At 70.8% G+C, this 115,343-nt stretch carries 97 protein-coding genes (1 of these 97 running past the window's edge); 74 read left to right on the top strand and 23 right to left on the bottom strand.

What is annotated here, in order from left to right; all coding sequences use genetic code 11:
* The 3 genes from purF to M4D53_RS06660 form a co-directional block, all read left to right on the top strand.
* Window positions 1-1,148, top strand: the 3' portion of a protein-coding gene (purF, locus tag M4D53_RS06670; protein ID WP_259952892.1) for an amidophosphoribosyltransferase. It extends 325 nt beyond the left edge of the window; 1,148 of the gene's 1,473 nt are visible here — the last part of the coding sequence; the start codon falls outside the window, past its left edge; it ends in the stop codon at window positions 1,146-1,148.
* The gene (locus tag M4D53_RS06665; protein ID WP_259952891.1) at window positions 1,148-2,470 is read left to right on the top strand and encodes an MFS transporter; all 1,323 of its coding nucleotides are present in this window, start codon (window positions 1,148-1,150) and stop codon (window positions 2,468-2,470) included. Before purF ends, M4D53_RS06665 begins: the two co-directional genes overlap by 1 nt.
* 215 nt (window positions 2,471-2,685) lie before the next feature.
* Window positions 2,686-2,922, top strand: coding sequence for a hypothetical protein (locus M4D53_RS06660; protein ID WP_259952890.1), 237 nt, complete (start codon window positions 2,686-2,688; stop codon window positions 2,920-2,922).
* Here M4D53_RS06660 and M4D53_RS06655 read toward each other — a convergent pair.
* Complete coding sequence (locus tag M4D53_RS06655) at window positions 2,882-3,946, bottom strand: LacI family DNA-binding transcriptional regulator (RefSeq protein ID WP_187663103.1); 1,065 nt, start codon at window positions 3,944-3,946, stop codon at window positions 2,882-2,884. The two genes, M4D53_RS06660 and M4D53_RS06655, sit on opposite strands and share 41 nt — an antisense overlap.
* A 93-nt stretch (window positions 3,947-4,039) precedes the next feature.
* Here M4D53_RS06655 and M4D53_RS06650 point away from each other — a divergent pair, with 93 nt between their 5' ends.
* Together M4D53_RS06650 and M4D53_RS06645 are read left to right on the top strand one after the other, a co-directional pair.
* Window positions 4,040-5,857 (top strand): glycoside hydrolase family 35 protein, encoded by a 1,818-nt coding sequence (locus M4D53_RS06650; RefSeq protein WP_259952882.1) that lies wholly within the window; start codon window positions 4,040-4,042, stop codon window positions 5,855-5,857.
* Window positions 5,858-6,042: 185 nt separating this feature from the next.
* On the top strand, window positions 6,043-11,226 hold the full coding sequence (locus M4D53_RS06645) for an endo-alpha-N-acetylgalactosaminidase family protein (protein ID WP_259952880.1): 5,184 nt from the start codon (window positions 6,043-6,045) through the stop codon (window positions 11,224-11,226).
* Between the two features lie 545 nt (window positions 11,227-11,771).
* Here the strand turns inward: M4D53_RS06645 and M4D53_RS06640 are convergent.
* From M4D53_RS06640 to M4D53_RS06625, 4 genes are all read right to left on the bottom strand, one after another.
* Window positions 11,772-12,692, bottom strand: coding sequence for a carbohydrate ABC transporter permease (locus M4D53_RS06640; protein ID WP_187663106.1), 921 nt, complete (start codon window positions 12,690-12,692; stop codon window positions 11,772-11,774).
* The gene (locus tag M4D53_RS06635; RefSeq protein ID WP_259952879.1) at window positions 12,689-13,663 is read right to left on the bottom strand and encodes a carbohydrate ABC transporter permease; all 975 of its coding nucleotides are present in this window, start codon (window positions 13,661-13,663) and stop codon (window positions 12,689-12,691) included. Before M4D53_RS06635 ends, M4D53_RS06640 begins: the two co-directional genes overlap by 4 nt.
* An 89-nt stretch (window positions 13,664-13,752) precedes the next feature.
* The gene (locus tag M4D53_RS06630) at window positions 13,753-15,066 is read right to left on the bottom strand and encodes an ABC transporter substrate-binding protein (RefSeq protein ID WP_259952877.1); all 1,314 of its coding nucleotides are present in this window, start codon (window positions 15,064-15,066) and stop codon (window positions 13,753-13,755) included.
* A gap of 290 nt (window positions 15,067-15,356) precedes the next feature.
* Entirely contained in the window at window positions 15,357-15,548 is a 192-nt protein-coding gene (locus tag M4D53_RS06625; protein ID WP_025104705.1) for a DUF3073 domain-containing protein, read from the bottom strand.
* Between the two features lie 149 nt (window positions 15,549-15,697).
* On the opposite strand from M4D53_RS06625, the gene M4D53_RS06620 reads away from it, so the two are divergent.
* Complete coding sequence (locus M4D53_RS06620) at window positions 15,698-16,240, top strand: universal stress protein (protein ID WP_187663109.1); 543 nt, start codon at window positions 15,698-15,700, stop codon at window positions 16,238-16,240.
* A 62-nt stretch (window positions 16,241-16,302) separates the two neighbouring features.
* Here M4D53_RS06620 and M4D53_RS06615 read toward each other — a convergent pair whose 3' ends face one another.
* The gene (locus M4D53_RS06615; RefSeq protein ID WP_187663110.1) at window positions 16,303-16,929 is read right to left on the bottom strand and encodes a PadR family transcriptional regulator; all 627 of its coding nucleotides are present in this window, start codon (window positions 16,927-16,929) and stop codon (window positions 16,303-16,305) included.
* Window positions 16,926-17,765, bottom strand: coding sequence for a DUF4097 family beta strand repeat-containing protein (locus M4D53_RS06610; protein WP_259952873.1), 840 nt, complete (start codon window positions 17,763-17,765; stop codon window positions 16,926-16,928). The genes M4D53_RS06615 and M4D53_RS06610 overlap by 4 nt, the downstream gene beginning before the upstream one ends.
* A 219-nt stretch (window positions 17,766-17,984) precedes the next feature.
* On the opposite strand from M4D53_RS06610, the gene M4D53_RS06605 reads away from it, so the two are divergent.
* The 3 genes from M4D53_RS06605 to M4D53_RS06595 all read left to right on the top strand — a co-directional run bounded on the left by M4D53_RS06605 (window position 17,985) and on the right by M4D53_RS06595 (window position 20,189).
* Complete coding sequence (locus M4D53_RS06605) at window positions 17,985-18,881, top strand: MerR family transcriptional regulator (RefSeq protein ID WP_259952870.1); 897 nt, start codon at window positions 17,985-17,987, stop codon at window positions 18,879-18,881.
* Window positions 18,882-18,994: 113 nt separating this feature from the next.
* Entirely contained in the window at window positions 18,995-19,378 is a 384-nt protein-coding gene (locus M4D53_RS06600) for a hypothetical protein (RefSeq protein ID WP_259952868.1), read from the top strand.
* Between the two features lie 4 nt (window positions 19,379-19,382).
* The gene (locus M4D53_RS06595) at window positions 19,383-20,189 is read left to right on the top strand and encodes a nitroreductase family protein (protein WP_259952866.1); all 807 of its coding nucleotides are present in this window, start codon (window positions 19,383-19,385) and stop codon (window positions 20,187-20,189) included.
* A gap of 1 nt (window position 20,190) precedes the next feature.
* Here the strand turns inward: M4D53_RS06595 and M4D53_RS06590 are convergent, their stop codons facing one another.
* A complete protein-coding gene (locus M4D53_RS06590; RefSeq protein WP_259952865.1) occupies window positions 20,191-21,720 on the bottom strand; it encodes an FAD-dependent oxidoreductase in 1,530 nt (509 codons plus the stop codon).
* An 86-nt stretch (window positions 21,721-21,806) separates the two neighbouring features.
* On the opposite strand from M4D53_RS06590, the gene M4D53_RS06585 reads away from it, so the two are divergent.
* From M4D53_RS06585 to M4D53_RS06545, 9 genes are all read left to right on the top strand, one after another.
* Complete coding sequence (locus tag M4D53_RS06585) at window positions 21,807-22,181, top strand: CrcB family protein (protein ID WP_259952864.1); 375 nt, start codon at window positions 21,807-21,809, stop codon at window positions 22,179-22,181.
* A complete protein-coding gene (locus M4D53_RS06580; protein ID WP_259952863.1) occupies window positions 22,178-22,537 on the top strand; it encodes a fluoride efflux transporter FluC in 360 nt (119 codons plus the stop codon). Before M4D53_RS06585 ends, M4D53_RS06580 begins: the two co-directional genes overlap by 4 nt.
* Window positions 22,538-22,649: 112 nt before the next feature.
* Entirely contained in the window at window positions 22,650-23,912 is a 1,263-nt protein-coding gene (locus M4D53_RS06575) for an ABC transporter substrate-binding protein (RefSeq protein ID WP_259952860.1), read from the top strand.
* 4 nt (window positions 23,913-23,916) lie between these two features.
* Window positions 23,917-24,879 carry a carbohydrate ABC transporter permease gene (locus M4D53_RS06570; RefSeq protein ID WP_259952857.1) on the top strand — a complete coding sequence of 321 codons (963 nt, stop codon included), beginning with the start codon at window positions 23,917-23,919 and terminating at the stop codon, window positions 24,877-24,879.
* Window positions 24,872-25,762 (top strand): carbohydrate ABC transporter permease, encoded by an 891-nt coding sequence (locus M4D53_RS06565; RefSeq protein ID WP_259952855.1) that lies wholly within the window; start codon window positions 24,872-24,874, stop codon window positions 25,760-25,762. Before M4D53_RS06570 ends, M4D53_RS06565 begins: the two co-directional genes overlap by 8 nt.
* Before the next feature lie 3 nt (window positions 25,763-25,765).
* Window positions 25,766-26,821 (top strand): LacI family DNA-binding transcriptional regulator, encoded by a 1,056-nt coding sequence (locus M4D53_RS06560; RefSeq protein ID WP_187663121.1) that lies wholly within the window; start codon window positions 25,766-25,768, stop codon window positions 26,819-26,821.
* Window positions 26,822-26,863: 42 nt separating this feature from the next.
* Complete coding sequence (locus tag M4D53_RS06555) at window positions 26,864-28,060, top strand: Gfo/Idh/MocA family protein (protein ID WP_259952852.1); 1,197 nt, start codon at window positions 26,864-26,866, stop codon at window positions 28,058-28,060.
* 213 nt (window positions 28,061-28,273) lie between these two features.
* Window positions 28,274-28,861 (top strand): TetR/AcrR family transcriptional regulator, encoded by a 588-nt coding sequence (locus tag M4D53_RS06550; protein WP_187663122.1) that lies wholly within the window; start codon window positions 28,274-28,276, stop codon window positions 28,859-28,861.
* A 16-nt stretch (window positions 28,862-28,877) separates the two neighbouring features.
* Entirely contained in the window at window positions 28,878-32,018 is a 3,141-nt protein-coding gene (locus M4D53_RS06545; protein ID WP_259952849.1) for an efflux RND transporter permease subunit, read from the top strand.
* A gap of 96 nt (window positions 32,019-32,114) precedes the next feature.
* Here the strand turns inward: M4D53_RS06545 and M4D53_RS06540 are convergent, their stop codons facing one another.
* Window positions 32,115-33,011 (bottom strand): aldose 1-epimerase family protein, encoded by an 897-nt coding sequence (locus M4D53_RS06540; protein WP_259952847.1) that lies wholly within the window; start codon window positions 33,009-33,011, stop codon window positions 32,115-32,117.
* A gap of 273 nt (window positions 33,012-33,284) precedes the next feature.
* On the opposite strand from M4D53_RS06540, the gene M4D53_RS06535 reads away from it, so the two are divergent.
* On the top strand, window positions 33,285-35,351 hold the full coding sequence (locus M4D53_RS06535; protein WP_259952844.1) for a DEAD/DEAH box helicase: 2,067 nt from the start codon (window positions 33,285-33,287) through the stop codon (window positions 35,349-35,351).
* 89 nt (window positions 35,352-35,440) lie between these two features.
* On the opposite strand, the gene M4D53_RS06530 is transcribed toward M4D53_RS06535, so the two are convergent.
* Together M4D53_RS06530 and M4D53_RS06525 are read right to left on the bottom strand one after the other, a co-directional pair.
* Window positions 35,441-35,980, bottom strand: coding sequence for a YaeQ family protein (locus M4D53_RS06530; protein ID WP_259952836.1), 540 nt, complete (start codon window positions 35,978-35,980; stop codon window positions 35,441-35,443).
* A 43-nt stretch (window positions 35,981-36,023) separates the two neighbouring features.
* Window positions 36,024-37,115: an Rv2578c family radical SAM protein gene (locus tag M4D53_RS06525; protein ID WP_259952831.1), complete on the bottom strand. Its 1,092-nt coding sequence runs from the start codon at window positions 37,113-37,115 to the stop codon at window positions 36,024-36,026.
* A gap of 74 nt (window positions 37,116-37,189) precedes the next feature.
* Between M4D53_RS06525 and M4D53_RS06520 the strand changes: the two genes are divergently transcribed.
* The 10 genes from M4D53_RS06520 (at window position 37,190) to M4D53_RS06475 (ending at window position 47,776) form a co-directional block, all read left to right on the top strand.
* Window positions 37,190-38,119 carry a M15 family metallopeptidase gene (locus tag M4D53_RS06520; protein ID WP_259952830.1) on the top strand — a complete coding sequence of 310 codons (930 nt, stop codon included), beginning with the start codon at window positions 37,190-37,192 and terminating at the stop codon, window positions 38,117-38,119.
* A 163-nt stretch (window positions 38,120-38,282) separates the two neighbouring features.
* Window positions 38,283-39,446 carry an acyl-CoA dehydrogenase family protein gene (locus M4D53_RS06515; RefSeq protein ID WP_187663129.1) on the top strand — a complete coding sequence of 388 codons (1,164 nt, stop codon included), beginning with the start codon at window positions 38,283-38,285 and terminating at the stop codon, window positions 39,444-39,446.
* 340 nt (window positions 39,447-39,786) lie between these two features.
* Window positions 39,787-40,602 (top strand): GntR family transcriptional regulator, encoded by an 816-nt coding sequence (locus tag M4D53_RS06510; RefSeq protein WP_161973074.1) that lies wholly within the window; start codon window positions 39,787-39,789, stop codon window positions 40,600-40,602.
* Window positions 40,603-40,638: 36 nt separating this feature from the next.
* Window positions 40,639-41,658, top strand: a complete 1,020-nt coding sequence (locus tag M4D53_RS06505; RefSeq protein WP_259952825.1) for an NAD(P)-dependent oxidoreductase — start codon at window positions 40,639-40,641, stop codon at window positions 41,656-41,658.
* A complete protein-coding gene (locus tag M4D53_RS06500; RefSeq protein ID WP_259952824.1) occupies window positions 41,646-43,250 on the top strand; it encodes an FGGY family carbohydrate kinase in 1,605 nt (534 codons plus the stop codon). Before M4D53_RS06505 ends, M4D53_RS06500 begins: the two co-directional genes overlap by 13 nt.
* Window positions 43,251-43,272: 22 nt before the next feature.
* Window positions 43,273-44,163 (top strand): 3-hydroxy-5-phosphonooxypentane-2,4-dione thiolase, encoded by an 891-nt coding sequence (gene lsrF / locus M4D53_RS06495; protein ID WP_259952819.1) that lies wholly within the window; start codon window positions 43,273-43,275, stop codon window positions 44,161-44,163.
* Window positions 44,160-44,534 carry a cupin domain-containing protein gene (locus M4D53_RS06490; RefSeq protein WP_259952815.1) on the top strand — a complete coding sequence of 125 codons (375 nt, stop codon included), beginning with the start codon at window positions 44,160-44,162 and terminating at the stop codon, window positions 44,532-44,534. Before lsrF ends, M4D53_RS06490 begins: the two co-directional genes overlap by 4 nt.
* Window positions 44,535-44,577: 43 nt before the next feature.
* Entirely contained in the window at window positions 44,578-45,903 is a 1,326-nt protein-coding gene (locus M4D53_RS06485) for an ABC transporter substrate-binding protein (RefSeq protein WP_259952813.1), read from the top strand.
* 29 nt (window positions 45,904-45,932) lie between these two features.
* A complete protein-coding gene (locus M4D53_RS06480; RefSeq protein WP_259952811.1) occupies window positions 45,933-46,838 on the top strand; it encodes a carbohydrate ABC transporter permease in 906 nt (301 codons plus the stop codon).
* Window positions 46,839-46,840: 2 nt separating this feature from the next.
* The gene (locus M4D53_RS06475) at window positions 46,841-47,776 is read left to right on the top strand and encodes a carbohydrate ABC transporter permease (protein ID WP_259952809.1); all 936 of its coding nucleotides are present in this window, start codon (window positions 46,841-46,843) and stop codon (window positions 47,774-47,776) included.
* 133 nt (window positions 47,777-47,909) lie between these two features.
* Here M4D53_RS06475 and M4D53_RS06470 read toward each other — a convergent pair whose 3' ends face one another.
* The 4 genes from M4D53_RS06470 to M4D53_RS06455 all read right to left on the bottom strand — a co-directional run bounded on the left by M4D53_RS06470 (window position 47,910) and on the right by M4D53_RS06455 (window position 51,904).
* Complete coding sequence (locus M4D53_RS06470) at window positions 47,910-48,785, bottom strand: siderophore-interacting protein (protein ID WP_259952807.1); 876 nt, start codon at window positions 48,783-48,785, stop codon at window positions 47,910-47,912.
* 10 nt (window positions 48,786-48,795) lie between these two features.
* Window positions 48,796-49,608 carry an energy-coupling factor transporter transmembrane component T gene (locus M4D53_RS06465; RefSeq protein WP_259952805.1) on the bottom strand — a complete coding sequence of 271 codons (813 nt, stop codon included), beginning with the start codon at window positions 49,606-49,608 and terminating at the stop codon, window positions 48,796-48,798.
* A 2-nt stretch (window positions 49,609-49,610) separates the two neighbouring features.
* Window positions 49,611-51,278: an ABC transporter ATP-binding protein gene (locus tag M4D53_RS06460; protein ID WP_259952803.1), complete on the bottom strand. Its 1,668-nt coding sequence runs from the start codon at window positions 51,276-51,278 to the stop codon at window positions 49,611-49,613.
* 80 nt (window positions 51,279-51,358) lie between these two features.
* Window positions 51,359-51,904 (bottom strand): ECF transporter S component, encoded by a 546-nt coding sequence (locus tag M4D53_RS06455; protein ID WP_187663132.1) that lies wholly within the window; start codon window positions 51,902-51,904, stop codon window positions 51,359-51,361.
* 176 nt (window positions 51,905-52,080) lie between these two features.
* Here M4D53_RS06455 and M4D53_RS06450 point away from each other — a divergent pair, with 176 nt between their 5' ends.
* From M4D53_RS06450 to M4D53_RS06420, 7 genes are all read left to right on the top strand, one after another.
* Window positions 52,081-55,266 carry a S8 family peptidase gene (locus M4D53_RS06450; RefSeq protein ID WP_259952801.1) on the top strand — a complete coding sequence of 1,062 codons (3,186 nt, stop codon included), beginning with the start codon at window positions 52,081-52,083 and terminating at the stop codon, window positions 55,264-55,266.
* A 224-nt stretch (window positions 55,267-55,490) separates the two neighbouring features.
* Window positions 55,491-57,776 (top strand): carbon starvation CstA family protein, encoded by a 2,286-nt coding sequence (locus M4D53_RS06445; RefSeq protein ID WP_187663134.1) that lies wholly within the window; start codon window positions 55,491-55,493, stop codon window positions 57,774-57,776.
* Between the two features lie 13 nt (window positions 57,777-57,789).
* Window positions 57,790-58,023, top strand: coding sequence for a YbdD/YjiX family protein (locus M4D53_RS06440; RefSeq protein WP_259952799.1), 234 nt, complete (start codon window positions 57,790-57,792; stop codon window positions 58,021-58,023).
* A 110-nt stretch (window positions 58,024-58,133) separates the two neighbouring features.
* Entirely contained in the window at window positions 58,134-59,315 is a 1,182-nt protein-coding gene (locus M4D53_RS06435) for a sensor histidine kinase (protein WP_259952797.1), read from the top strand.
* A gap of 8 nt (window positions 59,316-59,323) precedes the next feature.
* Window positions 59,324-60,043, top strand: coding sequence for a LytR/AlgR family response regulator transcription factor (locus M4D53_RS06430; RefSeq protein ID WP_259952791.1), 720 nt, complete (start codon window positions 59,324-59,326; stop codon window positions 60,041-60,043).
* The gene (locus M4D53_RS06425; protein WP_259952789.1) at window positions 60,040-60,414 is read left to right on the top strand and encodes a heavy metal transporter; all 375 of its coding nucleotides are present in this window, start codon (window positions 60,040-60,042) and stop codon (window positions 60,412-60,414) included. The genes M4D53_RS06430 and M4D53_RS06425 overlap by 4 nt, the downstream gene beginning before the upstream one ends.
* Window positions 60,411-61,868, top strand: a complete 1,458-nt coding sequence (locus tag M4D53_RS06420) for a sodium/solute symporter (RefSeq protein ID WP_259952787.1) — start codon at window positions 60,411-60,413, stop codon at window positions 61,866-61,868. The genes M4D53_RS06425 and M4D53_RS06420 overlap by 4 nt, the downstream gene beginning before the upstream one ends.
* A 114-nt stretch (window positions 61,869-61,982) precedes the next feature.
* Here the strand turns inward: M4D53_RS06420 and M4D53_RS06415 are convergent, their stop codons facing one another.
* Together M4D53_RS06415 and M4D53_RS06410 are read right to left on the bottom strand one after the other, a co-directional pair.
* On the bottom strand, window positions 61,983-62,900 hold the full coding sequence (locus M4D53_RS06415) for a pirin family protein (RefSeq protein ID WP_259952783.1): 918 nt from the start codon (window positions 62,898-62,900) through the stop codon (window positions 61,983-61,985).
* The gene (locus M4D53_RS06410; protein ID WP_259952781.1) at window positions 62,897-63,265 is read right to left on the bottom strand and encodes a GNAT family N-acetyltransferase; all 369 of its coding nucleotides are present in this window, start codon (window positions 63,263-63,265) and stop codon (window positions 62,897-62,899) included. Before M4D53_RS06410 ends, M4D53_RS06415 begins: the two co-directional genes overlap by 4 nt.
* Before the next feature lie 105 nt (window positions 63,266-63,370).
* On the opposite strand from M4D53_RS06410, the gene recQ reads away from it, so the two are divergent.
* The 13 genes from recQ to M4D53_RS06345 all read left to right on the top strand — a co-directional run bounded on the left by recQ (window position 63,371) and on the right by M4D53_RS06345 (window position 85,769).
* Entirely contained in the window at window positions 63,371-65,398 is a 2,028-nt protein-coding gene (recQ, locus tag M4D53_RS06405) for a DNA helicase RecQ (RefSeq protein ID WP_259952779.1), read from the top strand.
* 226 nt (window positions 65,399-65,624) lie between these two features.
* Window positions 65,625-67,688 (top strand): acyl-CoA dehydrogenase family protein, encoded by a 2,064-nt coding sequence (locus M4D53_RS06400; protein ID WP_259952778.1) that lies wholly within the window; start codon window positions 65,625-65,627, stop codon window positions 67,686-67,688.
* A gap of 100 nt (window positions 67,689-67,788) precedes the next feature.
* Window positions 67,789-68,835: an NAD(P)-dependent alcohol dehydrogenase gene (locus M4D53_RS06395; protein ID WP_259952776.1), complete on the top strand. Its 1,047-nt coding sequence runs from the start codon at window positions 67,789-67,791 to the stop codon at window positions 68,833-68,835.
* Between the two features lie 632 nt (window positions 68,836-69,467).
* Window positions 69,468-70,037, top strand: coding sequence for a DNA-3-methyladenine glycosylase I (locus M4D53_RS06390; RefSeq protein WP_259952775.1), 570 nt, complete (start codon window positions 69,468-69,470; stop codon window positions 70,035-70,037).
* Window positions 70,038-70,167: 130 nt separating this feature from the next.
* Entirely contained in the window at window positions 70,168-71,301 is a 1,134-nt protein-coding gene (locus tag M4D53_RS06385) for a serine/threonine-protein kinase (protein WP_232089163.1), read from the top strand.
* Complete coding sequence (locus M4D53_RS06380) at window positions 71,301-77,219, top strand: Ig-like domain-containing protein (protein WP_259952773.1); 5,919 nt, start codon at window positions 71,301-71,303, stop codon at window positions 77,217-77,219. The genes M4D53_RS06385 and M4D53_RS06380 overlap by 1 nt, the downstream gene beginning before the upstream one ends.
* Window positions 77,220-77,253: 34 nt before the next feature.
* The gene (locus M4D53_RS06375; protein ID WP_187663146.1) at window positions 77,254-78,243 is read left to right on the top strand and encodes an AAA family ATPase; all 990 of its coding nucleotides are present in this window, start codon (window positions 77,254-77,256) and stop codon (window positions 78,241-78,243) included.
* Entirely contained in the window at window positions 78,240-79,610 is a 1,371-nt protein-coding gene (locus tag M4D53_RS06370) for a DUF58 domain-containing protein (RefSeq protein ID WP_259952771.1), read from the top strand. The genes M4D53_RS06375 and M4D53_RS06370 overlap by 4 nt, the downstream gene beginning before the upstream one ends.
* Window positions 79,607-82,156: a transglutaminase domain-containing protein gene (locus tag M4D53_RS06365; protein ID WP_259952770.1), complete on the top strand. Its 2,550-nt coding sequence runs from the start codon at window positions 79,607-79,609 to the stop codon at window positions 82,154-82,156. The genes M4D53_RS06370 and M4D53_RS06365 overlap by 4 nt, the downstream gene beginning before the upstream one ends.
* Window positions 82,153-83,754, top strand: coding sequence for a DUF5684 domain-containing protein (locus tag M4D53_RS06360; RefSeq protein WP_187663149.1), 1,602 nt, complete (start codon window positions 82,153-82,155; stop codon window positions 83,752-83,754). Before M4D53_RS06365 ends, M4D53_RS06360 begins: the two co-directional genes overlap by 4 nt.
* The gene (locus tag M4D53_RS06355; protein WP_259952769.1) at window positions 83,751-84,578 is read left to right on the top strand and encodes a PP2C family protein-serine/threonine phosphatase; all 828 of its coding nucleotides are present in this window, start codon (window positions 83,751-83,753) and stop codon (window positions 84,576-84,578) included. The genes M4D53_RS06360 and M4D53_RS06355 overlap by 4 nt, the downstream gene beginning before the upstream one ends.
* Window positions 84,575-85,249, top strand: a complete 675-nt coding sequence (locus M4D53_RS06350) for a hypothetical protein (protein ID WP_259952767.1) — start codon at window positions 84,575-84,577, stop codon at window positions 85,247-85,249. The genes M4D53_RS06355 and M4D53_RS06350 overlap by 4 nt, the downstream gene beginning before the upstream one ends.
* 58 nt (window positions 85,250-85,307) lie before the next feature.
* The gene (locus M4D53_RS06345) at window positions 85,308-85,769 is read left to right on the top strand and encodes a hypothetical protein (RefSeq protein WP_259952766.1); all 462 of its coding nucleotides are present in this window, start codon (window positions 85,308-85,310) and stop codon (window positions 85,767-85,769) included.
* Window positions 85,770-85,784: 15 nt separating this feature from the next.
* On the opposite strand, the gene M4D53_RS06340 is transcribed toward M4D53_RS06345, so the two are convergent.
* The 3 genes from M4D53_RS06340 to eccD are packed head-to-tail and all read right to left on the bottom strand — an operon-like array spanning window position 85,785 to window position 89,788.
* Window positions 85,785-87,095 carry a S8 family serine peptidase gene (locus M4D53_RS06340; protein WP_259952764.1) on the bottom strand — a complete coding sequence of 437 codons (1,311 nt, stop codon included), beginning with the start codon at window positions 87,093-87,095 and terminating at the stop codon, window positions 85,785-85,787.
* Window positions 87,095-88,450, bottom strand: a complete 1,356-nt coding sequence (gene eccB / locus M4D53_RS06335) for a type VII secretion protein EccB (protein WP_259952763.1) — start codon at window positions 88,448-88,450, stop codon at window positions 87,095-87,097. Before eccB ends, M4D53_RS06340 begins: the two co-directional genes overlap by 1 nt.
* A gap of 3 nt (window positions 88,451-88,453) precedes the next feature.
* A complete protein-coding gene (eccD, locus tag M4D53_RS06330; protein WP_259952760.1) occupies window positions 88,454-89,788 on the bottom strand; it encodes a type VII secretion integral membrane protein EccD in 1,335 nt (444 codons plus the stop codon).
* A gap of 155 nt (window positions 89,789-89,943) precedes the next feature.
* Between eccD and M4D53_RS06325 the strand changes: the two genes are divergently transcribed.
* From M4D53_RS06325 to M4D53_RS06215, 23 genes are all read left to right on the top strand, one after another.
* The gene (locus M4D53_RS06325; RefSeq protein ID WP_259952759.1) at window positions 89,944-90,240 is read left to right on the top strand and encodes a WXG100 family type VII secretion target; all 297 of its coding nucleotides are present in this window, start codon (window positions 89,944-89,946) and stop codon (window positions 90,238-90,240) included.
* A complete protein-coding gene (locus tag M4D53_RS06320; RefSeq protein ID WP_259952757.1) occupies window positions 90,237-90,893 on the top strand; it encodes a hypothetical protein in 657 nt (218 codons plus the stop codon). Before M4D53_RS06325 ends, M4D53_RS06320 begins: the two co-directional genes overlap by 4 nt.
* 35 nt (window positions 90,894-90,928) lie before the next feature.
* The gene (locus tag M4D53_RS06315; protein ID WP_187663158.1) at window positions 90,929-91,240 is read left to right on the top strand and encodes a hypothetical protein; all 312 of its coding nucleotides are present in this window, start codon (window positions 90,929-90,931) and stop codon (window positions 91,238-91,240) included.
* 24 nt (window positions 91,241-91,264) lie between these two features.
* On the top strand, window positions 91,265-92,035 hold the full coding sequence (locus tag M4D53_RS06310; protein WP_187663159.1) for a hypothetical protein: 771 nt from the start codon (window positions 91,265-91,267) through the stop codon (window positions 92,033-92,035).
* 7 nt (window positions 92,036-92,042) lie between these two features.
* Window positions 92,043-92,774, top strand: a complete 732-nt coding sequence (locus M4D53_RS06305) for a hypothetical protein (RefSeq protein ID WP_259952754.1) — start codon at window positions 92,043-92,045, stop codon at window positions 92,772-92,774.
* Window positions 92,775-92,966: 192 nt separating this feature from the next.
* Complete coding sequence (locus M4D53_RS06300) at window positions 92,967-93,281, top strand: WXG100 family type VII secretion target (RefSeq protein ID WP_187663161.1); 315 nt, start codon at window positions 92,967-92,969, stop codon at window positions 93,279-93,281.
* A 41-nt stretch (window positions 93,282-93,322) separates the two neighbouring features.
* Window positions 93,323-93,604 carry a WXG100 family type VII secretion target gene (locus tag M4D53_RS06295; RefSeq protein ID WP_136052373.1) on the top strand — a complete coding sequence of 94 codons (282 nt, stop codon included), beginning with the start codon at window positions 93,323-93,325 and terminating at the stop codon, window positions 93,602-93,604.
* 124 nt (window positions 93,605-93,728) lie between these two features.
* A complete protein-coding gene (locus M4D53_RS06290; RefSeq protein WP_187663162.1) occupies window positions 93,729-94,124 on the top strand; it encodes a hypothetical protein in 396 nt (131 codons plus the stop codon).
* Entirely contained in the window at window positions 94,124-95,485 is a 1,362-nt protein-coding gene (locus M4D53_RS06285) for a S8 family peptidase (protein WP_259952750.1), read from the top strand. Before M4D53_RS06290 ends, M4D53_RS06285 begins: the two co-directional genes overlap by 1 nt.
* Window positions 95,482-96,870 carry a hypothetical protein gene (locus tag M4D53_RS06280; RefSeq protein ID WP_259952749.1) on the top strand — a complete coding sequence of 463 codons (1,389 nt, stop codon included), beginning with the start codon at window positions 95,482-95,484 and terminating at the stop codon, window positions 96,868-96,870. The genes M4D53_RS06285 and M4D53_RS06280 overlap by 4 nt, the downstream gene beginning before the upstream one ends.
* Window positions 96,871-97,058: 188 nt before the next feature.
* Window positions 97,059-98,360, top strand: coding sequence for a S8 family peptidase (locus tag M4D53_RS06275; RefSeq protein ID WP_259952747.1), 1,302 nt, complete (start codon window positions 97,059-97,061; stop codon window positions 98,358-98,360).
* Between the two features lie 78 nt (window positions 98,361-98,438).
* Window positions 98,439-98,813 (top strand): YbaB/EbfC family nucleoid-associated protein, encoded by a 375-nt coding sequence (locus M4D53_RS06270; protein ID WP_259952745.1) that lies wholly within the window; start codon window positions 98,439-98,441, stop codon window positions 98,811-98,813.
* Window positions 98,813-99,103, top strand: coding sequence for a WXG100 family type VII secretion target (locus tag M4D53_RS06265; protein ID WP_187663167.1), 291 nt, complete (start codon window positions 98,813-98,815; stop codon window positions 99,101-99,103). Before M4D53_RS06270 ends, M4D53_RS06265 begins: the two co-directional genes overlap by 1 nt.
* A gap of 29 nt (window positions 99,104-99,132) precedes the next feature.
* Complete coding sequence (locus M4D53_RS06260) at window positions 99,133-99,465, top strand: hypothetical protein (RefSeq protein ID WP_187663168.1); 333 nt, start codon at window positions 99,133-99,135, stop codon at window positions 99,463-99,465.
* Window positions 99,462-101,033, top strand: a complete 1,572-nt coding sequence (locus M4D53_RS06255; RefSeq protein WP_259952738.1) for an alpha/beta hydrolase — start codon at window positions 99,462-99,464, stop codon at window positions 101,031-101,033. Before M4D53_RS06260 ends, M4D53_RS06255 begins: the two co-directional genes overlap by 4 nt.
* Window positions 101,030-101,488, top strand: coding sequence for a hypothetical protein (locus M4D53_RS06250; RefSeq protein ID WP_232089166.1), 459 nt, complete (start codon window positions 101,030-101,032; stop codon window positions 101,486-101,488). Before M4D53_RS06255 ends, M4D53_RS06250 begins: the two co-directional genes overlap by 4 nt.
* 64 nt (window positions 101,489-101,552) lie before the next feature.
* Window positions 101,553-102,917 carry a hypothetical protein gene (locus M4D53_RS06245; protein WP_187663170.1) on the top strand — a complete coding sequence of 455 codons (1,365 nt, stop codon included), beginning with the start codon at window positions 101,553-101,555 and terminating at the stop codon, window positions 102,915-102,917.
* A 50-nt stretch (window positions 102,918-102,967) separates the two neighbouring features.
* Entirely contained in the window at window positions 102,968-104,152 is a 1,185-nt protein-coding gene (locus tag M4D53_RS06240) for an FHA domain-containing protein (protein ID WP_259952737.1), read from the top strand.
* Window positions 104,149-108,126, top strand: a complete 3,978-nt coding sequence (gene eccCa / locus M4D53_RS06235; protein WP_259952736.1) for a type VII secretion protein EccCa — start codon at window positions 104,149-104,151, stop codon at window positions 108,124-108,126. Before M4D53_RS06240 ends, eccCa begins: the two co-directional genes overlap by 4 nt.
* A 19-nt stretch (window positions 108,127-108,145) precedes the next feature.
* Complete coding sequence (locus M4D53_RS06230) at window positions 108,146-108,448, top strand: SAV_915 family protein (protein ID WP_187663173.1); 303 nt, start codon at window positions 108,146-108,148, stop codon at window positions 108,446-108,448.
* Window positions 108,445-108,741, top strand: a complete 297-nt coding sequence (locus tag M4D53_RS06225; protein WP_259952734.1) for a hypothetical protein — start codon at window positions 108,445-108,447, stop codon at window positions 108,739-108,741. Before M4D53_RS06230 ends, M4D53_RS06225 begins: the two co-directional genes overlap by 4 nt.
* Window positions 108,741-109,952 carry a hypothetical protein gene (locus M4D53_RS06220; RefSeq protein ID WP_187663174.1) on the top strand — a complete coding sequence of 404 codons (1,212 nt, stop codon included), beginning with the start codon at window positions 108,741-108,743 and terminating at the stop codon, window positions 109,950-109,952. Before M4D53_RS06225 ends, M4D53_RS06220 begins: the two co-directional genes overlap by 1 nt.
* Window positions 109,949-110,710 carry a hypothetical protein gene (locus M4D53_RS06215; protein ID WP_259952731.1) on the top strand — a complete coding sequence of 254 codons (762 nt, stop codon included), beginning with the start codon at window positions 109,949-109,951 and terminating at the stop codon, window positions 110,708-110,710. The genes M4D53_RS06220 and M4D53_RS06215 overlap by 4 nt, the downstream gene beginning before the upstream one ends.
* Before the next feature lie 9 nt (window positions 110,711-110,719).
* Here the strand turns inward: M4D53_RS06215 and M4D53_RS06210 are convergent, their stop codons facing one another.
* Together M4D53_RS06210 and M4D53_RS06205 are read right to left on the bottom strand one after the other, a co-directional pair.
* Window positions 110,720-111,196 (bottom strand): recombinase family protein, encoded by a 477-nt coding sequence (locus M4D53_RS06210; protein WP_101847531.1) that lies wholly within the window; start codon window positions 111,194-111,196, stop codon window positions 110,720-110,722.
* 53 nt (window positions 111,197-111,249) lie between these two features.
* Window positions 111,250-112,239, bottom strand: coding sequence for a malate dehydrogenase (locus M4D53_RS06205; protein WP_187663176.1), 990 nt, complete (start codon window positions 112,237-112,239; stop codon window positions 111,250-111,252).
* Between the two features lie 51 nt (window positions 112,240-112,290).
* Between M4D53_RS06205 and ypfJ the strand changes: the two genes are divergently transcribed.
* Window positions 112,291-113,172: a KPN_02809 family neutral zinc metallopeptidase gene (gene ypfJ, locus M4D53_RS06200; RefSeq protein ID WP_259952726.1), complete on the top strand. Its 882-nt coding sequence runs from the start codon at window positions 112,291-112,293 to the stop codon at window positions 113,170-113,172.
* A 70-nt stretch (window positions 113,173-113,242) separates the two neighbouring features.
* Entirely contained in the window at window positions 113,243-114,214 is a 972-nt protein-coding gene (gene pip, locus M4D53_RS06195) for a prolyl aminopeptidase (protein ID WP_259952725.1), read from the top strand.
* A 9-nt stretch (window positions 114,215-114,223) separates the two neighbouring features.
* Here the strand turns inward: pip and M4D53_RS06190 are convergent, their stop codons facing one another.
* Window positions 114,224-115,114, bottom strand: coding sequence for an aldehyde dehydrogenase family protein (locus M4D53_RS06190; protein ID WP_259952932.1), 891 nt, complete (start codon window positions 115,112-115,114; stop codon window positions 114,224-114,226).
* Between the last annotated feature and the right edge of the window lie 229 nt (window positions 115,115-115,343).

The following is a 115,343-nucleotide window of genomic DNA, read 5'->3' as shown; positions in this document are numbered from 1 at the left end:
CGCGCGAACTCGCCGCCGACATGGCACAGCGCGACCGTCGGCACCTGAACTCGTCGAGCGACACCGAGCTGCTGCTCAACGTGCTCGCCGGTGAGCTGCAGGCCACGACCTCCACGGTCGACCTCGACCCCGACCGGATCTTCGAGGCCGTCGCCCGCACGCATGACCGCATCGAGGGCGCGTACGCCGTGATCGCCGTGATCGCCAACTACGGCCTGCTCGCGTTCCGGGATCCGTTCGGCATCCGTCCGCTGATCCTGGGGCGTCGTCCTTCGACCGTCGTCGGCGCGGAGGGCAAGGACGAGTGGGTCGTGGCGAGCGAGTCGCTCGTGCTCGAGAACGGCGACTACGAGGTCGTGCGCGAGGTCGAGCCCGGAGAGGCCGTCTTCATCACGAACGACGGCGAGCTGTTCTCCCAGCAGTGCGCCACCGCCGCGACGCTCGCACCCTGTGCGTTCGAGTACGTCTACCTCGCCCGTCCGGACTCGGTCATGAACGGCATCTCGGTGTACGAGTCGCGCCTGCGGATGGGCGACAAGCTCGCCGACACGATCGCGAAGCACGTGCCGATGGACAAGATCGACGTGGTCATGCCGATCCCCGACTCGTCCCGTCCCGCGGCCATGGAGGTCGCCCGCAAGCTCGGCATCGAGTACCGCGAGGGCTTCTACAAGAACCGCTACGTCGGCCGCACCTTCATCATGCCGGGGCAGGCGGTGCGCAAGAAGAGCGTCCGCCAGAAGCTCAACGCCATGTCGACGGAGTTCCAGGGCAAGAACGTACTCCTGATCGACGACTCCATCGTGCGCGGTACCACCTCGAAGGAGATCATCCAGATGGCCCGGGATGCCGGAGCCGCCTCGGTGACGTTCGCCTCCGCCGCCCCGCCGGTCCGGCACCCGCACGTGTACGGCATCAACATGCCGTCGCGGCACGAGCTCATCGCCCATGGCCGCACGATCCCGGAGATCGCGGAGGAGCTGGGCTGCGACCACCTCGTGTACCAGGAGGTCGACGACCTGAAGGCCGCGATCACCGAGGGCTCCGCGCTGGAGGACCTCGACATGAGCTGCTTCGACGGCCGCTACGTCACCGGCACCGTCACCGACGAGTACCTCGCCTGGGTGGAGGGGTCGCAGACCTCTTGATGTCCGGGTCCCTGAGCTCGCCGCAGGGCCGACCCCTCTGGCAGGGGCGCACCCTCGCGTTGATCGGGATCGTGCTGGTCGCGTTCTCGCTGCGGTCGGCCGTCGCCTCGCTCTCTCCGGTCCTGGACCACGTCGCCGAGGACTTCCCGGTGGCCCCCGTGATCGTGGGGTTGATCGGCGCCGCTCCGCCCGTGTGCTTCGCGCTGTTCGGGCTGCTGACCCCGCTGTTCGAGCGCCGGTTCGGGCTGGAGCGGATGGCGGTCGCGGCGATCGTGCTGATGGCGGCGGGCATGCTGCTGCGCGGCCTCGCCCCCGACTCCTGGAGTCTGCTCGCGGCGACCGCGGTCGTGTTCGCCGGCGTGGGGTCGGGCAACGTCCTGCTGCCGCCGCTGGTCAAGAAGTACTTCGCCGACCGGCTCGGCGTCATGATGACGGCGTACTCCACGACGCTCGCGGTCTCGACCTTCCTGCCGCCGCTGGTCGCCGTCCCCGTCGCCGACTCGCTCGGGTGGCGGATCTCGCTGGGCATGTGGGGCGTGGTGGCCGCACTCGCCCTCGTGCCGTGGGTCACGCTCCTGGTGCGCTCCCGCGGCGACGACCGCCCGGTGCCGACGGAGCTCCTGGTCCCCGACCCCACCGACGGCGTGGACGATGTGCGCGACGCGGTCGCCGCCTCGACGGGGCCGATCACGACCCAGTCGGCGAGCCCCCGCGTCTTCGGCCGGCTCTGGCGACTGCCGCTGGCGTGGGCCCTCGCCCTCGTGTTCGGCACGTCGTCGACCATGGCCTACGTCGCCTTCGCCTGGCTGCCGACCATCCTCGTCGACCTCGGCGGCGTGACCCCGGCGACGGCCGGCTTCCTGCTCTCGCTCTTCGCGCTGGTCGGCCTGCCGTGCTCCATGCTCGTGCCGGTGCTGGTCGTGCGGTTCCAGGCGACCCGCCCGCTCTTCTTCGTTGCCGTGGTCGCCGGCCTTGTCGGGCTCGCCGGCCTGCTGCTCTTCCCGACCGTCGCGCTGCCGCTGTGGGTCGCGATCTTCGGGCTCACCGCGATCATGTTCCCGCTGAGCCTCGTGCTCCTGAGCATCCGCGCCCGTACGCCGGAGAGCGCCGTCGCCCTCAGCGGCTTCGTGCAGAGCATCGGCTACGCGATCGCGGCGGTGTTCCCGCTCCTGGTCGGCCTTCTCCACGACACCAGCGGCGGGTGGCAGATGCCGCTTCTCGTGGTGGCGGGGGTGCTGGTCGTCTCGGTGCCGGCGGGGATCATCGCGGGTCGCCGCCGCACGATCGAGGACGAGTGGGAGCGCCGCCACGGCCGCTGGTGACGATCCCGGTCAGAGCGCTCGTCGGAGCGGCGCGGCTGCGCCAGTACGATCGGATGCGCTGTCCTCCGAAAAGCGGGCAGCCTGGCGTTCCTCTGCGCTGTATGGTGACATGTGAAATGTCAGTCGTTAGTGACGACGGAGGACTCATGACGCAATCGGTTCTCTCAACGCGTGAAGATGTGGGAGTCGCGCCATCGAGGGTGCGGAGATGGGCGATGCTCGTGCTCGCACTGGCTTACATCGCGTTCGCAACGTACTACTATCTCGGACCGGCAAAACCGACAAACGAGGTCGTCGTCGTCGTGGGGCTCTCGGTCTTGTGGAGTGCATGGCTCGGCGTGCTGTTGGTGACGCTGATCGCTCGGCCGCGGACACGTGCCGACCGACTGGCAGGTACTGCGGCACCGATGTTCATCGTTGTCGCAGGGGCTTTGAGCTTTCTGGCGTCGTGACGCGAGGTGGGGCGGTCGAGGAGCGCACGATGAGCTGCGGGTCGGTGGAGGGCATCTCGCCGACCGGGTCGTGGCCCTCGATCTGGGTGATGAGCCGCAGCGCGGCGGCGCGGCCCATGGCCTCGAACGGCTGACGGACGGTGGTCAGGGCGGGGGAGGCGTAGGCGGCGAGGGCGATGTCGTCGACGCTCACGACGGAGATGTCCTCCGGCACGCTGCGCCCGGCCTCGTGCAGGGCGCGGATGAGGCCGAACGCCATCTCGTCGCTGCTGACGAAGACCGCGGTCGCCTCAGGGATCGCGGCGATGGTGCGCCCGGCCCGGTACCCGGACTCCGGGGTCCAGTCCGCCGGGATCACCGGCGGCGGGACGATGCCGCGCTCGCGGAGCGTCTGCTCCCAGGCCTCGCTGCGCTGCTGCGTCTCCGTCCAGTAGTCGTCGCCCGAGACGTGCCACACGGTCTCGTGGCCGAGGTCGAGGAGGTGCTCCACGGCGAGCCGGGCGATCGCGCGCTGGTCGACCGCGAGCGGGGCGTCCTCCTCCAGGGAGGTGCGCTCGCTGCGGGTGGCGGGCGTTCGTTCGGTGCGCGCCCGCATCGCCGGTGTGTCCAGGGCGATGGGTACGCCGAGGATGATGCCCTCCGCACCCTGCCGCTCCAGGCGGTCGAAGGCCTCGAGGAAGGCGTCGTCCGAGGCGTGGTCTGCCACCGCGGCGGTGGTCACGGTGTAGCCGTTCGCCGCCGCGGCCTGTTGGATGCCGACGCCGAGCGCGGCGGAGGAGTAGCGGTCCGTCGAGACGACGATCACGCCGAGCACGCGCGTGCGTCCCGATGCGAGCGACGCGGCTGCGGCGTGCACCCGGTAACCGAGTTCCTCGACGGCGGCCAGCACCCGTCGCGCGGTGTCGGGGCGGACGTTGTCCTGCCCGGACATGACGCGCGAGACGGTCTGCGTGGAGACGCCGGCGAGGCGGGCGACGTCGACCTGGCTGGGGGCGCGGTCGTCTTTCGGGCGGCGAGGGGACATGCCCCAATGGTAGCGATCCATCGGCGGAAAACCAGGGAGCACGGACCTCGGCGATGCGATAATGTGAACGCAAACAATTCAGCTGGGAGTGCAATGTCCGACCTTCTCGCCGCGGCTTCCGACGGCTCGACCACCGCCGTCGCCGCGCCGGCAGACGCCGCTGCCTCCGGCGCTCCTGCCCTGTCCTGGCGCGAGGGGGAGATCCTCCGCGACGGTGTGCCCCACCGCATCCTGTCGGGCTCGATCCACTACTTCCGCGTCCACCCCGACCAGTGGGAGGACCGCCTGCGCCGGCTCGCCGCGATGGGCGCGAACACGGTCGACACCTACGTCGCCTGGAACTTCCACGAGCGGGTCGAGGGGGACATCCGCTTCGACGGCTGGCGCGACGTCGAGCGCTTCGTGCGGCTGGCCGGCGAGGTCGGCCTCGACGTCTTCCTCCGACCGAGCCCCTACATCTGCGCGGAGTGGTCCAACGGCGGGCTGCCCTTCTGGCTCACCGGCAGGGTCTCGGCGCTGCGGACGAGCGATCCCGCGTTCCTCGCCGCCGTCGACGCCTGGTACGACGCGCTGCTCCCGCGGCTCGCCCCTCTGCAGGCGGCCTACGGCGGGCCGATCGTGGCGATCCAGATCGAGAACGAGTACGGATCGTTCGGCAGCGATGCCGCCTACCTCGCCCACCTGCGTGACGGGCTCCGGCGACGGGGCATGGTGGAGATGCTGACGACGGCCGACGGGATCACTCCGGACATGATCGCGCACGGGAGCGTGCCGGGTGCGATGACGACGTTCACATTCGGCACCGGGGTGCCGGTGGCGGCCTCCCTGCGTCGGCACGGGGAGGCGCTCATGTGCAGCGAGCTCTGGGGCGGCTGGTTCGACCACTGGGGCGAGCGGCACCACGTGCGTTCGGCGGAGAGCATGGGCGGGACGATCCGGGAGCTCCTCGACGAGGGCGGCTCGGTCAGCCTCTACATGGCGCACGGGGGCACCAACTTCGGCCTGTGGAACGGTGCGAACCACGACCTCGTGCTGCAGCCCACGGTGACCAGCTACGACTCCGATGCCCCGATCGGCGAGGACGGCACGCTCGGGGAGAAGTTCCATGCGCTTCGCGCGCTCTTCGCCCCCTTCCACGCCGACGGACTGCCGCCCGTGCCCGACCAGCCGCGGCGGCAGTCCGCGACCTCCGCGCCTCTGGAGCGGCGAGCGAGCCTGCTCGACGTGGTCCGGGCGACCCCTGCCGCGGGCGGGCTCTCGCCGCGCCCGCTGACCTTCGAGCAGCTCGGAGCGGAGGACGGCCTCGTGGCCTACGAGGCCGACGTGTCGTTCCCGGACGAGGCGACACTGACCGTCGACGGCCTGCACGATCGTGCGGTCGTCTTCCTCGACGACCGCCGCCTCGGTGTGCTCGAGCGGGACGGCGAGACGTCCCTCGCTCTCCCGGTGGACGGCGGCTCCGGTCGGCTGGCGCTCGTCGTCGAGAGCCTCGGGCGCATCAACTACGGGCCGTACACCGGGGAGGGCAAGGGCATCATGCGCGGCGTGATGATCGGCCGCCGTCTCGTGAACGGCTGGACGCATCGCCTCCTGCCGCAGACGGCACCGGCGGTGGACGCCGCTGCCGTGGGCGGGGTGGACGGCCTCGCCGTCGCCGCGCTGGACGTCGCCGAACCCCTGGACGCGTGGCTCGCCTTCCCCGGTGGCGGCAAGGGACTGGTGTGGCTGAACGGATTCCTGCTCGGACGCTACTGGAGCGTGGGCCCGCAGGAGACGCTCTACGCCCCCGCGCCGTTGTGGCGTACCGGGCGCAACGAGATCGTGGTGCTCGACACCGACGGCCTCGGTGCGACCGTGGAGATCCGGGAGGCGCCGTCCCTCGGGGAGACCGAGGAGTTCATCGGCTCCTGAGCCGCACTCGGGCCTCGGGTGGTGACCTTCGGCCAATGTTTGCGCATACTTGACGTTCGCCTCTTGTCTTAAGCCACAAGCTCGCTCTACGGTGATAGCGCAAACATCGGTTCCGATCGATGATCCATCTGCGGCGCACCGGGGCGTCCCTTCCTCCGGCCGTCGCACCGTTCGAGAGGCAAGACGTGTCGACACCTTCCCGACCGCCGCGCACCGCCGTCGCCGTCAGTTCCCTGCTGGCGACGGCTCTCGCGCTCGGCGGAGCGCTCCTCCCTGCGACCGCGGCGCAGGCCGCCGATCTCGTCCCCGTCCCGCACGCGGACTACCGGCTGCACGCGGTGTCCAGCGAAGCCGATCCGTATCCGGCGCCGCCTTCGCTCGACGGCACGGCTCTCGGCGCCTTCGACGGCGACTACTCGACCCAGTGGACGTCGCGGTACTCGGCCAATGCCCCCTTCCCGCACTGGATCGCCCTCGATCTGCAGCGGCCCCTCTCGGTGAAGGCGCTGGACTATTCGGTCAAGCGCGGGCAGAGCGTCGCGGCGAAGACCGTCGAGGTGTACGTCACGGATGACGCCGACGCCGCGCGCACCTCGCCCGCCGACGGGGGATGGGGCGCCGCCGCCGCGGCCGCGACGCTGCACGCGCCCACCGCGAACGACGAGAAGCAGCGCATCACGCTGGAGACCGCGAAGGACGGCCGGTACGTCGCCCTCCTCATCATCGACGCGCAGGGCACCACAGGCGGCGGCGCCGGCGAGATCCAGGTGCTCTCCGACGAGGAGCTCCCACCGATCGTGACCGAGCCGGAGACGCCGGAGCAGCCGGAGCCCGGGGACACCGTCGAGATCGCCGCGGGCGGCACCACGGCCACCGTCTCCTCCGCGTTCCCGCAGATCCTCGGCTACCGCGTGGGCGATGAGCGCCTCGGCGGCCAGAAGGGCTCCCCGCGCACCTGGGCGGTCAACGGCACCGCCTATGCGTCGACCACCACGTCCACGGCGACGGCGACCGGCGTCGACTACGTCTCGGCCCTGACCGGCATCGACGTCACGGTGCGCAGCAGCATCCGCGTCGCGGCGAATGGCACGGTCGAGTTCGCCGTGACCGGAGTCGACGGCTCCGCTGCGGTGAACACCCTGGCGCTCCCCGACAACGCCTTCCTCTCCGCGACGGCCGCGGACGGCGCCGTCCTCGACCGCACCGTGATCAGCCCGAACAGCACGACGAACGCCGATGAGCACATCGCTGTGGGGCCCGCGACCGCCACCGGGACGAAGGGCGCGGCCTTCGCCTTCCTCGGCGACGGGACCCTCGCCGGCAGCGTGATCACGAACGCGACGACGCAGGCCTCCGGGGGCACCGCCTCGTGGAACACCCGGCTCACGACGCGGGTGACCGCGGCCGACGGCCGGACTGCCGAGATCGGCTCGAACACCTGGCTCATCCATCCGACCACCGCCGTCGACAGCCGGGTGACGACCTATGCCTTGCCGAAGGTCACGGTGCTCCTCACCGCCGACCGCAACGGCGACGAGACCGTGGACTGGCAGGACGCCGCGATCCGCTACCGCGAGGTCGACGCCCCGCGCCTCGGTGCCGACCGGGTGGCCGACCGCGTGGTCAGCCGCATCCCGTTCAACTTCGCCTCCAGCGCCACGAACTACTTCGACCTCGTGCTCGATAACACCAAGCGCATCGCGAACCAGACCGACGGCCTCGGCCAGTGGGTGCTCAACAAGGGCTTCGGCAGCGAGGGACACGATTCCGCGAACACCGACTACGGCGGGAACTACAACGAGCGTGCCGGCGGCCTCGCCGACCTCAACCGCCTCGTCGACGAGGGGGCGAAGCTCAACGCCGACATGAGCGTGCACGTCAACGCCACGGAGATCTACCCGCAGGCGGACGCGTTCGACGCGGCGATCCTCGACGGCACACCGCCGTACAAGCCGGGCTGGAACTGGCTCGATCAGTCGTACTACATCAATCAGCAGACCGATCTCGGCACCGGACGCGTGCTCGACCGCTTCCAGCAGCTGCGGGACGAGGTGCCGGGGCTCAGCGGCGTCTACATCGACGTGTACTACTCCAACGGCTGGGTGGCCGAGGAGCTCGCGGACGAGCTGAACGCCATGGACCTCGAGGTCGCGACCGAGTGGGGCGACAAGTTCGTCGACAGCACGGTCTGGTCGCACTGGCCGAACGACCTCGCCTACGGCGGCAAGGACAACAAGGGCATCAACTCCACCATGGTGCGGTTCATCCAGAACGCGCAGGCGGACGTCTGGAACGACGACGCCCTGCTGGGCCAGCAGCGTCTCGTCGATGCCGAGGGCTGGGTGGGCAACCGCAACTGGGACGGCTTCATCGGCAACATCTGGTCGCAGAGCCTGCCGACGAAGTTCCTGCAGCACTTCGACCTGCAGACGTACGCGGCGGGGGCCGAGGCGACCTTCACCGACGACGTGACGGTCCGGATCGACGGTGGTACCCGCGTCATCACGATGGACGGCGCGACCGTCCTGCGGGGCGACTCCTACCTGCTGCCGTGGCAGTCGCTGGAGTCGAGCGCCGAGTCGGGTTCGCCCGTCGACGCGGACAAGATGTACTTCTTCACGGCCTCCGGCGGTGAGAAGACCTTCGGGCTCACGGATGCCTTCCGCGGCAACACGACCTTCGACGTGTTCGCGCTCGGCGACCAGGGGCGCGAGAAGGTGGACACCGTCACCGCGGTCGACGGGAAGCTGACGCTCTCCGGCGAGAAGGGGGCGGCTTACGTCGTCGTGCCCCAGGGTGGGGCGCAGCGGGCGGCGATCGAGTACCGCGACGCCGGCCTAACCGATCCCGGGTTCAACTCGGGGTCGCTGGACGGCTGGAATCCGCGGGGCGACGTGACCATCGAGCGCACGGACCTCGGCGCGGCGAAGAACGCCTCACGGGGCGATAACATCGCGGTGTTGGGCTCATCCGCGTCCGCGATCTCGCAGACAGTCACCGGCCTCACCCCCGGGAAGCGCTACGCGTTCTCCGCGCAGGTGCAGATCGATCCGACGGCCACGCGCGACGTGAGCGTCGCGGTCGACACCGGCGCCGGCGTCGTCAGCCGCACCTGGAACCTCTCGCCGACATACAACTACATGCGCGCCGACTCCAAGGCCGGGCAGTACTACCAGCGCGGATCGGTGTCGTTCCTCGCCCCGGCCTCCGGCGAAGTGACCGTCTCGGTCTCGGCGGTCGCCGGTGACGCGGCGGTGCGAGTCGACAACGCCAGGGTGATGGCGGACACGACGGCGCCGACCGCCGCGGGCACCGTGTACTCGAACGACTTCGAGGGCAACCAGCCCGGGTGGGGTCCGTTCGTGAAGGGTGACGCCAACGGCATCGACGACCCGCGTACGAGCATCTCGCGTCGGCACGACCCGTACACGAGCAGCGACTGGCGCAACACGGCCAAGCCGTTCGACACCGGAGCCACCGCGGGCCTCGCGGTGGACTCCACCCTCACCGGTGAGCACTCGCTGATGTCGCACTCCGAGAACTCCGGCGTCGTCTACCGGACCGACCCCACGCTCGTCCCGCTGCAGGCCGGGCACACCTATCGCATCGGGTTCGACTACCAGGCCGGAGCGAGCGGAGCGTACCGCTGGCTGACCGGTACGGACGCCGTGATCGACGGGGAGATCTCCTCGACGACCCTGCGTCGCACCCCTGTCGTGCAGGCGCTGGAGACCACCGCGTTCCGCGAGGACGTGATCGTGGGTTGCGGCGACTACACCTGGGTCGGTCTGGAGCGCGTCGGCGGGCCGGACGTCGACTTCGTCCTCGACGACTTCACGGTGACGGACCTCGGCCCGACGGACGGAGGCACCCCGTGCGCCACCGTCGCCGGCGAGGCCGTGACCCTGAGCCCCGGGGCGCAGACACCCTTCACCACGACCTTCACCAACAGCGAGGACATCCTGGCGGAGAACGTCGGCGTGCAGCTCGACCTCCCGGAGGGCTACACCGTCGAGGTCGCGGACGGCTCCTCGAACCTGTTCACGAAGGTCGCCCCCGGCGAGAGCGTGACGACGGACTGGCTGCTGACGGCACCGGCGTCGGCCGCGGGCTCGCCGGTGAGCATCGGCATCGCCGCCACCTACCTCGTCGACTGCGATGTGCGGACCGTGCAGACCGCGCAGGAGGCCGCTGTCGCGTCCCGCGCCCGCATCCCGAACGCGCAGATCACCGCGACCGCGAGCTCCGAGGAGACCGCGGGTGAGGACGGCACGGCGGCGAACATGCTCGACGGCAACGCCGGGACGTTCTGGCACAGCCGCTGGAGCACTGACGCCGCCGCGTATCCGCACGTGCTGACGTTCGACCTCGGTTCCGCGGAGACGGTCGACGGTATCTCCTATCTGCGTCGCGGCGCGAACCAGAACGGCCCCATCAAGGGCTTCCAGGTCGCGGTCTCCACCGACGGGCAGACCTTCACCGACGTGGCCGCGGGGGAGTGGAAGAACGTCGCGGAGTGGCAGGACGTCGACTTCGCGGCGACGACCGCGCGATACGTTCGGGTGACGGCGACCTCGTCGATCTCGGGCACGCCGTTCGCGGCCGTGGCGGAGATGGCGGTGTACGGCACCACCGCCCCGCAGGCCGGGCACGCACCGGAGGCGCGACCCGAGGACGACCTCGGGGTCTGCGCTCCGGAGACCGATCCTGCGTTGACGCTCGGCGCGGATTCCGTGCGGGCAGGGGAGACGGTCGAGGCCGTGCTCTCGGGCTTCGCGCCCGACGCCGCCGTCTCGTTCTGGCTGGACGGCGTGCGGCTCGCGGACGCGACGATCGATGCGCACGGTGCGCTGACCACCCGGGTCCTCATCCCCGCGGATGCGACGGTCGGGAAGCACCGCTTCCTCGTCAAGGACGCCTCCGGCGCGGAGGTGGCCGGTGCGGCCCTCAAGGTCAAGAAGGCGAAGCCGGCGAAGGTGCCGGTCCTCACCCCGTCGGTCGGCACCGCGGCGGCCGGAGACTCCCTCCGCGTGCACCTCCGCGGCTTCGACCCCGAGTCCGTCGTGCAGCTCTGGCTCCACTCGGAACCGGTCAGGGTGGGCGAGGTGACGATCGCCGCCGACGGCAGTGCAACGGCGACCGTCACCATCCCGGCGGCCACACCCGCGGGTGCCCATGCGCTCGTCGCGACGGACGCCGAGGGCGCCGAGCTCGCTCGTGCGGATCTCGCGGTCACCGTCGCGGCGACGGCCGGTGGCGGGGCGCTGGCCACGACGGGTGCGGAGGGGATGACGTGGCTGGCGGTCACCGTCGGTGCGCTCGCCCTGAGCGCACTCGGTGCGGGGCTCTGGCGACGGCGACGCGGCTGAGTCCCTCTGCTGCACACGAGAGGCCCGGGGTTCGCCCCGGGCCTCTTCTGCACGCGGCGGGGAGTTTGCCGGTTCTCCACGGGTTGCGGTTCCGAGGCCGGAGAGCGTGCCTCCGGTCCCCGATACTCGAGGGGTAGCCACGAAAGGAGCCGCACATGCCGAAGATACTCATCCGCGATCTCGACCCCGGCGTGCATTCCGTGCTCACCGCGCGAGCGCAGGAGCGAGGACAGTCGCTGCAGCGGTACCTCTCGGCGGAGCTCGCCCGCATCGCCGCCCGCCCGACGCTGTCGGAGTTCCTGAGCCGACGAGCGCGGCAGCCGCAGGTGACTGCGCTCACCCGGAGAGCATCGTCGCCGCCGTGCACGAGGGGCGCGCCGGGCGGTGATCGTCGTCGACGCCTCGGTCGTCGTCGACCTGGTCTGCACCGGAACGTCGACCCGAGTCCTGCAGGCGCGGCTGGAGGACGAGTTCCTGCTGCCCCCTCCTCACGCACGACCGGAGGCTCGCGCGGGCGGCCTCCGGTCTGTGCGCGGTCGAGGTGCCTAGCCCTTGACGGCGCCGGCGGCGAGACCGGAGCGCCAGTACTTCTGCAGCGTGAAGAACAGGGCGATGAGCGGGATCACACCGAGCAGCGCCCCGAGCATGACGGCGCCCTTGTCGGGCGAGAAGTAGCTCATCATGCCGTAGAGGCCGAGGGTGACCGGCTTGAGGTCGGGGCTGGAGATCATCATGAGCGGGAGGAGGAAGTTGTTCCACGTGGCCACGAAGATGAACAGGAAGATCGTCACCATCGCGGGGCCGAGCAGCCGCAGCACGATCGTGAAGAAGATCCGGGCCTCACCGGCGCCGTCGATGCGGGCGGCCTCCAGCAGCTCCGTCGGCACCGACGACTGCGCGTAGACCATGCCGAGGAAGACGCCGAACGGCGAGACCGCCGAGGGGATGATGATCGCCCACACGGTGTTCGTGAGGCCGAGCGCCTGGAACTCGATGTACAGCGGCACCGTGAGCAGGGCGACGGGCAGCAGAAGTCCCGCCATGATGATGCCGACCGCGAGCTTCTTCCCGGGGAAGGCGAACTTGGCGATCGCGTAGCCGGCCATCACGGCGAACAGCGTGCCGATGATCCCGGCGCTGAGCGAGTAGAACAGGGAGTTGCCGACCCAGCGCCAGAACAGCCCCTGGGTCCAGCCCATGAGGCTGTCGTAGTTGGCGGCGAGGTTCGGCTCGGCGAACCAGAATCCGAACGTCGAGGTGAGGTCGGTGTTGTTCTTCGTCGAGGCCACCACGAGCCAGAACACCGGCACGAGGAAGTACAGCGTCGCGACGACGAGGGCGATGATGCCGAACGTGCGGGCCGCGGGTCCCGGGGCGATGGAAGGAGGAGGGGCGTCCGCCGCCTGCGGCCTACGAGAGCGCCGCTTCGTCGGCGGGGTCACGGTGACGAGTCGTGTCGTGGTCATGCGTCGCCCTTCCGCCGCTGGAGCAGTGCGTACACGATCGCGAGCACGCCCGCGATCCCGGCCATGAGCAGCGAGTACGCCGACGCCGGACCGCTGCCCGACGGCGACAGCTCGCCCATCATCGTGTTGTAGGTGAGCATCATCGGCGTGAAGTCCTTGCCCATCCAGGAGTTCGCGGCCTCCAGGATGACCGGCTCGTTGAACAGCTGGATCGTGCCGATGATCGACAGCAGCACCGCCAGCAGCGCGGCACCGCGCACGAGCGGCACCTTGATGCGGGTCGCGATCTGGAAGCCCGTCGCACCGTCCAGACGGGCGGCCTCGTAGAGGTCGCGGGGGATGGCCTGCAGGGCGCTGAGGAAGATGAGCATGTTGTAGCCCGTGTAGGTCCACGTCGTCATGTTCGCCATCGAGAAGAGGATCGTCTGCGGCGACATGAGGTCGGTCCCCTCCGGCAGATACGGCAGGAAGGGCGACACCTCGGGCGTGTAGAGGTAGAGCCACATCATCGCCGCGATGATGCCGGGGACCGCGTACGGGAGGAAGAAGGCGAGGCGGAACAGGGCGGGGCGGCGCACGATGAACGAGTCCAGCAGCAGGGCCAGGGCGAGGGCCGCGATGATCATCACCGGGATCTGGAACGCCGCGTAGAGCACGACCCGTCCCATGCCGGCCCAGAAGGCGCCGTCGGTCGCCGCCGCCGCGAAGTTGTCGAGGCCGACGAAGGTGTCGACGAGCTCGCCCCCGCCGTACAGGCCGCCGCCGGCGGGCACCTGCGCGAAGAACGCCGACCGGACCGACACGATGATGGGGATGAGGAAGACGACGGCGAACAGCAGCGCGAACGGCGCCATGAACAGCCACCCGGTCAGCCCCTCTCTTCGGATCCGCGATCGACGGGTCGACGGGGCGACGGGACGGCGCGCGGGAGGGAGCGGCGCCGCTGCCCTCGTCTCGGTCACTGTGGCCATGATGTGCCTCTCGCTCTCACGACGACGGCGGAGTGCACGATCGCCCGTGCACTCCGCCGTCGTTCATCCGATGATGCCGTCCGGTCCGGTCATTCCGCGACCGGGAGGCCGAGGTCCTTCAGCGACGCCACGGCCGTGTCCTGCGCCGTCGTGAAGATGTCCGCGACCGTGGCGGTGCCGGCGGCAGCCGCGGCGGCCGTCTCGTTCATGTTCGCCAGGGTGGAGAATCCGGGGGCGTACGGGAAGTCGGGGTTGAGGTTCTCGGTGGCCGTGCCGAGTTCGGCCAGCACGTCCTGGCCGCCGAACTGACGCAGCATCTTCTCCGGGGTCTCCACCTCGCCCTTCGCGGCGACGACGAGGCCCTGGGAAGCGAGGTCGTCGACCTGCGTGTTGAACCAGTCATTGAACTCCATGGCGGCCGCGGGGTTCTCGCAGCCCTTCATGACCGAGACGCCGGACCCGCCGTCGGGGCCGCTCATCGCCCCGGCGCCGAAGTCGGGGAGCTGGGCGACGCGCCACTGCCCCTCGGCCGGAGTGCCGTCCAGGGAGTCGAGGAGGAAGCCGGCCTCCCAGGCCGCGCCGACGTGGCCGATGAGGCTGCCGTTGTTCAGCGCCGCCGTGAACCCTTCACCCCAGCGCTCGGTCGCGAGTGTCTGCTTGCCGTCGAGCAGGCCCTGCCAGAAGGCGGCGACCCGCTCGGAGCCCGCACCCTCGGCATCCACCTTCCACTCCTCGCCCTCCGTGGAGAACCAGGTGTCACCGGCGGCGGCAGCCTGTCCGGAGAGCCAGTTCTGCGCCTCGTCCGGTGTGAACGCCGTGACGAACTTGCCGGCGGCGGCGGCCGTGGCGGAGGCGGCGGTCAGGTCGTCGAGCGTCGCCGGGGCGTCGAGGCCGAGCGCCTCGAACTCGGCGGTGTTGTAGAAGTAGACGAGGGGTCCGGTGTCCTGCGGGAGGCCCACGATGGCGTCGCCGACCCGCATGCCGCTGAACGCTCCGGCCGAGTAGTGGTCCTCGTACTTCTCGGCCTCCGCGGCGACGTCCTCCAGCAGACCCTTCACGTAGAGCTGCGGCACCTCGGAGTATCCGGTCTGCGCGAGGCACGGACCGTTCCCGGCCTTGATGTCGGTCTCGAGCTTGAGGATCATGTCGCTGGCCTTGCCGTCGAACTTCGTGGCCTTGACCTGGATGTCGGGGTGCTCCTCGTTCCAACGGTCGACGATCTCGGCGACCGTGGTCATGCCCTCGCCGTCGGGGAGGCGGTGCATGTACTCGATGGTGACGGGCTCTCCGCCGGCGTCCCCGCCCCCGGAGGCGGCCGGGGCGCAGGCCGCGAGTCCGAACGCCGACACTGCGCCGAGGGCGACGACCGCGGCGACGCGGGGGGTGCGTGAGGTGGGTGCCATGCTGTTCTCCTCTTTGAGGTCATGTTCCTGCGGATCGCCCGAAGCCGGGACGCGGCGAGGGTGCGCCGTCGATCACATGCACATCAAATCAGAAAATGTTTGCGCTCACAAGACGCGGATCAGCGGAATTGCGTCGGATTAACCTGCCCTGGAGGGAGCGCTGACATCGCGAGAGCCTCCTCGTTCCGGCGGCAAGCCGCGCGGTCGGGACGAGCGACCGGGGCGTCGCATCGCCGCCCGGGAACGACGAAACACCCGCACGAGCCGTGCGGGTGTTTCGAACCGAGGGGCTAGGCCTTCTCTAGTTCGTCTTCGTCTTCGTCCGCGTACTCGTCGGCCCACTTGTCGACGTAGGCGTCTTCGTCGGAGTCGCTCGAGTGCGCGAGCTCGCGCTCCAGCGCCGAGTAGTTCACCGACGGACTGTACGCCTTGAGTTCGCGGGCGATCTTTGTGTGCTTCGCCTTCTGACGGCCACGGCCCATGCCTGAGACCCCCTCACGAGTTAAGCTGCGGGCAGACAGGCGCCCGAGTCATTCACGACACCGGCTCGAGGCCGGTAAGAGTAGCATTCAGGATAGCACGCGGGGAACAGACCCTGGCCGCGGCCAGGCCGGCGAAGGGAGCGATCTCCATGACCGACAGCACCTCCACTCCGTCCGACGAGGCCACGCAGAACGCCGCTCTGCAGAAGGCTGTCATCGTCGGGATGCAGCTCGACCAGGACCCGCACGTTCTCGATGAGGCCGTGCGGTTCGCCCGGCTGCTGAACGCTCCGCTCGTGGTCGCCCACGTCGACATCACGCGCTTCGTCACCTACGAGGATCCGGACGGCTACGTGCACTCCGCCCCCATCGACATCAACTTCGACGCGGGCGCCGCCGAGTTCGAGGCCGTCGAGGCCGCGGCTGCCACGATCCTCGCCGGGAAGGGGGTCACCTGGACGGCGCGACAGCTCGTCGGCGACCCGGCCCTGGCCATCAAGCAGCTCGCCAACAAGCTCGACGCCCAGCTCATCGTGGTCGGCACCCGCAAGCGCGGCATCGGCGAGTCGATCCGGGAGTTCTTCACCGGCTCCGTGGCCGCCCGGCTGGCTCATCGCCAGCACCGTCCGGTGCTCGTCGTGCCCCTGGGGGAGTCGGTACCGGACGAGCAGAAGGAGATCTGGCCGGAGTGACCCGGACGCGACGAGGCCCCGCCGATGGATGTCGGCGGGGCCTCGTGCTGTGTGATGGAGGCTCAGGAGTCCGGCTGGCTCAGCGCGACCGTCACGGTGCGGGCGGCCTGATCCAGCGCGTTCTCGAGGTCGGTGACCACCGACGCCGGGAGGACGCCGCCCTTCGCGACATGGGTGCGCAGGTCGGTGCGGACCCGTGCGCGGAAGGCGTTCACGACGGCGTCGGCGCGGTGCAGCTCCTCACGGCTGGTCAGCCGCGCATCCTCGCTCGCGGTGCGGGGCCGCGACTTCGCCGCCGCCCGGTCATCCTTGGTGGCCGTCGCCAGATCGGCGCGGAGGCTCTTCATCGCCTCCTGCACGCTCTGGCGCACCTCGTTGGCGATGAGGCGGACGGTGTCGGTGATGCCCGCCTCGATGTCGGCGAGGTCGTTCTCGCGGGAGGCGAGCTCGGCGCGCCCGGCCTCGGTGATCGCGTAGATCGTGGTGCGTCCGTCGACCGTCTTGGTGACGAGTCCCTCCTCCTCGAGCTTCGCGAGGCGCGGGTAGATCGTGCCGGCGCTCGGGGTGTACGTCCCGCCGGTGCGGTCCGTGAGGGACTGGATGATGCCGTAGCCGTGCTGCGGGGACTCCGCGAGCAGCGACAGCAGGTACAGGCGCAGATCGCCGTGGGAGAAGACCGCGGGACTCATGCTTCCCACTCCGGGTCGTTCTCGATCGTCTGCGGAGCGCGGCGGAGGACCGTCACCCCTCCGGAGACGGAGTTGGCGCGGAGGTCCACGAAGCGCCCGGCGAGCTCGCCGGACGTGCCGTTGTAGGTGCTCGGGCCGGAGGTGCTGCGCTCGACGCCGTCGATGAGGAGACGACCGCTGAGCGAGCGGATCACGTAGTTCGCCGCGAGGGACTCGTCGAGCCGGACGGTCGTGCCGCCGGAGACCGAGTTCACGGTGATCGTGTTGACATCGCCTGCGGCGTCCACCAGCGTCGACCCGGAGACGATGTCGACCGTCGCCTTGCGGATCGCTCCGGTGACGGCCACGTCGCCGGAGACGCTGTTGGCGTTGATCGAGCCGGTGAGGTTGCGCACCTGTACGTCGCCGGAGACGGAGTTCACGCCGAGGTCGCCGATGAGGGTGTCGACGATGATGTCGCCGGACACGGTGTTGAGCCGGGTGTCGTTGCGGATCCCCGACACGAGGGCGCCGGCGCTCACGACGCCCAGGGTCAGGGCGATGGAACGCGGGACGGCCACGCTCACCTCGGCGCGCGGGCCGCCGGAGCCGAAGTTCCGGAAAACCTCGAGGAAGTTGTCCCAGCCCAGCTGCGGGTGGTCGATCTCGACCTCCCCGTCGCGGGATTCGATCCGGAGGTCCTTGGTGGTGACGCCGTGCACCTCGATCCGGATGCCGGGTTCGTCGTGGGCGATGACGTCGACCTGTCCGCCGACGAGGCCCACCTTGAGCCGGGTCGCGGAGGCGATGTCGATGACGCGTTCCTCGCCGGGGGCGATGAGCCACTTCTCGGTCATGTCTGCTTCTCCTGTGTCGAGGGATTCACGATATATCGTGTTGCCGTCACGATAACACGATATATCTCGATTCCGACACCCCCTCTCTCCTTTGAATCGCCTGATTGGCCCCATCTCCGCCGGAAATAGAGCCAAGCCAGCGATTCGGAGGCGGGGTTGACCTTGACGTAGCGGCAACTTCTACGGTGGGAGGAGACCTGACACGGAAGGGGTGGGCGGATGGAATCGCGGGACTGGTCGATCCAGGAGATCGCGCGGCTGGCGGGCACGACGAGCCGGACGCTGCGGCACTACGACGACATCGGCCTGCTGCCGCCGTCGCGCATCGCGGCCAACGGCTACCGGCACTATGACGCGGCGGCACTCGTGCGACTGCAGCGGATCCTCCTGCTGCGCGAGCTCGGGCTCGGGTTGCCGCAGATCGCGGAGGTGCTGGGCCCTTCGACAGGCTCAGGGACCCAGGGTGCGGGCTCAGGGACCCAGGGTGCGGGCTCAGGGACCCAGGGTGCGGGCTCAGGGACCCAGGGTTCGGGCTCAGGGAACCAGGCGGCGGCCGAGGCGTCGGCCCTAGAGACCCACCTCGCGCTGCTGCGCGAGGAGCAGACCCGGCTGGCGCGGCAGATCGCGTCGGTCGAATCCACCATCACGGCATTGAGAGGAGGTGAGAACCTCATGGCAGAGAACATGTTCGACGGCTTCGACCACACGCAGTACAAGCAGGAGGTCGAGGACCGCTGGGGGACGAAGGCCTACGCCGACAGCGACCGCTGGTGGCGCGGGATGAGCGACGCCGAGCGCGCCGACTGGCAGCAGCGCGTGTCCGATCTCGGACGCGACTGGATCGCCGCGGCGGAGAGCGGCATCGATCCCGCGTCCGCCGAGGCACAGGAGCTCGCGCGTCGTCACGTCGCCTGGCTCACGGGCATCCCCGGCACTCCGGCCGCCGCCCTCCGGAAGGGGCCGGATGCCGCAGCCAAGGCGTACGTCATCGGACTCGGCGAGATGTACGTCGCGGACCCGCGCTTCGGTGCGAACTACGCGACGTCCGCGGGCGGCACGCAGGGTGCGGAGTTCGTCCGCGACGCGCTCCGCATCTACGCGGACGCCGCCCTCTGATCCGTCGAGCGGCCCCTTTGCGTGCGACCCACCCCGGTGCGGTCGTACTCAAGGGGGCCGCTCGTACGCAAGGGGGTGGATCGGGGGAGGAGGGGAGGGCGTAGGGTCGTGCCATGACGGGGCGACGGAAGCGCGAGCGCGACGACCGCCCCGCGTCCGGAGTCTTCGCGGCGGCGGCGACGGCCTATGCGGCGAACTGCGCCCTCGGGGCCGCGGTCGCGGCTCGGCTCATCGACACGCGTCGTTTCCGCTGGGTGCACCACGCGCTCTACATCCTGACCTGCGCGACGACCGGACTCGCCGTCGTCGTCGGTCTGGCCACCCGCACGCCGCGCAGCCGCCGCGCCGCCCTGGCCCTCCTCCCCGCTGCCGTCCCGCTGGCCGCGATCCCCTACGCCGGGACCCACACGCGCCGGCATCCCCTCGTCGCCCTCACGGCAGCGCCCTTCGTCCTCGCGGGCCTCGTGGTCTCGCGCCTCCCCTCCGACCGGAAGTGACCGTATGGAACTCCTCGACGCCATCCGCCGCCGCAAGACCACGAACGGAGCGTTCCTCCCCGACCCGGTCTCCGAGGAGCACCAGCGCATCCTCCTGGAAGCCGCAGGTCGCGCACCGTCGCAGCTCAACAGTCAGCCGTGGCGCTTCGTCGTGATCGAGAACCGGGACACGATCGACGAGATCGCGCGCATCTCCGGCGAGAGCATGACCGAGGCGATGTCGAACGGCACGTTCTTCGAGCGGTACAAGCCCTACTTCCGCTTCAGCCAGGAGGAGATGGAGGAGAAGCGCAGCGGCATGCTGTTCGACAAGCTCCCCGCGCCGCTGCGCCCCTTCACGTCGCAGGTGTTCACGAAGCGCGGCCAGACGCTGATGAACACGTTCGGGGTGCCGAAGACGCTGGGCGCGGAGAACCGCAAGCTCGTGGCCGGGTCGCCCCTCCTGCTCGGCGTCATGCTCGACCGCAGCGAGTACCGGCCGGGGCAGCTGTCGTCGTTCTACTCCGTGTTCAGCATGGGCGCGGCCATGGAGAACGTCTGGCTGACCACGGTCGAGCTGGGCATGGGCATCCAGTTCATCTCGTTCCCGATGGAGGTGCCGGGGCGCTGGGACGAGATCGTGCGGCTGCTGCGGGTGCCCGACGACCTGGAGCTCATGGCCGTGTACCGACTCGGCTATCTGCCGCCGGAGCAGCGCCGCCCGGCGATCGACTGGTCCAGCAGTCAGCGCAAGCTCGTGTCGCAGTACGTGTTCCGTGAGGACTGCGACACCCCGCAGCAGGGTTGGGACGCCCCGCCGACCCGGTCCTGAGTCACGAGCCGCCGACCGTCCGCGGCATCTGCTCGAGGTCCTTCAGAGCAGGCCCCTCGATGCGGGTGCCGTCCGCGGCGAACCGCGACGCGTGCAGCGGGCAGTCCCATGTGCACTCGGCGTCGTTCCAGTCGAGGACGCCGCCGAGGTGCGGGCACACCGCGCTGACCGCACGGGTCACGCCGTCGACGGTGGAGATGGCGACCGGGCGGCCGCCGCGGTTCGCCACCACGCCCTCGCCCTCCGCGGGTTGCGGCACCGGGACCGGCGTGGTCTCGGCCGCGACCCAGCCCTTCGTGGCCGCGGCGGCCACCTTCGCTCCCTCGACGGCGCCGCGCGCGAGGTCGGCGGGGACGGTCAGACGGGTGCCGAGGCGCAGCATCCAGGACGGACGCTCGCTGCGCTTCGTCCCGATGATCTCCTCGGTGAGCCGCAGGGCCGCGGCGGGCGCGTTCGACAGCCCCCACTTCGCGTACCCGGTGGCGATGCGGATGCGACCGAGGCCGCGCGGCAGAGCGCCGACGAAGGGGATGAGGTTGTGCGACTGGTAGTCCTGCGCGGACCAGCGGTGCGTCTCCTCCGCGTCCGGGAAGTGCAGCCGCGTCCAGGCGACGAGATCGTCGATCGCCGCGGTCTCACCGTCCGAGCGGCCGACCGGATGCCCGTTGCCGCCGACGACGAGCTGTGCCGTGTCCGCCGGACCGTCGGCAGCCGAGACCGGGCGGATCGATCGCGTGGGGCTGTCGGCGGAGATGAACGTCCCCTCCGGCACCCCGCTGGAGACCCGGAACGAGACGCAGTACGACCGCATCCCGGCGACCTTGGAGAAGTACAGGCCCCGGTCGAGGATCGGGGTCCCCGTCGCGAGGACGATGTGCTCGGCGAACATCGGGCCGGCCGTGGTCTCCACCCGAGGCTCCGGGAGGGCGTGGGTGCCCGTCACACGGACGCCGGTGTGCAGGGTGCCGCCGCCCGCGAGGAACTCCTTCGCGAGCGCGTCGGCGACGGCGACCGGGTCGATCGTCACCTGGGAATCCAATGCGACCGCGCCCGCGACGGGGAACGGCGTCGACAGCTCGCCTGCGGTGAGCAGACGCGTCGGCAGTCCCGCCTCCCGTGCGGCGGCGTGCTGGGCCCGCACCGATTCGAGCCCCTCAGGACCCTGGGCGTAGGTGTGGTCGGTCCGCTCGGTGTAGCTCAGGCCGGCGCTGTCCGCGAAACCGGTGAGCCACTCCATGCCGGCGCGGTTCGCGTCGACGTACGCCTGGACGAGCGCGGCCGGATGGTGCGTGCGGATCGTGGCGAGCTGCTGCCCCTGGAGGAGGGAGAGCTTGCCGGTGTTGCCGCCCGTCGACAGCTCCGCCACATCGCCTGCATCGACGACGACGACGTCGAGTCCGGCGCGGGTCAGGAGCACCGCGGTCGAGAGTCCCGTGAGGCCCGCCCCCACGATGAGCACGTCGTGCTGCGCGCCGGGATCGAAGGGAGTGCCGTGGGGTGCGTCCTGGTCGACCTTCCAGAGTGGCTTCATGCCGACAGTCAACGCCTGTCTCCGCCCCCACCCCAACGCCTTGACATCGGACGGCCGCACTGTCATGCGCGACTACAGTGGCCAGCGTGAGTCTCCGTCGTGTCCTGCTCGTCGCGCTCGGCGGCACGCTGGGGACGGCGGCGCGTCTGGGCCTCGGGCTCCTCCTCCCCGACCTCGGCGGGTTCCCCCTCGCGGTGCTGCCGGCCAACGTGCTGGGCGCCCTGCTCATCGGCGTCGTGGCGGCGCGGCTCCCGGCCTCGGCGGAGCTGCGGTTGCTCCTGGGCACCGGGGTCCTCGGGGGGTTCACGACCTACAGCGCCTTCATGACCGGGACGCTAGCCCTGTGGGCGTCGGCACCGCTCCTCGCCGCCGCGTATGCCGCGGTCAGCCTCGCCCTCGGCCTCCTCGCGGCGTCCGCGGGGCTCCGGCTGGGGCGCCCGCGCCGGGGAGGGGCGACGTGAGTCCGCTGCTGTTCCTCGCCGCGGCGCTCGCCGGGGGCGTCGGCGCCGTCCTGCGCTATCTCGTCGACCTCGGTGTCGCCCGGTTCGTCGGCCGACGGTTTCCGTGGGGGATCCTCATCGTCAACCTCACCGGCTCCTTCGCGCTGGGGCTCGTGACGACGGCGCTGCCGGGGGCGGCGTTCGTGCTCGGCGCTGGTCTGCTCGGGGGCTACACGACCTTCAGCACCGCGATGCTCGATGCGGTCGCGCTGTGGCGGGACGGCGAACGCGGCGCTGCGGCGTTCGACGCGCTCGGCATGCTCCTGCTCGGTCTCCTCGCCGCGGGGCTGGGGCTGGCGCTGGGATCCGCGCTCTAGATCGGTGCTTGCGAAGAACGGACGCGGCGCGCTACTCTCACTGCTAATCGTTTAACGCTAAACGGTTAACATCGCGCACCGCCTTCTCGTGCACCCGTCAAAGGAGACCTCGATGCCCCGCACCTCCCGCCGCGCCCTGGGCGCTCTCGCCGCCTCCGCGGCCGCCGTCCTGGCGCTCTCCGCCTGCTCCTCCTCCGCGACCGGGGAGTCCTCGGGCGGCGACATCACCCTCAGCTACGCGATCTGGGACGAGAACCAGAAGCCCGCGATGGAGGACATCGCCGCCGCCTATACCGAGGAGCACCCGAACGTCACGATCGAGATCCAGGTCACGCCCTACAAGGAGTACTTCACCAAGCTCCAGACCGCGGTGACGGGAGGGTCGGCCGCCGACGTGTTCTGGATGAACGGGCCGAACTTCCAGCTCTACGCCTCGAACGGCCAGCTCGCGCCGCTTGACGACGTGGACGCCTCCGACTACCCCCAGGGCCTCGTCGACCTCTACACCTACGACGACGCGCTCTACGGCGCCCCCAAGGACTTCGACACCGTCGCGCTCTGGTACAACAAGACGCTGTTCGACGCCGCCGGAGTGGAGTACCCCAGCGCCGGCTGGACCTGGGACGACTTCACCACCGCGGCCGCGAAGCTGACCGACCCCGCGAGCGGCCGGTTCGGCGTCGCCGCGAGCCAGTACGGCCAGGAGAACTTCTACAACTCGATCGCACAGGCCGGCGGCGAAGTCATCTCCGCGGACGGAACTGAGACCGGCTACGGCTCGCCCGAGGCTCTCGAGGGCGTCGAGCTGTGGACCGACCTCATCGCTGACGGCTCCTCGCCCACGGCGCAGCAGATGACGGACACGAACCCGGAGGACTTCTTCCTGTCGGGCAAGGTCGCCATGTTCCAGAACGGCTCCTGGGCCGCCATCGCCTACGCGGACAACGCCGACATCGGCGACAGCGTCGACGTGGCTCCGCTGCCCGCAGGCCCGGAGGGCAATCAGAGCGTGATCCACGGCGTCGGGAACGTCGCGAACGCCAAGAGCGCGCACGTGGAGGAGGCGAAGGACTTCGCCGCCTTCGCGAGCGGCGAGCAGGCGGCGAAGATCCAGGCCGAGACCGGCACCGTGATCCCGGCGTTCAACGGCACGCAGCAGGCCTGGGTGGATGCGCTCCCGCAGTACGACCTGCAGGTCTACATCGACGCGCTGGAGACGGCCGTCCCGTACCCGGTGTCGAAGAACACCTCCGCGTGGACGAGCATCGAGAGCGAGGTGCTGTCCCAGGTCTGGTCCGGAGCGGTCTCCCCGAAGGAAGGCCTGCAGGATCTCGCCGCGCAGATGCAGACCGCGCTGGACGCCGAGCAGGAGTGACCGGATGACCGTCCTCGCGCCTCGCGCGGTCGCCCCCGCCGCCGGGCGGGCACCGGAGGCCCCGTTCTCCGGTGTCCGGCGGCGGCGCCGGACACCCGGTGCCTCGCCGTGGTGGGCCCTCGTCTTCCTCGGGCCCACCGCCCTGGGGCTGGCCGTGTTCTACCTGTGGCCGACCGTGCGCACGCTCATCATCTCCTTCACGAAGTCCGGCCCGTTCGGCGGCTCCGAGTGGATCGGGTTCGAGAACTACGTGCGGCTGTTCCAGGACCCGGAGCTCCTCGGCGCTCTGCGCAACACCGCGGTCTACACGGTGATCGCGCTGATCGGCATCCCCCTCGCGGTCGGGATCGCCGCGCTGCTGAACACCACCGGCCTCACGGGCCGCAGCGCCTACCGCACCCTCTACTTCATCCCCGTCGTCACCATGCCCGCGGCGATCGCCCTCGTCTGGCGCATGATCTACAACGGCGACTACGGCGTCCTGAACGCCGCCCTCGGCGCGGTCGGCATCGACGGGCGGAGCTGGCTGACCGACCCGAACACCGCGTTGATCGCGATCGCCGTCGTCGGCATCTGGGCGGGACTGGGGACCAACATCGTCATCTTCCTCGCCGGACTCCAGGGCATCCCGGACACGATCATGGAGGCGGCCGACCTCGACGGGGCGGGCCCCGTGCGGAAGTTCTTCTCCATCACGATCCCGCTGCTGTCGCCGTCGATCTTCTTCGTCAGCGTCATCAGCGTGATCGGGGCTCTGCAGGTGTTCGACCTCATCTACATGATGCTCGGCCGCAGCAACCCCGCGATGCCGAACACCCGCACGGTCGTCTACCTGTTCTACGAAGCGGGTTTCCTCGACAACGACCGCGGGTACGCCGCCGCCGTCGCCTTCCTCCTGCTGCTGATCATCCTCGTGCTGACGATCGTGCAGTTCCGGCTGCAGAAGAAGTGGGTGCACTATGAGTGACGTCTCCCTCGACACCCGCGCGGTCGTCGGCGCCGCCCCCGCACGATCGCGGACGGCCGGCACGCCCCGGAACCGCGGACTGTGGATCGTGCACGTCGTGCTCATCGCCGGCGCCGCACTCATGGTGTTCCCGTTCGTCTGGCAGCTGCTGACCTCGTTCAAGACGCTGTCCGACTCGGTGCAGGTGCCGCCGTCGTTCCTCCCGCGCGAATGGGTGTTCACGAACTTCGCCGAGGTCTTCGACTCGATGCCGTTCGGCCAGATGTTCCTGAACTCCGTGCTCCTCACCGTCGGCCGCACGGTCGGGCAGGTCGCCCTGTGCACCATGGCGGGCTACGCGTTCGCGCGCATCGCCTTCCCCGGCCGGAACGCCCTGTTCGTCGTGTTCCTCTCGGTGCTCATGGTGCCCTCGCAGCTCTACCTGCTGCCGCAGTACGAGATCATCCAGGCGCTCGGCTGGCTGAACACGTTGCAGGCGCTCATCGTGCCCGGCATCTTCAGCGCCTTCGGGACCTTCCTGATGCGCCAGTTCTTCCTCTCCATGCCGGCCGAGCTGGAGGAGGCGGCGCGGATCGACGGGGCGAATCCGTGGCAGACCTTCTGGCGGATCATGGTTCCACTGGCGAAGCCTGGCATCATCGCACTTGTGGTGTTCACCGTGCTGTGGTCCTGGAACGATCTGCTGTGGCCGCTGATCGTGACGACCGACCCGGCGAAGATGCCGCTGTCTGTCGGACTCTCGCAGCTCGTCGGCATCCACGGCACCGATTACCCGGTGCTCATGGCCGGCGCCCTGCTGGCGACCCTGCCCATGCTGGTGACGTTCATGATCCTGCAGCGGCAGTTCATCCAGGGCATCGCGTTCAGCGGGACGAAGGGATGAGACATGGCACAGCGTGAGCACGCCCCCAGCCGCCGACCGACGCTGCGGATGGTGGCCGAACGTGCCGGGGTGTCGACCGCGACCGTGTCGTACGTCTTCTCCGGCCGCGCCGGTGCCAGCGGGGCCGGCGTGGCCGAGGCGACCGCGGCCCGGGTGCTCGCGGCCGCGGACGAGCTCAACTACCGTCCGAACACGGCGGCCAGGGCGATCCGCACCGGTCGCAGCGGCATGGTACAGCTCTCCCTCCACATGCTGAGCGATCCGTGGTCGCTGGCGGTGGCCGACGCCGTGAACGCCGAGGCGAACAAACACGGGCTCACGACGCTGATCCTCGCCGACGGCGACTGGCACGCGGCGCTCGACCGCGTCGAGAGCGACGTGGCATACCTCGACGGCGTCGGGCTGGACGAGGAGGACGCCCGACGGCTGGGCGACCTCGTCAAGCGCGGCCAGCGGCTCGTGGTGTTCTCGGAGCATCTGGAGCCGGACGGGTTCGACGTCATCCGCTCGGACGCGATCCCGGGGTGCGAGCTCGCGATGGACCACCTGCTGGAGCGGCACGCGGCCATCGGCTGCATCGCCGCGGAGGGCGCCGTCCGCCTCGCGGCCACGCAGGTCACGCGGTACACGCCGTATGTCGAGAAGCTCGCGGCTGCCGGCATCTCCCCGGACCCGGCATGGACCGTGACCTATGCCGAGACGCAGGCCAGCGCGTTCACCGCCGCGATCGAGCTGCTGTCGCAGGAGAACCGCCCGGACGCCGTGTACGCGACGACCGACTTCGCCGCGATCGCCGCGATCAACGCCGCCCACATGCTCGGGCTCCGCGTGCCTCACGACGTCGCGGTGGTCGGCGTCGGGAACACCCCGGACGCCCGGCTCATCGCCCCCACCCTCACCACCGTCGGCCCGACGGACTTCTACGAGCGGCAGGCGCGGATCATCGTCGAGAAGGCGCTCGAGAGCGACCCCTCACCCGGTGCGCTGCACGAGTTCCCCTGGGCCCTCGTCCCCGGCGGCTCGACCGATCTCGACGCCCCGGCTGCCCGCGGTCGCTGAGCCGCCCCCTCTTCTTCCCCCCCCTTTCACGAAGGACTTCTGTTGGACCTCCACATCGGCATCATCGGCTTCGGCGCGCGCTCCACCCTTCAGGAGGAGGTGCATCGGCCGGACCACGGCTCCCGTATCACCGCCGTCTGCGACCTCGCCCCGCGTGCCCGCGAGGACGCCAGGGCGCTCGTCCCCGACGCCCTCATCACCGACTCCCTCGACGAGCTGCTCGCGTCCGGGGTCGACGCGGTCATGGTGCTGACCCCGGACGACACGCACGCCGCGCTGACCATCCGGGCGCTGGAGGCCGGGGTGCCCGTCTTCTGCGAGAAGCCCCTCGCGATCAACCTCGCCGACGCCGACCGCATGCTGGAGACGGCGCGACGGACCGGGACCCGCCTCTACATCGGCCACAACATGCGGCACATGCCCGTGATCACGCTCATGCGCGGGCTCATCCAGGCCGGGCGCATCGGGCAGGTGAAGGCCGTGTGGGTGCGGCACTTCGTGGGGCACGGCGGCGACTTCTACTTCAAAGACTGGCACGCCGACCGGAGCCGCACCACCGGACTCCTCCTGCAGAAGGGAGCGCACGACCTCGACATCATCCACTGGCTGGCGGGGGCGTACACCGAGCAGGTGGCGGCGATGGGCGGCCTCAGCGTCTACGGCGACATCACCGACCGGCGGGACCGCACGGGTGAGCGGATGCCCGACTGGTTCAGCATGGACAACTGGCCGCCGACCGCGCTCACCGGACTCCACCCTGTGGTCGACGTCGAGGACATCTCGATGGTGAACCTGCGGCTCGAGGGCGGGATCTTCGCCTCGTACCAGCAGTGCCACTTCACCCCGGACTACTGGCGGAACTACACCGTGATCGGCACCGAGGGGCGCATCGAGAACTTCGGCGACGTGGCCGGCAGCGAGGTGAAGCTGTGGAACCGTCGGCATGCCGGGGCGGCCGACGCGGACGAGGTGTTCGTCGTGCCCGAGGTGCCCGACGCCGGACACGACGGTGCCGACGCGCTGCTCGTGGCCGAGTTCCTCCGGTTCGTGCGGCACGGGGGTCTCACGGCGACCTCTCCCGTCGCGGCGCGCGAGGCCGTGGCCGCCGGCATCCTCGCCACCGCGTCCCTCCGGGGTGACGGCTCCGCGATCGCCGTCCCCCCGCTCGACCCCGATCTCGTCGCCTACTTCGAGCGCGGCCAGACCCCCTCCTCCGCCCCGTCTTCCTCCGCCGCCTGACCCCCTCCTCCGCCCCCCACCCCGGAACGTTTTCGATCACGGGAGGAGATTCCCACCCGTGAGAGCGCGAAAAGGGACCGGGAACGGGGGTGCGGGGTGCGGAAGTGATCCGGCACGGCGGGGAGACAGGAAAGAAGCGGGCGGCCGTTCTCAGGGAGTTCACACCGGAGCGAATGTACAAACGTACATGTACGGGTGTCCAGGGGGTGAGCGATGGTGGAGAGCGCGCGTCGGCGGCGTGACCCCGAAGCGCGTCGTCGGGAGATCGTCACCGCCACGGCCGAGCTGATCGTCGAGGTCGGGGCCGACGCCATCACGCATCGGATGGTGGCCGCCAGAGCCGGAGTGCCGCTCGGGGCGACCACCCAGTACTTCGACACCCTCGACGACCTGCGCACCGCCGCCTTCCGAGCGCTCGCGGACGAGATCGAATGCCGACTCGACGGAGTACGGCAGACCCTCGCCGAACGGGGAGCCGGGGCCGACGTCATCGCGGCGCTCGTGTACGACAGCATCCACGACGGCCACGCGGTGCAGGCGGATCGAGCCGTGGTCACGGCAGCCGTGCACGATCCGCGTCTGCGCCAGCTCGCGCGCCACCTGTCCGACCGCCTCGTCGACCTCCTGGAGCCGACCTATGGCGCCGACCGGGCCCGAGCGGCGATGATCTTCATCGACGGCGTCATGTGGAGCACGCAGATCCGCGACGTCGAACTCGAACAGTCCTTCCTCGAATCCGCACTGGCGCGGATCCTCGGAGTACCCCTCTCCCTCCCATCCGCAGCGACCGCCACCCCCTGACACCGAGGACCCCGCCTTGTCGAAACTCGCCATCCTCAGCCTGAAGAACCGCGCCCTCATCGCGCTCGTGACGATCGTCGCCGCGGTGTTCGGCGGGCTCGCGCTGACCAACCTCAAGCAGGAGCTCATCCCGTCGCTCGAGCTGCCGGCGCTCGTGGTCATGACCACCTACCCCGGCGCCTCGCCCGAGGTGGTCGAGAACGACGTCTCGACGCCGATCGAGTCCGCCATCCAGGGCGTGCCCGACCTGGAGTCGACGACCGCGACGAGCACGACCAACGCCTCGATCGTGCAGGCGATGTTCTCGTACGGCACCAACCTCGCGACCGCGGAGCAGAAGATCCAGCAGGCGATCAACCGCATCTCCTCGCAGCTCCCGGAGGACGTCACGCCGCAGGTGCTCTCGGTGTCGATCGACGACTTCCCGGTGATCCAGGTCGCGGTCACGGGCTTCGAGGACGCGGACAACGCCCAGGCGCAGCTGGAGAGCGTCGCGATCCCCGATCTGGAGGACGTCGACGGGGTGAACGCGGCGGAGATCGTCGGCGGCGTCGGACAGCGCATCACCATCACCCCCGACCTCGCGAAGCTCGCCGCGGCCGGGCAGAGCAGCGAGGCGATCAGCACCGCGCTGCAGCAGAACGGCACCCTCTTCCCCGGCGGTGAGATCACCGAGGACGGCGAGACCCTCACGGTGCAGACCGGCGCCAAGATCACCTCGGTCGACGAGATCGCCGCCTTGCCTCTCGTCGGTACCGCGGTGACCATCGGCGACGTCGCGACGGTGGCCCAGGTGTCGGACCCGGTGACCTCGATCTCCCGGGTCGACGGCGAGGATGCCCTGTCGATCTCCATCACCAAGCTCCCCGCCGCCAACACGGTCGAGGTGTCGCAGGGGGTGCTGGCCGCGCTCGACGAGATCGGGGAAGCGCTCCCGGACGCCGAGTTCACGGTCGTGTTCGACCAGGCACCGTTCATCGTGCAGTCGATCGACACCCTCGCCACGGAGGGTCTGCTCGGCCTCGTGATGGCCGTGCTCGTGATCCTCGTGTTCCTGATGTCGGTGCGCTCGACGCTCGTCACCGCGATCTCGATCCCGACGTCCGTTCTCATCACCTTCATCGGGCTGCAGGCATTCGGCTACTCGCTGAACGTGCTGACCCTCGGGGCGCTCACGATCGCGATCGGCCGCGTGGTCGACGACTCCATCGTGGTGATCGAGAACATCAAGCGCCACTACGTCGGCGGCGCGGACAAGGGCGATGCGATCCGTCTCGCGGTGCGCGAGGTCGCCGCGGCCATCACCGCGTCGACCATCACGACCGTGGCGGTGTTCCTGCCGATCGTGTTCGTCGGCGACATGGTGGGCGAGCTGTTCCGTCCGTTCGCGATGACGGTCACCATCGCCATGGTCGCCTCGCTCTTCGTGGCTCTGACGATCGTGCCGGTGCTGGCGTACTGGTTCCTCAAGCCCGGCAAGCCGCTCCTCGACGAGAGCGGGAACGCGATCGACCCGGAGGACCCGGCGGCCCCGCCGACGCGGCTGCAGCGCGGCTACCGCCCCATCCTCGGCTGGACGCTGAAGCACTCGGGCATCACGGTGGCACTCGCGGTAGTGGTCCTCGCCGGGACGCTCGCCGCCGCCCCGCTGATGAAGGTGAACTTCCTCAGCGACTCCGGTCAGAACACCATGACCGTGACGCAGGACCTCGGGCCGACCGCGAGCCTGCAGGCGAAGTCCGATGCCGCTGCCCCCGTCGAGGAGGCCCTTCTCGACATCGACGGCATCGAGCACGTGCAGGCCTCCATCGGGTCGAGCGGCTCCGCGCTGCGCGACGCGTTCTCCGGCGGCGCGGGGATCACCTACTCGGTCCTCACCGACGGCGACGCCGACCAGGAGAAGCTGCGTGCCGAGGTGCAGGATGCCATCGACGGCCTCGGCGACGAGGTCGGCGAGGTCAACGTCGCGGCGTCCGCCGGTTTCGGCTCCAGCGACATCGAGATCACCGTGACGGCGGCGAACGGCGACGACCTCGCCACCGCGACCTCCGCCGTGGTGGAGGAGCTCGACGGCCGCGAGGGCATCGGGCAGGTCACGGACAACCTCGCCGAGGCCCTGCCGTACATCGCCGTGGTCGTGGACCGCGAGGCCGCCGCGCGGGTCGGACTGTCCGAGGTCGCCGTCGGGTCGATCGTGTCCAACACGATGCGTCCGCAGCAGATCGGATCGGTCGAGATCGACGACACCGCGCTGACGGTGTACCTCGTCAACCCGGAGCCGCCGACGACCGTCGCCGCGCTCCAGCAGCTCGCGATCCCCACCGCGGCGGGCATCGTGCCGCTGCAGGACATCGCGACCGTCGAGCAGCGCAACGGCCCCACCTCGATCACCACCGAGCAGGGACGCCGCACCGCGACCGTCACCGTGCCGCCCGCATCGGACAACCTCGCGGTCGCCACCCAGTCGGTCACCGAGGCGCTCGCCGCGGCGGACCTCCCGGACGGCGCCTCGGCCGAGGTCGGCGGCGTCGCCTCGCAGCAGGCCGATTCGTTCGCGCAGCTCGGCCTCGCGATGCTCGCCGCGATCCTCATCGTGTACGTGGTGATGGTGGCGACGTTCAAGTCGCTGCGGCAGCCGCTCCTGCTGCTGATCTCGGTGCCGTTCGCGGCGACCGGAGCCATCCTGCTGCAGATCGTCACGGGCGTGCCGCTGGGCGTGGCCTCGCTGATCGGCGTGCTGATGCTCATCGGCATCGTGGTGACGAACGCGATCGTGCTCGTCGACCTGGTCAACCAGTATCGGGAGAAGGGGCTGTCGACCGCGGATGCCGTGATGGCGGGTGGGGAGAAGCGTCTGCGCCCGATCCTCATGACAGCGCTCGCCACGATCCTCGCCCTCACCCCGATGGCGCTGGGGATCACGGGGCACGGCGGGTTCATCTCCCAGCCGCTGGCCATCGTGGTGATCGGCGGACTCGTCTCCTCCACGGTGCTGACGCTCATCGTGCTGCCGACGCTGTACAACCTGGTCGAGGGGGCGCGGGAGCGCCGCCGGGCCCGCAAGGGCGAGCACCACGAGGATGCCGCCCCGGTTCCGGTCCATGCGGACGGCACACCGGTCAGCCGCCGAGAGCTGCGCGAGAACCACGGCGAGTAGCCGAGCGTTCACAACTCAGGAGAAAGGCCCCGATTCCGTCGGTGAGACGAGGATCGGGGCCTTTCCGCGTGTGTTCTCCTGAGTTGTGAACCGCGGTCAAGCGAAGGAGAGGCCCCACTCCAGCGTCCAGGTCTCGCCAGAAGCCAGACGGCGCACCCCGAGGCCGCTGTTGAACGCGTCCGCCGGAGCGGTCATCGGCTCGATCGCGACGGCGAGCGGGGTTCCGGGGTAGTTCGTCGCGGTGTACACCTGCACGAAGTCGAAGCCCTCGCCCTGCCAGAGCGTGACGGTCCGGCCGTCGGGCGCGGTGAGGGTGTGCCGCACGCGGCCGTCGGGGTCGCGCACGAGGTCCGTGAACCCGGTGTCGAGCGAGACGTCGCCGACTCGGACGCCCTCGCGCAGGTCGGGGTCGGCGGGACGGGTGCCGGTCGGGAGCATGCGGTCGTCCGTCTCGAACACGGTGTGGGCCGGGACGCGGAGGACGAGGTCGTGCGGGTCGACGTCGCCGATCGTCGGGAACGGGTGCGTGCCGAGCGCGACCGGAGCCGCCGAGTCGGACCAGTTGGTGAGCGTGTGCGTGACCTCGATGCCGTCCGCGGTGAGGACGTACGCGACGGACGTCTCGATCAGGTACGGGTAGCCGGTCTGCGGGAAGACGGTCGCGCGCAGGGTCGCGGCTCCCTCCGTCTGCTCGACCGCGTAGGCGGTGTAGCGCAGGAGCCCGTGGCTGGCGGTGGTGGTCTTCGGCTCGCTGATCGCGAGCTGACGGACGGTGCCCTCGTCGTCCCAGCGGCCGTCCCGCACCCGGTTGGGCCACGGCGTCAGCACGACTCCTGAGCATGATGGCGTCGGGACGTCGAGCGGGTAGGGCGAGACGAGGTCGACCTCGCCGATGCGCAGGCCACGGAGCGAGGCGCCGACCTGGGCGATCTGCGCGGTCACGTCGCCGAGGCGGAGGTGGACCTGGGTGCCGGTGGGAGAGACGGAGTTCACCTCGACATCGTAGTGCCGCAGGCCGCCGGAGTGCGGGGGTCTCCCAGGGTCGCCGGGTAGACTGGGGCGGTCGGCTTCGGACACCCGCGCAGGGCGCGGACGTTTTTCAGTGTGTGAAGTGTGAGTCCAGGGGCCGATGGTGCGCGTCGATCGACGCGAATCAACCATCACAGGAATGGCCCCGGCCGCAGATCGTCCGGACTCCGCTGGATCGGAGTGCTCGCGCGTGCGCGCAGCGCTGTTCTCGTGCGAGAACGCAAGAAGGACACCCGAATGCCCAAGAACAAGAAGCCCCGCGGCGGTCGCGCCGCCGCGAACTTCGAGCCGCGCTACGGCGCCAAGAAGACCTCGTTCCACGACCGCCACCGACCGACCGGTGGTCGGGACACGGCCCGCGACGAGCGTCCCGCTCGCGAGGACCGCGACTCCCGGGTGACCGGCGGGTACGACCGCCGCCCCGGCAGCCGCAGCCCCGGCCACCGCGGCTATCGCCCGGAGGAGACCGAGTCCGGTGCGCCGAAGCGTCGGTGGAGCTCTCAGGAGCGCGCCGGCCGCGACGAGGCCCGCAGCATCCGCAACCGTGCGGAGTCCGGACGCCGCGAGGCCCCGCACCGCCGCGACGACCGCGCAGGCGCCGGCCGGTTCGACGACCGCTCCGAGCGTCCGCGGTACAACGACCGCGCAGGGGCCGGCCGCTTCGACGACCGTCCGCGGCGCGACGACCGCGGCGGCTCGCAGCGACAGGGCTTCCGCGACGGCGACCACCGCGACGGGGGCCGCCCGCGCTTCGACGATCGCCGGAACGAGCGTCCGCGCTTCGACCGCGACGACCGTCCGCGGCGCGATGACCGCGGGGGCGACCGCGCCCGCGGCAACGACCAGGGGGCCGACCGCTCCTACGACGCCGCCCGTGCCCGCCGCGCCTTCGACCGCGACCGCACGCAGCACTCCTTCGAGGGCGGGCGCGAGCGGCCGTCGACCGGCGGGGCCTACCGTACCGAGCGTCCGCGTCGGGACGAGCGCCCCCGCCGCGACGAGCGTCCGACCCGCAACGACTGGAACGCGAAGCCGAAGGCGGCGTTCGAGCAGGCCGACGACGTCGTCCACGAGCGCCTCGAGGCGCAGGCCGTGCAGGCCGTCGAGGTCGAGGGCATCACGTTCGCCGATCTCGGCCTCGGCTCGAACATCACCGAGACCCTGAACGGCATGGGGGCCGCGACGCCGTTCCCGATCCAGGCGGCGAGCATCCCCGCCGTCCTCGAGGGGCGCGACGTGCTCGCCCGCGGCCGCACGGGCTCCGGCAAGACCATCGCCTTCGGCGCGCCGCTCGTCGAGCGGGTGCTGAAGTCGCAGGCGGGCAAGCGTCGCGAGTTCGGCCGCTCGCCGCGCGCGATCATCCTCGCCCCGACGCGCGAGCTCGCGCTGCAGATCGACCGGACCATCCAGCCGATCGCCCGGAGCGTGGGCCTGTTCACGACGCAGATCTACGGCGGTGTGCCGCAGGGTCGTCAGGTGGGCGCGCTGAAGAAGGGCGTCGACATCGTCATCGGCACCCCCGGCCGCGTCGAGGACCTGATGAACCAGGGCAAGCTCGACCTGTCGGACTGCCGGATCGCGGTGCTCGACGAGGCCGACCACATGTGCGAGCTCGGGTTCGTCGAGCCCGTCCAGCGCATCCTCCGCCGCACGGCCGAGGGCAGCCAGAAGCTCCTGTTCTCCGCGACGCTCGACCGCGAGGTCGCGGCGCTCGTGGACGAGTTCCTCGTCGACCCCGCCGTGTTCGAGGTCGCGGGCGAAGACCAGGGCTCCAGCACGATCGAGCACCGGGTGCTCGTCATCGAGCACCGTGACAAGGCCGACATCCTCACCTCGCTCGTCGACCGCGAGGGCAAGACCCTGGTCTTCGCCCGCACCCGTGCCTACGCCGACATGCTGGCCGACCAGTTCGATGACGCGGGCATCCCCGCGGTCTCGCTGCACGGCGACCTCAACCAGGCCAAGCGCACGCGGAACCTGGAGAAGCTGACCTCGGGCCGGGTGAACGTCCTCGTGGCCACCGATGTGGCCGCGCGCGGCATCCACGTCGACGACATCGACCTCGTGGTCCAGGCCGACGCGCCGGACGAGTACAAGACGTACCTGCACCGCTCGGGTCGCACCGGTCGCGCGGGGCGCTCGGGCCGGGTCGTCACGCTCATCACGCGGCAGCGCCAGCGTCGGATGACCGAGCTGCTCGGTCGCGCCGAGATCGAGGCGCCGTTCGAGCAGGCGCGCGTGGACGACGACGTGATCGAGGAGATCGCGGGGCGCGTGCCGTCCGCCGCGGAACTCACCTCCTGACGCGTTCGGGATCAGAAAGGCCCCGGAGACTTCGGTCTCCGGGGCCTTTTCGCACTCGGCGCCGGGCGGGTGCGCGGGAAGCCGGGGTGTCAGGGGAGGGTGTGCTCGTGGAGGGTGGTCGCCAGGGACGTGCCGTTGAGGTCGAGGTAGAGGACGCGCTCGGTGACCGTGAGGGTCAGGGTGTTCCGGCGGTCGAGGTGGGGCGTGGCGCTCTCGATGAAGCCGGGGTCGAAGCTGTACACCCGGATGTCCTCGGAACGATGGATGCGCTTGTCGGCCCACGGCGCCATGACCTTGGCCGGGTCGCGGTGCGTGTAGACCACTGTCCGGTCTGCGAGGCGGGAGGCGTGATGCAGCCGCGCGGCATCGGGAGCGCCCACCTCGATCCAGACGGTGACTCGGCCCGTGAGGTCGCGCACGAGCACCGCGGGCTCCTCCGTGTCGGAGACGCTGCCGCCGAACGCGACGCCCTCCGCGAACTCGAGCCCGTAGGCGAGGACCCGGGTGAGCATGTACGCGTCGGTCTCGGACGGATGCCGGGCGGCCCGGAGCGAGACGTCTTCGTAGACCCCGCGATCGGTGTCGGCGAGCTGCATCTCGAACGTGTGGACTGTCGAACCGATCGCCATGATCCTCGAGCCTACGCGGAGCCGCGCCCTCCGGCCGACCGGGTCAGAACAGCATCGGCTGCGGCGGGGCGGCGGCCGCGCGGCCGCTCGGCGTGAACATGACCGGCCCGGCCGGCGGCGTCTCCGTCTGGACATGCCCTTGGCCCGGGCGGGACCCGCGCCGCGGATAGTCGTCTTCGTGCCGGCCGTCGAGCCCGTGCATCCGGATGAGGGGGCGAGCGCGCTTGGCGAGCCACTGCCGGTACGGCTTCGGTGCCTCGACGGACGCCCCGGGATACAGCCCGCGATACGACGACACGAGATCGGGACGGTTCTCACCAAGCCACTGGAAGAACCACGGCTTGACTCCCGGACGCAGATGCAGGGCCCCGTAGATCACGCTCCGCGCTCCGGCGGCCTTGATACGGCGGAGGGCGTCGTCGATCGCGGGAAGGGAGTCGGTCAGATGCGGCATGATCGGCATGAGGAACACCGTGACGGGGAAGCCGGCGTCGGCGAGGGCGCGCACCGTGTCGAGGCGGGCCTGCGTGGTCGGGGCGCCCGGCTCGATCGCCTTCTGCAGCGCGTCGTCGTACATCGCGATCGACATCTGCACGTCGACCGGCACACGCTGCGCCGCCTTCTTCAGCACCGGGATGTCCCGACGGATCAGTGTGCCCTTCGTCAGGATCGACATCGGGGTGCCGGACGCGGCCAGCGCCTCGATGATGCCGGGCATGAGGGCGTAGCGCCCCTCGGCCCGCTGGTACGGGTCGGTGTTCGTACCGAGGGCGACTGTCTCGTGCTGCCAGCTCCCGCGGCGCAGCTCCCGCTCGAGCACCTCGACGACATTGACCTTGACGACGATCTGGGTGTCGAAGTCCGCGCCGCCGTCGAGGTCGAGGTACTCGTGCGTGCCCCGGGCGAAGCAGTAGGTGCACGCATGGGAGCAGCCGCGATAGGGGTTGATGGTCCAGGCGAAGGGCATGCGCGACGCCCCGGGGACGTGGTTGAGCGCTGACTTCGACAGCACCTCGTGGAACGTCATGCCGGCGAACTCCGGTGTGGTCACCGTGCGGAGGACGCTCGAACGGTTCTCGAGGCCCGGCAATGCCGCCTCGTCGCTGTCCGCGAGTTTCTGTCCCTGCCACCGCATCCTCCCAGTCGAACAAAGAATCGAATTGAAGTCAAGTGAGTGTGGCACTGATGTTCGAATGGAAGAATGGGGGCATGCCCTCCTCGCCGTACGCTCAGCATGCGGCGCCGCGCTCCCCGATCTTCGGACCGGCCCTGCCGGTCGGGCTGGCGGTGACCGCGATCGGCGTGGTGCTCTCGCTCACCGGGGCGGCCGCGACCCCCGTGGCATCCCCACCGCTCCCGCGCCCCGTCGCGGTGATGCAGGTACCGACCGTGCAGAACACGGCGACCCCTGCGGCGGACCCCTGCGCCGACCCCGTGGTGCAGGCTGCGATCGCGGCCGGGGACGACGCCGCCACCGTCGCGGGGTTCGGCGGTGGAGCGCGCTTCCGTGAGGCGGTGATCGCCGGTAATGCACCCTGTGTCTCGCTCAGCGATCCCGCCCGGATCTGGGTCGTGGTCAACAAGGGGCGTCCGCTCGAACCCGCCGCCTACGAACCCGAAGGACTGAGCCAGGTGCCGCTGCAGATGACGACCCCGTCGGGCCGGGTGCGCGCGGAGGTCGCCGACGCCGCCGGGCGCATGGCGGACGCCGCCGGGGCGGCCGGGGTCGGACGCATTGGCGCGAACAACGGCTACCGTTCCTACGGCCTCCAGGTCGCGACATACGGTGCGCACGTGCGGGACCAGGGGCAGGCGGACGCGGATGCCGGCTCGGCGCGACCGGGTCACAGCGAGCATCAGACCGGTCTCGCCCTCGACGTCGTGGCCTGTGATGACGGCTGCGGCGGTCTGGACGGCTTCGGCGCGACGCGTCAGAGCGAGTGGGTGGCGGCGCACGCCTGGGAGTACGGGTTCATCGTGCGCTACGAACAGGTCGGCACGCCCGTCACCGGGTACGCCCCGGAGCCCTGGCACCTGCGCTACGTCGGCAGGGAGCTCGCGGCGGCGTATCACGAAGGCGGCTATCACACGCTGGAGGAGTTCTTCGGGCTCCCGGCGGCGCCCGATTACGACCACTGAGCCGGCGCGGCAGGGGTGTGATCCGCTCGCACTGAGGCATTCCACAAAGGCGATACCCAGTCCCACCCACGATGGGATGCATTCTCACAATCGCCTGTCCTGCCCCGTGTTCCCGCCGTAGACTCGCCGGAGCAACGACGCACGACACGTTCGGGAGGACGGCATGGAACGCGACATCTACGAAGAGGATCACGAGGCATTCCGCGACCTCGTCAAGGATTTCGTCAAGCGCCACGTCACGCACGAGGCGATCGAGAAGTGGGACGCCGCCGGCGAGGTGGACCGCGCCACGATGCGCGCCGCGGGTGAGGCCGGCATCATCGGGCTCTCCGTGCCGGAGGAGTTCGGCGGCGCCGGAATGCTGCAGGACTACCGCTTCCGCGCGATCGTGAACGAAGAGGTCATCGCGGCCGGAGCGGGATCGCTCGCCGGGGCCTTCGGCATCCAGGACGACCTGGCCGTGCCGTACCTCGTGCACATGGGCACGCAGGAGCAGAAGGAGAAGTGGCTGCCCCGCATGGCCACCGGTGAGGTCGTCGGCGCGCTCGCCATGACCGAGCCCGGCGCCGGCTCCGACCTCCGCGGCATCAAGACCACGGCGAAGAAGACGGACGGCGGCTACATCGTCAACGGCGCGAAGACGTTCATCTCATCGGGCGCGACCGCCGACCTCGTCGTCACGTTCGTGAAGACCGGCGAGGGCAACCGTCCCGACGCGTTCAGCCTCGTGCTCATCGAGAAGGGCATGGAGGGATTCGACAACGGCAAGAAGCTGTCCAAGATGGGCTTCCACGGCCATGACACCGCCGAGCTGTCGTTCAGCGACGTGTTCGTGCCGGAGGAGAACCTCATCGGCGGCGTCGAGGGCAAGGGCTTCATCCAGCTCATGATGAACCTGCCGCTCGAGCGCCTCTCGATCGGCGTGGCCGGAGCCGCCGCCGCGCAGGCCGCGTTCGACTGGACCGTCGCGTACACCAAGGACCGCGAGGCCTTCGGGGAGCGCATCATCGACTTCCAGAACAGCCGCTTCACCATCGCCGACATGTCCGCCACGGTCGACGCGCTGTGGGCCTTCATCGACCGCGCGCTGCTGGCCTACAAGGACGGCAGGCTCTCGGCGGAAGAAGCCGCGAAGGTCAAGTTCTGGGCGACCGAGCGTGAGTGGGAGGTGCTCGACGCCGGCGTCCAGCTCCACGGCGGCTACGGCTACATCACCGAGTACCCCATCGCCCGGGCCTTCCTCGACGCCCGTGTGCACCGCATCTACGGCGGCACGAACGAGATCATGCGCGAGATCGTCGGGCGTCAGATCGCCGGCAAGCGCTGACGCAGGGCCCGCGCGGCGGGCCGCAGGAGAAACGCACCCTCGGAACATCCCGAGGGTGCGTTTTCCGTCTGGGGGCGGATGAGTGCGGCCCCACTTGTATCGACGAGTGGCGTCGGCGGGGACGGCCGGCCGTGCGGTGCGCCGGTTCCGGGATCGACGCCCTGTGAAGAAAAGCCTGATGGTGATCGGATAATCGGGATCCCGGCCAAGGGGCCGACTTTCTTCTGACTTGTCTCTTCAGGGGATACATGTGCTGGTCCATGATCGATACATGTCCGGACAGGCAACGTCCGGCTCGAGGACGCCGATGTCCTCGCACCCGCTCACCGAAGAGGCCGGAATGTCCACGCTCACCCTGCCGCAGCTCGACCGTACGTCGACGGCTCCGATCTGGTTCCAGATCATGCGCGCCGTTGAGGGGCAGATCGCCCAGGGCGCCTGGGCGCCCGGGGACCGCCTGCCGAGCGAGAGCGAACTGCGCGCGCACTTCGCCGCCTCCCGGACCTCGGTCCGCGATGCGCTGTCTCGTCTCGAGAGCGCCGGGATCATCTCCCGGCAGCAGGGCAAGGGCGCGTTCGTCGAGCGTGCCCAGGGGCCGTCCGCCTGGACGCTGCCCTCCGCGCCGAGCCTGCTCGGCGAGTACAGCGAGGACGGACGCAGCGCCCTGAGTTCCGAGATCCTCCGCGGAGGGATCGAACCGCTGCCGTCCTGGGCCGCCGCGGTGGTCGGTCGCGACTCGCCCGACGGCATGGGCTTCGTGCTGGAGCGCGTGCGCGCCGTCGGCGCCCGCACGGCCGTCCACGTGATCAACTACCTGCCCACGCGCTTCGTCGGTGTCCTTCCCGACCTCCGCGACCCCCGGGCCAGCCTTTACGCCGCGATCTCCCGCGTCACCGGCGTGCGGATCGCGCGCATGCACCGCACGATCGAGGCCGTCTCGGCCGACCGGATGCTCGCGGGACTGCTCGAGGTCGAGCCGGGGCATCCGATCGTCGTGGTCGAGGCCGTCGCCTACGACCAGAGCGGGCAGCCCATCGACATCTCCCGCGCCTCCGTGCGGACCGACCGTCTGCGCGTGAGCGTCGACACCGGCTTCGACGCGGCGGGCATCTCGAACGAGACCGCTTCCGGCCGATACCCGGCCGCGCTCCGCTGACCCCTTCCCCGTCCCTCGATCCCCCGGGAGCCCTGCATGACCGACCACCGCATCCTCGTCATCGGCGATAGCTACATGACCGCCGAGGTCTTCACCCGCGCCTTCCGGGAGCGGGGGATCGAGACCGACGCGGTCACGATGGCGATCGCGGAGCCCACCTGGGACACCGCCGCGATCCGCGAGTTCGAGGGCGATCCGGCCGAGGTCGCCCGGCTCGCCGCGGGGTACGACGTCGTCGCCTTCCACGCCGCCCCCGTCACCGCCGAGGTCATCGCGGCCCTGCCCGACCTCCGTCTCCTCGGCTGCGCGCGGGGCGGCCCCGTGAACGTCGACCTCGACGCGGCCCGCGGAGCCGGCGTCCGCGTGACGACCACGCCGGGCAAGAACGCCGACGCCGTCGCGGATCTCACCATCGGCTTTCTCATCTCTCTGGTGCGCAACGTGCCGGCCTCCCTTCAGGACGTGGACGACCGGGTGGCGGACGGGCGTCCGCTCGCCGAATCGACGTTCGAGGGCGCCCGGTGGTTCGGACGCGAGGTCAAGGGGCTGCGCCTCGGGCTCATCGGCTACGGCAACGTCGCCCGGCTGGTCGCGGCGCGAGCTCGCGCCCTCGGGGCCGTCATCACGGCGTACGACCCCTTCGTCGATCCCGAGACGGTGACCGATGCGACGATCGTGGGCGACCTCGACGCGCTGCTCTCCGCCAGCGACGTGGTCAGCGTGCACGCCAGGGCGACCGCCGAGAACCGGCACCTGATCGGCCGGGCGCAGATCGAGCGGATGCCGCGCGGCGCGTTCCTCATCAACACCGCCCGCGAGTCGCTCGTCGACGAGCACGCACTGCTGGACGGGCTGCGCTCCGGACAGCTCGCGGGCGTCGCCCTCGACGTCAACGAGCCCGACGGACCGTGGCGAGAGCTCGTCGCGGAGCCGAACCTGGTCCTCACCCCGCACCTGGCCGGAGCGACACACGAGACGCTCGCCCGCGGTGCGGACATGCTCGCCGCGGAAGTCGAGCGGTTCCTGGCAGGAGGTGATCTGCGATGGGAGCGCTGACCGACGTCTTCCTGGCGATCGACGCCGGGACCGGCTCCGCACGCGCCCTGGCCTTCGACATCGAGGGCCGGCTCGTGACCCACGCCGCCCGGGAGTGGACCCACCGCGCGATCCCGGGCCACCCCGGCGGCACGGCCTTCGACACCGCGAACGGCTGGGCGGCCATCGCCGGCGCAGTCGCCGAGGTCGTCGCGCGGCTGAACGGCCGCCGCGTCGCCGCCGTCGCTGCCTCCAGCATGCGTGAGGGCTTCGTGCTGTTCGACGAGGCCGGCACGGAGATCTGGGCCTGCCCGAACACGGACGGGCGGGCCCGCGCCGAGGCCGACGAGCTCGTGGCGGAGGGTGTCGCGGACGAGATCTACCGCACCGCCGGGGACTGGGTGTCGATCACGGCACCGGCTCGGCTGCGCTGGATCGCGCGCCACCAGCCGGAGGTCCTCTCCCGTGCGCGCCACCTCGGCATGCTGAGCGACTGGGTCACCACCCGGCTCACCGGCGTCTTCGTCACCGAGCCGACCTGCGGGTCGAGTTCCGCCCTCTTCGACCTCCACGCGCGGGGATGGTCCGCCGACCTTGCGGATCTCGTCGGCATCGACCGGCGCATCCTGCCCCCGGTCGTCGCGGCCGGCGAGGTCGTCGGCGCTGTGACGCCCGCGGCGGCGGCCGCGACGGGGCTGCCCGTCGGCACCCCGGTCGTCGCCGGCGGGGCGGACACACAGCTCGCCCTCCACGGCATCGCGGCGCGAGAGGGGACTCCGACGATCGTCGCCGGGACGTTCTGGCAGACGACGGCCGTCGTCGCGGAGCCCCTCGTCGACCCGGATCGCCGTCTGCGCACCCTCTGCCACGTCGACCCCGGCACCTGGATGATCGAGGGCATCGGCTTCCTGTCGGGACTCGCCATGCGCTGGTTCCGGGACGCGATGTGCCCCGACGCGGCGGCGCTCGGACGCGCGGAGGGCCGCTCCGCCTTCCGCATCATGGAGGAGTGGGCCGCCGACGTCCCGGTCGGTGCGAACGGCGTGGTCGCCACGATGGCGAACGTCATGCAGGCCGACGCGTGGCACCACACCGCGCCCGCGTTCGTCGGGTTCGACATCAACGACGCCGCCGGGTCGTCCCGCGGGGCGTTCATCCGGGCGATCGAGGAATCCGCGGCCATCGTCGCCGGCGCGCACCTCGAGATCCTCTCCGCCCTCACCGCGGGCCGCGCGGTCGCGGACGGCACCGTGACGTTCACCGGTGGGTCGAGTGCGGGAACGCTGTGGCCGCGGATCATCGCCGGCGTCACCGGCCTGGACACGCGCGTCACCCCCGCCCCCGAGGCCACGTCATACGGTGCCGCCCGCCTGGCCGCTACCGGTGTCGGCGCCACGCTCCCGCCCATGGGCGACGCCGAGCGGGTCGAACGGGTCGATCCCGCCGAGCACGAGCAGTACCGCGCGGTCACCGAGCGCTGGCACCGCGTCTACCGCGACGTCCTGGCGATCTCGAGCCCCGACCTCCCTCCGCTCTTCACCCCGCCGGGGGCGGCCCGCGGCCCCCTCGACCCCTCCACCCCCCGCCTCTCGCCCGTCGGTCACGCCGGCTGACGACAACACGAAGGAGACCTCCATGGCAGACCTCGACGGCAACGCCGACGCCAAGCAGTTCCACGTCGGGACGCCCGGCGTCCGGTTCACGCAGAACATCCGTGGCGCCGCCAACCTCGACTGGGGCATGCAGAACCGCCTGTCACGAATCCTCGATCCGGAGACCGGGCGCACGGTCATGCTCGCCTTCGACCACGGCTACTTCCAGGGGCCGACATCGGGACTCGAGCGCATCGACCTGAACATCGCGCCGCTCGCCGCGCAGGCGGACGCGCTGATGGGCACCAGGGGCGCGCTGCGCACCTCTCTTCCGCCGGCGACGCGTGCCGGGCTCGTGCTCCGTGCCTCCGGGGGGCCGTCGATCCTCAAGGACCTCTCGGACGAGTACACGGCGATGGCGATGGAGGACGCCGTCCGTCTCAACGCCGATGCCGTGGCCGTGCAGGTCTTCGTCGGCGGGGAGCACGAGAGCCGCAGCATCCGCAACCTCACCACCCTCGTCGATCAGGGGTACGCGGCCGGTATCCCCGTGCTCGGCGTCACCGCGGTGGGCAAGGAACTGGTCCGCGACGCTCGCTACCTCGGACTCGCGACCCGCATCATCGCCGAGCTCGGCGCGCAGCTGGTCAAGACCTACTACTGCGAGAAGGGCTTCGAGGACGTGGTGGCCGGATGCCCGGTCCCGGTCATCATGGCGGGCGGCAAGAAGCTCCCGGAGCTCGACGCGCTCACCATGGCCTCCCGTGCCGTGCGGGCCGGGGCGGCCGGCGTCGACATGGGCCGCAACATCTTCCAGAGCGCCGCCCCCGCCGCGATGATGACCGCCGTCCGCGCCGTCGTGCATGACGACCTCGACCCCGCCGACGCCTACGAGCTGTTCCGCGCGGCGACCGAGGCCCCGGCGCCCGCATGAGCGCCGACGTGCTGCGGACCGCCGATGCCGCGCTGCGGTTCGGCGACTGGGGTCCGGGATACCTCGCCCAGGGGGAGGACGCGGCGTTCGGCGTCGTCGTGCTCCGCCCGGGGGACGAGTTCGCGAATCACCTCCACGAGCACCACACGGAGTCCTTCGTCGTGATCGAGGGCCGCGCGGAGATCTGGCTCGACCGCGACACGTGTCGGGTCGTCTCCGCCGGCGACGTGCTGCGGGCCGAGCCCCACGAGGAGCACTTCGTCCGCAACCCCTTCGACGAGACCTTCCGTGCGGTCTTCGTCAAGACCCCCTGGGTGGACGGCGACAAGGTCGACCGCCCCTGGACGCCGGGCCCCCGCTCCGGCGACTGATGTTCCCCCCTCACCCGAGAAGAACCACCGAAAGGACACCACCATGAGCAGGCAACGACGCCCCTCTCCGACCGCGCGCCTCGTGCGCCGTGCCCTTCCCGTCATCGCCCTGGCATCCACGGCGGGCCTCGTGCTCGCCGGCTGCGGCGGGGACGCGGGAGGCGCCTCCGGCGACGGAGGCGACAAGACCCTGAAGGTCCTCATCGCCGCACCCCAGGAGGGCGCGGGGGCCATCCTCGAGAAAGACTTCGAGGCCGCGACCGGCGTCGAGGTCGAGGTCGAGGTCGTCCCCTACGACCAGATCCAGACCAAGGCGATCCTCGACGCGCAGTCCGGCACCAACAACTACGACGTCATCCAGTACTGGTACACGTCGGTCGGCGCCCTTGCCGACGCCGGGGCGATCGCCGACATCACCGACTGGGTCGAGTCCGACGAGGACATCGACTCCGGCGACTTCATCGAGGCGATCTTCGGACCGTACTCGCAGTACGAGGACGCCACCTACGGTCTGCCCATCGACGGCGACACGCACGTGCTCTTCTACAACAAGGCGATCTTCGAGCGGAACGGCGTCGAGGTCCCCACCACGTGGGATGAGTACGTCGAGGTCTCGAAGAAGATCACCGACGCCGAGAAGGCGAACGGCGTCTACGGCAACGCGCTGCTCGGCTCGAAGAGCGCGTTCAACATCGGGTCGACGTTCTTCAACCGGCTCGCGACGATGTCGCCCGACCCGATCGACCCGCAGATGCCGCAGCTCGACACCGAGTACGCGGTGGCCGCCGCGCAGTCGATGCTCGATGCTTCGCCGTCGGCCCTCCCCAGTCCGCTGGAGATCGGATTCGAGCAGGCGCTGCCACAGTTCCTGTCCGGGTCGGTCGGGATGATCGAGTTCTGGACCGACCTGGGCGTGTTCGCGCAGGACCCGGAGCAGTCGAAGATCGTCGACGGCTGGGGCGTCGCCCCGCTGCCGGTGGGCCCCGAGGGCAAGGTCTCCGGAGCGCTCAACGCGGGATGGGCGATGGGTATCAGCCCCAACGCGAGCGACGAGGACCTCGCGAAGCAGTTCGTCGCGTTCGCCTCGTCGAAGGAGACGAACGAGAAGCTCATCACGACGACCGGCTCCGGTGTCGACCCCACCCGCACCTCCACGCTGGAGAGTCCGGAGTACGTCGAGTTCGCCCCCGAGGTCTCGGCGGTCGCCGCCGAGGTGCTGCCCAACGCGCAGTCCTGGCCGACCTCGCCGCAGGCGCCGGAGATGATCCAGTCGCTCAGCGACAACCTGGCGCTGATGCTGCAGGGCGGTCTCACCGCCGAACAGGCGATGCAGAACACCTGGGACACCTGGCAGTCCCTGGCCGACTGACCCCGTCGTCGAACCCGAAAGGACCGCTCATGTCGCACCCCGTCGCCTCCCGGCGCCGCGCCCGACGCGCGTCGTGGACGGGACGCGCCCTGCTCGCGCCCGCCGTCATCGCGATCGCGATCATCGCGATCTATCCGCTCGGCTACATCATCGCCGCCTCCTTCTCGGAGTCGTCGCTGGGCCGGCCGTTCACCGAATGGGTCGGGTTCGACAACTTCGCGGCGCTGCTGGGGGACGGGGTCACCCTCCCGTCCCTCGGCAGGTCGCTGCTCTTCGCCATCCCCTCCGCCCTGATCGCGCTCGTGGCGGGGCTGGTCGTCGCCCTGTCGCTGGACGCCGCGGTCAAGGGCGGCCGCGTCATCCGGGTGCTGCTCCTGCTGCCGCTGATGACACCGCCGGTGATGGCCGGCGTCATCTGGAAGCTCATGCTGGCTCCCACTGGCGGACTGCTCAACAACATCGGGCAGTCGTTCGCGCCCGGGTCCGAGCCGTTCCTGTTCCTCGGCTCCAGCCCCGCGGCGATGATCTCCGTGATCATGGTGGACGCCTGGCAGTGGACGCCCTTCTGCGTGCTGCTCGTGTTCGCCGCTCTGCAGACCCTGCCGACCGAGGTGTACGAGGCCTCCCAGGTCGACGGTGCCGGGCTGTGGCAGACGTTCTGGCGCATCACGTTCCCGCTCGTGCTCCCGAGCCTCATCACCGTGCTGCTGCTCAAGCTCGTCGTCTCGTTCAAGGTCTTCGACCTCGTGTTCATCATGACCAGCGGCGGACCGGGCTTCGACACCACCGTCAGCAGCTTCCAGATCTATCGGACCGGGCTGCAGACGTTCGACGTCGGCGCCGCCGCCGCGCAGACCATCGCCTTCCTGGTGCTGGTCACCATCGTCATCCTGCCGCTCAACGCCGTGCGGCAGCGGCTGCACAGAGAGGGCTGACCATGTCGCTCACACTCCGCTCCACGGATCGGGTCGACGAGAGCGCGACCGTCACGCTCGTGGTTCCCGACGCCCGCCGTCGCCAGCGGCGCCGTCGGACCGCGAGCATCTCCCGGCCCGGCCGGCCGTCCGCCACCGTCACGGCGGTGAAGGCCGTCGTGATCGTCGTCGCGATCGCCCTCGCGCTGCTGCCCGTGCTGTACATGGTGAGCATGTCGTTCAAGAGCCCGGACGACATCCTGTCCACGCGCATCCTCCCGTCCCGCCTCGCGTTCGAGAACTGGGTGGCCGCATTCGAGAACTGGCCGATCCTCACCTACCTCCGCAATTCGATCGGGGCGGCGGTCGGGGCGGTGATCGTGTCGCTGCTCGTGGCGATCCCGGCGAACTACGCGATGGCCCGGTTGCGGGCCGGCGGGAAGCAGACCCTCGGGCTCATCGTCTCCGCGTACGTCGCCCCGCCGATCGTGGCGATCATCCCGCTCTTCGTCCTGGTGCGCACCGCGGGGCTCATGGACTCGGTGATCGGGCTGGGCATCGTCGAGGGTCTGCTGCTCACGCCGGTGGCGGTGTGGCTGCTCGACGGGTTCTTCCGCTCGATCCCGTTCGAGGTCGACGAGGCGGCGCAGATCGACGGATGCGGTCCGCTGCGCACCCTCTGGGCGGTGATCCTGCCGCTCACGGCCCCTGGCATCGTGGCGGTGTCGATCATCGTCTTCATCCTCGCGTACAACGACTTCCTCATCCCGCTGCTGCTCACGCAGAGCGTGGACTCCCAGACGCTCCCCGTGGGTATCGCGCTCATGCAGGGCGGTCGAGAGGTGATGTTCGGGCAGATGGCCGCCGCGAGCCTCTCCGGGCTGATCCCGATCTACCTGCTGGCGCTGTTCCTGCAGAAGTGGCTCGTCGGCGGGCTCACGCAGGGCAGTGTGAAGTGAGCGGGTGCGGGGCGATGTTCCCGCATCCCGTGTCCGGTCTCCGAGCACGACTTCGGAGATTCCCGACGACGCGCCGGGGCGGCCTCCTCCGCCCCGGCGTGTCGTGTCTTAGCTCCGAAGCTGTGCCCCGGGATTACGTGCGGGGCTCCGCGGCGGCCTCGCGGGCGGCCTTCGAGGCGGGGGAGGCGGCACCGATCTTCCAGTAGCCGCAGAAGCTGACGGCGTTCCTGTCGACGCCGCGCTCGCCGACGAGCTGCTTGCGGACGCCGGAGGCCAGCGCCTGCTCTCCCGCCGCGTAGGCATGGAACGGCGCGGCGGGCAGAGTGGTACGAGCGAGGGTGTCCAGAGCGAGGGCCCCGGGCGGAATCTCCTGAGGCCGCACGACCCACACCACTTCGAGCCCCGACGGGTGCGCGAACTCCAGGGCGTCCTCCGCGGACGGGACTTCGATGATCGCCGTGCCCGAGGAGTCGGTCGGCAGGGAGGCGCTGATCGACGCGATCGCGGGGAGGGCGGTCTCGTCGCCGACGAGCACCACCCGGTCGGTGCCCCGCTCGGGGTTGAACGTCAGGCCCTCGTCGATGATGAGGACGTGCTCGCCGGGGGTGCACGTCTCCGCCCATCGGGACGCCGGACCGGCGGTGCCGTCGGCCGCCGAGCCGTGCAGGACGAAGTCGACGTCGAGCTCGGCGCCGATCTCGGCCGTGGCCGGGCGGTAGGCGCGCACGGTGTAGTTGCGCATCACGGGGCGCTCGCCGTCGGGGATGCGGAGGAACTTCAGGTACCCGAACATCCGGTTCGCCTTCGCGGGCACCCGCTCCAGCCCCGCCTCGCCGCCGATCGGCAGGAACAGCCGGAACCACTGGTCGTAGCCCATCGGGCGGAAGCGGTCGATCTCGCCGCCGCCCAGGGTCACCCGCACCCAGTGCGGCGCGAGCCGTTCGGTGCGGAGAACCGTGAGGTGCAGGAGCTCGGCCGTCTCCGGCTTGACCATCTTGCTGAACGCCATGGGGCACCTTTCAGGGGAGCTGCCAGGGGAAGAAGACGACGAAGATCGCGGCTGACACGGCGAGCGTGACCACGGTGAAGACGGTGTCCCTCGTGCGGAACGCCACGAGGTGCCGCTCGGTCCGCGTCGGATGCGCGCCGAACGCTCGGGAGTCCATCGCGAGGGCGACGCGCTCCGCATGCCGGATGGCGCCCGCGAGCAGCGGGACGATGTACCCCCAGCCGCGGGCGATCCGCGCGAAGGGGCCGCGGCCGCCGTGGTAACCGCGCACCCGGTGCGCGGCGCGGATGACGGCGAGCTCGTGCCCGAACCGGGGCACGAAGCGGAAGGCGGCCAGGGCCGTGTACCCGATGCGGTACGGCACGCGCAGCTGCTGCACGCTCGCACGCACGAGATCGGAGCCGCTGGTGGTGAGGCCGCCGACCAGCGCGAGCGCGACGATCGATCCGAGCCGGAGCGCCGTGGCGAAGCCGATGAGGAGGGCGCCTCCGTAGAGGGTCCAGTCGCCGATCGTCACGACGGGGGCTGTGTCGGCGACCAGGGCCGCGTCGACCCACAGCGAGAAGCCGACGCCGATCGCGAGCATGGCCGCGGGCAGACCGAGCAGGAGCAGCGCGAGGAGGCGGCCCGTCACCCGCGCCCCGACGAGGATGAGGACGTACGCGAGCACGAGGAAGGCGGCCGGGGTGGCCAGGTCGCGCACGAAGACGAGGAGCAGCATCGCGGGGGCGAAGCCGGCGACCTTCGCCAACGGATTGAGGCCGTAGAGGAACTGCCGCCGCGAGGTGGCCGCGAGCGGCGCATACGGATCGAGCGTGGACATCGTCACGGTGTCACCTCCCACCCGGCCTCGGCGAGCACCCGCTGCAGGGCGGGGACGTGCAACCCGGCGGAGGGGAGGATCGCGGGATCGGAGAACAGTGCCGCCGTGGGGCCCGCGGCCCGGACCCGCCCGTCGGCGAGGACGACCGTGTCGGTGGCGTGCTCCGCGACGAGCTGCAGATCGTGGGTGACGATGACGACGGTCGTGCCGTCCGCCCGGAGACTCTCCAGCAGGTCCAGGAGCTCGGCGGCCCTGGCGCGGTCCTGCCCGAAGGTGGGCTCGTCGAGGGCGAGGACGGGAGGACGGGTGATGAGGGCCGTGCCCACCGAGAGTCGTCGCTTCTCGCCGCCGGAGAGGAGGAACGGGTGCACGTCGGCCTTGTGCGTGAGCCCGAACCGCTCGAGCATCTCCGTCACGCGAGCGCTGACCTCGTCGTCCGCCACATGGCGCAGCCGGAGCCCGTGGGCGAGCTCGTCGAACACGGTGGCGGCGATGAACTGGTGCTCCGGGTTCTGGAACACGAAGCCGATCCGGGCCGCGAGATCCCGGGGGGAGGCGGTGCCCGGGTCGATGCCGTCGACGGAGACCCGGCCCTTCGGCGGGGGCACGACCCCCGCGAGGGCCTGGATCAGCGTGGTCTTGCCCGCGCCGTTCGCCCCGACGATCGCGGTGAGACTCCCCGCGGCGATGTCGAGGTCGACCCCGTGCAGGATCTCGGTGCGGCGCCGCGAGACGGTGAGGCCGCGCGCCCGGATGATCGGCTCCCGGTCGACGGCGGGAGGAGCGTCGGCGAGGATCGAGGACGCGCGGGCCGGACCGGCAGGCAGGGCCGCGGCCAGTGCCTCGGGCGTCAGCGGCAGCGGGTCGAGGACGATCCCCCGGTCGCGGAGGCGGAGCGCAGCGAGCGTCGCGGCGGGCAGCCAGACCCCCATCGCCACGAGCTCGTCGGCATGCGCCCGGATGGTCTCGGCGGCCGGACCGTCGAAGACCACCCGGCCCTCGCGGTCGAGCACGACGGTGCGCGTGACGAAGCGCATCGCCGCATCGAGGTTGTGCTCGACGAGGAGGATCGCCCGGTCCCCGGCGGCCACGACCTCGGTCAGCGCCGCATACACGTCGTCGATCCCCTGCGGGTCGAGGTTCGCGGTCGGCTCGTCCAGCACGATGAGAGGGGAGCCCATCGCGAGGGCGCAGGCGATGGCGAGACGCTGTCGGCCGCCGCCGGACAGGTGGTCCGGGTTGTGGTCCCGGCGCTCCCACAGGCCCACCCGCCGCAGCGCATCCTCGACGCGGGCCCGCACGGTGCCGAGCGGGAGCAGGAGGTTCTCGGGGCCGAAAGCCACCTCGTCGTACACCGTCCCCGTGACGATCTGGGCGTCAGGGTCCTGGAAGACCATGGCGACGTGCGTGCTGAGGGTCGCGGTGTGCGCGGTGGTCGTGTCGACACCGCCGGCCTCGACGGAGCCGGACATGGTCGCGGGGAGCGCGTGCGGGATGAGGCCGTTGAGGGCGAGCGTGAGCGTCGACTTCCCGGAGCCGGACGGGCCGAGCAACAGCACGACCTCACCGGGCTCGATGTCGAAGGTCACGTCACGGGGCGACGGATGCGCGGCATCCGCGTGGGTGAGGGTGAGCTCGCGCACGCGGAGGAGAGGCGCGGATGGGCGCACGGCAGGTCCCGGGTTCGACGGAGGGTGTGCCTCTAACTTAGCTGAGCCTTACCTGTGTTGCCAGCAGGGCACCTCCGCGATCAGCGGCGTGCGACGCCGGCGGTGCGCAGCGCCGAACCGATGGCGAGGCCGATCGCCGTCCAGGCCACCGGGCCGAGCACGGAGATCGTCAGGTACAGCAGCTGGGCCCAGAGCGGCAGGACCGCGAGGTTCGCCGCGAAGAACACCGCCACCGCCACGACGACGCCGATCACGACCGCCGAGACGAAGAACCGCCAGGCACCCCAGGAGCGATAGCGGGTGAGGGCGGCGACACCTTCCTGGATGAGGCCGAACAGCAGCGCCGTGCCGATGAACCGCAACGACCACGCCGGGTTGAAGGCGCTCGCGATGAGCGCGGCGAACACGTGCGTGATGAGTGCCACGAGCGGCAGCCGCAGCACCTCCTGCGCGATGATGCCCGGCAGCACGTGCGAGCCCAGCACGAGGCCGTAGAGGAACAGCAGCGGGCTGGCCAGGAGGAGGGGAGTGACCCATCCGGCGATGCCGCCGAGGATGCCCGTTGCCACACCGATCGCTGCGCAGATCAGCAGCACTCTGGTCGACAGGACGGAGGTACGGGCCACGTCTCCAGCCTACTGGCGACATTCGGAGACCCGGCCGTCGTCCACCCTGACCGATCGGCGCGATCGGGATTCGACCATCGTTCAGTTCTCGATCCGGCGCCGAGGAGCGGGTCTATCGTGAGCCGCGGTGCGGCAACGAGGCGGCATCGGGATCATCGGATCATCAGGAGCGAGATATGGGTCGAACACCCCTTCGGATCGCAGCAGCCACCACCCTGGCGACGCTGTTCATCGCATCGACGGCAACCGCAGGCTACGCAGCGACCGGGGAGGTGACGCACCCCGTTCCGGTCGCGGGGACCCCCGGGCACTACATCGTGATCATGAAGGCCGATCCCCTCGCCAGCTACGAAGGCGACGTCAAGGGACTCAAGGCGACGAAGCCCGACGAGGGCGAGCAGCTCGAGACGCAGTCGCAGGACGCGCGGCGGTACGTCAAGCACCTCGAGTCCGAGCAGAAGAGCCTCATCAACGACGTCGGCGTCACGCCGGACACGACCTACCAGGTCGTGCTCAACGGGTTCAGCGCCGACCTCTCGGGTGAGCAGGTGGACCAGCTCCGTGCCTCGAAGGACGTCCTGGGGGTGTATCCCGACGAGATCCGTCATCCCGATGTGCAGACCTCCACGGACTACCTCGGCCTCGGCGACGACCGCAAGGGCCGTGGCGGGGTGTGGCAGCAGACCGGAGGCGTGAAGAAGGCGGGCGAGGGTGTCGTGGTCGGCGTGATCGACACCGGCATCGCTCCCGAGCACCCCTCGTTCGAGGGCAAGAAGCTCAAGCAGCAGAAGAAGCAGAACAGCCGCCACAAGGGCACAGATCCCTATACCGACGGCACCTACGTGTACTTCGACAAGTCCGACGGCGGACAGTTCCGCGGCGCGATGGTCGACGGCCAGGACTGGGACGAGCGCGACTACTCCACGAAGCTCATCGGCGGGCAGTACTTCTTCGCGGGAGCGCAGGCCGCCGGGTTCGACTTCCAGTACGACTACCTCTCCCCACGCGACGGCGACGGCCACGGCTCGCACACCGCGAGCACCGCCGCGGGCGACTTCGGAGTGGAGGCCGCGGTCGAGGGCGTCGACTTCGGGACCATCTCGGGCGTCGCGCCCGCAGCGAAGGTCGCCGCGTACAAGGCCTGCTACGTCGGTCCGGACACGACCGTGACCACCGATGACATCTGCGCGCTGAGCGACCTCGTCGCCGCGATCGATCAGGCCGTCGCCGACGGTGTCGACGTGATCAACTACTCGATCGGCGGCGGCGCCGCGAGCACCGTGATGGCACCGGAGGACCTCGCGTTCCTCAACGCCGCGGCCGCCGGCGTCTTCGTCGCGACCAGCGCCGGCAACGACGGTCCCGATCCGGTCACCGCCGACCACGCCTCGCCGTGGTACACGACGGTCGCCGCCTCCACCATCCCCACGTGGGAAGGCACCGTGCAGTTCGACGGCTTCGAGGAGGCCGGGGCGTCGGTGAGCGTGCCGTTCGGGGAGAGCGTCTCCGGGCCCTCCATCGCCGCCGTGGATGCCGCGGCGCCCGGTGCGGTGGATGCGCAGCTGTGCCTGCCGGGCACCCTCGACCCGACGAAGGTCGCGGGGCACATCGTGGTCTGCGACCGCGGCGGCAACGCGCGCGCGGAGAAGTCCCAGGTCGTGAAGGACGCCGGAGGCATCGGCATGGTGCTGGTGAACGTGCCCGGTGGCGCGGACTCGCTGGACAACGACTTCCACGCGGTGCCGACGGTGCACCTGAACGCCGTGCACCGCGCAGCCGTGCTCGCCTACGTGCAGGGCGGTGTCGATCGGCCGATCACCCTCGTCGGTGAGAACACCACCGGGGTGACCACCCCGACCCCGCAGATCGCCGGCTTCTCGAGCCGTGGGCCGGTCCTGGCCGACGGCACGGACGTCCTCAAGCCGGACATCGCCGCTCCCGGCGTCGCGATCCTCGCCGCCACGCACAATGCCCCGGGTGAGGACCCGACCTTCGGCATCCTCTCCGGGACCTCGATGGCCTCCCCGCACATCGCGGGCCTCGGGGCGCTGTACCTCGGGGAGCACCCGAGAGCGACTCCGGCGGAGATCCGTTCGGCCATGATGACCACCGCGTACGACACGGTGCTGCCCGACGGCTCGAAGAACACGGACCCCTTCGAGCAGGGTGCGGGGCAGATCGACGCGAAGCGCTACCTGAACCCGGGCCTGCTGTACCTCAACGGCTTCAAGGACTGGGCGGCCTTCCTCGACGGGAAGGGGCTGTCGGACTTCCCCGGCATCGACCCCATCGACGGCAGCGACCTGAACCAGGCATCGATCTCCATCGGCTCCCTGGCCAGCGCGCAGACTGTCACCCGCTCGGTCACCTCGACCGAGAAGGGCGTGTTCACCGCGAAGGCCTCGGTCCCGGGCGTGAAGGTCACCGTCACTCCCTCTCAGCTCGCCTTCGACAAGCCGGGACAGACGAAGACGTTCACGGTCACGTTCGACAGCACCACCGCTCCGGTCGAGCAGTGGGCCACCGGCTCCCTCACCTGGACGAGCAAGAAGAACACGGTGCGCTCGCCGATCGCGGTGTTCCCGGTCACGGCGGATGCCCCGGCCGAGGTCACCGGCAGCGGCGTCGACGGCACCACGACGGTGGACATCATCCCCGGTCTCGACGGCGACCTGGCGCTGGGCGTCTCGGGTCTCACCCCGTTCCAGCTGCTCAGCGACCCGGACAACCCCGTCGAGGGGCACTCGGGGAACGAGAACTCGGGGGACGCGAACAAGGATGTGTCCTGGATCGTCGACGTGCCGGAGGGGGCCACGCTCTCCCGGTTCGACCTCGACTCGTCCGACGACGAGGGCAGTGACCTGGACCTCACCGTCTACCGCTTGGTGAGCCCCGACGACCTGCGCTACTACGAGCGCTGGCAGTCGGCCACGGGCTCGGCCGACGAGCAGGTCACGATCCCCACGCCGACTGCGGGCACCTACCTGGTCGTGGCGAACGTGTACTCCACCACCGGGCCGATGACGTGGGACATGACCTACGCCAACGTGCTCCCGGACGGGGAGGGCTCGTTCACCGCGACGCCGAACCCGATCGCCGCGGTCCGCGGGCAGGAGACGAGCTACGAGCTGAGCTGGACCGGTCTGACCGCCGGGACCCGCTACCTCGGACTCGTCCAGTACGGGGACTCGGCCGTGCGCACCGTGGTGACGGTCACGACGCCCGCGGAGGTCGCGCCGACGCCGACCCCCGCTCCGAAGCCGACACCGACTCCGGATCCGTCGCCGACCCCGGATCCGACTCCCGCGCCGGAGCCGACCCCGGAGCCGACCCCGCCCCCGGAGACCGACGCCCCCGGGTGATCCGGGATCGTCTGCACGACTCAGGCACGGCCGCACGACGGAATCCGTCGGGCGGCCGTGCCGTCGTCTCCGGGTCGTGCATCCGGTCGGGGCGGGGACTGCCGGGCATCCGTTCGTCGCATGGCCGCCGCCGCTCGTCGCAGCGTGCCCGGATCCGGGTGCGACGGCGGGACGCACTCCCTACCGTGGGGAGACGCAATGATGCGCCCCCAGAGGAGAACCCCATGACCGCACCTTCGTCGCGCCGCCGCGACGGCGCCGGGCTCGTCGACGACGACCCCGTCATCGAGACCGACCCGAACCTCCCACCCGTCGCCCTCTCCGCGGAGCACGAGGCCAAGAGTCGCCGCTGGACCCTGCCGAAGATCCTGCTGTGGACGGCCATCGCCCTCCTCGGCGGCGTCGCCTGGGTGATGCTCGCCATCGTGCGCGGCGAGACCGTGAACGCGATCTGGTTCGTGTTCGCCGCCGTCTGCACCTACCTGATCGGCTACCGCTTCTACTCGAAGGTCATCGAGCGGTACATCACCCGCCCCGACGACCGCCGGGCCACGCCCGCCGAGGTGAAGCAGGACGGCAAGGACTACGTCCCCACCGACCGCCGGGTGCTCTACGGCCACCACTTCGCCGCCATCGCCGGCGCCGGCCCGCTCGTCGGCCCCGTGCTCGCGGCGCAGATGGGCTACCTCCCCGGCACCATCTGGATCATCGTGGGCGTCGTGCTCGCGGGAGCCGTGCAGGACTACACGGTGCTCTTCTTCTCGATGCGTCGCGGCGGCCGGACCATCGGCCAGATGGCGCGGCAGGAGCTCGGCAAGATCGGCGGCACTGCGGCGATCATCGCCTCGCTGCTCATCATGCTCATCATCGTGGCGATCCTCGCGCTCGTCGTCGTCAACGCGCTCGGCGAGAGCCCGTGGGGCGTCTTCTCCGTCGCGATGACCATCCCGATCGCCCTCTTCATGGGCGTGTACCTGCGCTACCTGCGTCCCGGCAAGGTGACCGAGGTCTCGATCATCGGCTTCGTGCTGCTGATGGCCGCGATCATCGGCGGCGGCTGGGTCGCCGGCACCGAGTGGGGCCAGGCGATCTTCCACCTCGACCGCACCACGATCGCGTGGGGCATCATCATCTACGGGTTCATCGCCGCGGTGCTGCCGGTCTGGCTGCTGCTCGCGCCCCGCGACTACCTCTCCACGTTCATGAAGATCGGCGTCATCGTCATGCTCGCCGGCGCGATCATCCTCGTGCGGCCGGAGATCTCGGTCCCCGCGGTCAGCATCTTCGGCGAGAACGGCATGGGACCGGTGTTCGCGGGTCCGCTCTTCCCGTTCCTGTTCGTGACGATCGCGTGCGGCGCGTTGTCCGGATTCCACGCGCTGATCGCGTCGGGCACCACACCGAAGCTCGTGGAGAAGGAGCGGCAGACCCGGTTCATCGGCTACGGCGGCATGCTCATGGAGTCGTTCGTCGCGATCATGGCCCTCGTCGCCGCGATCTCGATCGACCAGGGCATCTACTTCGCGATGAATGCTCCCGCCGCGGCGACCGGCGGCACGGTCGAGGGAGCGGTCGCCTTCGTGAACTCGCTCGGGTTGACCGGGGTGAACCTCACTCCCGACATGCTCACGGGCACGGCTGCGGCGGTCGGCGAGGAATCGATCGTCTCGCGCACCGGTGGCGCTCCGACGCTCGCGCTCGGCCTCGCCCACATCATGCAGCAGGCCCTCGGCGGGCAGGCGCTCATGGCGTTCTGGTACCACTTCGCGATCATGTTCGAGGCGCTGTTCATCCTCACAGCGGTGGACGCCGGAACCCGAGTCGCGCGCTTCATGCTGCAGGACTCGATCGGCGCCTGGTTCCCGAAGTTCCGCGACGTCTCCTGGCGTCCCGGGGTGTGGATCTGCACCGCGATCATGGTCGCCGGCTGGGGAGCGATCCTCATCCTCGGCGTCACCGACCCGCTCGGCGGCATCAACACCTTCTTCCCGCTGTTCGGCATCGCGAACCAGCTGCTCGCGGCGATCGCGCTCGCCGTGGTGCTGGCCATCGTCGCCAAGCGCGGACGCAGCTACTTCCGGTGGCTGTGGATCATCGCGCTGCCGCTCGCTTTCACCGCGGTCGTCACCATCACGGCCTCGCTCTACAAGATCTTCTCGCCGGTGCCGGCGATCGGGTACTGGGCGAACCACTTCCGCTACCTGGAGGCGCTGAACTCCGGTGACACCACGCTCGGCGCACCGGAGGTGCTGCAGGCCGTCATCCGCAACACCGCGGTGCAGGGCACGCTGTCGATCATCTTCGTGGTGCTCGCGATCATCGTCATCGTCATGGCCGTCATCGCGACTGCGAAGGCGATCCGCAACGGCGGCGGCGAGAACACCGAGGACCCGCCCGTGCCGTCGCGCCGCTTCGCCCCGGCCGGGTTCCTCCCCGACGCGGAGGAGCGCGAGCTGGAGAAGCAGTGGGAGCCGATCCTCGCCGAAGAGCGCGCGGCGGCACGGCACTGAGATGACTCACGCGATGGATCGGACGGATGCCGCGACCCCCCCGCTGCGGGCGCTGTGGAGCGCCCTCGGCCGGGTCGGCCGCGGCATCCGCTGGTACATGACGACGCTGATGGGCGACACCGCGTACGCCACGTACGTCGCCCATCACCGTCGGCATCATCCGGGCGAGGAGCCGCTGACGGAGCGGCAGTTCTGGCGTCAGCGCATGGACGACCAGGACCGCAATCCCGGTGCCCGCTGCTGCTGACCCTTCGACAGGCTCAGGGCCCTTCGACAGGCTCAGGGACCCAAGGTGGGTCGCTGAGCCTGTCGAAGCGCGGGTCGCTGATTCCGCGCGCGCGTCCCTAGGCTGAGCGCATGAACGACGTCGTCCTCGCCGCGGTCCTCGGCGCGCTCGGCGGCATCGCCCTCACGGCGCTGCTGCTGCTCGCCCGCCGGTTCGCCCGCGGGTCCGCCGACCTCGGCAGCGAGGCGGAGCAGGGGGCGCTGCGTGCGCTGCATCAGGCGAGCCTCGCCGCCCCGCACCTCCGCGGCGGACTGACCGGGCCGGATGCGGTCAAGGCCGCCCGGCACCTGCGGGCCCTGCTGGGCAGCGCTGCGGTCGCCATCGTCGGCGACGACGACACGGTCACGCTCGACGGCGCCGCGGACGGGCTCGAATCCGCCGCCGTGCGCATCGCCGCCCAGGTGCGCGCGTCCGGGCGACGGCAGGTGTTCCCCGCCCCGTCGCGGACGGACGACCTGGAGGCGGTCGGCGCGCCCATCCTCGTCGACGGGGTGCCGGTCGGGGTGGTCGTCGCCTTCGCATCCCCGGTGCGCGCTGCGCTCGTGCGGGCGGCGGAGGAGGTCGCCGACTGGTGCGCGGCGCAGGTCGCGCTCGGGGGACTAGAGGCCTCGCGCACCCAGCTCGCGGAGGCCGAGCTCCGGGCTCTGCGCGCGCAGATCTCCCCGCATTTCATCTACAACGCCCTCACCGCGATCGCGTCGTTCATCACGACCGACCCCGACCGGGCCCGCGACCTCGTGCTCGAGTTCGCCGATTTCACCCGATACTCCTTCCGTCGCCAGGGGGAGTTCACCACGCTCGCGGAGGAGCTGGGCAGCATCCACTCGTACCTCGAACTGGAGCGCGCGCGATTCGGCGACCGCCTGCGGGTGACGCTGCAGATCGCGCCGGAGACGCTCGCGACGGTCATCCCGTTCCTCTCGGTGCAGCCGCTCGTCGAGAACGCCGTGCGGCATGGCCTGGAGCCGGGGGAGGGCGGCGGCGAGATCCGCATCACCTCCCGCGACGACGGCACGCACACCGAGATCCTCGTCGAGGACGACGGCGTGGGCATGGACCCTGACGGCCTGCGCGCGCTGCTGACCGCGCGGGAGGAGGGCGGTCACGTGGGTCTGCGGAACGTCGACACCCGGCTCCGTCAGGTCTATGGAAGCGGGGGCGGACTGGTCGTCGAGACCAACGCCGGCGCGGGTACCCTGGTGCGCATGCGAGTCCCGAAATCGCAGCCCCTGCACGACCCGGACGACGACTGAGGAGCGGCATGATCGACGTCCTCGTCGCCGACGACGAGCAGCCGGCCCTCGACGAGCTCGTGCACCTGCTGCGTGCCGACCCGCGCATCGGCGAGATCCTCACCGCGGCAAACGGCGCCGACGCGCTGCGTCAGCTCTCCGCGCGTGCGGTGCGGATCGCCTTCCTCGACATCCACATGCCCGGCCTGCTCGGCACCGAACTCGCCCGCGCGCTCCTCGGTCTCGCGGAACCGCCCGCCGTCGTGTTCGTCACCGCGGACGAGGCCCGCGCGGTCGAGGCGTTCGAGCTGCGCGCCGCGGACTACCTCCTCAAGCCGGTCCGGCGGGAACGGCTGCGGAGCGCCGTGGACAGGGTGGTCGCGCAGGAGGCCACCCCGCGTAGCGAGGACGAGGTGCTGCCGGTGACGGTGGGCGCCGCGGTGCGGTTCGTCCGCCGCAGCGACGTGCGCTGGGTGCAGGCGCAGGGCGACTACGCGCGACTGCACACCGAGGACGACGGCCCCGGCCACCTCGTGCGCGTCCCCCTCTCCGAGCTCGAGACCCGATGGGCGCCCGTGGGGTTCCTCCGCATCCACCGTTCCACGCTCGTCCGGATCGCCGCGGTGACCGAGGCGCGGCTGTCGGGCGGGGAGCCCACGGTCGTTGTCGGCGCGGCCGTGTTGCCGGTGAGCAGGAGGCTCGTCCCCGCGGTGCGGGAGGCCCTCGTGCGGGGCGAGGGGACGGCATGACCGAGGCGCCGAAGCGGGTGCGGGTCACGGCGGACACCCCGCCCCGCCGTCCCTCCGCCGCCACGCGGGGGATCGCGCTGCCCGGATCACCGGTCGCGGAGGCCGATGCCGTCTACGCGCGCGCCCTGATGCGCAGCCAGCTCCGGCTCGCCCTCGGCACCGTCGCCGGCTTCGTGGTTGTCGTCGTCGCTCTGGCGCTCGGGATCGCGCTCATCCCCGAGATCGACGCCGTCGTCCTCGGCGGGCTGCCGCTGTCATGGCTTCTCCAGGCCTTCGCGTTCTACCCCGTGATCCTCGTCTTCGCGGTGCTGTACGTGCGCACGGCGGTCCGCAACGAGCGGCGGTACCGCGCTCTGCGGGACCGCGAATGAACGCCGTGCTCGACCTCGTCGGCGTCGCCCTGGTCGTCATCGCCACCCTCCTCATCGGCGTCTACGGGCTGCGGGTGTCTCGCACGACGAGCGACTTCTTCGTGGCGTCGCGCACGGTGCGCCCGGTCTGGAACGCCTCGGCCATCAGCGGCGAGTACCTCTCCGCTGGCACCTTCCTCGGCCTCTCCGGGCTGGTGCTGCTGGACGGCGCCCGCGGGTTCTGGTTCCCCATCGGATACGCCGCGGGGTATCTGCTCGTGCTCGTCTTCGTCGCCGCGCCCCTGCGCCGCAGCGGGGCGTACACGATCCCGGACTTCGTCGAGGCCCGGCTCGACTCGACGACCGCGCGCCGGGTCACCAGCCTCGCGGTGCTCATCATCGGCTGGCTCTACATCGTGCCGCAGCTGCACGGCGCGGGCATCACGCTCGTCGTGGTCGCCGGGTTGCCGGAGTGGGTCGGAGCCGTGACGATCGCGGTGCTCGTGGCGGCGGCGGTCGCCGCGGGCGGGATGCGCGCGATCACCTTCGTGCAGGCATTCCAGTACTGGCTCAAGCTCACGGCGCTCCTCGTGCCGGTGGTGTGCATCGCGTTCGCGCTGAGCGGCGGCCCGCACGATTTCGATCCCGCGCTCGTCTTCCCCGCGGAGGCCGGGCCGTCGGGCTTCGACGCCTACGAGACCGCGTCGCTGCTGCTCGCCCTGCTCCTCGGCACGATGGGTCTGCCGCACGTCCTGGTGCGGTTCTACACGAGCCCGACGGGGGCCTCCGCGCGGCGGACGACCGTGATCGTCATCGCCATGGTGAGCGCGTTCTACGCCGTGTCGAGCGCGATGGGGCTCCTGGCGCGGATCGCGGCCCCCGACCTCGCGCGGCCCGGGATCGCCGACACCGTGGTGCTGCAGCTCCCGTCGCGGGTGTTCCCCGGGCCGGCCGGCGAGCTGCTGACGGCGCTCATCGTCGCCGGGGCCTTCGCCGCGTTCCTGGCGACCTCGGCCGGACTCGTGGTCTCGCTCGCGGGGGTCATCAGCCAGGACGTCTTCTCCGGCTCCGTGCGCTCCTTCCGGCTGTCCGCGGTGGTGTGCGCGCTCGTGCCGCTGGGGGTCGCGCTGCTCACGGTCCCCGCGGGGCTCGTGTCGAGCGTGGGGGTGGTGTTCGTCGTGGCGGCGTCGACGCTCTCACCCGTGGTGCTGCTGGGGGTGTGGTGGCGCGGCCTCACCGCGCGTGGGGCGGTCACGGGCATGGTGTGCGGCGGTCTCGCGACCGGCCTCGCCCTGCTCGTGCACGCCGCCGTGGACGGGGTCGGCGTCGCGGCGCCCTACCTCGCGCAGCCCGCCGCCTGGACGATCCCGCTGGCGACCGGGGTCACGGTCGCCGTGTCGCTGCTCGACCCCCGCGGACCCTCACCCCGCACGGACCGCTTCCTCGCGCGCGTGCACACCCCCGACCGCGCCTGAGTCTCCTTCTGCGTCCCGGAACAGGCGATCACGCGGGTTCAGGCAGGTGAAAGCCAATCGAGCCTGAGCCCGCGCGAGTGCCTGAATCAGCGGGAGGGGCTGTGCGGGAGGGGGTCAGAGGGTGCGGCTGCGCGGCATCAGGCGCACCGGAGGGAGCGGCGGCGCGGGGATGCGCTGGTCGTGCCCCTCGACGACGCCGAACCGGGGGGACGCGGCCTCCCAGTCCTCGCGGGCGGCGACGATCTCGTCGTGGGAGCGCCCGGCGAAGTTCCACCACATGACGATCTCGTCCTCGAACGGCTCACCCCCGAGGAGGAACAGCAAGCCGCCCTCACTGCTGGTCACCTCGACGCCGTCGCGGGAATCACCGAGATAGAGCATGTCGTTGCGGGTCATCGTGTGCTCGGGGACGGCGGCGTCACCCTCGACGAGGAGCAGCGCGTGTTCCCACTCCGGCCGCAGCGGCAGGCGCACGGCGGTTCCGGCCGGAACGACGATCTCCGCCCCGACGATCGGTGTGTGCACGGTCGCCGGCGAGCGCACGCCCGCGAACTCGCCGAGCACGACCGTGACCGTGGCGTCCGATCCGGTCGCGGACGGCAGCGTCGTCGTCGGCAGATCGGTGTGCCGCTCGAAGCCGCCGTCGCCGTGGCGCGCGGACTCCGGGAGCACGACCCAGAACTGCAGCGCGTCGAGCGGGACGGGGTCGTCGCCGATGGAGTACTCCGAGTGCGAGATGCCGTTGCCGGCGGTCATGAGGTTGAGCTGTCCGCGCCGGAGGTCGGCGTCGCTGCCCAGCGAATCGCGGTGCCGGATCTCCCCGACGAGCGGCCAGGTCACCGTCTGCAGACCGATGTGCGGGTGCGGCTCGACACGCATCCGGGTCTCGGCCGGGCCGAACCGGTCGAGGAAGCACCACGCGCCGATGGTGGGGAGGTTGCGATGCGGCAGCACCCGGAGCACCTCCATGTCGCGCACGCCGCCGAGCGGGACCGCCCGCGGCTCGAGGACGATCCGGCGCTGCCCGATCATTCCGCCCTGCCCGTGGGGTCCTCGTCCGCGCCGGTCGGCTCCTCCTGCACCGGGGCGTCCGCCGTCGAGCCCGGGCGCTGCGGCCAGCGGATCTCGGCGCCGGGCACCTCGTGCGTCTGGAGGTACTTCGCGATGTACGGGCAGAGCGGCACGATCGCGTCGCCCGTCGACGCCACGTCGGTCAGCGCCGCCGCGGCGAGCTTCCCCGCGAGGCCCTGGCCCTGGAACGCCGGGTCGATCTCGGTGTGCAGGAACCGGATCGCGCCGGGGCGGGTGTCGAACTCGGCGAACCCGGCCAGCACGTCATCGGAACGGATCTCGTAGCGGGAGGCCTCGTCGTTGCGGGTCACGGTGATGTCGGTCATCGGATGCTCCTTCCGGCGTCTGGAACCAACCTACGCCCGGGATCGGGGGTGCGGGCCTGTGGACGTCGCCGTGCCGCTGTCCGTCGGGGTGATTACGCTGGAGGGATGCCGCAGACTCCCCGTGATCCGTACGACGGATGGATCCCCGAGCCGGACGCGGCATCCGACCAGCCCTGGGACGACGGGTGGGAGCCGACCGAGCCGCCGGAGCCGATGGACTGGGAGCCGCAGGGCGCGGGCTTCGAGCCGCCCCTCGACTGGGGTCCGGGCCCGACGACCGCGGTGACCACCGCGCCGGCCGTCCGCCGTGCCACGCCCAGCCGGTATGCGACGGCCCGCGAGGCACTGCACACCGTGTTCGGCTACGACGACTTCCGCGGCGACCAGGCGGCCATCGTCGAGCAGGTCATCGGCGGCGGCGACGCCGTCGTCCTGATGCCCACCGGCGGCGGCAAGAGCATCACGTACCAGGTGCCGGCACTCGTCCGCGAGGGCACCGGACTGGTCATCAGCCCGCTCATCGCGCTCATGCACGACCAGGTCGACGCGCTGCGCGCCAACGGCGTGAAGGCCGCGTACCTCAACTCCACCCAGTCGATCGAGGAGCGCCGCGAGGTCGAGCGCGCCTACGTCGCCGGAGAGCTCGACCTCCTCTACGTCGCCCCGGAGCGGCTGTCGGGCGCGCAGACGACCTCCCTCTTGCAGCGCGGCACGCTCAGTGTCATCGCCATCGACGAGGCCCACTGCGTGTCGCAGTGGGGTCACGACTTCCGGCCCGACTACCTCGCGCTCGGCGACCTGGGCGAGCGGTTCCCCGGCGTCCCGCGCATGGCCCTGACCGCGACCGCGACGCGGGCCACGCACAAGGAGCTCACCGAGCGTCTGCACCTCGACGCGGCGAAGCACTTCGTTGCGAGCTTCGACCGCCCCAACATCCAGTACCGGATCGTCCCGAAGGTCGACCCGCGCAAGCAGCTCGTGCAGTTCATCCGGTCGCAGCCGGAGGGCGCGGCGGGCATCGTCTACGCGCTCAGCCGGAAGTCCGTCGAGCAGACGGCGACCTATCTCGCCGCGCAGGGTCTCGACGCGTTGCCGTACCACGCGGGCCTGCCCGCCGAGGTGCGGGCGGCGAACCAGTCGCGCTTCCTCCGCGAGGACGGCGTGGTGATGGTGGCGACGATCGCGTTCGGCATGGGCATCGACAAGCCCGACGTGCGCTTCGTCGCCCACATCGATCTGCCGAAATCGGTCGAGGGGTACTACCAGGAGACCGGCCGCGCCGGCCGCGACGGCGAGCCGTCCGTGGCGTGGATGGCGTACGGGCTCGGCGACGTCGTTCAGCAGCGCCGTCTGATCGATCAGAGTCCCGGAGACCGCACGTTCAAGATGCGCATGGGGCAGCACCTCGACGCGATGCTGGCCCTGTGCGAGACGGTGGAGTGCCGCCGGCAGAACCTCCTCGGGTACTTCGGTCAGGACTCGCAGCCCTGCGGCAACTGCGACACGTGCCTCGACGACACGGCGACCTTCGACGGGCTCGTCCCCGCGCAGAAGCTGCTGTCCACGATCGTGCGCCTCAAGCGCGAGCGGAATCAGGCCTTCGGCGCGGGCCACCTCATCGACATCCTCCGCGGTGCCTCGACCGAGCGCATCCGCCAGCAGCGGCACGACGCCCTCGCGACCTACGGCATCGGCGCCGACCTCTCCGACCAGGACTGGCGGAGCGTGGTGCGCCAGCTCCTCGCCCGGGGCATCCTCGTCGCGCAGGGCGACTACGGCACGCTCGCGCCGGGGGAGGCGGCGGCCGGGGTGCTGCGCGGCGAGACTGCGGTGCCCCTCCGGAAAGACACGATCGGACGCCCGTCCTCGCCGTCCCGCGCCCGGAAGGCGAGTGCCGCCGACGCCCTCGACGCCGGAGACCGGGAGCTGTTCGAGGCGCTGCGGGCCTGGCGGGCCGAGACCGCCAGGGAACAGGGCGTCCCGGCGTACATCGTCTTCGGTGATGCCACGCTCCGTGCTCTCGCGGAGCATCGTCCCACGTCGCACGCCGACCTCGACGGCATCACCGGCATCGGTGCGAAGAAGCGCGAGGCCTACGGCGACGGCGTGCTCGCCGTCATCGCCGCCTCCTGACGTCGACCCACCCCCTTCCGTTCGAGCCCCCCCTTCGCGGACGCCCGCAGGGGGCCGGGGCGCATGGAAGGGGGTGGGTCGACGGGCCGAACCTGTCGCGAGCCGACAACGACAGGCGCGGACGGGGCGGCCGGTGGTTGGAGGATGCGGACAGGGGACTTCATGTCGTTTTGTCGCACACCTACCATGAGAGGCATCCACCTTCGTCTCTCCGAGAGGAACGCTCATGGTCGACGCCGCCGTCCGCCCTTCGACGACACCTGACCCGCGCGAGAGCGCGACCGCCCCGCGGATCGATGTCGCCCGCCTGAACGACGCCCTGATGGGCACCTGGGGCGACGTGCGCCGCCAGGCCCGCGAGATGATCAAGGACTCGGCGTTCTGGCGGAAGGATGAGCTCGGCAAGGACGACCACCGCGAGCGCGTGCTCAGCCAGCTCCACCTCCTCGTCGACAACAAGGCCGTGCACCGGGCGTTCCCGAAGCGCTTCGGCGGCGAGGAGAACAACGGCGGCAACATCGCCGGATTCGAGGAGCTCGTCGCCGCCGACCCGAGCCTACAGATCAAGTCGGGCGTGCAGTGGGGCCTCTTCGGCTCCGCGATCCTGCAGCTCGGCACGAAGGAGCACCACGACAAGTGGCTCCCCGGTGTCATGGATCTGTCGATCCCCGGCGCGTTCGCGATGACCGAGATCGGTCACGGCTCCGACGTCGCCGCGGTCGGCACCACCGCCACCTACGACCCGGAGACGGAGGAGTTCGTCATCCACACGCCGTTCCGGGGAGCTGTGAAGGAGTACCTCGGCAACGCGGCGCTGCACGGCATCGCGGCGACGGTGTTCGCGCAGCTCATCACCAACGGCGTCAACCACGGCGTGCACTGCTTCTACGTGCCCCTGCGCGGCGAGGACGGCGTGGATCTGCCGGGCATCGGTCGCGAGGACGACGGTCTCAAGGGCGGACTGAACGGCATCGACAACGGCCGGCTCTCCTTCGACCAGGTGCGCATCCCGCGCACGAACCTGCTGAACCGCTACGGCGACGTCGCCGCGGACGGCACCTACTCGAGCGCGATCGACAGCCCCGGCCGCCGCTTCTTCACGATGCTCGGCACCCTCGTGCAGGGACGCGTCTCGCTCGACGGCGCCGCTTCCTGGGCCTCCGCGCTCGGTCTGCACATCGCGATGACCTATGCCACGCAGCGTCGCCAGTTCGATGGTGCGGACGGGCAGGAGGTCGTGCTGATGGACTACGGCAAGCACCAGCGCCGTCTGCTCCCGCGCCTGGCCACCACGTACGCGCAGATCTTCGCGCACGACGAGTTCCTGCAGAAGTTCGACGGCGTCTTCTCCGGCCGCACCGACACCCCGGACGACCGGGAGGACCTGGAGACGCTCGCGGCGGCACTCAAGCCGCTGTCGACCTGGCATGCGCTCGACACGCTGCAGGAAGCCCGTGAGGCGTGCGGCGGCGCCGGCTTCATGTTCGAGAACCGGCTCGTCGGGCTCCGTGCCGACCTCGACATCTACGTCACGTTCGAAGGCGACAACAACGTCCTGCTCCAGCTCGTGGGCAAGCGGCTGCTGACCGACTACGCGAAGCAGTTCCAGGGCAAGGACGCCGCGGCGCTCGCGCGCTACGCCGTGGGGATGACCGCCGGCAAGGTGTTCCACGGCGCCGGCCTCCGTCAGCTCGGTCAGGCGGTGACCGACTTCGGCCAGGTCGCCCGGTCGGTGGAGCGCGGACTGCGCGAGGAGCAGCAGCACGACCTCCTCGCGGGCCGCGTACAGCAGATGGTCGCCGACATCGCGACCCGGCTGCGTGCCGCCGGCAAGGACAAGGTGCTCGGGGCACGGCTGTTCAACGAGAACCAGGCCGAGCTCATCGAGGCGGCCAGGGCGCACGGCGAGCTGCTGCAGTGGGAGGCCTTCACCGACGCCGTCCACGCGATGGACGACGCCGAGACGAAGAAGGTCATGACCTGGCTGCGTGACCTCTTCGGTCTGCAGCTCATCGAGAAGCACCTCGCCTGGCACCTCATCCACGGGCGGCTCTCCACCCAGCGGGCGGCGGCGGTGTCGAGCTACATCGATCGGCTGTGCGCGCGGCTGCGTCCGTACGCGCTCGACCTCGTGGATGCCTTCGGCTACGAGCCCGAGCACGTGCGGGCTCCCATCGCGAGCGGTGCGGAGAAGCAGCGGCAGGACGAGGCCCGTGCGTACTACGCCGACCTCGAGGCCACCGGTCAGGCGCCCGTCCTGGAGAAGACGCTCAAGCGGCAGAAGCGCTGAGCGATCGGCCCGGGCCGTCCCCACACGGCCCGGGCCGTCCGGACAGCGGATTCATCGACGGAGGCGGATAGTCTCGGCGAGTACCGACCCGAGGAGCATCATGTCGACCGTCACCGCCTACGCCGCCCCCGCCGAAGCCGCCCCGCTCGAGAAGACCGTCATCGAGCGTCGAGAGCTCGGCCCGCACGACATCCTCATCGACATCGCCTTCGCCGGCATCTGCCACTCCGACATCCACACCGTGCGCGGCGACTGGGGTCCGCAGCAGTACCCGCTCGCCCCGGGACACGAGATCACCGGAACGGTCGCCGCGGTGGGCGCCGAGGTCACGAAGCACGCCCTCGGCGACCGCGTCGGCGTCGGCTGCCTCGTGAACTCGTGCCGGGAGTGCGTGTACTGCCTCCGCGGCGACGAGCAGTTCTGCACGCAGGGCGCCGTCGGCACCTACGGGGCGGTCGACCGCGACGGGACGATCACCCAGGGCGGCTACTCGCAGCAGGTCGTCGTCACCGAGGACTTCGTGCTGCGCATCCCGGACGCCCTGCCCCTGGACGCGGCGGCTCCGCTGCTGTGCGCGGGCATCACCACGTACTCGCCGCTGCGGCATTGGAAGGTCGGCCCCGGCACGCGCGTCGCGGTGGTCGGACTCGGCGGCCTCGGTCACATGGGGGTTCAGATCGCACACGCCCTCGGCGCGGAGGTGACCGTGCTGTCGCAGACGCTCTCGAAGCAGGACGACGGCCTCCGCCTCGGCGCCGACCGCTACTTCGCGACGAGCGACCGGGAGACCTTCCGTGACCTGCGCGGCTCCTTCGACGTGATCCTCAACACCGTGAGCGCCGTCATCGACCTCCGCTCCTACCTCGGGCTGCTCGACGTGGACGGCACCATCGTGTGCGTGGGTGCTCCGGCGGAGGCCCTCGCCCTGAACGCGGGGTCGCTGATCGCCGGACGACGCTCCATCGCCGGCTCGAACATCGGTGGCATCAGGGAGACCCAGGAGATGCTCGACTTCTGCGCGGAGCACGGCATCACCGCGCAGATCGAGGTCATTCCCGCGTCGGCGATCAATGAGGCGTACGAGCGGGTCCTCGCGTCCGACGTCCGCTACCGCTTCGTCATCGACGCCGCCACCTTCGCCGACTGACCCCGCCCGGTCCCGGGTCCGTCCCCGCCTCACCCGGTGCCGGATCGAAAGCGCACCCCCGTTACCCTCGCGAGGCGTGATTTCCGTCCCGCTCTCGCTCTCGCTCCGGTCTTGGTCCCGCTCCCGTCCGGTGCGAGATCAAAAGCGCACCTCTGGTGCGCTCGCGAGGCACCTCTTTGAGCCCGCTCCTGTCCGAGCCGCCCTGGAGCGGTCCTGTCTTTCCGTCCGGCCCGTTCCGTCCGGCGCGGCGGAGGCGTCTTCCTGATCCCTCTCGGAGGACCTCGGTCCGCTGCCTCCGCGGTCGGTGTGGGAGGGGAAAGGTGCCGGAGTTCCGTGTCGGAGGGTCTGTTTTGATCTCGCGTCGGAGGTGCGCGGCATGGCGGGATGGGAAAGGTGCCGGAGTTCCGTGTTGGAGGGTCTGTTTCGATCTCGCGTCGGAGCTGCGGGTGCGGGATGGGATAGGTGCCGCGGATCTGCATCGAAGGGCCCTTTTCGATCCCGCGTTGGAGGAGTGCGTCGTGGCGGGATGGGGAACGGGCCGGGGGAGCCGGGGGGAGGGGCGGAATTGAACTCGCACGACGGGATGCGGGACGGGGCGGGAGGGCGTCGGTGGGGGCGGATACGGTGAGGGGATGACCTCCCTCCTCCTGGGGCCGGACTCCCGTGCGCGCTGCGCGTGGGTCGGCGACGACGCAGAATACCGCCGGTACCACGACGAGGAGTGGGGAACGCCGCTGCACGGGGACCGGGCGCTGTTCGAGAAGATGGCGCTGGAGGGTTTCCAGGCGGGACTGTCGTGGATCACGATCCTCCGCAAGCGTCCGCGGTTCCGGGAGGTGTTCGCGGGCTTCGTGCCGGAGGCGGTGGCGGCGTTCGACGACGCCGACGTGGAACGGCTGATGGCCGACACCGGCATCATCCGCAACCGCGCCAAGATCCTCGCGACGATCGGCAACGCTCGGATCGTGCAGTCGATGGCCGACGGCGAGCTCGATGCGCTGATGTGGTCGTTCGCCCCGCCGGCGACCGGAACGCGGCCACGGTCGTTCTCCGAGGTCCCCGCCGTCACACCGGAGTCGACCGCACTGAGCACGGAGCTGCGCCGGCGCGGGTTCCGCTTCGTCGGCCCGACGACGATGTACGCCCTCATGCAGTCGGCGGGCATGGTGGACGACCACATCGAGGGGTGCTGGAAGGCCTGACGTCTCGACGGAAAAGAGCGCGGGGCCACGGTCCCTCGCCCGATATACTCGGCACATCGGGGGATCTCCCGGCGCACGACGCCGGGTGGCTGCAGGCGCGCGGTCTCCCATCAGACCGTGAGGAGCAGGAGTGGCAACGCGCATGGCCGCGACACCGCCGACGCTGGCGGGGTACAGCTACGTGCGTCCACTCGGGTCCGGCGGGTTCGCCGACGTGTTCCTCTACGAACAGGACATGCCGCGCCGCGTCGTCGCCGTCAAGGTCCTGCTCGCGGATGCCGTGAACCCCGAGGTGCTGCAGACCTTCAACGTGGAAGCCGACATCTCGGCGCGACTGAGCGCCCACCCGTCGATCGTCACGATCTACCAGGCGTCCATCTCGGCGGACGGGCGGCCGTACTTCGCGATGGAGTACTGCCCCGACACGATGAGCGCGCGGTACAAGAAGGCCCCGCTCCCGCTCGCCGAGGTGCTCGACATCGGCGTGCGCATGGCCGGCGCGCTGGAGACCGTGCACAGGGCCGGGCTGCTGCACCGCGACATCAAGCCGTCGAACGTGCTCATCAACTCACTCGGCGCGCCCGTGCTGGCCGACTTCGGCATCGCAGCCGCCGTCATCGAGGAGGGTGAGGGCGAGACCATCGCGATGTCCGTGCCCTGGAGCTCCCCCGAGGTCCTCCAGGAGCGCGTGTCCGGGTCCATCCCCAGCGAGGTCTGGAGCCTCGGCGCGACGCTCTACACGCTGCTCGCCGGCCGCAGCCCGTTCGAACGCGCCGACCGCGGCTCGAACTCGCGCGATCAGCTCACGGACCGCATCATCAAGGCGCGGTACACGGCCGTGCCCGTCCCCGGCATCCCGCCGATCATCGACGACCTCTTCGCGAGCGCCATGCATCGCGACCCGGCGAAGCGGCCGGCGAGCATGGCGGAGTTCGCGGAGAAGCTGCGCTGGGCGCAGTACGAGCTCGGCATCTCGCCGACGGCCTTCGAGGCGGCGTCGGCGGAGTGGGCGGCGGCTGCTCCGGTGAACTTCTCGGACGCGACCGTCCGCGGTCCCGTCATCACCACGGTCGCGCCCGACTCCCGGAGGGCCGCGCGTGCGGCCCGTCCGCAGGTGGCACCCCGCGAGCGGGACGACGTCCCGGCGAGCACGCGCGGCCGGACCCGGTCGCCCCTGGTCGTCGGCATCGTCGGCGCGGTGATCGGCGCGGCCGCCATCGCGGGGATCGGCACCGCGGCCCTGTTCCTCACGGGGATCCTCTGATGGCGGCAGGCAACCGCACCGGCGCCGATGCCACGACCCCACCCCGGGGCAGGCTGATCGCGCTGATCTCGGGGATCCTCGCGCTCGCGGTCGTCGTGGCACTCGCGGTGACGGCGCAGGGGTATCAGTCCCAGGAGGTGCCGCGCCTCGAGCCGGCCGTCTGGGTCATGCGCGACAGCGGACAGTACGCCCGCGTCAACACCGAGCTCGCCGAGATCGACACGGTCCGCGACGTCGACGACCCCGAGGCGGTGTGGCAGAGCGGCTCCAGTACGGTGCTCTTCGCCCAGGGGAACCGGCAGCGGTGGGACGTCGATGCGGCCAGCCCCTCCGATCTGCTCGCCGACAGCTCGGAGGAGGGCACGCCGCTCGCCTCGCAGCCGACGCCCGCCGGGACGCGCGACGTGCTCTCCGCCGGGGTCTACGTGGCCTACCGGACCGACACCGGGCAGGTGTCCGTGTCGACCCTGGCCGCCGGGGCGGGGACAGCCCTCGTCGACCCGTTCGCGGAGGTCGAGGTCGAGGAGGGGGAGGACCCGCCGACCTACACCGCCGACGCGATCGGGCTCTCCCCGGACGGCCTGCTCGTCCTCTACTCCGCGGACGAGGGAGCTGTCCGCCGTTTCGACATCGACGAGCACCGCTTCCTCGGGGATGAGTCTCCGGTGGCCGATGCGCCCGAGGCGGGTGAGGGTCTGGCGATCGCGGTCGTCGGCGAGCGCTGGGCGATGCTGCAGCCGGGGTCGGGGGAGCTGTGGCTCTCCGGACGTGATGAGGTCGTCGCCCTGGACGTCGCCGAGGACGCACGCCTGCAGCGCGGGGCCGCCGAGGGCGATGCGGTGCTCGTCGCCGATTCCGACGGCCTCGTGTCCGTTGACCTCTCGTCCGGCGAGTCCGATCGCGTGGCGGAGGCGTCCGGCGTCCCCGCCGCACCGGTCTCCGTCCGCGGGGAGACCTACGCGGCCTGGCTCGACAGCGGCGGCGGGACGCTCTGGAGCGCGGGGGAGACCACCCCGCTGCAGGTCCCTGACGAGACGCTCGACGCGGCCGCCATCGAGCCGGTCTTCCAGGGGAACGGCGACCGCGCGGTGCTCGTCGAGACCGGGACGGGGCTCATCTGGACCGCTCCGGACGGCGTGCTGATCCCGCTCGAGCAGTGGAAGATCGAGGACGACACGGAGCAGCAGGAGGGCACCATCGTCGTCGAGGACGTGGCGGAGCAGCTGCCGCCGGTCGCGGTCGACGACGCGTTCGGCGTGCGCGCGGGGGAGCAGGTCATCCTGCCCGTCCTGCTGAACGATCACGATCCGAACAAGAAGGACGTCCTGACGATCGACCCCGAGTCGGTCTCGGCAGGACTCAGCGACCCTGCGTTCGGGGACCTCGCGCTCGTGGCGAACGGGCAGTCCCTGGTCGTCGATGTGAAGGCGGGCTCCGGCCAGGCGAGCTTCACCTACGCCGTGACGGACGGCGCGGCCGTCTCGCCGCCGGCGACCGTGACGCTGACGGTCGTTGATCCCGGCGTCAACTCGGCCCCGGTCTGGTGTGGCGTCGAGGCCTGCACGCAGGACTGGCCCGCGCCGCAGATCCTGGCCGGCGGCAGCACGATCGTCTCGGCGCTCTCCGGCTGGGTGGACCCCGAGGGCGATGCGTTCATCCTGAGCGACGCCTACGAGACGGACTCCTCGGCGCCGGTGATGGTGGCGCCGACGGACGACGGCCGGGTCGCGATCCGGCACACCGATCCGAACGCCGCGGACGCCGTGATCCCGATCACGGTCGTGGTGCAGGACGTGCACGGCGCGACCGCGGAGAAGACCCTCGAGGTCCAGGTCAGCGGCAGTCCCGCGCTCCAGGCATCGGCTGTCGCGGTGACCGCGCGCGTCGGCGAGCGGCAGTCCATCCGGATCTCTGATCACCTGTCCGGAGGCTCCGGGTCGTATCGCCTCCTGGACGCCGTCCAGACCGCCGCGACCGCTCAGGGCTTCGAGGTCACCCCGAACGCGGCCGCGGGCACCGTGGAGCTGACCGCGGCGAAGCCGGGCCAGTACGTGGTGACCTACACCGTGCAGGACGTCACGACCCAAGCCGAGCAGTCCGCCGTCATCCGCATCACGGCGGTCGACGGCTCCGCGGCGCTCGCCATGGCACCCCTGACCGCGTTCGTGCGCGAGGGTGAGGACACGACCGTCGATGTGCTCCGCGCCGTGCAGAACACCAGCGGACGCGTGCTGCTGCTGTCCGACGCCGTGAGCTCCACACCGCAGCTCAACGTGCGCGTGGTCGGCAACGAGAGCCTGCGGGTGAACGGCACGACCGAGGACGGAGAGCCCGGTCTGATCGGCACGGCCACCGTCACGGTCGCGGATGGCGCAGGCGGGGCGGTGCAGGGCACGGTGAGCGTGTTCCTCACCCCGCCGTCCACCGTCACCCGCCCGATCGTCTTCCCGGACGCGGTGACGGTGCGCGCCGGTTCGCTCACGCGCATCGAGGTCGCCGCGAACGACGTCGCGCCACGCGGGGAGCCGCTCCTCGTGCTCCCGGAGGTGACGGGATCCGGCGAGCCGGACGAGCTCGTGTTCGCCGACCGCAACGCTCTGCGTTACCTGGCACCGAAGACGCCCGGCACCTACCGGCTGATGTATTCGGTCTCGCTCGAACGGAACCCGTCGCTGTCCGACGACGGCGTCGTGACGGTCACGGTCGTCCCGCCCGGAACCAACCGCGCTCCCACACCGATCACCCTCACCGGTCGCGTCCTCAGCGGCCAGACGGTCACCGTCCCCGTGCCCACGACCGGGATGGACGGCGACGGGGACCGCGTGGTCCTCTCCGGCGTCGATCAGCCGAAGAAGGGCGGCGGCACGGCGACCATCTCGGCGAACGGCGAGGCGATCGTGTACCGGGCGCCGGCCGGCGGAGTGGACGGCGGACAGGTGTCGTTCCGCTACACCGTGCGCGATCCGCAGGGCGAGGAGGGCAGCGGCGCTGTCCGCATCGGCGTCCTCGACGCGGATGTCGACGACGCCGCTCCGGTGACGTTCAGCGATTACGTCCGCGTCGAGGCAGGATCCCGCACACCGGTCGTGCTGGACCCGCGCTCGAACGACCTCGACCCGGCGCAGAGCGAGCTCGAGATCACCGCGCTCGTGCCGAACGCGCCCCCGGTCAAGGGCAATCCGCTGTACGACCGGCTGAATGCGCTGATCGATTCGGACACCTCCCTGAAGGACGGCCGCGTCGTGCTGCGCGCCGGGGAGACGGCGGGGACGAACTCGTACTTCTACACCGTGAGATCGACGCGGACCGGGAGCACGGCGCAGGGCCTCATCGTGTTGACCGTCACCGAGGGCACGGTCGCCGATCAGCCGGTCATCGCGGACACCGTGCTCACGGCGCGCGACCGTGACGATCTCGCGGACGGCGGTGTCGATGTCGTGACGGACCGGGTGCGGTGGCCGTCCGGCGACGTCTCGTCCCTGCGCCTGAGCCTGTGGGGTGAACAGTCCGGATACACGGTGCGGGGCAACCGGATCATCGGGGAGGCGCCGAAGGAGGGCGCGCTGGTCCCCTTCCAGCTCACCGGCACCGCCGCGGGCGGACGGGACGTGGCCGCCTACGGCTTCCTGCGGATCCCGGCGTTCGACGATATGCAGGTCCAGCTCGTCCCCGGCGCGACACCGGTCGTCGTCGACGAGGACGCGTCCGTGTCGTTCGCGGTGCAGGACTACCTCGATCTGCCGTCGTCGGATGCCGTGGAGATCGGCTCCGGCGCCTTCACTGCTCAGCGGGCCGCAGCGTCGTGCGCGGCCGACGGTCCGCGCAAGGCGGAGTACCGCGCCGGTCGCGAGGCGCCATGGTCGGACACCTGCCTGATCCCGGTGCGCCTGGAAGGTCAGAAGCGCTGGTCCTTCGTCGACGTGCCGGTCAGCATCCGTCCCTCGGAGCCCCAGCTGCTGCTCTCCTCGATCTCGCACACGATCGCCCCAGGGGCCACCGAGAGCGTCGACCTCTACGCCAACATGGCCGCCTGGGAAGGCGGACGCGAGGGCAACGCGGGCTCCCTCGAGTACCGGATCGTGTACTCGGGGTCGGCGTTCGTCGTCACGCAGAGCGGGGCGAAGCTGACGATCGAGGCGCGCGCCGATGCACGACCCGGCAACACCGAGAACGTCAGCGTGACGGTGCCGCAGTACGGTCAGCCGTCGGCCTCCGTGCGCCTGGTCGTCGGCGCGGCCCCGCCCGACGCTCCACGGGGGGCCACCTTCACGAAGCAGTGCGTCGTCACCAGCGCCAACTGCTCGATCGACGTCGTCGACGTGGCCGGCGAGTACGACCCCTTCGACGGCAAGCCGGGCTCCGGCTTGCGGCTCATGTCGCTCGGGGCAGGCGCGCGCTGCGACGTCGCCTCCATCTCGACGACCGGCACCAAGACGATCACGGCGAGCTGGCCCCGCGGCGGCCAGGCTCCGGGAGGACAGTGCGTGATCCCGTTCGTCGTGGCCGACGCCCAGGGGCGGACCGGCACGGGAACCCTCACGCTCGACCTGCAGGGCTTCCCGCAGGCGCCGGCGAGCGTGACCACCGTGGGCTTCACCCGCTCGACCGTCGTGCTGGAGGTGCCGCTCGGGGAGGCGCGGCGCGCCCACCCCGGGGTGTCCGGCGTGACCATCCTTCAGGACGGGGCCGCAGCCAACGCCTCCTGCAGTCCGGCCGGTGCCGTGTACCGCTGCACGGTCAGCGGTCTGACCAACGGCGCCCCGCACACCTTCACGGCGGCCGCGGTCAACGCCGTCGGCACCTCGGCGTCCACCTCGCCGCACACGAGCTGGGCCTACGCGGCTCCGGTCGTCGCGAACGCGACGGCCACGCCGGAGTATCGACCGGGTGTCTCGGACCGCGGGCGCGGGGCGGTCAGGGTCTCGATCGACGCCGCCGACGACGCCGTCTCGTTCCGGATCGAGGAGACGGGCGAGGTCATCAACCGCACGGGGGCGACCACCACCGCCGACATCGCGCTGTCGCCGGGAGCGCAGACCCTCACGATCGTTCCGATCAGCCAGTTCCAGCCGCCGACCGGCGGCGGGAACGAGGGTGGTGGCTTCCGCACGTCCGTGACGGTCGCCGGCTCCGTGTACTTCGACCCGGCGGCGACACAGGCGACCGCGGTCTCCAACACGGCGGTGAACGTCTCCGGCATCGCCGCGCAGGCCAACGGCAGCGCCAAGGGCGTCCAGGTCACCTACGTGGCGTGGCGGTCGGGCAACGTCAGCTGCACCGCGAACGGGGACGGCTCGCTGTCGGTCTCCGGCGGAGAGGTGCGCTCCGAGTCCCCCTCTCTGCAGGGGTTGCGGCCGTACCAGCTGTACTACGTCAAGGCGTGCGCGTCGAACGGCTACGGTGTGGCGGAGTCGTCCCCCGCGAGCGTCTTCACGTTCACGTTCGTCGACGGCCCCGGTGGCGACACCACCTACACGGTCGCGAAGGACCCGCGGCGCGACGGGAACCGCTACGACTACGGCCTGGCCTCGGCGCCGCGCATCGACGTGGAGAACGGCTTCGTGCCGCAGTACTACCTCTACGGGCAGTGGGTCGGCGACTTCGCGCTCACCCCGGATTCGTCCCCGGGTCAGGTCCGCGCACGCGCCTGCCATGCCACGCAGACCGGCTCCTGCTCCGGAGAGGTGAACATCACCGCGACGACCGCACCGACCGTCGTCAACGCCGTGTTCCAGCCCTGCATGCCCGTCGTCGAGGGTGATGTCGTGACGGTGTCCGGCGCGGCACGCGGCTCGTACATCCTCGAGGTGACGCCCCTGGTCGACACCCCCGGCACCTTCGACGTGAAGCTCACGTGGACCGGCGCCTTCGCCACCCTGACCCCCATCACGCATCGCGTCACGGGCCTGTGCCCCTGATCGCCGAGCGTCCCGACACGAATACTCTTTCCCTATGCCAGCCACCGCAGCCGCCCCCGTCACCCTCGCCCCCGAACAGGCCTCCTGGTTCGCCGAGACGTTCTCGATCCTGACCGGCAATGTCGAGCAGGCGATCCTCGGCAAGCGGCACGTGGTCGAGCTCGTGCTCGCGACCGCCGTCAGCGGAGGCCACGTCCTCCTGGAGGACTACCCCGGAACCGGGAAGACGGCGCTCGCCAGGGCCGTCGCCCAGACGGTCAACGGAACGAGCAGCCGCATCCAGTTCACGCCCGACCTCCTCCCGGGTGATGTGACCGGCATCACGGTGTACGACCAGAAGGAGGGCACGTTCGAGTTCCACGCGGGGCCCGTCTTCGCGAACATCGTGCTCGCCGACGAGATCAACCGGGCGAGTCCGAAGACCCAGTCCGCGCTGCTGGAGGTCATGGAGGAGGGCACGGTCACGGTCGACGGCGTCACCCGTGCGGTCGGCTCCCCGTTCCTCGTGATGGCGACGCAGAACCCCATCGAGCAGGGCGGCACCTACCGGCTCCCCGAGGCGCAGCTCGACCGCTTCATGATCAAGACCTCCATCGGATACCCGGACGAGGCGGCGACCATGCGCATCCTGCAGGGCGCCGGTCGCCCGAAGACGGTGCTCGACGGCATCGTGGACACCGACACGATCCTCACGATGGCGGAGATGTCGCGCGGCGTGTACGTGAACCCGCTGGTGTCGGACTACATCATGCGCATCGTCGATGCCACGCGCCGGGCGTCCGAGGTCCGTCTCGGTGCCAGTGTGCGCGGCGCCCTCGCGCTGTCCCGCCTGGTGATGACGTGGGCGGCCAAGAACGGACGCACGTTCGTCACCCCCGACGACGTGCGCGAACTCGCCGTCGTCGCCCTCGCGCACCGCCTGGTCCTCGAGCCGGAGGCCGAGTTCGACGGGGTGACGGCCGTGGCCGTCGTCGGGCAGATCCTCCTCGACGTCGAGCCCCCGCGCGAGAACGGCACTGCGTGACCTTCAGCACCGAATCCCGCCTGACGCGGACGACCGCGGGCACGAGCACGTCGACGCGGACGTCCACCGTCACGCGTTACGACCGCACGCGCCGCGGTCCCGTGCGCGGCGCGGTCTTCGGCGCGCGTCGCGTCGCCCGCTCCGTGGGCCGCGCGACCAGGGCCACCGTCGGCTGGGTCCGCGAGACGGTGACCACGGCGGGCATGCTCGTGGCCGTCGCGGTGGTGCTCGGTGTGCTCGCCGGGCTGCTGTTCGGCTGGGTGGAGGCCTGGGCGGTGGCCACGATCGCGCTCGTGCTGCTGGTGGCCTGCGTCCCGTTCATCCTCGGTGCCCATGACTACCGGATCGATCTCGTGCTCGATCGCGACCGCGTCGTCGCGGGCGCCGAGATCGGCGCGACCCTGGACGTCCGCAACAACGGCGAGCGCCTCTCGCTCCCCGGTGTCGTGGACGTGCCGGTGGGCGAGGGCCTCGTCGAGGCGCACGTCCCGCTGCTGCGGCCGGGGGCGCATCATCGGGAAGAGCTGACCATCGCCGCGCACCGCCGCGGCGTCATCGACGTGGGCCCCATGACCATCACCCGCGGCGACCCGATCGGCATCCTCCGCCGCGAGCTCCGGTGGCCGGACGTGCAGCGCATCCACGTGCACCCGGTGACCGTGCGGCTCCCCAGCACCAGCGCGGGACTGATCCGCGACCTCGAGGGCACGCCGAGCACCACTCTGGTGGACGCGGACCTCTCCTTCCACGCGGTGCGCGAGTACGTCGTCGGCGACTCGCCGCGCCACATCCACTGGAAGTCCACGGCGAAGACGGGCACCCTCATGGTGCGGCAGTACGAGGAGTCCCGGCACGCGCGCATCGCCGTCATCCTGGATCTCGACCCGGAGTCGTACGCCGACGACGACGAGTTCGAGAACACCGTCAGCGCGGCCGCCTCGCTGGCGCTGCAGGGTGTGCGGGACGGCAGGGACGTGCTGTTCTCGGTGAGCAACGAGATCCCGGAACACGGCCGCGCCGAGGTGCTGTCGATCCGTACGCTGCCCACGGTCACCCCCAAGGGTCTCCTCGACGCGACCTCCACGATCGATCAGACGGCGCGGGTGATGAGGCTCGAGGCCGTCACCGCTCTCACGGCGCAGTCGTACCCCGACCTCTCGATCGGGTTCCTGCTCACCGGGTCCCTCTTGCCGATCGAGCGCCTGCGTCACGCGGCGGTGAAGCTCCCGGCAGCCGTGGAGGCCGTCGCGGTGCGCAGTGAGCTCGGCGCGCAGCCGACGATGCGGACGGCCAGGGAGCTCGCGGTGATGACCCTCGGTGCGCTGGGCGACCTCCCCCAGATGCTCGCCCGCGGAGCGCTGCGGTGAGCGCGGCCGGGCCGAAGCGCGGACGCGCGCGATCCGGACGGGGGTTCGTGCCGTCGGCGCTCCTGCTCTGGTCTCTGGGATACGTGCTGGCCGGTGTGCTCCTCGCCACGGCGGCCGCCTGGCCCGTCTACGAGTCGTCCCGAGCCCTCGCCGTCGGGATCATCGGCGGCCTCCTCGGCATCGCCGTCGCCGTCGTCGCGCGCGTCCTGCGCTGGGGAACGCTGCTCGCCGCGGTCGCCGCGGCCGGCGTGTACCTGCTCGTCGCGGTGCCCCTCGCGATCCCCTCCGCCCTGACCTCCGTGCCCGCGTTCCTCGGCGGTGTGCGGGATGCGGTGCTCGGGGTCGTGCTGGGCTGGAAGCAGATGCTCACGCTGAATCCGCCGCTGGGGGAGTACCAGGCAGTCCTCATCCCCTTCCTCGTGGTGATGCTGTTCGGCTCATTCGTCGCCACGCTGCTCGTCTGGGGCGGGGGCAAGCGGGCGGCGGCGGCCGTCCCGGTGGTGGTGGCGATGAGCGTCTTCGGCATCGCCTTCGGTGTGAGCGGGACGTCCTCTCCCGTGACGGTGGCGGGAATCGAGCTCCCCGCGCCGCGCGAATGGCTGGTCGGGGTGGCGGTCTTCGTGGTGTCGCTGGTCTGGCTCGTCGGGCGCACGCGCCTGCAGCGCGCCGCCGCGCTGCGCAGCGTGGCGGCGGCGAACATCTCCCGTCGCGCGACCCCCGCCTGGCTCACCGTGCGCCGCCACCTCCTCTCGGCGGGGCTGGCCGTGGTCGCCCTGGCCGCGGGCTTCGCGATCGCCCCCGCCGCGGCCGGCTGGTCCGACCGCTCCGTGCTCCGCGACGAGATCGAACCCATGGTCGTGGTGCAGGAACAGCCGAGTCCGCTCAGCTCCTACCGGTCCTGGTTCTCCGGCGACACGCTGGACACGCCCGTGGTGCAGCTGGAGGGCGACCCCGGCGCCGTGGACCGCCTCCGCCTGGTGACCCTCGACGCGTACGACGGCGAGGACTTCCACATCGACGCCGACGACCGCTTCAGTCGTCTGCCGCGCTCCGCCCTCCCGGGCTCCGGCCGGGTGACGCTGGAGGTGACGATCGGCGACGCCTACCGCGGGATCTGGGTGCCGGCACCCGCCGGACTCGCGGAGGCGCCCGGATTCTCCGGGGAGCGTGCCGATGCGCTCGCCGACGGCTTCCATGTGAACGCCGACGGCGACACCGCGATCACCGTCGCCGATGCGCCCGGTGGCGGGGAGGGCCTCGTGCCCGGTGACCGCTACTCCGTGCTGATCGATGCGCCGGAGAAGCCCGGCGACATCACGGCCCTCCAGGGCGGCCGGTCGACCCTCGACGCCGATCGATACCCCGCGCTCGTCGAGTGGGCGGAGATGCAGGAGCAGCCGCGCACCGGCGCCGGCTACCTCGAGCTGATCGATCGCCTCCGGTCGCGGGGCTACCTGAGCCACGCGCTGCTCGAGGACGCCTCCGCTGCGGGGTGGATCGCGGCGCTCCAGGCGTCTGAGGGATACGCGTTCGCGCCCAGCTACGCCGGACACTCGGCCGCGCGCATCGAGGAGCTGTTCACCGAGCTGACGGAGCAGGAGCGGCGGGCCGGTCCCGACGCCGACCCCGAGCTGCTCGTGTCGGCGGTCGGTGACGACGAGCAGTTCTCCGTGGCCGCGGCGCTCCTCGCGCAGCACTGGGGTCTCGAATCCCGTGTGGTGCTGGGCGCACGACTCGCGACGGCGGAGGAGGTCCCGGGGATCCCGGCCTGCACCGAGGTCTGCACCGGCGCGAACATGAGCGCCTGGGTCGAGGTGCGTGCGTCGGGCGACGAGTGGATCCCGGTCGATGCGACGCCGCAGTACGCGATGCTGCCGAGCGCCATCACCGAGGGAGAGCAGCTGCCGGAGCACCCGACCGTTCCGGAGCAGCCGCGGTCCGAGGCACTGGACCCGCCGCAGGCGCAGAGCGACGCGAACAACGACGCGCCCCCGCTGGAGGAGCCGGGCTCGGAGGTCCTCGCCTTCCTGCTGCCGATCCTCAAGGGCGTCGGACTGGGGCTGCTCGCCCTGCTCCTGCTGGCCCTGCCGTTGCTCGTGCTCCTCGTCGCGAAGAGCCGACGTGCACACGCGCGCCGCACGGCCCCGGACCCCGAAGTCCGGCTCGCCGGCGCCTGGGAGGAGCTCGCCGACGTGTACGCCGACCACGACGTCCCCATGGTCGCGCACGGCACCCGGACGCAGCGCGCACAGTCGAGCGGTCGTGCGGCCGCGCAGCGGCTGGCCGCTCTCGTGGACCGCGCCGTCTTCGCCGAGCACCCGCCGACTCCCGACGACGCGACGGCCGCGTGGACGATCGTGGATGCGGAGCGGACGGAACTGGCGAAGGCGGGGACGCGGTGGCAGCGCCTGCGCACACGTGTGCGGCCGACGTCTTTCGTCGCGAGGGCGCTCTCTCTGCGCCTCCCCGGCTTCGGCGCGCGACCCACGCTCGGTACGCTCGGAGGGACCGGTTCACTGGATGACCGGAAGAAGGGGGACTCATGACCGCGCCCGCGGACTCCGGTCCGGCCACGATGCTCGCCATCATCGTCGGACTCGGCCTGCTCGTCGGCCTGGCCGTCTACGTCTGGTACGCCCTGGCGCTCTCGCGCCTGTTCCCCCGCATCGACGGGGAAGGGTGGAAGGGATGGGTGCCCGTCCTCAACGAGGCCGAGATCCTCGCCCGCGGGGGAGTGCCCGCCTGGTCGGTGGTCTTCTACTTCATCCCGCTCGTGCAGCTCTACGGCATCTACCTCAAGGTCGTCGCCACGCATCGCATCAACCGGCGGTTCGGACGGGGCGCGGGGATGACGGTCCTCGCCATCCTCCTGCCGCCCGTGTGGGCGACCATCCTCGCGTGGGGCCCGGCGCCCTATCCGGAGGGGGACCGACTCGCGGCGCTCCAGCCGGGTCCGCGCCGTAGTGCTCCGCCTTCCGCGGCTCCCGCGCGCGACGCTTCGGGGTACACGATCCCCTCCCTCGCTCCGGCGGGGAACGGATCGCCGGAGGCGCCGTCGCTGATCTTCCCGGACTACGCCGCGCCGCCCGCGGTCGCTCCGACCCCACCCCCGGGTGCCCCGCCGACCGCGGGTGCGCCGCAGGGCGAGCCCGCGGCACCGAGGTCGTTCGCGCCGCCGGTGTTCGCTCCGCCTGCCGCGCCGCCGGCTCCGTCGTCCTCGACGCCGTCTCCGTCGTTCGCACCACCGGCGCCGCCCGCGCCGTCGCCCGCGGCTGCTCCCGTTCCGCCGGCTGCGCCCGTTCCGCCGACTGCCTCGATTCCGCCTGCTGCCCCGGTTCCGCCGGCGGCGCCCGTGCTTCCGCCCGCGGTGGCTCCGACACCACCGTCCCCGGCCGCACAACCGACGCCCTCCGCTCCCGCGCAGCCGACGACCGGCATCATGGCCGCGATGGGCGACGTACCGCCGGCCGCCCCGCAGCCCGCGCCGGCCCCTGCTCCCTCCGTGGACTCGCCGCCGAGCGAGGAGCCCGCTGCCCCCGCGCCGGCTCCGGAGGCGAACCGTGTCGTCCGACCCGTGCCGCCCTCGTTCCGCGACGGCGGTCAGCCCGAGGCCCCGCAGATGCCCACGATCCGCCCTGTTCCGTCGATGACGGCTGCGGCACCCGCGGCGGAGCAGAGCGCGCCGGCGCCTGCCCCCGCGACAGAGGCGCTCGCGGTCCCGGGCGGTCTGGTCCCCGACGTCGACAAGACCGTGGTGACACCGCGCCCGACCGACGACGACCTCGACGCCACGGTGGTGGTCGCCCGCAAGCGCGGCGTGCGGCGGGTCCTTGTGCTGGACGACGGTCGCCGGTTCTCGCTGTCCGGTGCGAGCGTCGTGATCGGCCGAAACCCCACAGGCGAGCCGGGCGAGCAGCGGCTGGCCATCCCGGACACCACGCGCACGCTGTCGAAGACTCACGCCCGCCTGGTGGTGCAGGAGGACGAGTGGCGACTGACCGACCTGCACGCCACCAACGGCGTCGTGGTAGTCGCGGACGACGGCTCGGAGACCCTCCTGGACGCCGGGGAGAGCGTGGTCGGCACCGGCCGGTTCATCCTGGGCGAAGTGGGCATGCACGTCGTCGCGGAGCGCGATTCGTGACCGTGGAATCCGTCGTCCTCCGGGTCGCAGCGCTGACCGACACCGGGCTCACGCGGACGGCCAACGAGGATGCGGTGCTCGACGCACGCCCGGTCTTCCTGGTCGCCGACGGCATGGGCGGTCACGACGCCGGTGACCGCGCCAGTGCAGCCGTCGTCGCCGCCTTCGAGCCGTTGCGGGGGCGAGCGGTCGACGTCGGCGACATCAGCGACGCTCTGAGCCGTGCCACGGCCGTGGTCGAGGCGATCGCCGCCGCGCACAAGCGCGGCGCAGGCAGCACCGTGACGGGTGTGGCCCTCGTGGAGCACGAGGGCGCGCCGCACTGGCTCGTCTTCAACGTCGGGGACTCCCGGGTCTACCGGCACCACGGCACCGAGCTGGCGCAGCTCACGATCGACCACTCCCTCGGGCAGGAGCTCGTCGATGCCGGGGAGCTCCGCCCCGAAGACCTCGCCTCGTTCTCGCGCCGCAACGTCATCACGCGGGCGGTCGGCGCTCCGGACAGCACCGCGGACAGCTGGCTCCTCCCCGTCGTCGACGGTGAGCGGCTCCTGCTGTGCTCCGACGGGCTCACCGGCGAGGTCAGCGACGAAGCCATCCGTGCGACGCTGACCATGAACGGCCGTCCCGAGACAGCGGCGGCGGCTCTGGTGCGCCGCGCGCTGCAGGGCGGCGGACGCGACAACGTCTCGGTCCTCGTGATCGACGTCATCTCCGGCGGCGCGCGGCCCCGTCCCGACGACGCGGCGGGCGGACGGGCCGCGGTGTCCGCGCTCACCGACTCGATGCTCGACGGCACGACGGTCCCGGTGCGAGCGCGATGAGCGACGATGAGGTCGAGGAGACCGTCATCCTGACGCGGCGGGATCGCCGGCGGGCCGAAGCGGCCGTCGACCCGGTGCCCCCGGCGGCCGATGACACCTCGTCCGCCGTCGACGAGGCGACCATCGTGGTGGATCGCGCGAAGACGGCTCCGGCTCCCGACCGGACCGACGATGCCGCAGTGGACGCGCCCGAAGGCACCGTCGCCGATGAGCCGGACGATGCCCGGCCCGAGGACGCCGCGGGCGAGGCCATCGACGACGCGACCGTGGTCGTCGATCGGTCCGCACCTCCGGCGGCCGACGCCCCCGAGGACGCCACCGTGGCGGTCGCGCGCCCGGCTCGACGCCTGCGGCGGAAGAAGGGTGCCGCCGCAGCAGGCGACGGCATCGCACCGAAGACCGCGGGGCCGCGGTTCACGGTCGATTCCTTCGCCGCCCCGGACGGCGCACCGGCCCCCGCGATCTACAAGCCCCGACCGGCACCCCGCACCCCCGTCGCCCCGCCCGTCGTCGTCGGGGCGGCCGCACCCACGCGGGTGGTGGAGCCCGGGCTGCCCTCCGTCGCCAAGCAGGCGCAGCGGTGGAGCGTCTTCACCCTCGCTGCGACCGTCGGGGCGAGCATCGTGTCGGTGGTCGCTCTCGTGGCGCTGGGCTTCGTCGTCTTCGGCTGAGGAAGGAGGCGCCGTGCGGTCCTCGCTAGGGTGGGACGTCGGGGGAGGGGACGGACGGATGGATCAGGGTGTGAAGCGGTCGGCGACGACGAGCAGCACGTCGCGGAGGCCACGTGTCGCCGGCGTGTTCGCCCTTGTGTTCGGTGCTCTGACGACGATCGTCGCGATTCCCTCGCTCGTCGCGGCGGGGACCGACCCGGGATTCCTCTTCGCGGGTCTGGTGGCTCTGGTCGTCGCAGCGGTGTCGTTCCTCTTCGCCGGCTTAGCCTTCCGGTTCGTCCGGGAGCCGTCGACGACGCTCACCGCGATGACCCCACTGCTCTGGCTCGTCGCGGCGGCGCTCTTCGTCGGTGTGCTGGGCAGCATGGGGGCCTTCGTCTACGGTCAGGTCGTTCAGAACCAGCAGAGCGCGGCCGTCGGGCTGCTCCTGCTCCCGTTGGCGGGAGGTGTCATGATCACCGGTGCGGTGCTCGTGGGGGCGGTCGTCAGGGCGCGACGGGCGGCAGCCGCCGGCCGGTGAGTCGGCCTCTGACTCTCAGACCTCGGGCTCGGGGCGGTCGAGGAGGCCGCCCTGTCGTTCGACGTCGGCCGCCGCGTCGGGCGGGGACTCCCGGCGTCGCCGGAGCACGATGAGGATGCCGAGGACCCCGAGCAGGGTCGCTCCGGCGATCGCGGCGATCAGCGCCACCTCGCGGGTGAGGATGAAGGGCGGCACGCCGTGGTCGGGGTCGACGCTCACGACCGGGGGTCGCACCGCGCTCTCCGCGGTGTCGAAGAAGGGGCTGACGGGCCCGCGCGTGGTGGGGTCGGGGAGGAGCTGGATGGCGGCCGACGGCCGGATGAAGCCCCAGCCGTTCACGTCGTCGCGGTTGTCGGCATCGGCGCGGAGTGCCGTGGCCGTCAGTCGATACGCCCACCCCGCCGGAGGATCGTCCGGGTGTGCCTGGGCGACCAGCGCGGCCGCCGCGCTCACGTAGCCAGTCGCGAAGCTCGATGCCGGGGCGTCGGAGGCGAACAGGCAGTCGCCGCCGCCCGTCGCCGCGGTGAGGACATTCGCGCCGGGGGCCGTGACGCCGACCTGCGGCCCGTGGATCGAGCTGTCGGTCGCGAGGCCGTTGGCGTCGGCCGCGCTGACGCCGAGGGCCTGTTCGTAGGCGGCGGGATACCGGGCTCCGTCTTCCGCCTCGGGGTCGGAGGCCCTGTTGCCGCCGCTGGCGACGACGAGCGCTCCGACGGCAGCCGCGTGCTCTACCGCCCCGCGCAGCGCAGGCGAGTCCGTCTCCTGTGACGACGAGACGTTGATGATGTCCGCGCCGTTGTCGGCCGCCCAGTTGATGCCGTCGGCGAGGCGCTGGGCGCTCGGGCCCCACCCCTTGTCGACGTCCTGCGGCGAATCGCTGCGGAACGCGCGCACGGACAGCAGGCGCGCGTCGGGGGCGAAGCCCACGACACCGGAGCCGGAGACGGGCTGCGCCGCGATCTGCCCGGCGATGGCCGTGCCGTGCCCGGTCAGATCGCTCAAGCCGTCAGCGCGTTCCCCGTCGCCGACGAGGTTCACACCGCCGACGACGACACCGGCGAGGTGCGGGTTGCCGGCGTCGATTCCGGAGTCGACGACCGCCACCACGACGCCCTTCCCGGTGGCGAGGCGGTTCGCGTCCTCCGCCCCGAGGGCCGCGAGTGCCGACGGCGTCTCGGGGGCGAAGACGACGGTGCCGGGCTCGCAGGCGCCGGTCGCCGTCGACACGATCGTCGCGGGGGCGGCCGGCGTGGCCACCGCGGCGGCGGGCGCCCCCAGCACGGCTGCGCCCACCACGAGGGTGGCGAGAGCGGCACGGCGGCGCATCAGTCGGCCCCGGAGCCGGGCGACTCTCTCGCGGCCTCGGTGGTCAGCGCCGGCCCGGCGGCGAAGAACTCGATCCACGCGCTCGGCACCCGTCCGACGTCGCCCGGGGTGTAGCCGAGCTGTGCGAGTGGTCCGCTCGCCGCGTCTTCGGCCGACTCGTCCAGGACGGCGCCCGGGACGGCGTAGGCGGTGCCGGACTCGTCGACGAGCACGGCCATGCCCACCGCTTCGTCCGACGGGCCGCTCGTCTGCACGAGGGCGCCGCCGCCGACGGTGACGCCGACGCGGTCGCGACCTTCCGGCAGCTCGGTGCTGGTGGACCCGAGGACGGTGCGGGCGTCGTCACCCAGGACCGCGCACGGCGTCTCGTCGGATGCGAGCGGCGTCAGCGGAAGCGTGGGCCAGTCGTCGCCACCGGCGTTCGGCACGGTGGGCACGTCGGCCACTTCCGCCGGCGACACCTCTTCCTCGTCCGTGCCGGCCTCCTGCGCACTGCCGAGCAGGTAGAGCTGGTACGCGAGCGGGCTGAGGCGCGCGAGCTCTCCGGTCGCGAGCGCGACGTAGCGCTCGTCCGCGGGGCTGCCCTGCACGTGCACGATCGTGCCCGCCGTCAGGTCGGTCCCCGGCACCTGGGCGCCGACGGCGTTCAGTCGGATCGGCTCCAGATCGGCGCCGCTCTCGAAGAGGTTGAGCCAGCGCCCGTCGACCTCGATGACGTCGCTGGTGCCGAGGCCGACCGCGCGCAACACCGCGTTGGCGTCGTCGGCGGGGACGGCGTATCGCAGGCCGCCGGCGATCACGAAGAGCTCGTCGCCACGCTGCACCACAGCGCCCGTGCCCGTCGACGGTGCCGCGATCGGCGTCCCCGACAGCGAGACGGCGGTCCCGGCAGCGTCGTCGATGCACGCGGTCCATGCCGTGTTGATGAGGGCGCTCGGGGTGGGCAGGTCGTCGGGGGCACCGAGGATGCCGATCGAACCGCCGACCGGGATGCCGTCGAGGGCGGCCTGATCCGTGCGCACGACCTTGAACTCGCCGGCGGGGATGAGCAGGCGGGCGCTGGCGGTGTTGATGACGGGGTACAGCGTCCCCTCGACCGAGACGTAGCGGGCGCCCGTGTCGGTGGCGACGATGAGGCGGTTGTTCTGCCAGTCACCGGGGAGTCCCGGCTGCATGATGCCCCAGAATACGCCGACGAGGATCACGCCGACGGTGAGGGCGATGCCCGCGATGACGGCGCGCAGCGGCTTGGCCGGTTCGAGCTCCTTGCCGCCGGGGGCGCCGCCGGTGAAGGCGGAGAGGAGTCGTCGTCGGCTGAAGCCCTGGGCCTCGATCAGGTCCTTCTTGGTCGCCATCGGTCAGACGAGCCCCGCCGTGATGACCCCGAGCGGGAGCAGGAGGGCGAGCGCGACGACCTCGACCGTGTCGCCGAGTCGCGTGAGGCGGAGGCGGGCCTTCGGCGTGAGCAGCGTGAGACCGATGAGGACCACGGTCGCGACCACGAGGATGAGCAGCATCCAGGTGCGCACGTCGGGGAGGGCGAGAGCGACGGTCACGCCGGTCGCGGCGAGGCCGATCGCCCCGATCGTCATCAGCACGAGCACACCGAGACGTGCGTGCATCTGCCGCGACTGGAACATCATGCCGACGAAGGCGAGCACGCACAGCACGGCGCCCGTGACACCGCTGGCGGCGACGAGCGGGGTCGCGATCAGGGCGGCGAGGCCGAGCGCGGCACGGAGCGCGATCAGCGTGCGGGTACCGGCCGCGGCGCGACGCTTCACCTCCTCGGCATCGATGGGCTGCGGCGCGGAGAACATGTCGGCATCACTCTGCGGCGAGATCACCCGGATGCGGGTGGAGCTCAGGGCCAGCCAGGGGATGCCGTTCGCGAGCAGCGCCGTGGTCGCGAGCATCAGGGCGTACGAGGCGAGCGGATCGCCGAAGACCGCGGCCGCCGTGGCCGTGATCCCGACCGAGGCGCCGAGGGCGATGGGCACGAGGTGGATCTCGGGCTTGTCCTGGGTGACGGCCAGGCTGAGGCCTCCGACGACGACGAGTCCGAGCCCGAGAGCGGCGAGCGGCCAGCCCCAGATGCTCTGCGCGGGGACCGCGAGGTAGCCCGCGAGCCCGCCGTACGCCGCGGCGGTGAGTCCGAGCGCATGACCGGCCTCCGGCTGCCGCAGCCGCATCAGCACCGCGGCCGCGACGCTGAGCACGACCGCGCCCGATCCCGCGATGATCGCCGGGAGCAGAGACGTCGGCGGCGTCGCGACGAGGAGCACGGCGCAGAGGGCGAGGAAGGTGAGGCTGACGAAGAGGGCGGTGCGGGAGCTGTCCGCGGGCGTCCAGGAGTTGTGCTGCTCCGCCGTCGCGTCGATCACGGCTTCCACGACGTCGTCGTAGATGCGCGGCTCGCGCATGAGCCCGCCGCGCACCAGGGTCAGCAGCTCGCCGTCGTGCACGCCCTGGGCCGCGGCGCCGCGAGCGGGGTCGAGGGGTGTGCCATCCGCCCGCTGCAGCGCGTATCCGCCGTGCGTGAGGGTCGGATCCAGCACGCCCAAACTCCGAGCGAAGCCGGGGATGATCTCGACCAGGGGGACCTGCGATGGCACCCCCACGTCGAGCCTGCGGTCGTCGCTGACCACGGAGATCCGCAGCACGGTTCCTGCCACGGTGCCGCTCTGGCTCATATCGGTGGTGTCCCCCCACGTGTGCGATGCTCTCCCGCCGCAGGCGTTGCGGGGGTCCGGCCCGGACTCACTCTAGTTGACAGGCCAGATACTATCTGTTGCGAACGCGTGGACGAGCGATGGCGGCGTCGCGCGACCGGAGGAAGGCGGGGGAGATGTCGGAAGAGATGAAGATCGGCGGCTCGCAGATCGAGGCGCTGGTCGGTGAGCTCCGTGGGGCGCGCGACGAGATCGCGCGACTGCTCGGCGACCTGCAGGCGAGCCTGGACCGGCTCGCAGGTGAGTGGAGCGGCGAGGCCCATCGCGCATATGCGCACGCCCAGGGGCGCTGGAATGCACTGATGCAGGAGATGCAGGACGAGCTCGACCGCGTGCAGCGACGGACCGGGGACTCGAACGACGTCTTCGCGAACGCACAGCGGTCCACCAAGAGCTTGTGGAGTGAGGCATGACGAATCACGATTCGACGCATGAGCGTCTGGGAGCCCTGCGCGCGGCGGACCCCGAGATCTGGACAGTGTCCGACGATGATGGGCTCGTACAGGTGTCGGTCGGGGCCGACGGTGCGTTCGACCTGCTGCGCCTGTCGCCGCAGTGGTGGCGATCGGTGCGCGCGGAGGATGTCGGTCCGCTGATCCTGCGGCTGTTCCGTGCGAGCGAGGCGTCCAGGAATCAGACGAAGGTGGAACTGGAAGAGGAGCTGGGGCACCGCGCCTCAGCGGGCGAGACCGCTCCCACCGTGGAGACGCCGAGAACGCAGGGCCGCGCCGCCCTCAGCGCTCGGCTCGGCAACCTTCTCGCCGCGTTCTCCGAACTCGACGACTATCGGCGATCCGTCGAAGCAGCGACGCGCGAGTCGATTCAGCTGCGCAGCCCGTCGGGAAACGTGACGCTCGAGCTGGTCGGCGGGACTCCTCGCGCCCTGGACGTCGACCCCTACAACGTCCAGTTCACGCCCGAACAGACTCTCGCGTCCGAGATCGTCGGACTGTTCCAGGAAGCGGACCATTGGCTGCGTGATCAGCGTGACCGCGTGCTCGGTGACCTGCCGGAGCTCGAGGCGGTCGTGTCATCCGTCCGCGCCCGCACCCACCCCTCGCACTGACCACCCCTGCACCCGCATAGCGACGACGGAGGACCATGAGTTACGAAGACTATGAGGCGGCGCTCGAAGATCTCGAGGCGGACTCGAAGGTGTGGAGCGACCTGTCCACGACGTACGGCGAAGTGGCCGGGATCGTCGAGGAGTGCGCACTGGCCCGATTCGAGATGGACGGAATCGGACACATGGTCGGTGCCGAAGAGAACTACAACACGGCGCAGGACACGATCTCGACGCTCGTCGACGATGCCAAGATCGCGCTCCAGGCCGTGTCGGACAAGCTTGTCCAGACGAAGCGGAACTACGAGGCGGCCGACGGCTACTCGCAGTGGTTGCTGGATCAGGGCTGAGCCGGAGCCTCGGAGAGGAACAACATGGAGTTCATCACACCCACCGACCAGGGTTCGTTCGACGACCTGGTGCGCAACGTCACCGACGGCATCGCCGAGACCGGCCAGAAGCTCACGGAATGCAACGAGGCGTACGACGCCAAGAAGGGCGACATCAGCCTCTGGGATAAGTTCCTCGACTGGTTCAAGAACACCATGAACGAGGTCAGGGAACGTCTCAACGACGCCATCGAGAAGTACAACGAGTTCGTCGCCACGATCGCCGACTATCTGAGTCCCGGCAATCCGTTCGCGATGTACGCGAAGCACGACAAATGGATCACGGTCAAACAGAAGATCACCGGCTCGAAGACGACGATCGAAGGTTCCTACCTGCGCGCGGACAGCACGTGGAAGGGCGACCCCGGCGATGGCTACGGTGACCTCGCGGAACGGCAGAAGGCCGCGATGGACACCCTGGCGGGGTACACGGACTCGATGATGGACTTTCTCAACGAGTACGCGGAGAAGATCCTCAACGCGTGGATCGACTTCGGTGAGCGGATGATCACCTACATGCTCGACCAGGTCGACGCGGCGTCCGAGTTCATCTCGGCAGACCCGCTGAAGTGGCTCGACATCGTGCCGAAGATCGTGAATGTCTGCACGAACCTTGCGCAACTCGCGGTGGACATGACGGCGCAGCTGGCCCGGAACTTCACCGCATCGAAGAGCACCGCCGACTCGCTCAAGCAGGGGATGGCCAATCTCTACGGCTTCCCGAACGGCACCTGGCCGGCTGCCGTCATCTACTGAGGTGATCATGCACGAAACCCGCATCCGCCGTGCGCGGAAACTGCTCGCGTGGACGGGGGCCCTCTGCCTGGCCGCCTCCATGAGCGCGTGTGCTCCGGCGTCGCCGGTGCAGCCGATCGCGACAAGCATCGACGACCTGCAGGCAGAAGCCACGGTCGAGAACTTCTTCGAACTCCTCGAGGACGGAGATGCGCGATCGGCGGCGTTGATGACCGACCTCGACGTCGACATCGACGCCGACGAGGCGCTGCTGCTCGCCGACGAGGTGTACTCGTCTGTCGATTCGAGGCCTGAACTCGTCGAGGTCACCCGGGCGGAGACGGTCGCGGACGGCGCGCAGGTACAGGTGCGGTACCAGGTCGGAGACGACACCAGGGACGAGACCATGCACCTCGTCCGCATCCCGAAGGAGGGCACGGTCCCGGAGCATCGCCTCGTCCATCTGTCGTCCGAGACGGTCGGGGTGGACATGTCGGGTGCGGAACGGCTGCCCGACGGCACGGAGTACCGCATCAACGGCGTGGACGTGACCGCGGCGATCGTCGCGGCAGTGCAGAATGCGTCCGCCACGGGAGGGACACCGCGCGTGCTGGCGTTCGGTGGCAGCTACCCGATCGACGTCGTGGTTCCGGGTGGCGACGGATTCACCGACACGTTCCTGCTCGAGGTCCCCACCTTCGTCGGTGGCGATTCAGCCGGCGAAGGATTCGCGGACTTCGTCCGTCAGCACGGGTTCTGAGTGGTGAGGGCACTCATTCATCGATCGAACATAGAAATTTCCATACGGATCTGTCCAGGCCGTTGGAAATGGGCACCGACCTGCCTTAGCCTATGTGCGGAAACAGATTGGTCGGGGGTTGTTCCGAAGTCGTCCCGTATCGGGAAGGCGCTCCCCCGCGTGTGTCCTCATGGGGACCGGAGGGAGTGAGTAATGGCTGATGTCATCTCCGCAGAAGAGGGGGCTCTGCGTCGCGGAGCCCAGGCCGTGCGGGAGACGAAGTCCGGGATCGATCAGCAGACCAAGAAGGTCCGCGGTGAGATCGAGCAGCTGCGCGGGTTCTGGACGGGTGCGGCTGCCGCATCGTTCACCACGCTGATGTCGCGGTGGGACGAGCAGGCTCGTCAGCTCAACGAGGTCCTCGTGACGCTCGAGGATGCCCTCGCCGGCACCGAGCGCGACCAGGCCGCGACCGAAGAAGCTCACCAGCAGACCATCTCGGGCCTCGGCTCGATGATGGGCGCCTGAGCGCAGACCGCAGAGATTTCAAGGAGAACATGATGCAGTCGATGTCCGTTCGCCCGGAGCAGGTCAACGCTCTCGCGGCGCAGATCCGCAGCGGGTCGCAGGGTATTCGTTCCGAGCTGGACCGCCTCGAGTCCGAGGTCGGCAAGCTGCGTGCGGCGTGGGATGGTGCCGCGCAGCAGGCCTACGACCAGGCGCAGGCCAAGTGGAACCGCTCGCTGAGCGAGATGCAGCAGCTGCTCACGCAGATCGCCGGGAAGACCGAGGAGATCTCGGGTCAGTACGTGCAGACCGACAAGTCGGCTGCGGGGCGCTTCGGCGCGTGAACCCGGGGCGCGGGTCTGGCGCAGAGATGCGTCGGGCCCGCGCCGTCTGCTGTGCTTTTCGGTGAGCCACCGGACGGTACAGCAGGCGTGACGGGATCGCCGGAGGAAAGAAGAGGGGGCGTCGATGACCATCGGAATCGACCTTGATCAGATACTCGCTGAGATCAAGCGCATTCAGCGGGACATGCAGCAGCTTCCTGCTGCATCCGAGGTCGCCGTCTCGGAAGGTGGCGTGTCGGAAGCGACCGCGGATTTCCGCTACGCCGTCAAGCGTGTCGCCGACGGCATGGGCAAAGCGACACAGAACTCGATCGTCGCGCTGAACGACGCCAACGAAGCCATGCGTCTCGCGGTCATGGCCATCGCGGAACAGGATGCAGCGATCGCCGACGAAGCGAAGCTCATCCTCTCCTTGTTGGATTCCGCCGTGGAGCAGGCTCCGACGACGCCCCAGCCGACGCCCGCAGGGGCGCAGACCTCGGAGACCTCGACGGATGAGCCCGAGGAGATGGACTACTGATGAAAAGCGGACGACACCTGGTCGCTGCCGCGATCGGCGTGGTCGCGATGAGCGTCGCGGTCGCCGTGCCGGCGACAGCATCGGATGCGTCCGAGGGCGGGCTGTGGTATTTCAACCGGGGCAAGGTGCAGGCCGCACAGGACGCCGGCCTCGACGGTTCCGGAGTGACGATCGCCGTGATCGACACCCAGGTGAATCCGGATGCTCCCGGTCTGCGGGGCGCTGACCTCCAGGTGCGGGAGGAGTCGTTCTGTTTCGACGAGTCGGGAAAGCGGTATGACGCGATCTCCTCGGACTATGTCGCGGCGAATCACGGCACGAACGTCGCCTCGATGATCCTGGGCACGGGAGAGGCGGTCGGCGGCACCCCCATCAAGGGTGTGGCGCCGGGCGCGACGGTGCTCTATTACAACTCGATGATCACCACCAGCGCGCCGGAGGGGAACGACGTCGAGTCCACCTGCCTGCAGGAGAACGGCGAGCTGATCAATGATGATCTGAGCGATGAGGGAATGCGCCGCCCCTCCGGCCTGGCAAAGGCGATCTCGGCGGCGGTGGACGACGGTGCGGATATCATCTCGGTTTCGCTGGGCGGGCTGGTCGACGCCGCGGATTCGGTGGCGAAGGCTCATGCGGCCGGAGTCGTGGTGTTGGGTTCGCTGCCGAATGTGGGCGGGGTCGGTGACTGGCCTTCGAGCTACAACGGTGTCGTCGCCGTGCAGGCGTTCGGCCCCGATGGCAAGATCCAGTACTCGACGTACGATCCGGTGCTCGCCGAGCCCTCGCCGAATCTGAGTGAGGACGTGAAGGTGGCGTCTCCGGGGCTGGAGATCATCGCGCAGGGCACCGCGGACTCGTGGGACGCGCAGCAACTGCGTTCGGGGACCTCGTTGGCGACGCCGATCGCGGCCGGCTTCCTGGCGGTCGTGAAGCAGAAGTACCCGGAGGCGACGTCCAATCAGCTCATCCAGAGCATGATCCACAACACCGGGACGAAGGGCGAGCACGAACCGAAGTGGAACAACAGCGGCGGGTACGGGGCGATATCGCTCTCCGGCATGCTGGCTGTCGATCCGACGAAGTACCCGGATGTGAACCCGCTCTGGGACGCCGACGATGAGAACGCTGTTCCCCAGCAGGCCAACGTGGACGAGGAAGCCGCACTGCTCGCCGCGAGCGCTTCTCCGCAGCCGACGAGTGAGGCGGGCGATGATGCGGGTACCGCGGGGACGGATCTCGTACCGCTGCTGATCGGCGGTGGGGCCGTGCTCGCCATCCTCGTCATCGGCGGAGTGGTACTCGCCGTGGTGCTGACGAGCTCATCACGACGACAGAAGACGCAACAAGGGGGAGACCGATGACTGGACCGTACGAAACCGAGCTCAATCGCATTCGCGGACTCGAGGACTGGCGCATCCCGAAAGCCGCTTCCCTGCAGACGGCGCTCAACTCCCTCGTCGGTGCACTGGGCACCGTGCTGGATTCGTCGGCGTGGAAGGGCAGCTCTTTCGAAGCCGCACGAGAGTCGCTGGGGAAGCTGCAGGAGAACTTCCGCATCCTCGAAACTTACGTCGGACAGCTCACCACGACGATCGAGAACGCGAACACCTACCGTCGCAACGCGGCATCGACGGAGCTTCCGTCGACCAGGATCGACCCGTTCTGGGCGAACGCCGCCAAGGTCGGTTCCGTCGTCGTGCACCCCGTTCTCGGCCCGCTCGCCGCGGACAAGGCGCTCGATGTGATCGGCGGCTTCCTCGGCAACAAGCGTGAGGAAGAGGCGAAGCGCATCGTGCAGCAGATCGAGTCGGCCCTCGCGCCGTCCGCGAAGTCGCTCACGGCCGCGTCCGCGACACTGTCGGAGTTCGACCCGCGGGTCGCGGTTCCCGCACCGCCGCAGAAGCCGGTGGACCCGGGCACGGATGTCACCGCTCCGCACATCTCCTATCCCGGAGGCGGAAGCTCCCCCGGCGGCTCCAGCCCGGGTGGCGGAGGCCATCCGGGAAGCGTGAGTCCGCCTGCCTCCCCTGGCGGTGGACAGATCGGCGGGGTGAACCCTGGTGGCTGGGAGCCGACACCTCCCGGCGGCGGCTGGGAGCCCACCCCTCCCGGCGGCTGGGAGCCGACCCCTCCCGGTGCGGGCGGCGATGATCCCTCGATCGACTCTCCCGGCGGCGGCCTGCTTCCGGGCGGGCCCGGTGGCGGTTCCGGCGGTTCCGGTGGTCCCGGCGGCTCCGGTTCCGGCTCGCTTCCCGGCGGTGCCCTTCCGGGCGGGGTCTTCCCCGGCGGTGGCGGGGGACTCGGCGGCATCGTGGGCGGTGGCGCCGGTGCGGCGGCGATCGCGGCGAGCTCGAAGATCGCCGGCTTCGGCAGCATGGGCGGACTCGGCGGTGCCGGCTTAGGGCCGGGCGCAGGCGCTGGGCTCAAGGCCGGTGGCGGTCTGCTCGGTAACTCCGCCGTCGGTGGTGTCGGCGGCGTCGGTGGAGCAGGAGGTCCCGGCGGTATGGCCGGTGCCGGCGGCGTCGGCGGGGCGGGTGCCTCGGGCACCGGGTCCTCCGGCGCGGCAGGTGCCGGTGGCCGACCCGGCATGGGCATGATGGGCGGCGCCGGTGGCGCCGACGAGGAGGAGAAGGCGAAGCGTTCGGGCCTCGGTGGTCCTATCGCGCCGAAGCTGGAGGACGACGAGGAAGCTGGCCCCCGCGCCAAGGGCGCTCGCGCCGGATCCCGCGACGAGCCTGCCAACTGAATGACGCCGCTCTGGTCCGAAGAGGCCGGGCGCGGCGACCGCGTCGGATGAGTCCGGGGAGTTCGGGGTGCCGCAAAGAAGGGGGACCAATGGGGGGTCGAGGTAGCCGTCGTCATTCGACACAGACCTCGCCGTCCGCCACAGGATCGATGCGGCGAGTGTCTCGCGGTCTAGCCGCGGTCGTCGGCGTGGCCGGCTTTGCGATGGCGGCCCTAGTGCCGTCGGCGGCGGTGGCAAAGACGGCGGACTCGGGCTTGTGGTGGTTCGATCGTGGCCGGATTCAGGAAGCCCACGATGCAGGCTTCGATGGTTCCGGTGTCAAGGTGGCCGTGATCGACAGTCAGATCAATCCGGATGCGGTCGGTCTCCGCGGGGCGGACGTGACGGTCCGGGAGCCGTCGTACTGTCTGGACGCGTCAGGGACGCCGTATCCGGCGGCCTCGACAGATTACGTGGCCTCGCATCATGCGACGAACGTCGCATCGATGATCGTGGGAACGGGGGAGGCGCCCGCTGGCGGCGCCCCGGTGAAGGGCGTCGCGCCCGGGGTGGAGATGCTGTTCTACACTGCGCCGGTGGCCGACGGTGTCCTCGACGACGAGGGTGAGGATGCTGAGTGTCTGCAGGAGGGTGGCAGCAAGTTGGCGGCGGACAACCGGACAGGGCTGGACCATGCCGTCTCGGACGCAGTGGCTGACGGGGCGGACATCATCTCCATCTCCTCCGGTGGCATGGACGCATCGAAGGGCATCGCGGAGGCTTACGCCAACGACGTGGTGGTGGTCGCCAGTATGCCGAACGAGGACGGGATCGCCTCCCCGCCGGCCAGTCTGAACGGTGTCGTGGCCGTGCAGGCGTTCGGTGAGGACGGCAAGATCCAGAACGGGCAGTACGGGAAGCCGAACGTGAGTGACGACGTCATCGCCGCCGCCCCGGGAATCGGTCTGTTGCTGCAGGGCGCGTCGGACTCGTGGGAGGCGCAGTCGCTCGGATCGGGGACGTCGTACGCGACGCCGATCGTGGCGGGGATGCTGGCGGTCGTGAAGCAGAAGTATCCGGAAGCTACAGCGGGGCAGCTGATTCAGAGTCTCATCCACAACACGGGCACGAAGGGCGAGCACGAGCCGAAATGGAACTCCGGCACGGGATACGGCGCGGCGTCTCTTGCCGGGATGCTGGCGGTGGATCCAACGAAGTACCCGGATGAGAATCCGATCTTCGATGCCGATGATCCGAACGCCTCCCCGTCACTTGCGATGGTGAACGAGGTCAAGGCGGCACAGGATCGGGAAAATGCGACAGCGAGTCCACGACCCTCTTCCGCGCCCGGCGGGGCCGAGCAACCATCGGATGTGTCGGCGATGCCGTGGGTGATCGGCGGCGGGATCGTCGTCACTGTTCTGGTTGTGGGCGGGATCATCCTCGCAATCGTCGTGGCGCGCAACTCACGACGACAGACCGCCGCGCAAGGGGGAAAGCATGAGCAGTGAGCGCAATCGGTCACTCGACTCGTTGTGACCGAACGGAGGGGGAAGAAGATGCCGGAGGGAAATGACGTTCTCGCGTCTATGGAGGCGTTGAACGCGAAGATCGATGCGCAGATCGCGCGTTCGCGTGTGCTCGCGGAAGAAGCGGCGCGGGTGTCTGCCGAGGCGACGCAGACCACGGCGACGGTCACGTCGTCGGACGGTCGGGTCACGGTGGTGGCGCAGCCGACCGGGGCGATCGCCGAGGTACGGCTGTCGAGCGCCGTCGACGATGCGATCGCGCTCGGCGCGACGATCACCGACACGATCGCTGCGGCTCAGCGCGCGGCGGCCGACGCCGTGGTCGAGTCCCTGGCGCAGACGCTCGGTGCGGATTCCGGGCTGGTCGACGCTGTCCGGCGGGACGTCCAGGTCGCGTTTCCGGCCCCGGGCGACGACACCCTCGGGTACCGCTGATGGCGACGATCGAGGTCAACCCGTCCCGCCTGGCCGCGGCTGCGCGCTCCATCGGCGATGCGTCCGCGAACATCGACGCGGCCCTGGAGCAGCTCGTCGGGATCGCCGGCGTGCTGCGGGATTCGTGGTCGGGGGAGGCCCAGTCCGCGTTCGACTCCGCGCACGGGCGCTTCGACCTGTCGATGCGGGAGCGCAGCGCCCTCGTCGAGGCCATCGCGACCACCCTGGACGATCTCGCGACGTCGTACTCCGAGACGGACCTGGCCGGCCAGCGCGCACTCGGGGGGTAACTGAACATGACGATGTCGGGAGGATGGAAATGACCACGGGAGCGGCGAACCAGCAGATCGTCGTCGACGCGGATCTGCTGCAGGCTCATGTGCGGGCGCTCTCGGATGCCGCGGACATCCTGCGCGGCGCCGCGGCGAACGCGGCCGGCGGCGTGGGCGGAGAGGCGTTCGGTGCCCTGTGCACCCCCCTGCTCGGCCCGGCGGTGTCGGCACTCGCAGAGGCATCCCGGTCGACGCTCGCGACGGCGAGCGCGCTCTCGGCACTGACGTCTGCGGCTCTCGCAGCCACTGTCGGACAGTTCCGCGAGGTGGAGGAGACCGCCGTGACGACGTTCCGCGCGATCGAAGGACAGGCCCTGTGACCGCGGTCGCCGCGATCAGCGGCCAGGTGCGATCCGGGTCCTGGGCAGCGGGCGCTGCGGGCTACACGTCGGCGCAGGCCGATTGTGCGAGCATCCCCGGCATCGCCGGTCTGCTGATCCAGTACATCCAGCCCCTCCGCGAGTGGTTCGACGATCTGCTCGGCGACCCGGGCACCGTCGGCGCCTTCGCGGCGCGCTGGGAGGACGCGGAGCGCGCGCTCGGCAGGACGCACGCGATGCTCAGCGACGCTGATCGTCGGCTGGTCGACCTGGACGGCCGCACGGTCAGGGCGTTGCGCGAGCGCTTCTCCGATGTGCTCTCCGTGAGCGAGGACGGCGTGCAGTGGACGGGCGCGACTGCGAGCGCCGTGCGTGCGGTCTCGCACATCATCGAGTCCACCCGCGTGCTGATCTGCGACTTCCTCGGCCGTCTCAGCCGATTCGCCGAGGACCTCTTCGGATGGTCGGTGAACCCGCTGTCGAAGCTCAAGGACCTCGAGCGGTTCGCGAACTCCGCCGCGGAGTTCGTCACGGTCGGCGGCGCGCTCGTGAAGAACCTCATCAGCGCCGTCGTCTCACTCGCGGAGCTGCTGTACAAGCTCGTCCCGCTGGTCGGCGACGCGCTGCAGCGGCTCCGCGGAGTGATCGCCGACATGATGCCCGTGCTCGGGGGGCTGTTCGGCGGCCCGCTCGGAGTCCTCGGCGGCAATGTGCTGGACGACTTCCTCGACACGGACGTGAATGTGCGGGAGATCGACCCGGATGACCTGAGCGGGAGGGCGCTCCTCGCGTGGATCGAGGCGCACGAAGTCACCAACCTGCGCTCCCTCTCGGATCTCGTCGCGGTGAACACGACGACGGACGCCATGGGCGGTCAGGACGCGACGGTCATCGACATCAAGCAGGTGCGGGCGGCGGACGGTTCGACCCACTGGGTGGTGTCGCTGCCCTCGACGCAGCCGTGGGAGTTCGACGGGCCGCACGGTGCGATGAACGACCGCGACAGCAACCTGGCTCTCATGATGGACAACCCGGTCTTCCGTGGACAGTATGAGCGCGCGGTCCTGCAGGCGATGAAGGAAGCGGGGATTCCCGCCGGCGCTGATGTCGTCCTGACCGGTTTCAGCCAGGGAGGCATCATGGCGGCCAACCTCGCTGCCGACCCGACCTTCCCTTACAAGCCGCTCGCGGTGGTGACGAACGGTTCACCCGTCGACAACTTCGCGGTGCCGCCGCACGTCCCCGTCTATGCGTTCCAACACGCATCGGACGTCGTGCCGATGACCGATGGAAGCGCGGTGGCGGTGCCCGGACTACCCGGGCTGGCCCCCATCGACGTCCCGCACACGCCGATCACGGTTCTGCCGCCTAACATGCATCAGATCACGCTCCCCGACCCGCCAGGAAAGCACCTTTTCGATGCGCACGACAATGATGCGTACGCGGAATCCGTCGCCGCGTGGGAACGACACTATCGGTCTGAGAACGATGGCGAAGACCCCTGGGATCTCGCCGGACTCGGGGGGCAGGTCATCGACCACCAGGTGTATTCGGGGGTGGAGCATTGAGGCGTCATCGCGCTCTTGCTGCCGCCGCGCTTCTCGCAGGGGCGGTCTCTTCCCTTACCGGTTGCTCGCTCGTAGCTGGCGATCTGGCGGACGACGAGGTCGAGGAGATCCCCGCGGCGCTGTTGGCCTCCGATGTCGGAGTCACCGAGGCGTTTGCAGAGAAGGCGACGAGCGGCCTCTCCTTCGAGCTGTCGGTCGGCGTCTATCTCGATGATGCGGAGTTCACCGAGTCGGACCTCGCGTCGGTTCTTCAGATCATCATCGATGAGAACGATCTGCCGACCGATGACATCGAGCTTGCGGTCCGTGACGTCGACGGTGCGGCCATCGACCTCGAATCGATGATGGAGCGGCTGGTCCCGGGAGTCGTCGACACGTCTGTGTATGGGCACGTCACGCTCACGACCGACGGCGCACGCGAGATCATCGACGCCGTCGGAGCGGGGGCATCGTGATCCCCCGAAGTGCCTGCGGCGGCGCCGCGCGGCGAGAGCCTCGCGCAGTGGATAGGGTGCAGGTGTGTCAGTCGAGATCGTAGAGCGGCGTCGGATCGTCCTCCAGAGCGAAGATCGTCGCATCGACCTCTCCCTGCCGCTCGACGAGACGCTGGAGGACGCCCTCACCCTGAGCGGGATCCCCGACGCGGACCGGTTCGTCACGATCGGCCCCGGGGGATACGAGATCCCCGGCGACACCGAGTGCGAAGACCTCGTCGACGGTGGCCTCTATGCGTTGATCGACCGCACGGCTCTGGCTCCGCAGGCGCGCCCGGCGGAGAAGGCGACGGGCCAGACGCGCGCCGACCACGGCGCACGGTGGTGGCTGCTGGCCGTGAGCGGGATGCTGCTCGTCGCGGTCTTCGCCCAGGGCGCCGTCGATCCGCTGATCCGGCTTCTCGTCGCCCTCCTCGTCGCGGCCGGTGCGATCGGTGGCGCTGTCGCGTGGGCGCGACGAGACTCCGCGGCGGGAGTGCGCGGCATCCTCGGGGTGCTCGCGCCGGTGCTGCTGTCGTTCGCGGCCGGCGTTCTCCTCATCCCGGCCGGGCTGGAGGACGCGTCGCACCTGTCGACCGCCACCGGGTTCCTCGCGGCGGGTGTCACCACCGCGATCATCGCCGTCACGGCTAGGGCTCGCCCGATGCGCGCCGCGGCCGGGACGGCGACGGTGCTGCTCGTGGGCCTCGCCGCCGTCTGGGGCCTGGCACTGCTCCTGCGGTGGGGGGAGGCGGAGGCCGCCGCCGTCTCGCTCGGCCTCGTTCCGCTGGGCCTGCGTGCCCTCCCGAGCAGCCTCGTCAACCTGCCCGAAGGCTACTTCATCGACTACAAGCACTTCATGACCAGCCGGTGGACCGTGCGCGGAGCCATCCCCGAGTCGGTCGGGCTGCTGCGTCCGGAGCGCATCACCGCCGTGGTCGACGATTCCTCCGCGCGCCTCATCGCGGGCACCGCCGTGCTGAGCATCGTGGCCGCAGCGATGGCTCCGGTCGCGTTCCTGCGGCCCTGGCCCGATGACGCGTTCGTGGTATCCGGCGGGATCGCTCTCCTCTGCTGCCTCGCGCTCGCCCTGCTGCTCACGCCGCGGCACACCACCTCGCGCCTCCTCCGGTGGTTCCCCCGTGCCGCGGCCGCCGTGGTCTGCCTCGTCGCCGGCATCCAGGTCGCGGCGGCCCTCGGGAGCGGCTTCCACCTGCTCGGAGCGGCCCTGCTGTTCCTCGTCGGGTTGGCGGCGGTGGCCGTCGTCATCCCGGTGTCCAAGGGCGCGAAGTCGCTGGTGTGGTCGCGGGTCGGAGACGCGTTCGAGTGGCTCGCCGTCGCGCTCGCCCTACCGTCAGCCCTGCTCTACGCGAATGCGCTCTCCCTGGTTCGTGGAATGATGGCCGGATGAGCGGGAACGGCCCATCACAGTCCTGGCCGAGCGGGGGTCCGATCCCGCCGATGGCGCCCGGCGGAGACCGTCCAGGGGAGATCCCCGCGCTGCCGCCCGCCCTGATCGCGGCGCCGCCGGGCGTCGACGGCACGCCGCTCCGCCAGACGCCCGCGCCGCCCACGCCGATCGCCTCGTCGCGACGCACCGTCCCTCGGCCGGCCGAGGGACTCGGCCCCGCCTTCCGTGGAGCGCCCGCGGGCACCATCCAGCGGATCGCGGCCTTCACGCTCGACGCGGCCGCCGTGTTCCTCGCGTCCGCCGTCGTCCTCGTGCTGACCCAGAGCGTGCTGCTCGCGGGCCTCACCGTCTTCGAGCTCGCCCTGTTCCTCTGGGTGCTGGAGGCGCGGACCGGCCTCACCCTCGGCAACGCCGTGCTGCGCCTGCGCAGCGCCCGCGCCGACCGGCCGTGGTCCCCGGGGATCGGGCGCCAGTTCGTCCGCGGCATCATCACCGGTGCCGGCTTCCTCGTGGCTGTCGGCAGCTGGGTGGTCGTCGCCTCCAGCGCGTGGGATCGCGGCGGCAGACGGCAGTCCTGGGCCGACCGCGTCGCCGGCACCGTCGTGGTCGCCGTGCCCCCCAAGGCCGTCGAGGCTCCGCCGGCTCCCGCCGCGGTGGAGGCCGCTCCGCTCGCTCCGCCGCAGGTCGTGCCGCTGGTGGCGTCGCCGTCTGTCGTGGACGAGGACTCCCAGCCCACCGACGCCCGCGCGGCCTCCCGCCGCACCGAGACCCCGGAACCGGCGGCACCCGGATCGGATCGGCCGCTCTTCACCGTCGCCCCGGCGCCCGGGTCGCAGGCGGGTGCCGAGGCCCCGGCCCCTGCCCCCGAGACCGGGGCGCTGCTGCTCATCTTCGACACGGGTCAGCGGGTGCAGCTCGCCCTCCCCGTGGCCGCGAACCTCGGGCGCGGCCCCGTCGCCAGCGCCCACGACGACCGCCTCATCGTCGTCACCGACCCCGACGCGTCGGTCTCGAAGACCCATCTGCGCATCGAGCACTCCCGCGGCCGCACCTGGGTCACCGACTTCGGTTCCACGAACGGCTCCGACGTCCGCAGCGACGACGGCCAGACGACCGAGCTGGTCGCGGGCGAGCGCGTGCTCCTCGACGACGCCGACCGTGTCCGCATGGGCAACCGCAGCTTCACCATCAGCCTTCTGCTGGGCACCGACAGCAGCGCCGGAGAGAGAGCATGACAGGACCCCGTCTCGCCCCGCCCCGTGTCCCCTCCGGGAGGCTCCCGGTCCAGGCCCCGCCGGAGCTGCAGCCGAACGACGGCGGCATCGGGATCCTCGGGTCGCTGCTGCCCATGCTCGGCAGCGTCGGCGCGATCGTCATGGTCACCATGTCGAACCAGTCCGTCACGGGTCTGCTCACCGGCGGCATGTTCCTGCTGTCCTCGCTCGGCTTCGTCGCCGTCAACGGCTGGCGGCAGCGCTCCCAGCGGCAGGCGGCCACGCTCGGTGCCCGCCGCGAGTATCTGGCGTACCTGACCGAGTTGCGGCAGACCGTCCGCGTCGCCGCCCGACAGCAGCGCCGCTCCGCGAACTGGCACCTGCCCGCCCCGTCGACCCTGCCGTACCTCGCGGAGGAGCGCACCCGCGTCTGGGAGCGCGGCGTCAACGACCCCGACTTCCTGTCGGTCCGCGTGGGCGTCACCGATCAGCCGCTGTGCGTCACGCTCGAAGCCCCGGAGCTCCCGCCACTGGCGCAGCTCGACCCCGTCGCCGCCTCGGCCGCGCACCGCTTCATGCTGACGCACGAGGTCCAGAAGAACCTCCCGCTCGGCGTCACCCTCCGCGACTACGCCCGCATCGAGATCACCGGCGACGAGGACGAGACCCGCGCGCTGGCGAGAGCCATGCTGCTGCATGCGGCCACCATGCACGACCCCGACGTGCTGCAGATCGTCATCGCCGCGGATACCGGCGTGCTCCCGCAGTGGGAGTGGGCGAAGTGGCTGCCGCACACGCACTCACGCACCGTGCGGGACGGCCTCGGCGCCGCCCGCATGATCGGCTCGCAGCTGTCCGAGCTCGAGGACATGCTGCCGCCCGAGGTGCGTGAGCGCTCGCGCTTCGCCCGCGACGGCTCCGGACCGAAGACGCCGCACATCGTCATCGTCACGGACGGCGCCACGACATCGTTCAACGACGCCCTCGTCACCGGCGACGGCGTGCAGGGCGTGACCGTGATCGACCTCCCCGCCCGCTGGGGCGACCTCGACGACCCCAACGCCCTGCGCATCGCTTTCGAGACCGGCGGTGCCAGCACACGCGCCGAGCTCGTCAGCCTGCAGGTGCCCGCACGGCCGTTCGAGGCCGATGCGATCACCATCGTCGAGGCGGAGGCGACCGCCCGTCGGCTCATCGCCCTGTACTCGGGCGGCACCGCGATCGCCAGCAAGAAGAGCGCGACCGGCCAGGCCGAGCTCGTCGAGCTCCTCGGCCTGCCCGACGTGCGCGACCTCGACCTCGACGCCGCGTGGGCACCGCGCCTGGAGCGCGACCGCCTCCGCGTGCCGATCGGCCAGACCGAGGACGGCAGCCCGCTCATCCTCGACATCAAGGAATCGGCGCAGCAGGGTATGGGCCCGCACGGCCTCATCATCGGCGCCACCGGCTCCGGGAAGTCGGAGGTGCTCCGCACGCTGGTGCTGGCCCTCGCGATGACCCATTCGCCGGAGCAGCTCAACTTCGTGCTCGTCGACTTCAAGGGTGGTGCGACGTTCGCCGGTATGGCCGACATGCCGCACGTCTCGGCGATCATCACGAACCTCGGTGAGGAGATCTCCCTCGTCGACCGCATGCAGGACGCGCTCCAGGGCGAGATGGTGCGCCGACAGGAGCTGCTGCGGGCCACCGGCCCGTTCGCCAACGTGGCCGACTACGAGAAGGCGCGTCGCGGCGGACGCACCGATCTGGCGCCGCTGCCTGCCCTGCTCATCGTCGCCGACGAGTTCTCCGAGCTCCTGTCGGCGAAGCCGGAGTTCGTCGACACGTTCGTCAACATCGGCCGCCTCGGCCGCTCGCTGCAGGTCCACCTGCTGCTGTCCTCCCAGCGGCTCGAGGAGGGAAAGCTGCGCGGCCTCGACACGCACCTCTCGTACCGCATCGGTCTTCGGACGTTCTCGGCGGCCGAGTCCCGCACGGTCCTCGGCGTGCCGGACGCCTATCACCTGCCCACCCAGCCGGGCGCCGGCATCCTGAAGTCCGACACCGAGACGATGACGCAGTTCCGTGCCGCGTACGTGTCTGGCCCCCCGCCGCGTCGTCGCCGGCGGGCGTCGTCCGGCGGCTCCGGTCAGAGCACCGGCTCGACGGCGGTCGAGCTGTTCACCGCCGCGCCGGTGTGGCGGGCGGAGGCACCCGTCGACGAGCCGGAGGTCATGGTCGACGCCGAACCGGAGGAGAAGCGCAACACCTTCGAGATCGCGGTCGAGTCCATGAAGGGACGCGGCCCCGCGGCCCACCAGGTGTGGCTGCCGCCGCTGGTGACGCCGGCCACCCTCGACCAGCTCTTCGGCGACCTCGTCGAGGACCCGTCGCTCGGGCTCGTCTCCCCGCGCTGGCGGGGTGCGGGGGCGCTCACGGTCCCGCTCGGCATCGTCGACGTGCCGCTGGAGCAGCGCCGCGAGAACCTTGCGGTCTCCCTCGGCGGCGCGGCCGGCCACATGGCGATCGTCGGCGCGCCGCTGAGCGGCAAGAGCACGCTCGCGAGGACGACGGTGGCGGCCCTGGCTCTCACCCACACGCCCCAGGAGGTGCAGTTCTTCGTCATCGACTTCGGCGGCGGCAGCTTCACCGGCCTGCAGGACTTCACGCACATCAGCGGCGTCGCGACCCGCTCCGAGCCGGACGTGGTCCGCCGTACGGTCGCCGAGGTCACCAGCCTGCTGAACGCCCGCGAGGTGTACTTCCGGCAGCACGGCATCGACTCGATCGACGCGTACCGTCAGCGCCGTGCGCAGGGTCTCACCGACGACGGCTATGGCGACATCTTCCTCATCGTCGACGGCTGGGGCACGCTGCGCGCCGAGTTCGAGATGCTGGAGCCGCAGATCCAGGCGATCGCCGCGCGGGGTCTCACCTACGGCGTCCACGTCGTGATCACGGCGGCGCGTTGGATGGAGATCCGGGCGAACATCAAGGACCTCATCGGCACCCGCATCGAGCTGCGCCTGGGCGACCCGACCGACTCCGAGGTCAACCGCAAGGCGGCGGAGAACGTCACGGCCATCCCCGGCCGCGGCCTCAACGACCGCGGCCTGCAGATGCTCACGGCGCTGCCCCGCGTCGACGGGGTGGACGACGCGTCGAGCCTCGCCGACGGGATCGACGACCTCGTGGCACGGGTCGCGGCGGCGTGGCACGGACCGGCGGGGCCCAAGCTGCGGCTGCTGCCCTCGCGCATCAGCCATGCCGATCTGCGCGCCGTGGCGGCCGCGCAGTCGCCGGACGGCACGGAGCCCCGCGAACTCCTGCTGGGCATCGATGAGGCGAACCTCGCCCCGTTCTCGATCGATCCGGTCGCCGAGCCGCTGCTGTACCTGTACGGCGACGCGGACTCCGGCAAGTCGTCGATGCTCCGCGGCGTCGTGCACGAGATCACGCGCCTGTACGGGCCGACCGAGGCGAAGATCTTCGTCGTCGACTACCGTCGTGCCCTCCTGGGCGAGATCCCGCAGGAGTACCTCGGCGCCTACCTCACGTCGCACGAGATGACGGAGGGCGGGATGAACGAGCTCGCCCAGTTCTTCCGCAGCCGCATCCCGGGACCCGACGTCACGCCCGACCAGCTCCGCAGCCGGTCGTGGTGGAAGGGCGCGGAAGGGTTCGTCCTCATCGACGACTACGATCTCGTGGCGACCTCGCAGGGCAACCCGGTCGCGGTCCTCGCACCGCTGCTCGCGCAGGCGGCCGATCTCGGCCTTCACGTGATCCTCACCCGCCGCACCGGCGGAGCGAGCCGCGCCGCGTACGATCCCATCATCCAGCGCATGACCGACCTGGGTGCGACCGGCATCCTGCTCTCCGGCAGCCCCGAGGAGGGCCAGCTCATCGGCAAGGTGAAGGCGGTTCCCGCGATTCCCGGCCGTGCGCAGATCGTCAGCCGCGATCGGGGCCTCGTCTCCGCGCAGCTGCTGTGGGTGCCGCCGAGCTACGAGTGACAACCGAGGAGAGACCGAGATGACCTTCGAACCGACGCCGGCCGCAGCGCCGATGGTCCCACCCGTGCTGTACCTGCCCCTGAGCGTGACGTCGACGCCGGAGGAGCAGCTCGTCGAGATCCGGGAGCTGAAGGACGGGCGGCGTGCGCTGCTCGCCTACACCGCCCTGGACCGGCTGCTGGAGCTCGCCGGCGAGCGGCAGCCCTGGGTCCTGGTGCGCACCGAGGACCTCGGTCAGATCAAGGAGGCGCAGCCCTACGACGTCGTCATCTTTGACCTCGACGTGCCCGCGTCCTACCGCCGGAACGGAGCCATCGCATGAGCCGCATCGCGATGGACCCGGAGGTGATGGCCGTCCATGCGGACATGCACGAGGAGGCGGTCGAGCTCATCGAGACGAAGCTCTCCGGCATTCCGACGGCCGTCGACGGCGGACTCGCCTCCGACACGGTCGCCGCCATCATGCAGCGGGTGGGGGAGGGCGTCGACGCCCTGTACCGGATCAACGGCACCCTGGGAGAGATCGTCCGCGCCATCGCCGACGACGCGGAGACGAACGAACAGGACGTGATCGACCAGCTCGACCCGGTCGCGACCATCGTCGAGGACCTCTGATGACGATCGACACGACCACATACGGCGACGCCGACCAGGTGCAGGCGGCCGCGGACTGGCTCGACCCCGACCTGAAGGACGCCGCGGACGTCTCCTCCAACGTCACGACCTTCATCCCGACCGGCGTGCGCGGGCACTGGTTCGGCGAGTCGGCGGACGACTACGTCACGATCCTCTCGCGCACGACGGACGCCGCGAAGGAGATCAAGGACCTCGCTCGTGACGCCGCCGAGAAGCTCCGGTCGTACGCCGGGCAGCTGCGGCGCATGAAGGAGGACTTCGCGACGCACCGCGACAATGCGCGGGCGGCGGGGCTTCCGGTGAACGGCATGATCATCGGCCGGCCGGTGTCCCTGATCCCGGTGTGCCCCACGTCGAGGGACGACCCCTACTGGGACGAGTGGCAGGAGCACCTCGACCGCATCGAGCTGTACAACGAGATCGCGGCCGACGTCGGCTCCTGGTGGGGCGAGCTCGAGGTCTGGATCAGCGAGAACCTCGACGGCTTCCTCGGGACCATGCCGAGCCAGTCCACGGCGGACAGGATCCTGTCCGGTCTGCGAGAGGCGAGCGGCGAGGTCCCGAAGATCTACCTCGAGGGCCAGGGCCTGGCGTGGGCGGAGACGGCGGCCGAGCTCACCTCCCACGCGGAGGATCTGCGTCTCGGAGCATCGGACTTCGTTCGCGAGCTGCGCTCCGGCAATCCCGCCGTCAAGGCCGCTGCCGAGGCCGCCAACCCCACCGGCATGCGGTGGGCTGCGGACGAGGCCGAGGATCTGGCCCGCGGACTCTCTCGCGCGAGTCGGGCGGTGCCGTTCATCGGCTGGGGCGTCGACGCCTGGAATCTGGGCTCGGCGATGTCGTCGGGCGACGACCCCTCGTCCACCGCGGTGGAGATCATCGGCGGCGCGGCGGGTGGCGCGGCTGCGGCTGCCGGTGTCGCCGCGCTCGCGGCGGCCGGTGTCGTCACGCTCCCGGTCTGGGGCACGGCGGTGGTCGTCGGCGGGGCCGCGGTGGCGGTCGGCGCCGGTGCGGTGTGGGCTTACGAGAACTGGGTCCCGCAAGACGTCCGGGAGTCGATCGACGCCGGCATGGCGGATGCGTGGGACGCCACGACGGACTTCGCGGAGGACGCCTGGGAGAACACGACCGACTTCGTGGGCGACGCCGGGCACAACATCGGCAAGGCGTGGAAGGGACTGTTCGGGTGACAGGTCAGCAGCAGTCGACCTCTCCGGAGACGATCTGGGTACCCGGTCATCCGGGGTGGGACGGGCAGCAGCGCGCGACCACGGCGCTCACGGTGTTCGGCGTCGTGTTCGCCATCGTGGTCCTGCTGTTCAGCCTGATCCTGTTCGCCGATCCGGCTCCGGCGATGAAGGCACTGGGGATCGGTGTGCTCGCGGCCGTCGCCGTCGGCGTTTGGCTGATGGTGGCCCACGCCCGCGTCTCACGGGTCCGAGTCGTCCGGCCGGTCGTCGACGGTCCGGCGATCGCGTTCGGCGGGGCCGCGGGGATCGTCTGGCCGCTGCGCGCCCTCGCGCCGGTGGGGGCCCTGCTCCTCGCGGCGTGGGCATGGAGCATCTTCACGGTGCCCGCGGACCGACTGCCGCTCCTCACCCTGCTCCTCCTCCCGGTGGTCGCGCTGATCATGACGATCGCCGGCATCCGGTCATGGTTCCGGGCTCCCTCCGCCCATCGCCTGACGCTGCGCCCCGACGGGCTGCAGCTCCGGATCCCGCGCAACAACGTGGCCGTGGCATGGGAGGAGGTCGTCAGCGCCGGCGTGGAAGGCAACCGCGTAGTACTGCGGACGTCGACCGCTCAGCAGTCCTCGTGGGCGGCGGCCGATCTCGCCAGCGACCCGGTGCTCCTGGCCGAACTCGTCACCTTCTACGCGAACCGTCCCGACGTCCGTGCCGAGATCGGCGCGGGCACGCTCGCCCGTCTGCGGTCCGGGGACTTCTAGCGGCGCCTCTCAGCGGGCGCCGGCGGCGTCGGCGAGATGACGCGCCTCGTGGCCGAGGACCTTCACGATGATCCCGTGTCGCCGGAGCTCGGCGACCGTGCGGGCGCCCTCCTCGGCGTCGAGCCCCAGGGCCCGGATGTTCGCCACCACGACCACGTCTCCGGTCCGGAGCGTCGAGATGAGCCGCGCGAGGCGGTCGTTCCAGCTCTCCAGGATGTCCGGCGCCGGGTGACGGAAGCCCTCGATGGGCACGCCGAAACGGGTGAGGTCGGCGCGCTGCTCGACGACCGACGGCATGCCCTCACGAGCGACGACGAGGCCGACCAGGCGGGAGCCCGCGGGACGCGCGGTCCAGAAGTTGCGGTTCTGCTGCAGCTCCGTGAAGCACTTCGGGCACTTTGCTGCGTCGTGCGGGAGGTGGAGCGGGCTCGTCAGCGCATCGTCGAGAGACGGCGTCGTGCCCGCCGGGTCCATCGTGTCGCTCATCCCGCACCTCCGCCCTCTATTCTGCCCTGCCGGGGCGTCCCGCGGCGACCGGATCAGAGCAGTCCGAGGGCACGGACCGCCTCCCGCTCCTCCACGAGCTCCGCGACCGAGGCGTCGATGCGCGTGCGGGCCCAGTCGTCGATCTCCAGGCCCTCCACGATGCGCCACTCGCCGTCGACGGACTGCACGGGGAACGAGGAGACGAGCCCCTCCGGAACGCCGTACTCTCCGCGCGAGACGACGGCGGCGGAGGTCCAGTCCTCGGTCCCGCGGACCCAGTCGCGCACATGGTCGATCGTCGCGCTCGCGGCGGAGGCGACGGAGGACGACCCGCGGACCTCGATGATCTCCGCGCCGCGCTTGGCGACCCGGGGGATGAACGTCCGGTCCAGCCACGCCGGGACGTCGCCGACGATCCGCTCCAGGGCGTCCTGCACGGGCTTCCCGCCGACGGTCGCGTGCGACACGTCGGGGAACTGCGTGGCCGAGTGGTTGCCCCAGATCGGTACCCGCCGCACCGTGTGCACGGGGGCGCCGAGCGTCTGCGCGAGCTGGGCCCGTGCCCGGTTCTCGTCCAGCCGCGTGAGTGCGGTGAATCGGTCGGCGGGCACGCCGTCGGCCGCCGCCGAGGCGATCAGGGCGTTCGTGTTCGCGGGGTTGCCCACCACGGTCACGCGGACCCCGGGATCGGCGTTCGCGGCGATGGCGGCGCCCTGGGGCCCGAAGATGCCGCCGTTCGCGGCCAGCAGGTCGCCGCGTTCCATGCCCGGACCGCGGGGGCGCGCGCCCACGAGCAGCGCGAGGTCGCAGCCGTCGAAGCCGACCGCTGCGTCGTCGGTCACCTCCACGTGCTCGAGCAGGTCGAAAGCGCCGTCCTGGAGCTCCAGCGCCGCGCCCTCCGCAGCGCCGAGTCCCTGCGGGATCTCCAGCAGCCGCAGCCGCACCTTCTCGTCCGGACCGAGCATGTCGCCGGCGGCGATGCGGAAGAGGAGCGCGTAGCCGATCTGTCCGCCCGCGCCGGTGATGGTGATCGTGGTGGCCATGCCACGAGCCTACGTCCGTCAGGGTGTCGGCGCGCGGAGTACCCTCGACGCATGACGTTCAATCCCGACGCCGACCTCTCCCGCAACACCACGCGCCGCCGCGGACGCACGGCGGCGATCGCGGGCGGCACCGGCATCGGCGTGCTCGGTCTCCTCGCCCTCATCGCCGGCCCCCTGCTGGGCATCGACCTCAGCGGACTGGTCGGTGGCGCGCCCGGGGGCGGCAGCGAGCCCGCCGGCGGTTCGGCCATCGAGAACTGCGACACCGGTGCCGACGCGAACGCGAACGCCGAGTGCCGGCTCGCAGGCGCTCAGCTCGCACTGGACGCGTTCTGGGGGGACAACGTCGAGGGCTACCGGGCTCCGCAGAACATCGTCGTCGACGGCGCGACATCCACGCAGTGCGGAACGGCCTCCAATGCCGTGGGGCCTTTCTACTGCCCGCCGGAGGAGACCGTCTACATCGATCCCACCTTCTTCCAGCTCATGCAGGAGCAGTTCGGGGCCTCGGCCGGAAACCTCGCGCAGCTCTACATCATCGGGCACGAGTGGGGGCACCACATCCAGAACATCACCGGGACGATGGACCAGTACCCGAACAACGGCACCGGTCCCGGCAGCAACGGCGTGCGCATGGAGCTGCAGGCCGACTGCTACGCCGGCGGCTGGCTCGGCCGCATGACCGAGCACACCGACGCCGACGGCGATCCCTACCTGGAGAAGCCGACGGAGACGCAGATCGAGGACGCCCTGAACGCGGCGGCCGCGGTCGGAGACGACCACATCCAGGAGCAGGCCGGCATGGTCAATCCGGAGAGCTGGACGCACGGCTCCAGCGCGCAGCGTCAGCGCTGGTTCGCGGAGGGATACCAGAACGGGCTCGACGCGTGCGGGCAGGTGTTCACCCTTCCCGCCGATCAGCTCGACCCGTAGGCCCGGTGATCCCGCCGTTGTCAGATAACGTGGACTCGGCAGGACCGCACGACCGGTTGGGGGACCGAACATGACGAACACCGAAGGGCTCTATCCGCCCATCGAGCCGTACGAGACCGGGGTGCTGCTCGTCGGCGACGGGCACCGCGTGGCCTGGGAGATCAGCGGCAACCCCGAGGGCAAGCCCGTGGTCTTCCTCCACGGAGGTCCGGGCAGCGGGACGTCGCCGTGGCAGCGGCAGTTCTTCGACCCCGAGGCCTACCGGATCGTCCTCCTCGATCAGCGCGGATGCGGTCGGAGCACGCCGTCCGCCGCGGAGCCCGATGCCGATCTCCGGCACATCACCACCGCGCACCTCATCGCCGACCTCGAGCTCCTGCGCAAGAACCTCGGCATCGAGAGCTGGCAGGTGTTCGGCGGGTCCTGGGGGAGCGCCCTCGCGCTGGCTTACGCTCAGGCCCACCCGGATGTCGTCTCCGAGCTGATCCTGCGCGGCATCTTCACCCTGCGTCGCGCCGAGCTCGAATGGTTCTACGAGGGCGGGGCGGCGGCGCTGTTCCTCGACCTGTGGGAGGACTTCATCGCGCCGATCCCGGTCCTGGAGCGCTCGCGGATGATCGAGGCGTATCACCGGCGGCTGTTCGATCCGGACTCGGCGGTCCACGAACCGGCGGCCCTCGCGTGGGCGGCCTGGGAGGCGGCGACCGTCACCCTGCGCCCCGACCCGGAGCAGATCGCGGCGATGGCCGATCCCCGCCGGGCCGTCGCCTTCGCGCGCATCGAGAACCACTTCTTCGTGCACCGCGGCTGGTGGGCCGAGGGACAGCTGCTCGCCGGGATCGACGCCATCCGGCACATCCCGACCGTGATCGTGCAGGGCCGCCACGACGTGGTCACGCCGATGATGACGGCGTGGGACCTGCACCGGGCTTGGCCGGAAGCCGACTTCCAGGTGGTCGACGACGCGGGCCATTCCGCCGCCGAACCCGGCATCCGCGCGGCTCTCCGCGCCGCGACCGATCGGTTCCGGCCCGAGGCCTGACGCGTCCCCTCAGGCGCGGAGCGCGCGCATCAGGGTCTTCACGAGGCCGACGGCGCCGCCGTCCGCGCGATGGCGGGTGAGACCCTCGCTCACGGCCGCGCCGGTGCGGGAGGAGACGAACCACGGCGGCTTCGGGAGGATGGTCAGGCGTCCGCCGCCGTTGGCCACGGGCAGCGAGCGCGGGAACGGTCGGAAGGGGCCGCGCAGCACGGAGCGCTCCACCCGATCCAGCAGCAGGGCATTGTGGACGACGCCGATGCCGCTGCCGACGTCGTCGATCGTGCCGCCGGGGAAAGCGCCCCAGGTGAGGGTCGGGGTGATGAACCCGAAGGCGGTCCACCCGTTGATCGCGATCGAGCCGTAGTGCAGGGCGGTGAGCGCCCGCTCGAACCCGCTGCCGAGCGCCTTCTCGGTGGCCGGGTCGATGAGCAGGTTCGCGCCGAGCGTGCCCTGCAGCTTCTCGTTCGCGTGCGCGACCGCGGCGTCGAGGAACTCCTGGCCGGTGCCCGGCAGGCTCACCACGCCGAGGACCGGGGCGAAGTACTCCGTGCTCTCCAGGGCGGCGGGGTCCTCATCGCCGTCGATCTCGACGAGGAGCCGGTCCCCGAGCACGAGCGCGTCCGGGTAGTCGTCCGTGGCGGCCTGCATGCGGGAGGGGGCGCCGGGGTACCAGATGGGGCGCTCCGGAGCGGTGGCGTAGGCGTGGCGCAGCGCGGCGCGGAAGTCGTCGGCCTGGTCCCAGTCGGCGGAGAGGATGACGACCTGCCCCGCGATGCAGTTGTGGCCGCTGTTCTGCAGCCGCATGGTCGCGATGTGCTCGGCCTGATACGCGAGGTCGGCGGCCGTCCACTTCCCGGGCACGACGATGATGGGGGAGACCCCGCCGAGCTCGGCGGTGATGGGCTTCTTCAGCAGCGGGCGGTTCTCGCGGCGGGGGGGGGGGGGGGGCGCCCCCCCCCCCCCCCCCCGCGGCCCCCCCCGGGGGGGGGGGGGGGGGTGCGCCGCGGCCCGGGGGTGGGCGGGCGCGGGGGCCGCGGGGGGGGGGGGGCGGGCGCTGGGGGGGGGCGCCCCCCCCCCGTCTGCTGTGCTTTTCGGTGAGCCACCGGACGGTACAGCAGGCGTGACGGGA

It is taken from the genome of Microbacterium meiriae, assembly GCF_025143875.1.
GTDB classification, from domain to species: Bacteria; Actinomycetota; Actinomycetes; order Actinomycetales; family Microbacteriaceae; genus Microbacterium; species Microbacterium meiriae.
The sequence above is the reverse complement of the archived record's forward strand: the minus strand, read 5'-3'. Positions and strand labels throughout refer to the sequence as shown.

Bases quoted from the DNA above. Each gene is read 5' to 3' on its own strand.
- M4D53_RS06265 (WP_187663167.1), top strand. From the start codon at position 98,813: ATGGCGACGATCGAGGTCAACCCGTCCCGCCTGGCCGCGGCTGCGCGC.
- M4D53_RS06590 (WP_259952865.1), bottom strand. From the start codon at position 21,720: ATGAAGCCACTCTGGAAGGTCGACCAGGACGCACCCCACGGCACTCCC.
- M4D53_RS06565 (WP_259952855.1), top strand. From the start codon at position 24,872: ATGAGTGACGTCTCCCTCGACACCCGCGCGGTCGTCGGCGCCGCCCCC.
- M4D53_RS06310 (WP_187663159.1), top strand. From the start codon at position 91,265: ATGGAGTTCATCACACCCACCGACCAGGGTTCGTTCGACGACCTGGTG.
- M4D53_RS06490 (WP_259952815.1), top strand. From the start codon at position 44,160: ATGAGCGCCGACGTGCTGCGGACCGCCGATGCCGCGCTGCGGTTCGGC.
- M4D53_RS06300 (WP_187663161.1), top strand. From the start codon at position 92,967: ATGGCTGATGTCATCTCCGCAGAAGAGGGGGCTCTGCGTCGCGGAGCC.
- M4D53_RS06435 (WP_259952797.1), top strand. From the start codon at position 58,134: ATGAACGACGTCGTCCTCGCCGCGGTCCTCGGCGCGCTCGGCGGCATC.
- M4D53_RS06415 (WP_259952783.1), bottom strand. From the start codon at position 62,900: ATGATCGGGCAGCGCCGGATCGTCCTCGAGCCGCGGGCGGTCCCGCTC.
- M4D53_RS06610 (WP_259952873.1), bottom strand. From the start codon at position 17,765: ATGACCGAGAAGTGGCTCATCGCCCCCGGCGAGGAACGCGTCATCGAC.
- M4D53_RS06290 (WP_187663162.1), top strand. From the start codon at position 93,729: ATGACCATCGGAATCGACCTTGATCAGATACTCGCTGAGATCAAGCGC.
- M4D53_RS06345 (WP_259952766.1), top strand. From the start codon at position 85,308: ATGGATCAGGGTGTGAAGCGGTCGGCGACGACGAGCAGCACGTCGCGG.
- M4D53_RS06325 (WP_259952759.1), top strand. From the start codon at position 89,944: ATGTCGGAAGAGATGAAGATCGGCGGCTCGCAGATCGAGGCGCTGGTC.
- ypfJ (WP_259952726.1), top strand. From the start codon at position 112,291: ATGACGTTCAATCCCGACGCCGACCTCTCCCGCAACACCACGCGCCGC.
- M4D53_RS06630 (WP_259952877.1), bottom strand. From the start codon at position 15,066: ATGGCACCCACCTCACGCACCCCCCGCGTCGCCGCGGTCGTCGCCCTC.
- eccD (WP_259952760.1), bottom strand. From the start codon at position 89,788: ATGAGCCAGAGCGGCACCGTGGCAGGAACCGTGCTGCGGATCTCCGTG.
- M4D53_RS06390 (WP_259952775.1), top strand. From the start codon at position 69,468: ATGACCTCCCTCCTCCTGGGGCCGGACTCCCGTGCGCGCTGCGCGTGG.
- M4D53_RS06230 (WP_187663173.1), top strand. From the start codon at position 108,146: ATGACCTTCGAACCGACGCCGGCCGCAGCGCCGATGGTCCCACCCGTG.
- M4D53_RS06570 (WP_259952857.1), top strand. From the start codon at position 23,917: ATGACCGTCCTCGCGCCTCGCGCGGTCGCCCCCGCCGCCGGGCGGGCA.
- M4D53_RS06285 (WP_259952750.1), top strand. From the start codon at position 94,124: ATGAAAAGCGGACGACACCTGGTCGCTGCCGCGATCGGCGTGGTCGCG.
- M4D53_RS06400 (WP_259952778.1), top strand. From the start codon at position 65,625: ATGGTCGACGCCGCCGTCCGCCCTTCGACGACACCTGACCCGCGCGAG.
- M4D53_RS06575 (WP_259952860.1), top strand. From the start codon at position 22,650: ATGCCCCGCACCTCCCGCCGCGCCCTGGGCGCTCTCGCCGCCTCCGCG.
- M4D53_RS06475 (WP_259952809.1), top strand. From the start codon at position 46,841: ATGTCGCTCACACTCCGCTCCACGGATCGGGTCGACGAGAGCGCGACC.
- M4D53_RS06440 (WP_259952799.1), top strand. From the start codon at position 57,790: ATGGATCGGACGGATGCCGCGACCCCCCCGCTGCGGGCGCTGTGGAGC.
- M4D53_RS06240 (WP_259952737.1), top strand. From the start codon at position 102,968: ATGGCGCCCGGCGGAGACCGTCCAGGGGAGATCCCCGCGCTGCCGCCC.
- M4D53_RS06450 (WP_259952801.1), top strand. From the start codon at position 52,081: ATGGGTCGAACACCCCTTCGGATCGCAGCAGCCACCACCCTGGCGACG.
- M4D53_RS06535 (WP_259952844.1), top strand. From the start codon at position 33,285: ATGCCCAAGAACAAGAAGCCCCGCGGCGGTCGCGCCGCCGCGAACTTC.
- M4D53_RS06620 (WP_187663109.1), top strand. From the start codon at position 15,698: ATGACCGACAGCACCTCCACTCCGTCCGACGAGGCCACGCAGAACGCC.
- M4D53_RS06500 (WP_259952824.1), top strand. From the start codon at position 41,646: ATGGGAGCGCTGACCGACGTCTTCCTGGCGATCGACGCCGGGACCGGC.
- M4D53_RS06510 (WP_161973074.1), top strand. From the start codon at position 39,787: ATGTCCACGCTCACCCTGCCGCAGCTCGACCGTACGTCGACGGCTCCG.
- M4D53_RS06465 (WP_259952805.1), bottom strand. From the start codon at position 49,608: ATGTCCACGCTCGATCCGTATGCGCCGCTCGCGGCCACCTCGCGGCGG.
- M4D53_RS06470 (WP_259952807.1), bottom strand. From the start codon at position 48,785: ATGGCGTTCAGCAAGATGGTCAAGCCGGAGACGGCCGAGCTCCTGCAC.
- M4D53_RS06615 (WP_187663110.1), bottom strand. From the start codon at position 16,929: ATGAGTCCCGCGGTCTTCTCCCACGGCGATCTGCGCCTGTACCTGCTG.
- recQ (WP_259952779.1), top strand. From the start codon at position 63,371: ATGCCGCAGACTCCCCGTGATCCGTACGACGGATGGATCCCCGAGCCG.
- M4D53_RS06320 (WP_259952757.1), top strand. From the start codon at position 90,237: ATGACGAATCACGATTCGACGCATGAGCGTCTGGGAGCCCTGCGCGCG.
- M4D53_RS06550 (WP_187663122.1), top strand. From the start codon at position 28,274: ATGGTGGAGAGCGCGCGTCGGCGGCGTGACCCCGAAGCGCGTCGTCGG.
- M4D53_RS06225 (WP_259952734.1), top strand. From the start codon at position 108,445: ATGAGCCGCATCGCGATGGACCCGGAGGTGATGGCCGTCCATGCGGAC.
- lsrF (WP_259952819.1), top strand. From the start codon at position 43,273: ATGGCAGACCTCGACGGCAACGCCGACGCCAAGCAGTTCCACGTCGGG.
- M4D53_RS06305 (WP_259952754.1), top strand. From the start codon at position 92,043: ATGCACGAAACCCGCATCCGCCGTGCGCGGAAACTGCTCGCGTGGACG.
- M4D53_RS06625 (WP_025104705.1), bottom strand. From the start codon at position 15,548: ATGGGCCGTGGCCGTCAGAAGGCGAAGCACACAAAGATCGCCCGCGAA.
- M4D53_RS06640 (WP_187663106.1), bottom strand. From the start codon at position 12,692: ATGACCACGACACGACTCGTCACCGTGACCCCGCCGACGAAGCGGCGC.
- M4D53_RS06650 (WP_259952882.1), top strand. From the start codon at position 4,040: ATGTCCGACCTTCTCGCCGCGGCTTCCGACGGCTCGACCACCGCCGTC.
- M4D53_RS06425 (WP_259952789.1), top strand. From the start codon at position 60,040: ATGACCGAGGCGCCGAAGCGGGTGCGGGTCACGGCGGACACCCCGCCC.
- M4D53_RS06635 (WP_259952879.1), bottom strand. From the start codon at position 13,663: ATGGCCACAGTGACCGAGACGAGGGCAGCGGCGCCGCTCCCTCCCGCG.
- M4D53_RS06505 (WP_259952825.1), top strand. From the start codon at position 40,639: ATGACCGACCACCGCATCCTCGTCATCGGCGATAGCTACATGACCGCC.
- M4D53_RS06380 (WP_259952773.1), top strand. From the start codon at position 71,301: ATGGCGGCAGGCAACCGCACCGGCGCCGATGCCACGACCCCACCCCGG.
- M4D53_RS06295 (WP_136052373.1), top strand. From the start codon at position 93,323: ATGTCCGTTCGCCCGGAGCAGGTCAACGCTCTCGCGGCGCAGATCCGC.
- M4D53_RS06445 (WP_187663134.1), top strand. From the start codon at position 55,491: ATGACCGCACCTTCGTCGCGCCGCCGCGACGGCGCCGGGCTCGTCGAC.
- eccCa (WP_259952736.1), top strand. From the start codon at position 104,149: ATGACAGGACCCCGTCTCGCCCCGCCCCGTGTCCCCTCCGGGAGGCTC.
- eccB (WP_259952763.1), bottom strand. From the start codon at position 88,450: ATGGCGACCAAGAAGGACCTGATCGAGGCCCAGGGCTTCAGCCGACGA.
- M4D53_RS06430 (WP_259952791.1), top strand. From the start codon at position 59,324: ATGATCGACGTCCTCGTCGCCGACGACGAGCAGCCGGCCCTCGACGAG.
- M4D53_RS06340 (WP_259952764.1), bottom strand. From the start codon at position 87,095: ATGCGCCGCCGTGCCGCTCTCGCCACCCTCGTGGTGGGCGCAGCCGTG.
- M4D53_RS06395 (WP_259952776.1), top strand. From the start codon at position 67,789: ATGTCGACCGTCACCGCCTACGCCGCCCCCGCCGAAGCCGCCCCGCTC.
- M4D53_RS06595 (WP_259952866.1), top strand. From the start codon at position 19,383: ATGGAACTCCTCGACGCCATCCGCCGCCGCAAGACCACGAACGGAGCG.
- M4D53_RS06260 (WP_187663168.1), top strand. From the start codon at position 99,133: ATGACCACGGGAGCGGCGAACCAGCAGATCGTCGTCGACGCGGATCTG.
- M4D53_RS06420 (WP_259952787.1), top strand. From the start codon at position 60,411: ATGAACGCCGTGCTCGACCTCGTCGGCGTCGCCCTGGTCGTCATCGCC.
- M4D53_RS06220 (WP_187663174.1), top strand. From the start codon at position 108,741: ATGACGATCGACACGACCACATACGGCGACGCCGACCAGGTGCAGGCG.
- M4D53_RS06655 (WP_187663103.1), bottom strand. From the start codon at position 3,946: ATGTCCCCTCGCCGCCCGAAAGACGACCGCGCCCCCAGCCAGGTCGAC.
- M4D53_RS06600 (WP_259952868.1), top strand. From the start codon at position 18,995: ATGACGGGGCGACGGAAGCGCGAGCGCGACGACCGCCCCGCGTCCGGA.
- M4D53_RS06605 (WP_259952870.1), top strand. From the start codon at position 17,985: ATGGAATCGCGGGACTGGTCGATCCAGGAGATCGCGCGGCTGGCGGGC.
- M4D53_RS06525 (WP_259952831.1), bottom strand. From the start codon at position 37,115: ATGCGGTGGCAGGGACAGAAACTCGCGGACAGCGACGAGGCGGCATTG.
- M4D53_RS06205 (WP_187663176.1), bottom strand. From the start codon at position 112,239: ATGGCCACCACGATCACCATCACCGGCGCGGGCGGACAGATCGGCTAC.
- M4D53_RS06350 (WP_259952767.1), top strand. From the start codon at position 84,575: ATGAGCGACGATGAGGTCGAGGAGACCGTCATCCTGACGCGGCGGGAT.
- M4D53_RS06660 (WP_259952890.1), top strand. From the start codon at position 2,686: ATGCTCGTGCTCGCACTGGCTTACATCGCGTTCGCAACGTACTACTAT.
- M4D53_RS06410 (WP_259952781.1), bottom strand. From the start codon at position 63,265: ATGACCGACATCACCGTGACCCGCAACGACGAGGCCTCCCGCTACGAG.
- M4D53_RS06560 (WP_187663121.1), top strand. From the start codon at position 25,766: ATGGCACAGCGTGAGCACGCCCCCAGCCGCCGACCGACGCTGCGGATG.
- M4D53_RS06315 (WP_187663158.1), top strand. From the start codon at position 90,929: ATGAGTTACGAAGACTATGAGGCGGCGCTCGAAGATCTCGAGGCGGAC.
- M4D53_RS06360 (WP_187663149.1), top strand. From the start codon at position 82,153: ATGACCGCGCCCGCGGACTCCGGTCCGGCCACGATGCTCGCCATCATC.
- M4D53_RS06530 (WP_259952836.1), bottom strand. From the start codon at position 35,980: ATGGCGATCGGTTCGACAGTCCACACGTTCGAGATGCAGCTCGCCGAC.
- M4D53_RS06375 (WP_187663146.1), top strand. From the start codon at position 77,254: ATGCCAGCCACCGCAGCCGCCCCCGTCACCCTCGCCCCCGAACAGGCC.
- M4D53_RS06280 (WP_259952749.1), top strand. From the start codon at position 95,482: ATGACTGGACCGTACGAAACCGAGCTCAATCGCATTCGCGGACTCGAG.
- M4D53_RS06485 (WP_259952813.1), top strand. From the start codon at position 44,578: ATGAGCAGGCAACGACGCCCCTCTCCGACCGCGCGCCTCGTGCGCCGT.
- M4D53_RS06665 (WP_259952891.1), top strand. From the start codon at position 1,148: ATGTCCGGGTCCCTGAGCTCGCCGCAGGGCCGACCCCTCTGGCAGGGG.
- M4D53_RS06480 (WP_259952811.1), top strand. From the start codon at position 45,933: ATGTCGCACCCCGTCGCCTCCCGGCGCCGCGCCCGACGCGCGTCGTGG.
- M4D53_RS06515 (WP_187663129.1), top strand. From the start codon at position 38,283: ATGGAACGCGACATCTACGAAGAGGATCACGAGGCATTCCGCGACCTC.
- M4D53_RS06210 (WP_101847531.1), bottom strand. From the start codon at position 111,196: ATGAGCGACACGATGGACCCGGCGGGCACGACGCCGTCTCTCGACGAT.
- M4D53_RS06520 (WP_259952830.1), top strand. From the start codon at position 37,190: ATGCCCTCCTCGCCGTACGCTCAGCATGCGGCGCCGCGCTCCCCGATC.
- pip (WP_259952725.1), top strand. From the start codon at position 113,243: ATGACGAACACCGAAGGGCTCTATCCGCCCATCGAGCCGTACGAGACC.
- M4D53_RS06270 (WP_259952745.1), top strand. From the start codon at position 98,439: ATGGAGGCGTTGAACGCGAAGATCGATGCGCAGATCGCGCGTTCGCGT.